The following is a 115,343-nucleotide window of genomic DNA, read 5'->3' as shown; positions in this document are numbered from 1 at the left end:
CGCTGGTGGCCGTTCCGCTGGTCGCGGGCGAGCGGAGTTCGGGGGCGCTGCGGCTGTGCCGGCTCGCCGGGCGGCCGCCGTTCGACCACCATGAGGTGGAACTGCTCTCCGGCTTCGCGGCGCAGGCGGCGCTGGCCCTGGAACTGGCCCGGCACCGGGCCGAGTCCGAGCGGCTGGCGCTGCGTCACGACCGTGACCGGATCGCCCGCGATCTGCACGACCTGGCGATCCAGCGGCTGTTCGCGACGGGGCTGACGCTCCAGAGCGCGGGGCGGCTGATCGAGCACCCCGAGGCGGTGGAGCGGGTGGGGCGGGCGGTGGACGACCTGGACGAGACCATCAAGATCATCCGTTCCACGATCTTCGCGCTTCGGGTGGTCGGGGACGGCGACGCGGAGGCCGGCGGTCTGCGGCGGCGCCTGGCCAAGGCCATCCGGTCGGCGTCCGATGTGCTCGGCTTCACCCCGGCGCTGGTGGTGGAGGGCCCGGTCGACACCGATGTGCCGGACGAGGTGGCCGACCAGGTGCTGGCGGTGCTCGCCGAGGCGCTCAGCAACACCGCCCGGCACGCGCGGGCGCGGCGGGTGGACGTACGGCTGAGCGTCGGGGTGGGACTCACCCTGGTGGTCGCCGACGACGGCGTGGGCATGGGCGGCAGCGCGCCCAGCGGCGGCCTGGTCAACATGCGCTCCAGGGCCGGGCTCCACGACGGCACGCTGGACATCGAGGCGCCCGAGGCGGGAGGTACGCGGCTGGTGTGGCGGGTACCCCTGGCAACCTGCTGAGCTTACGCGACGGAGGGCCCGACCTCGTGATATTGCTCTCTCTTCGACGAATCCACGTATTTCCGGCCCGTCATGCGGTATCCACGAATGGGGAAGGGGGTGCGTGAGCATGCGGACGATCCGTGGACTGTGGCGCTGGCGGCGCAACCCGCTGCGCCGCGGGACGGACCTCGCCGAGGCCTGGGCGGCGCTGCTTGCCGTGGTGCTCATCGTCCTCGTGGCCCCCACGGTCGGCTGGGTGACGGGCTCGCTCACGCACGGGGCGCTGCGCGAGACGGTGCGGGAGCAGCGGGAGCAGCGGCAGTTGGTCACGGCGACCGTGGTGAAGGTCCTGCCGCACCCTCGTGTCGACTCCGATCCGGAGACCGCCTCGTCGCGTGACGCGCACCGCCGGGTGTTCGCCCGCTGGACCGGGCCGGACGGCAGCAAGCACTCCGGGGCGCTGGGCACCCACCCGGGCGCCGACCCCGGCGAACAGTTCCGGCTCTGGACGGACGGCCAGGGCCGGCCGGCGGGCCGCCCGCTGGACGAGGCGACCGCAGCCACCCATGCCGTGCTGGCCGGGACGGCCGCGGGGGCGGCGGTGGCGGGGCTGTTCGAGGGCACCCGGCGGCTGGTCGTATGGCGGCTGATGCGCCGTCGGTACGCCGAGTGGGACATCGCCTGGGAGCGGGCCGGGCAGGACTGGGGGCGGGCGGGGGCCGGAAGCTGACGGCCGTGTGCCACTGCGTGGCACCGCGCTGAACCGGCGGACCGGAGCCGAGCGTTCCGGCCACGGCCGCGTCAACGCACCGCCCTCCGCGCACGCTACGGTGGGGCTTTCACAGCACAGCGGCACAGTCGCACGCAGCCGGCATACGCACGAGGTGGGGGCACAACAGCACCATGGCACAGGGCTCGGTCGTCCAGGTGACGCACAGCGGAACGTCGCGGTGGCGGCGCCGCACAGGTGAGTACGGCTCCCTCTCGGCGGCCCTGGAGGCCGCGGGGGACGGTGATGTGCTCTCCATCTCGCCCGGCACCTATCGCGAGAATCTGGTGGTGGACCGGGCCGTCACCCTGCGCGGCCCCGAGGGCTCGGGGCGCGGCTCGGTACGGATCGCCCCGGCCGACGGCGTCGCCCTGACCATACGCGCGTCCGCGGTGATCCAGGATCTGCACATCGAGGGCCAGGACTCGGCCTCACCCGCGCTGCTCGTCGAGGACGGCACCCCGGAGCTCGCGGATGTGCGGGTGGCGACGCGCTCGGCGGTGGGCATCGAGGTGCGCGGCGGCGCCCGGCCCACCGTGCGGCGCTGCACCGTGGACAATCCGGCGGGCGTGGGGTTCAGCGTGCTGGACGGGGCGGGCGGGGTGTTCGAGGACTGCGAGGTGGTGGCGGCGGGCCAGTCGGGCGTCGATGTGCGCGGCGGCGGGCATCCGCGGCTCGAGCGCTGCCGCGTCCACCACGCCTCGGGCGCGGGGCTGTCGCTGACCGGCGAGGGCAGCGCGCTGGAGGCGGTCGGCTGTGAGGTGTACGAGATCAGGGGCGCCGGCGTGCAGGTCTCGGCGCGCGCCACGGGACATCTGACCGACTGCCGGGTGCACCGCACGACCGCCGACGGGGTCAACCTCGACACGGACGCGGTGCTCACGCTCGCGGACTGCGACATCCACGACATCCCGGAGAACGCGATCGACCTGCGGTCCCGTTCGGTGCTCACGCTCACCCGCTCCAAGGTGCGCCGGTTCGGGCGCAACGGCCTGTCGGTGTGGGACCCGGGCACCCGCGTGGACGCCAACCAGTGTGAGCTGCACGAGAGTACGGGCGACTACCCCGCGGTGTGGGTGAGCGACGGCGCGACGGCCGTCCTCGACTCGTGCCGGGTGCACGATGTGCCCGACGCGCTGTTCGTGCTGGACCGGGGCTCGCGGGTGGACGTCGTCGACAGCGATCTCTCGCAGGTGCGCAACACCGCGGTGTCGGTGAGCGACGGGGCGACCGCGCAGCTGGACGACTGCCGGATCCGGGAGGCGGCCACCGGCGCCTGGTTCCGTGACCACGGCAGCGGCGGCACGCTGGCGGGCTGCACCATCGACGGGACGGCGACGGGTGTGATCGTCACCAAGGGCGCCGACCCCACGGTCGAGCGCACCACGGTCACCTCCCCCACCGAGGCCGGTTTCTATGTGTCCGCCGAGGGCCGGGGCACCTTCCACAACTGCCGGGTGTCCGGCAGCGGGGGCTACGGCTTCCACATCATCGACGGCTGCCGGTCCACCCTGACCAGGTGCCGTACGGAGCGGTGCGCGCGCGGCGGTTACGAGTTCTCCGAGGCCGGTCCGATCGTGGAGGACTGCACGAGCGACGAGAGCGCGGCCACGCCCGCCGCGCGGTCGGTCGCGGCGGCGGCCGGGAAGCCCGCGGTGGAGACGGCCACGTCGACGGGCGGGCTGCTGGGCACCATCCCGGCGCAGCGCACCTCCGACGGCGTCGCCCCCGCCGCCACGGCCGCGCCCGCCGCCCCGGTGGAGGTGCGCGAGTCCGAGGCCGTGCTGGGCGAACTGGACACGCTGGTGGGCCTGGAGAGCGTCAAGCGCGAGGTGCGCGCCCTCACGGACATGATCGAGGTGGGCCGGCGCCGGCAGCAGGCCGGCCTCAAGGCCGCGTCGGCGCGCCGCCATCTGGTCTTCACCGGCTCCCCCGGCACCGGCAAGACCACGGTGGCCCGGCTGTACGGGGAGATCCTGGCCTCGCTCGGGGTGCTGGAGCGCGGCCATCTGGTGGAGGTCTCCCGGGTGGACCTGGTGGGCGAGCACATCGGCTCGACGGCGATCCGTACCCAGGAGGCCTTCGACCGGGCGCGCGGCGGTGTGCTGTTCATCGACGAGGCGTACGCGCTGTCACCGGAGGACTCGGGCCGGGACTTCGGCCGCGAGGCGATAGACACGCTGGTCAAGCTGATGGAGGACCACCGGGAGGCGGTGGTGGTCATCGTGGCCGGCTACACCGCGGAGATGCAGCGCTTCCTGACCGTCAACCCGGGCGTGGCGTCCCGCTTCTCGCGCACCATCACCTTCGGCGACTACGCCCCGGAGGAGCTGCTGCGGATCGTGGAGCAGCAGGCGGAGGAGCACGAGTACCGGATCGGCGAGGGCGCGGCCGAGGCGCTGTTGAAGTACTTCACGGCGATCCCCAAGGGCCCGGCGTTCGGCAACGGCCGCACCGCACGGCAGACCTTCGAGGCCATGGTGGAGCGGCACGCGGGCCGGGTGGCACAGCTGACCGATCCGAGCACGGACGACCTGACGCTGCTCTACCCGGAGGATCTGCCGGAGCTCTTGTGACGCGGCGGGGACTGGCCCGGGAGGCGGGCCAGCAGCCCGGCCCGCTCCTGGTCGAAGGCCGGGTCGGCCTGGTAGTCGGAGTGGCCGAGGATCGGGGCGGGCAGCGGGTGATCGGCGGTGCGGCCGTAGGCGAGCGGGTCCTTGAGCCCCTCGTGGTCCACCTCAGGACCGGTGCCGTCGGGCAGCCGGATGGGGCCGCCAATGGGGTCGGTGTACCGCCACAGATTGCGCCAGCAGCGGACCTCGTCGTGCAGGGAACACAGCTCGGCCATGCCGAAGTAGGCGGGGAACCAGCGCCCGTAGAGCCGCTCCAGCGGTGAGCCGTAGGTCAGCAGCGCGACCCGGCCGCGGGTGCGCCGGTCGACCTGCCAGACCGCGGCGGCGGCCAGCACGCTGCCCTGGGAGTGGCCGGAGATCACCAGCCGGCCGCCGTGGCGCCGGGTCCAGGTCTCCATCCGCCAGGTCAGGTCGGGGACGGCCCGCTCCGCGTAGCAGGGGGGCGCGAAGGGGTGGGCGGCGCGCGGCCAGAAGGTGCCGACGTCCCACAGGATGCCGATGGTGCGGCGGGCGGAGGGGCTGCGGTAGGCGCGGCGGGCCCAGGTGACGAGCAGCAGGAAGGCCAGGCCCATCAGCCAGGAGCCGAGGGCCTGCGCGGTCCGGGCGGTGGCCTCGACGACCGCGGGGCCGCCCTCGGCGGCCCGTCCGGGCACCTGGTGGGTGACCCAGGCCCCGGTGACCGCGGCCGCGCCGAGGAGCAGGGTGAACAGGGCGACGGGGCCGATGATGGCCGGGGCGGAGTCGGTCAGCCCCGCGCGGGCGATCGTCCCCGCGATCTTGCGGGTGCGCACCTCGTCGGGCTGCTCCCCGGGATAGCCGTCGGGCACGGTGCGGACGAGCCGCCGCCGCACCCGCCACACCCGCACGGCGAATAACAGGGCCACCATCAGCACCACGAACAGCACGGCGGGGATGACCGCCGCCTGCCAGGACAGCAGGGCCGGAGGGCCGGCGATGGGGCCCCCGGCCATGCCGGGCGTGGCGTCGCCGTCCAGCCAGTCGGCCACGCGCTGGGCGACGCCGCCGCAGAGCACCGCACCGAGACCGCAGGCCAGCATCGCCACGGCCGGCCCGGCGAGGCCGCGCAGCGGGGTGCGTCCGGCGGGCGCCGCCCGGTACAGCGCCAGGGCGCACAGGGCCAGGGCGACGACGAGGGTGCCCTGGGCGAGCGCGAGGACGCCGAAGGCGGCGTCGCCTGGCAGCCGCCCCTGGGAGGTCCAGCCGGGCCGGGACCAGCCGGCGTACAGCATGGCCAGGGCGAGCACGCCGAGCGCGGCGCCGGGCAGGGCGGTGGTGGTGATCCGGTCCAGCTCGTCGTCGAGCCTGGCCTCGCTGCGGCCCCGGCGGCACACCACGTACACCACGAGCAGCCCGCCCGCGGTGAGCAGGGCCAGCAGCAGCCACCCGAGGGCGTCGAGGAGGGCGCTGCCGCCCGGCTCGCGGTCGTAGGAGGCGGTGGCCGCGGTGAGGCCCGCGGCGATGGTCAGAAAGCTCGCCGCGGTGTGCGCGGCGCGCAGCCGGGCCACTATCCGGCGGCCGTACCAGAAGCCGGGCAGGCACAGCGCGGCGCGGTTGCCGGACGCGGGGTCCGACTCGTCCACCGGCCGGCGCAGCGGGGGCTGTGACTCGTACGCGCTCCAGGTGCGGTTGGACAGGTACCACAGCAGCCCGCCGAGCGCGGTGGGCACGAGCGAGGCCAGGGCGAGGCGGCGGCCGGGCTGGCTCCACCAGCCGTGGTCCCGCGGCGACATGAAGCCCAGCCAGGACCTGTCGTCCGCGCAGGGCTGCGAGCCGGCGCACTGCCACGCCACCAGGTCGAGCGCCACCTCGCAGGCCCCGGCGATCAGCAGGACGGTGAGGCTCAGCGCGATCAGCCGCACCAGGAGGCCGTAGCTGCGCACGGTGCGCTCGCGCCGGTCGGCGGCGGGCCGCATCCAGTGGGCGAGGTTGGCGACCATGAAGGGCAGCAGGAGCAGCCACAGCGCGCGGGCGCCGTTGCCGGAGGTGAGGTTGGACCAGCAGTAGGCCTCGCGGACCGGTGACTCGCGGTAGTCCTGGGGGCGGCTCTCGGCCTCGACGTCCTCGATGCGCCGGTAGATCCCCGCGGTCTCGTCGCCGGTGACCAGCACGGTCCGCGGATCGGTGAGCATCTCCTGCGGGGTGGCCCCGCCGACACCGTGGACCAGCAGCTCCAGGTCGGGCGGCGGCCGGTCGTCGTTCTCCGCCGCCGCGTCGGTACTCGTATGCGTCGCCGCTGCCACCGCGTCCCCCCGATCCCGGTGTGGTCGTCCCGTCCAGGATCGTGCCCCCGGGGCGCGGGCCCGACGCCGCAGCGCCGGGCGTGGCGAAATCGTGATCCCGGGGTTCGGGAGAGATCGTGTGGCCCCGCGGCATGCGAAGATGAGCCGCGGACGGATGAAGACCGATGAAGGCCGATGGGAACGCGAAGGGACGGGCCGCGTGAGCGACAACCAGAATCTCCTCGCGGAGCAGCGGCGTGCCCTGATCCTCGACGAGGTGAGACGGCGCGGCGGGGTACGGGTCAACGAGCTGACCCGCAAGCTGAACGTGTCGGACATGACGGTCCGTCGCGATCTGGACGCCCTGGCCCGGCTGGGCATGGTGGAGAAGGTGCACGGCGGCGCGGTGCCGGTCGCCGAGGCGAGCACCTACGAGCCGGGGTTCGAGGCCAAGTCGGGTCTCGAACTGAGCGCCAAGGAAGACATCGCGAAGGCCGCGGCGGCGATGGCGGCGCCCGGCACGGCGATCGCGCTGGCCGGCGGGACCACGGCCTTCGCGCTGGCGCAGCAGCTGCTGGACGTCCCCGACCTGACCGTGGTGACGAACTCGGTGCGGGTGGCGGACGTCTTCTACAACGCCCAGCGGTCGGCCGCGGGCGGCGGGGCGGGGCCGCGTCCGGGGGCGGCGACGGTGGTACTCACGGGCGGGGTCCGCACCCCCTCGGACACGCTGGTGGGTCCGGTCGCGGACGCCGCGGTCCGCTCGCTCCACTTCGACGTGCTGTTCCTGGGGGTGCACGGGATATCGGTGGAGGCCGGTCTGTCCACCCCGAACCTGGCCGAGGCGGAGACCAACCGGCACTTCGTCCGGTCGGCGCGGCGGGTGGTGGTGGTCGCGGACCACACCAAGTGGGGCACGGTGGGCCTGAGTTCCTTCGCGTCGCTGGACGAGGTGGACGCGCTGGTGACGGACCCGGGGCTGCCCGAGAAGGCCCGGGCGGAGATACTGGAGCATCTGCCCGGGGAGCTGGTGGTGGCGGGCGAGCCCGCCATGTGAGCGTGTCTCGGGGCGCTGTGGAGCGAGCAGCGACGAGGGAAGCCCGCGCGTAGAAGCGCCCCGAGACTGAGCGGGAAAAGGGGCGCGTGTCTCGGGGTGCGGGCGGAGGGGCCGTCGAGCCGACGGGCGCCGCAGACATCTGACGGGACGCCAGTTACCGTGGGCGGCATGAGACATCGTCTGCGTCCCGTGGGTCTCGGCTATGTCCGCACGGCCCCGCTGCGGCTGGTCTTCGTCGCCGAGGCCGCCGCCCCGCCCGAGGCGGTGTTCACGGCGCTGGCCGACGTCGAGGGGTGGCCTCGGTGGTACCGCCAGGTCGCCGCGGCCCACTCCACCGACGACGGCAGGGGCCGCGAGATCCGGCTGAAGGGCGGCACCCGCTTCACCGAGACGATCATGGCGGCGGACCCCGCGGAGCGCTATGCCTACCGCGTGGACCGGACCAACATCCCGGGGCTGCGCGCCCTGCTGGAGGAGTGGCGGCTGCTGCCCTCCCCCTACGGCACCGGCTCCCTGGTGCGGTACACCTTCGCGGTGGACGGGGTGGCGCCGCTGCGGGGCGCCCTGCGGCTGCTGCGCCCGGGCCTGCGGCGCGCCTTCCGCGACGCGGTGCGCGCGCTGGACCGCCAGCTGGCCACCGCGGCGCCCTCCTGAGGGGTCGGTCGTTCGAAGCGGCTATCGCGGCCGGCGGCCTGTCGTGAGGAAGGCGTCGATCGTCTCGGCGTAGGGCGCGATGTCCAGCCCCTGCTCCCCGAGCCAGGCGTCCGAGTAGTACTTGTCGAGATAACGGTCGCCGGGGTCGCACAGAAGCGTGACCACGCTCCCCGTGCGCCCCCCGGCGACCATCTCCGCGACGATCTTCAGCGCGCTCCACAGCCCGGTGCCCGTGGAGCCGCCCGCCTTGCGCCCGATGGCCCGCTCCAGGGCGCGTACGGCCGCGACGCTCGCCGCGTCCGGGACCTTCATCATCCGGTCGATCGCGCCGGGCACGAAGCTGGGTTCCATCCGGGGCCGGCCGATGCCCTCGATGCGCGAGCCGTGCTCGCTGGAGGCCGCCGCGTCCTCGTGGACCCAGCCGTCGAAGAAGCAGGAGTTCTCCGGATCGGCGACGCACACCCGGGTGTCGTACTGCATGTAGTGGATGTAGCGGGCGATGGTCGCGGAGGTGCCGCCGGTGCCCGCGGTGGCCACCACCCAGGCCGGCTCGGGATAGCGCTCCAGGCGCAGCTGCTGGTAGATGGACTCGGCGATGTTGTTGTTGCCGCGCCAGTCGGTGGCCCGTTCGGCGTAGGTGAACTGGTCCATGTAGTGGCCGCCGGACTTGGCGGCGAGCGCGACGGCCTCCTCGTACATCGTCCGCGGGTCGTCCACGAAATGGCACCGGCCGCCGTGGAATTCGATCAGGCGGCACTTCTCCGGGCTGGTCGTGCGCGGCATCACCGCGATGAAGGGCACGCCGATCAGCCGCGCGAAGTACGCCTCGGAGACGGCGGTGGAGCCGCTGGACGCCTCGATGACGGGCCTGTCCGGGCGGATCCAGCCGTTGCACAGCCCGTAGAGGAACAGCGAGCGGGCGAGCCGGTGCTTGAGGCTGCCGGTGGGGTGGGTGGACTCGTCCTTGAGGTACAGGTCGATCCCCCACCGCTCCGGCAGCGGGAAGCGCAGCAGGTGGGTGTCCGCGGAGCGGTTGGCGTCGGCGTGAACCTTGCGGACGGCCTCCTTGAGCCAGTCCCGGTAGCCTTGGTCGCTGCGGTCGACATCGGCGGTATCGACGGTCACGGCCGCATCGGCGGTCTCGAAAGGGTCGACGGTTTCAAGGGTGTCGACGTTTTGACGGATGTCGGTGTCGGTGTTGGTGTCGGTGTTGACGGTCCGGCCGCCCGCTCGCGCTGTGCTCTCCACGCGCCGCTCCTTGCCTCTCCTGAGGCCCCAGTAGCGCACTCGGGCCTTTTCGGATCATAAGTGGGCACCCGTGCGCCCTGGCATCCCGGGCCGGTCCCGGGCACACTGCGCAGCAGGGAGAATGTGAAAGATGGCTGGGAGAGCGGCGCACATGCCGGCGAGAGTCACCGGGGAGGCGGTCACCATGGCCGATACGGAGTTCAACGCCCGCGGGGTGCGGATCGAGCGGTTTCTGCGCTCGGTCACGCATGCCGGACAGGTCCTGATCAAGGACGGCAGGCTGCACTTGCTGACCAGCTACGGCCGGGAGATCGACAGCGCCCCCGTGCAGTCGGTCCAGGCGAGCAAGCCGTGGTTCGCGGACGGCGACCAGGCCCTCGCGACGGTCAACGGCACCCGCTATCGCCTCACCCTGGGCGAGCGGGACGCCGCGGCCAAGGCCGCCGCGCCCGGCGCCGCCAGCCGCTTCCTCGACGTGATCCGCAGCGCGCGAGGCCACACCCCCAAGGGCTGACGCCCCCGGCCATCGCCGGGACGTACCCCCTGAGTTGCGCACATGGGCGCGGGGGTCGACCCTGGACGCACACCAGTATCACTGAGGGTCAACGGGCGGTGACGCTGAGAACCGGCCTCTCCCGGTCGCGCCCGGCAGCCACCACTGGCGACGGTGGCCGCTGCGCGCGTTCGACGCCCGCATCTGAATCAGGCTAGCCCCAACTTCTTCAGGGAGTCGCAGCCGTGATCAGTCGTCCAAGCAGACATTGCACGGTGGAGCTTCAGGCCCTGCCGTCGCGGATCGGGCAGGTCCGCAGAATCGTGTCCGCGCAATTGCGCTACTGGCATCTGGATCCGCTCATCGATCCCGCCGCGCTCGCCGTCACCGAGCTGCTCGCCAACGTCCACCGGCACGCCCAGCCGGACAAGCAGTGCACGGTGGAGATCGTTCTCATGCTGGACCGATTGACGGTCTCGGTCCGCGACCACGATCCGCGGCTGCCCCATGTCCCCGAGTGCGACCTGATGGCCACCCATGGCCGGGGGCTCGCCCTGGTCGCGGCGGTCAGCCAGAGCTGGGGCATGCACGCCCGGGACGACGGCGGCGGGAAGGTCGTCTGGTTCTCCCTGGCCGTGCCGCAGCCCGCCGCCCCCGCCAAGTCCCCCTTCGCGGCGCATGGCGCGGCCCGCACCGCCCCGCCCGACCGCACCGATCTCTCCCGCCCCGCACCGCCGGCCGGGGTCCGGGAGCGGGCCCCCGCCGCCCGTTCCGCAGTGCCCCACTGAGCCGCGCGCCCCCGGCCGGGCCGGGGGCACCGCCCGGTGGCGGCCGATGGAGCCGGGTGGAGCCGCCCCCGTCTGTACTTACTAGTATGTACAGTGGGTTCATGAGCACTGCGGACCGGTTGATCGAGAGCACTCAGGACCTGCTGTGGGAGCGCGGCTACGTGGGCACCAGCCCCAAGGCCATCCAGCAGCGCGCGGGCGCGGGCCAGGGCAGCATGTACCACCACTTCAGCGGCAAGCCCGACCTCGCGCTCGCCGCCATCCGCCGCAGCGCGGAGCAGCTGCGCGCCTCCGCCGAGGCGTGCCTCTCCGGCCCCGGCACCGCGTATGACCGCGTCCGGGCGTATCTGCTGCGGGAGCGGGAGGTGTTGCGCGGCTGCCCGATCGGTCGGCTGACGATGGATCCGGACGTCATCGGCGACGCCGCGCTGCGCGAGCCGGTGGAGGAGACGCTCGGCTGGCTGCGCGCGCGGCTGGCCGGGGTCGTCTCCGAGGGGGTGGAGCGCGGGGAGTTCGACGCGGGGCTCGACCCGGAGCGGATCGCCGCCTCGGTCGTCGCGACCGTCCAGGGCGGCTATGTGCTGGCCCGCGCCGCGGGTTCGCCGGCACCTTTCGACAGCGCCGTCCAGGGCCTGCTGGACCTGCTCGCCGCCCGCGCGCCGCGGCCCCGGCGGTCGGTCTCGTAGGGGATCTTGGGGCCTCTTGGGCCTTTACGCCTCTCGGGGTGCCACGCGCGCTCCCCCGCCGATACGACAGGAGTTCCCCGTGCACGCCATGCAGTACCGGATCACCCTGCCCGCCGACTACGACATGAAGATCATCCGGCATCGGGTGGAGTCGAAGGGCCCACTGCTGGACGACTTCCCGGGGCTCGGGCTGAAGGCCTACGGCATCCGCGAGCGCGGGGTCGACGGCTCCCCGGTCAACCAGTACGCGCCGTTCTACCTGTGGGCCGACCCCGGAGCCATGAACCGCTTCCTGTGGGGCCCCGGATTCCAGGGCATCGTCCGGGACTTCGGCCGCCCCTCGGTCGAGACCTGGCAGGGCCTCGCCTTCGAGCCCGGCCCGGCGCAGGCCGCGGTACCGCGCACCGCCACCCGTCACGCCACGGCCGTCCCGGCGGGCGCCGACCCGTCAGGTGGCGGTCCCGCGGGCGCGGTCGAGGGCGCGCTGGAGGAGGTCCGGCGGACGGCCCGCGCGGACGGCGTGCACTCGACGGCCCTCGTGATCGACCCGCGCGGCTGGGAGCTGCTGCACTTCACCCTCTGGGAGGACGCCGCCCCGCCCGACGCCCCCGGTGACCGCTACCAGGTGCTCCATCTGTCCACGCCGGACCTGGCGCGGCTGCCGCGCGGACGCCAGTGGTGAGCGCGGCCGAGCGGACGGAGCAAGCCGCCGTACGGACCGTGCTCGGCGATGTCCCCGGTGAGGCCCTGGGCATCTGTGACGCGCACGACCACCTGTTCCTCCAGAGCCGGCTCCTGCCCGGGCAGGAGCTGGCCGACGTGGCCGCGGCAGACGCCGAGCTGCGGGCCTTCCGCCGGCTCGGCGGAAGCGCGGTGGTGCAGTGGACGCCCTACGGCCTGGGACGGGCGGCGGACGAGCTGGCCGGGCTCTCCCGGGCCACCGGCGTCCATCTGGTGGCCGCGACGGGCCTGCACCAGGCACAGCACTACGCACCGGGCACTGTCGAGGCGGTGCTCGACGGGCTCGCCGAGCTCTTCGTCGACGAGCTGACGCGCGGCATCGGCGGCACCGGCCCGCGCGCCGGGCTGATCAAGGTCGCCGGCGGCTTCCACGGCCTCGACGCCCACGCCCGCAGCACCATGGCCGCGGCCTCCGACGCCCATCACCGCACCGGCGCGCCCATCGCCGTCCACCTGGAGCTGGGCACGGGCGCCCTGGACGTACTGGAGCTGCTGTGCGGCGAGCACGAGGTGGCACCGCGGAGCGTGATCCTCGGCCATCTGAATCGCTCGCCGGACCCGGTCGTGCACCGGCAGGCGGCCCGGGCCGGGGCGTTCCTCGCCTTCGACGGGCCGTCCCGCGCCAACCACGCCACGGACTGGCGGCTGCCCGAGGTGCTGGCCGCGCTCGTGGACGCCGGGTGCGCCGATCAGCTGCTGCTGGGCGGTGACACGACGACGGCCGCGGCCCGGTCGGTGAACGGCGGCCCCGGCATGCCGTATCTGCTCCGCCGGCTGCGCCCGCGGCTCGAACTCGCCCTGGAGGCCGAGGTGGTGAGCCACATGCTCACCACCAACCCGGCCCGCGCCCTGGCCGCTGCCTGGCGGGCGGGCTGAGGCCGGGCCCGGGGCGGCGGGTCGTACCGCTCGCGGGCGCGAGGCCGCACTGCGGCAGCGTCTGGGCCGTGTCCGGCGGCCACGCGGCCGAGCCGCACATCGATGCTGTTCCCCACCCCGCCCCTTCCCGACCCCTGCCGATGTGCGGCTCCGCCGCGTGGGGGGCTCCGCCCCAGACCCCAGAGGTCCAGGGGCAAAGCCCCTGCCACGCGGCGGAGCCGCATATCGACACTGCGGGAAGGGGCGGGGTGGGGGCTGTGTCGATTTGCTGCTCCGCAGCGTGGCCGCCGCGGGCGTCAAGATCCGCCGGACGCCCCCTGGTCGACCAGGGGGCGGAGGCCGGACGACCGGCCAAGGACCGCCCCGGGCGGGTCAGGCCGCGCCGAGCACCTCGAGCGGGTCGTCGAGCACCGCCTGCCAGGCCAACTCCGCCGCGCCGACCAGGCTGTTGTGGTCCAGGGTGCACGGCAGGACGGGCACGCCCCCGCTGCGTCCCCACAGGCTGCGCTCGGCCACGACCGCCCGCAGCCGCTCCGGGTCGGCCTCCAGGAGCTCGCGGTGCAGCCCGCCGAGGATGATGCGGTCGGGGTTGAGGATGTTGACGAGCCCGGCGAGGCCGAGGCCGAGCCGGTCGATGAGCAGGTCGGCGGCGGCCCGCACGGACGGCTCGGCGTACTCCTCGCGCAGCAGGTCGCGCGCCTGCTGGAGCAGGGACACCTCGGGTCCCGGTTCGCGCCCGGCCGCGAGGAGGAAGGCCAGCGGGTCGGCCTCGATGTCCAGACAGCCGCGGCTGCCGCAGTGACAGGGCGGCCCCTCGGGGTTGACGGTGAGATGGCCGACCTCGAGGGCCAGGCCCGCGCTGCCGGTGTGCAGCCGCCCGTCGAGGACCAGCGCCCCGCCCACCCCTCGGTGGCCGGTGGCCACGCAGAGCAGGTGCTGGGCACCGCGGCCCGCGCCGTGGCGGTGCTCGGCCAGTGCCGCGAGGTTGACGTCGTTGCCGGGGAGGCCGGTGAGGGGCGCCCCCGACGGGCCGTGGACGCCCGCCGCCGCGAGGCTCCGGGTGAACAGCTCGCCGACGGGCGCGCCCGCGGGCCAGGCGATGTGCAGCGGGTTGAGGGCGGTGCCCTCCGGTTCGGCGACCGCCGAGGGCACCGCGAGCCCGGCGCCCACGCAGCGGCGGCCGCTCGCCCGCAGCAGCCGGGCCCCGGCCTCGACGACGGCGTCGATGACATGCGCCGGATCGGCGGGCACGGTCATGCAGCCGGGGTCGGTGGCGACGATCCGGCCGCCGAGCCCGACCAGCGCCGCGCGGAAGCCGTCGGCGTGCACCTGGGCGGCCAGGGCCACCGGGCCACCGGGGGCGACCGAGAGGCGGTGCGAGGGGCGGCCCTGCGCCCCGGCGGCCCCGGGCGGGCGCGAGTCGACCTGGATCAGGCCGAGCGCTTCGAGTTCTGCCGCGACGGCCCCCGCGGTAGCGCGGGTCACGCCGAGTTCGGCCGTGAGCACCGCTCGCGTGGGCGCCCGGCCGGTATGTACGAGCTCCAGCGCCGGGCCGAGAGCGCTTCGCCCCCGCTCGAGCCTTGTCCGTGTCTGGGTCACGCCCCTATTCTCACTTTGTGCCGACACGAAACAAAACATGGATGGTCATTTCGGGGCGGCGGCGCTCCGTACCCGCCGACGGTTCTCTCTCCCAACTGCGCACCGTCATCACCGCGTTCTTCGCCCTCGACGGATTCGTGTTCGCCGGTTGGGTGGTCCGGATCCCCGCGATCAAGGACCGTACCGGTGCCTCGGAAGGCGATCTCGGGCTCGCTCTGCTCGGCGTGTCGGCGGGCGCGGTCGCCACCATGATGGTCACCGGCCGGCTCTGCCGCCGCTTCGGCAGCCACCCCACGACGGTGGCCGCGGCCGTCCTGCTCTCCCTCAGCGTCGCGCTGCCGCCGCTGACCGGCTCCGCGCTCGCCCTCGGGCTGGTCCTACTGGTCTTCGGGGCCGGGTTCGGCGGGCTCAACGTCGCCATGAACAGCGCGGCCGTCGATCTCATCGCCGCGCTGCGCCGCCCCGTCATGCCCGGCTTCCACGCCGCGTTCAGCCTGGGCGGCATGGCCGGGGCCGCCCTGGGCGGGCTGATCGCGGGGCGGCTGAGCCCCACCGCCCATCTCTCGCTGCTCGCCGCGATCGGGCTGCTGCTCGCCGCGGTCGCGGGCCGGGCGCTGGTCCGCCTGCCGGTCCCCGTACCCGCGCCGCCCGAGGAGAGCACGGCACCGGCGGCGCACGCGGCACCGGACGGGCGGACCGCGGCGGCCGGCTCCCGGAGCGCGGCGCGCCGGCTCGTCGCCGTGTTCGGGCTGATCGCGCTGTGCACGGCGTACGGCGAGGGGGCGATGGCCGACTGGGCCGCGCTCCATCTGGACCAGGACCTGGACGCCTCCGCGGGGGTCGCCGCGGCGGGCTACTCCGTCTTCGCCCTGATGATGGCCGTCGGCAGGCTGAGCGGCACCACGCTCCTGGAACGGCTCGGCCAGACCCGCACGCTGGTCGCGGGCGGCACCACGGCCGCGGCCGGCATGCTGCTCGGCTCGCTCGCCCCCACCGTCTGGCTCGCCCTCCTCGGCTTCGCCGTCACCGGTCTCGGCCTGGCCAACCTCTTCCCGGTCGCGATCGCGCGGGCGGGCGCCCTGACCGGGCCGAGCGGGGTCGCCGCGGCCTCCACCTTCGGCTACGGCGGGATGCTGCTCGGCCCGCCGGCCATCGGCTTCCTGGCCGACGGGCTCTCCCTGCCGATCGCCCTGACCACCGTCGCCCTGCTGGCGGCGGTGGCGGCGGCCGTCGCGTATGGCACGCGCCGGGCCGGGCGGCCGGCCGACGAGCCGGTCTGAGCCCCTCTCCCCCGACCGGGTCCGGGATGTCGGTCACGAGTGGCAGAATTCCGCCATGGACACTGCCGAGTTGATCGACGCTCTGGACCGGGATGGCCGGCTGATGGCCGACGCCGCGGAGCAGGCCGGGCCGGAGGCCCAGGTGCCGACGTGCCCCGAGTGGCGCGTACGGGACCTGCTCGCGCACACCGGAATGGTGCACCGCTGGGTGACCCGCACCCTCACCGAGGGGTTGACCGAACCGGCGCGGCCCCAGCCCGGCCAGGAGCCCGGGGACGCGGATCTGACGCCCTGGTTCCGCGAGGGCCACGGCGCGCTGGTCAAGGCGCTCACCGAGGCCGACCCCGAGGGGCGGTACTTCACCTTCCTGCCCACCTCCCGCACACCGCTCGCGTTCTGGGCGCGGCGGCAGGCGCACGAGACGGCGGTCCACCGGGTCGACGCGGAGTCGGCGCTCGGCAAGGGCCTCTCCCCCTTCACCCCGGCCTTCGCGGCCGACGGCCTCGACGAGCTGCTGACCGGATTCCACGCCCTCGAGCGGAGCCGGGTGCGTACGGAGGCGCCGCGCACCCTGCGGCTGCGGGCCACGGACGCCGAGGCCGTCTGGACGGTGCGGCTGTCCGACGGCGTCCCGCGCATCGAGGCCGGAGACGCCGGAGACGCCGACTGCGAGCTGTCCGGATCGGCCGAGGAGCTCTATCTGGCGCTGTGGAACCGCCTGCCGATCACCGAGCTGCGGACCACGGGCGACGCTTCGCTGGCCGAGCTGTGGCGGGAGCGCTCGGCCATCTGAGACAGCCGGGGCGGACAACGGGGCCACCGGCGTCCGCCCCCGCGCGCTCTTCGGCGCGCCGCCACCGCACATGCGCCGCAGGCGTATTGGCGGTCGGCGAGGCCATAGGCTGGAGGTCATAGGCCGATGGCAGGAGAGGCATCCCCCCATGACCGGACCCCGTACCCAGGCCGAGCGCGACGCCGCCACCGTGGAGATCATGTTCGCGGTCGTCAGCGGCGCCCTGCTGGCGGCCCTGCTGTTCTTCGTCTGTGCGAGCCCGGCACTCTTCTCCGACCTGGGCGGGGCGGCTGAGAAGGCCTGGCTGACGACCGCCGCCACCGCGGCCACGGCCGGGTTCGCAGCCCGGGTCCTCCAGGTCCTGTGGTGGCTGCCGCGCAAGCGGCGCGGCTGACGCCCCTCGGGTGCGGGAAGGGGACCGGATGAGCCAGTGGCAGTGCGCGGGGCTGCGCTGGGACCGCTCGGGCCCCGCGCTGGCCTGGCACCACCCCGTCCACGGCGACCGCGTCTCCCCGCTGTCGCCCGGCCGCCCGCTGGCCTTCACCGTGGTGAGCGAAGCGCACGCGGCCGCCGGGCCGCAGTCGGTGGCGATGCCCGCGACTGCGGCTGCCCGCGTCTGCGTCGGGGTGCGCCGGGGCGCCCGGCACACGCCGTGCCCGGTGGGCGCCGAGGTGTCCGCGACCGCCGTCTCCGCCCAGTGCCCGGACTGCGCCCGGCTGGACCGCTCGTACTCCGTCGCCGCCGACACCCGCACCGACGACCCGCGCCCGTACGACGTCTATCTCGCCTGGTTCGGCCCGGATCTGATCAAGGTGGGGATCACCGCGTCCGAGCGCGAGGGCGCGCGGCTGCTCGAACAGGCCGCGCTCTCCTACACCCTGCTCGGACGCGGTCCCCTGATGGCCGCCCGCCGGGCGGAGGCCGTGCTGGGCGCCGCGCTCGGCGTCCCGGACCGCTTTCCGTACGCCGCCAAGCGCGCCGCGCGCGAGAATCCGCCGCCCCAAGGGGAGCGCGCGGCCCAGCTGGCCGCGCTCCATGCCCGGGCCCGGGCGCTGAACGGCCTCCCGGAGTTCCTCGCCCTCTGTCCGTGTGCGCCCGTCCACCATGACGCCGTCTTCCACCTGGACCGGGTGCGCCCGCTGCACGGCGTCGTCCGGCTCGCCCCCGGCCGTACGGTGGCGGGCCGGGTGGACGCCGTGGCCGGGCCGGACGTCCATCTGACCGACGCGGCCGGCCGCGCCCTGCTGCTCGACACCCGGCAGCTGGCGGGCTGGCCGCTGGCCGCGGCCCCCGCGGACGCCGCCACCACGGCGGAGGTGGCCGCGCCTGCGCGGGAGGCGGCGGAGCCCGAGGGGCTGTTCTGACCCCGTGCCCCAAACTCTGTTCCAGTCCCGGAGAATCAGCCGAGCCAGCCCGGGCGGACCAGGCCCGACTCGTAGGCGAGAACGACGAGTTGGGCGCGGTCCCGCGCGCCCAGTTTGATCATCGTGCGGCTGACGTGGGTCTTGGCGGTGAGCGGGCTGACGACCAGCCGCCGGGCGATCTCCTCGTTGGACAGCCCGATGCCCACGAGCGCCATGACCTCCCGCTCGCGCTCGGTCAGCTCCACGAGCGCGGCGGCGGGCGCGGGCTCCTTGGACCGGGCCGCGAACTCGGCGATGAGCCGGCGTGTGACGCCGGGCGAGAGCAGCGCGTCGCCCGCCACGACCGCCCGCACGGCGCGCAGCAGCTCCTCGGGCTCGGTGTCCTTGACCAGGAAGCCGGAGGCGCCCGCGCGGATCGCCTCGAAGACGTACTCGTCCAGCTCGAAGGTGGTCAGCATGACCACCTTCACCTCGCCGAGGGCGGCGTCCCCGGTGATCCGGCGGGTGGCGGCGAGGCCGTCGAGCACCGGCATGCGGATGTCCATCAGGACGACGTCCGGGCGCAGTTCGCGGACCTGGGCCACGGCCCGCTCGCCGTCGGCTGCCTCGCCGACCACCTCGATGTCCGGCTGGGCGTCCAGCAGGGCGCGGAACCCGGCGCGGACCAGCACCTGGTCGTCGGCGAGCGCTACTCGGATCAAGGGGCTCAACGGGCTCAAGGGGCCTCCATCGTCGCTTCTCCCGTAGAGGTCTCCCGCCGCGGTGTCGGGGACACCGTAGCGGCGGTCAGCGGGAGCCGGGCCCGGACCCGGAAGCCGCCGTCCGGGCGCGGCCCGGCCACCACCGTGCCGCCGAGCGCGGCGGCGCGCTCGCGCATGCCGACCAGGCCGTTGCCGCCTCCGGTCACGTCACTGGCCATGCCGTCGGTGGTGGCCGGGCCGTCGTCGTCGATCCGCAGCTCCAGCTCGGCCGGGCCGTAGCGCAGCAGGACGCGGGCGGTGCGGGAGCCGGAGTGGCGGACGACGTTGGTCAGGGCCTCCTGGACGATACGGAAGGCGGCGAGGTCGGCGCCGGGCGGCAGGGCGGCCCGTACGCCGTCCACCTCGACGCTCACCGCGAGGCCCACTCCACGGGCCTGTTCGGTCAGCTCGTCCAGCCGGTCGAGGCCGGGGGCGGGCGAGCGGGGCGCGTCCCCGGGGGCCCTGAGCGTGTCCAGGACCTGGCGGACCTCGCCCAGCGCCTCCTTGCTGGCCGCCTTGATGGTGGTCAGGGCGGTGCGGGCCTGCTCGGGGTCCTGGTCGAGGAGGGCGAGGCCGACGCCCGCCTGGACATTGATGACCGAGATGCTGTGGGCGAGGACGTCGTGCAGCTCGCGGGCGATGCGCAGCCGCTCCCCGTCGGCCCGGCGCCGCTCCGCCGCCGCCCGCTCGGCCCGCTCGCGGGCCCACTGCTCCCGCCGTACGCGCACGAGTTCGGCCCCGGCGACGACCGCCACCGCCCAGGCCGCCACGACCGCCTCCTGCCCCCAGGGGGCGGGGCCGTCGCCCGGGGGCGGCAGCCAGCGGCAGAGCCAGTGGGCGATGAGCAGATGGGCGGCCCACAGCGCCCCCAGCGCGCTCCAGGCCGCCACCCGCCGCCCGGCGGCCACGGCGGCGACGCAGGCGACGACCACGCTGAGGAAGACGGGTCCGTAGGGGTATCCGGCGCCGAGGTAGAGCGCGGTGACGGCCGCGGTGCCGAGGACGGCGAGCCGCGGGTGGCGGTGGCGCAGCACCAGCAGCGCGGGCCCGGCCAGCAGCAGGGCCCGGCCGAGGATGCCGAGGCCGACCCGCTCGGGCTGGGTGTGCGCGGCGAACTGCGTCCCGAGCAGCTGGATGAGCGCCACGGCCAGCGAGGAGCGCCACGGCAGGCGGGCGGCGGGACGCGCCTCGGGGCCCGCGCCCCACCACGGCGGACCCCAGGTCCGCGCGGCCGCCCGCCCGGACCTGGGGTCCCGTCCCCGGAGGAATTCACGCATACGGCAACGCTAGACCGGCTCGGGCCGCGACGGCGTCGCCCCGTGGCGGTGGCCGGGCGTACTCCCGGCGGAGTACATGGCGGGGGCGCGCGGTGGCCACGCATGTTTTCGGACGGCCTCGCCGACCCGACTCGGGGAGTTATCGAGAGGCGGAAACGGGTAAGGGCGGCACAACAGCCGCAAGATAACCAGACTTTACCCTGGACGAATCCACCGTCACATTTGACAGAACTGATCAGACAGCCGTACGGTCGACCCCGAACCAAAGCATCAGTCCCGTAGCGCCAGGTCTCGACGTCACCCTGGTCGGATTTCCCGTCCGCAGAGCGCCCGTTGATAGTGCCTCGCCTCAGGCCGACACCCCCTGCTCTCGCAAGCGAATTAGATATGTCACGGGCCACCCAACTGGAGATGTCCGCGCTAATCCTTGCCAGTTATGGAGAGTTGGTCATATGAAGGGCATAATCCTGGCCGGAGGCAGCGGCACGCGCCTGCATCCGCTGACTCACGCGGTCTCGAAGCAGATGCTTCCCGTTTACAACAAGCCGATGATCTACTATCCGCTTTCCGTGCTCATGATCGGCGGCATACGGGACATCCTGATTATTTCCACGCCCTCCCATATCAGCATGTTCCGGGATCTGCTGGGAGACGGCGGCCGGCTCGGCCTGAACATCGAGTACGCCGAGCAGCCCTGTGCCAACGGAATCGCCGAGGCATTCCTCATCGGCGCCGACTATATCGGCGACGACTCGGTGGCCCTGGTCCTGGGTGACAATGTCTTCCACGGCCCGGGATTCGGCCGGCTGCTGGAGAAGGAGATGGCCGATGTGGAGGGCTGTGTGCTCTTCGGCTATCCGGTCGGCGATCCGGAGCGCTATGGGATCGGCGAGGTGGACGGGCAGGGGAATCTGATTTCCCTGGAGGAGAAGCCGGCCCGGCCCAGGTCGAATCTGGCGCTCACCGGCCTCTATCTGTACGACAACGACGTGGTGGACATCGCGAAGAACGTCCGCCCGTCCGCCCGGGGCGAGCTGGAGATCACCGACGTCAACCGCGTCTACCTGGAGCGGGGCAGGGCCAGGCTGATCAACCTGGGGCGCGGCTTCGCCTGGCTGGACACCGGCACCTACGACTCGCTGCTCCAGGCGTCGCAGTATGTGCAGGTGCTCGAACAACGCCAGGGCGTACGCATCGCCTGTCTCGAGGAGATCGCCTTTCGCAAGGGATTCATCGACGCCGCCGCATGCTATGAACTGGGCCGGCAGTTAGCGCGGACGGACTACGGCAGGTATCTGATGGAAATCGCCGGCAAGGACTGAAGGGCAGCCAGTGCGCATAGTGGTAACCGGAGGTGCGGGTTTCATCGGCTCGCACTTTGTCCGGCAGGCGGTGCAGGGTCACTACGAGGCCTTTGCGGAGGCCGACATAGTGGTACTCGACAAGCTCACCTACGCGGGAAACAAGGCGAATCTCGCAAGCGTCGCGGACAGTCCCCGACTGCGATTCGTCGAGGGCGACATCTGCGACGGCCGACTGGTCGGCGAATTGCTGCGGGGAACGGACCTCGTGGTGCATTTCGCGGCCGAGTCGCATGTCGACCGGTCCATCGCGGGGGCCGATGAATTCGTGCGGACCAATGTCGTGGGAACCCACACCCTGCTCAATGCGGCGACCGAGAACGGCGTGCGGAAATTCGTGCACGTGTCCACCGACGAGGTATACGGGTCGCTGGAGAACGGGGATGCTCCCTGGACGGAGGAGGAGCCGCTCCGGCCCAATTCTCCGTATTCCGCTTCCAAGGCGTCGTCGGACCTTCTGGCCCTGGCCGTGCACCGCACGCATGGATTGCCGGTCTGCGTCACCCGGGGCTCCAACACCTACGGCCCGCACCAATATCCCGAGAAGCTCATACCCCTCTTCGTCACCAATCTGCTCGACGGCAGAAAAGTGCCGCTTTACGGTGACGGCGAGAATGTTCGGGACTGGCTGCATGTGGACGACCACTGCCGGGGCATAGCGCTGGTGGCCGAGGGTGGAAAGCCGGGCGAGATCTACAACGTCGGCGGCGGCACGGAATTGACCAACCGCGAGGTCACCGACGGACTGCTGGGAAGGCTCGGCATGGACCGGTCGATGGTGGAGCACGTCGCCGACCGCAAGGGGCACGACCGCCGCTACGCCATGGACTGCGCGAAGATCACCGACCAGCTGGGCTACCGGCCCGCGACCTCATGGGACGAGGGCATGGCCGCCACCGTGCAGTGGTACACCGAGCGTCGCGACTGGTGGGAGCCGATCAAGGGCTGAACCTCCCTGTAGTCCGGGACGCCGGGCCGGATGCCGTGGAAACGGCTCCGGCCCGGCGTTCTCCGTTGCGGCGGCCCTGGCCTGCCGCCGCCCGCCTCAGCTCACGCCTCAGCTCACCTCGGTCGCCCGGACGGCCACGCGAGCGCCCTCGACCACCAACTCCTCGTCGCAGTGCGGCAGAGGGAGCCCGGCGCCCGGGATCACCAGGCAGGTGCGGTCCCGCACGAGCGTGGACAGCAGCTCGGCCAGGTCCGGGGCGGTGGCGAACGCCTCCGCGCCGGCGGTCGCGTCCACGACCACCAGGGCGGGGTCGGCCGCGATCGCCCCTTCCAGAGCCAGCCGCCAGCGGTCGGCCAGGGAGGGCGAGGAACCCGCCACCCCGTCGGAGGCGTCGGAACCCGCTGAGCCCGCGCCCTCCACCGGCGAGACCCGGCACACCCGCCGTTCGGCCTCGGACGCGGCGACGGTGGCGACGTCCACCCCGCCGATCAGCACCCGCCCCGACGTGGGCCGGAGGTCGCCCGTCAGCAGATCCGCCAGTGTCAGGCGCACCCCGTCCGGTGTGCCCGTGAGCGCCGCGGTGGTGCCCGCCGCAAGCCGGAAGGAGACCCCGGCCAGCACCGTCGCCCCGCCGACCGCGACACCGACGTCCTCGAACTCGACGTCACACGCCGCGGGCCACGTGTCGGTGGGCGGCTCCGGGTCATCGGCGCCGATCAGCCGGCCGACCGTGCTCAGCGTCGCGCGCGAGTTGACGACCGTGCTGGTCAGCAGGGCGGCCTCCATGACCGGCCGGAAGGTGAGCGCCGAGAGCACGATGAGCGCGACGCCCTGGGCGGCCGATACGTCGTCCCCGGTGGACAGCACCGCGCACACCGCCACGGCACCGCACACAGCGAGTTCGACGACCCGCCACAGCAGCACCTGGCCCACGGCGGGCAGCAGCACGCCCGGCCGGCCACCGTGCGGGAAGGCCCCGGAGGGGCTCTCGTACGCCCGGCGCAGCCACTCGGGCCCGTCCGGCTCCTCGTCCCGGGTGAGCAGCCGGGCCGCGGCGAAGGACGCCGCCACCACGACCAGCAGACCGCCCGCCAGCGTGGCCGCCAGCAGCGGCTCGACGAACAGGCTGATCACGATCACGGTCAGCGGGGTGACGACGGCGGCCACCAGCGGGCGCAGCACATGCGCGGGCAGGCCCATCAGGACCACGACCGCGCTGCCGTCCAGCGAGGCGAGCCGGTCGGCGTGCACCGGGCCGAGGGACCTGGTGGGCAGGGCCGACGCGCGGTCGGCCACGGCCCGGTGCAGGGTGGTGACCAGGTCGGCGCCGATGCGGTTGCCCATCGGAACGCTCCGGTAGTGCAGTACGGAGTGCACCACCGTGATCGCCACCAGGACGGCGATCCACGACCACGGCACCGGAGTGTCCGGCGTGAGGAGGTCGTCGGTGATCGGGACCACCAGGGTGAAGGCGATGCCCTGTGTGATCGCGCCGAGGACCAGGAACATCAGCAGCGACACCAACGCCTTGGTGCCGGACGCCTGGAGGTAGCGGGCGAGAACGGCCCTCATCGGCTGCCCTCCTGGGACGTAGCGGTTCGGGAAGCGGCCGGGACGGCCTGCGGGGTGTCCGGGTGTCCGCCGAGGATGGCCGCGTACCGGCCGCCCTCGCGGAGCAACTCCTCGTGTGTGCCGGACTCGACGACCCGCCCGGCCTCCATGACCGCGAGCCGCCCGTCGGTGACGGTCGAGGGACCGGGGCTGAGGACGACCACGGCCGCCCGCTCCCGCAGTTCGTCCACCGCGGCCCGCAGCACGCCGGTGTCGCCGCCGAACGCCCGCTGGTCGAGCAGTACGACCCCGTGTTCCTCCGCCGCGACCACCCTGGCCAGGGCGAGCCGCTGAAGCTCCGGATAGGACAGGGACACTTCGGTGCCCACGACCGACTCGTATCCGCGGGGGAACGCCGTGACGGTGTCGTGGACCCCGGCGGTGCGCGCCGCCCGCTCGGCGTCCCGCTCGGTCCCGCCGGGCCGGTCGGCGGTGATGTACGCGCCGACGGGCCCGAGCACGACGGCCGGCTCGGCCTCCACCGCGGCGAACCGCTCGGGGGGCGTGTCGGCCTTGAGCCAGTCGGCCACCCGGTCGGCGCCTTCGGGCGAGGGCTCGATGACGGTCAGCACTCCGCGCTCGGGCAGTTCGAGCCCGAAGTCGTCGGCGGGCGCGTTCTGTTCGGCGGGGTCGGTCGCCGGTTGGTCGCCTTCGGCGGGCGCGGCCTTCTCGCCCTCGGCGGGCGCCGGGGCGCCCGCGGCGAACGCGGTCAGCCGCGCCGTGGCCTTCTTGCCCTCGCCGACCTCCTCCATGTAGTAGGTGCTGGCCAGCAGCGGGGCCGCCAGCCCGGCGCCCACGACCAGGAACGGCACGAGGTCGCCCGGGGCCAGCGAGTCGGCCCGGACCATGAGCGCGCCCCCGCACAGCACGAACACCAGGACGGTCAGCGGCGAGAAGGCGATCTCGGCGATGGCCCTGCCTCCCAGCAGGGCGCCGATGCGGACCTGGAAGAAGTCGCTGAACCCGTCGGTGGCCTCGGTCAGCCGGCGGGCCGAGGTGCGCGCCACCGCCGCGGTGCGCGCCCGCGCGCCGGCGCGGTTGATCCGGGCGTCCAGGCCGATGGTGGGGCGCACCGCGTCGACGGCGCCGATGGACGCCACGTACTCGTCCTTCATCTCCTTGAAGAAGCGTGCGGAGATCACGCCGAAGGTGACGAACCCGAGGAGGATCGGCGCCAGCGTCACCAGTGCCATCAGCCAGTCGACCCAGAACAGGTAGCCGATCGAGAGGACGAACACCAGCACCGCGGAGACGAGTTCCGAGCCCGCGCGGCCGACCATTACCCCGGCCGAGGCGATGTCGCCGCCCAGGGTGGTGCTCTGGGCCCGCCACGCCGCGTGGAGCGACCGGGCGGCGGGGCGGGCGCGCAGCCTGGCTGCCACCCCGGCGTGGAACGCCTCCTGGGTGAGCTGGGCCGCCTGGCGGCTCAGCGTCCGCCCGGCGATCTGGAGGGCGAGTGCGAGCACCGCGGTGGCGACGGTGGTGAGGACGAGCCCGTCGATGCGGCCCGTGTCGGGGCCGGCGGTGAGCAGCTCCCGGCAGATCTCGACGACGAGGATCATCGAGCCGACGGTGGCCACCGCGCCGGCGATCTCCAGGAGTGAGGCCACCCGGGCCCGCCACTGGACACCCCCGGCCGCCGTGGCGGCCGGGGTCTGTCGGTCAGCCATGTGCGGTCCCCCAGGTGTCGACCGCCGCTCTTGGGTCCCTCATCGCTTGGAGACCAGGAAGTCGCCGATGACCAGGTGGTCGATGTCGGTGCCCAGGAAGCACTCGACCGCGTCCTTCGGGGAGCAGACGATGGGCTCGCCCGCCACGTTGAAGGAGGTGTTCACCAGGCACGGCACCTCGGTGCGGGAGGTGAACTCGCGCAGCAGCGCGGCGAGTCGCGGATTGCTGTCGTCGGTGACGGTCTGGATGCGCGAGGTGGCGTCGACATGGGTGGCCGCCGCGATCTTCTCGGTGTACTCGGGGCGCACCGGGAAGACGAAGGTCATATACGGGGAGCGCTCCTTCCTGCCCATCTCGAATACCCGCGCAGCGTTCTCCTCCAGCACGATCGGCGCGAACGGGCGGAAGGGTTCGCGGTGCTTGACGCGGTTGTTGATGACGTCCTTCATGTCGGCGTAGGACGGGTTGGCCAGGATGCTGCGGTTGCCCAGCGCCCGCGGCCCGTACTCGGTGCGGCCCTGGAACCAGCCGATGACGGTCTTCCCGGTCAGCAGCTCGGCGGTCTTCCCCACCACCTCGTCGCTGGGCAGCTGCTCCCAGGTGACCGAGGAGGTGTACTCCTCGAGCGTGGCGCGGATCTCCTCCTCGCCGAACTCCGGACCGAGGTACGGCGACTCGGTCGGCGCCAGGGCGACCGACTTCTCCCGTGCGACATGCGCGGCGGCGCCGATGGAGACGCCGGGGTCGCTCGCCCCGAAGCTGACCTCGACCCGGGTGAAGGGCAGCTCCTCCAGCAGCTTGGTGTTGTTGACGCAGTTCAGGGCGAGGCCGCCCTCGAAGATCAGATCGCGCAGCTCGGTCGCCTCGGCCAGGGCGCGCAGCTGGTGCGCGGTCACCGCCTCGATCACCTGCTGGGCAGCGCAGGCGACGCGGACCCGGAAGTCGAACTCCTGACGGTTGTCGTCGTTGCCGTCGAACAGCTCGTCGAACAGGGGGTCATAGGCGCGCGGGCCACGCGGGTCGTTCGCCAGGGCCAGCGAGTACCGGCCGCCCTCCTCGAGGGTGACGACCTTCGTCAGCAGGGGGTTGTCCTGCTCGTCCGGTGCCTTTCCGAACCCGGCCAGGCCCATGACCTTGTACTCGTCGTTGTTCGGGGTGAAGCCCAGGTAGCGGGTGATGTTGGCGAACAGCTGCGCGAGCGAGTTCTTCGCGTCGATGGTGAACCGCTCGAAGACCTCGACCTTGCCGTCGCGCACCTCGCCCATGATGGCGCTGTCCGCCTCGGCCTGACCGTCGTTGATGAGGAAGGCGGCGTCGCCGAGGCCGGAGAAGGTGCGGCCGCAGGCCAGGTGGGCCCGGTGGTGCGGGACGGTGATCAGCTTCTCGTCCGGCAGGGCGTAGCCGGTGTGCCGGGTGAAGTCCTCGATCAGCGCGGTCCTGCCCAGCGCCCCGTTCCACAGCTCACCGAAGGAGCCGATCGCCTGGAACTTGTACTCGGGCGGGATCGGGGCGCTCGCGAGGCCCGTGATGGCGGCGTCGGCGAACTCCGCGGTGAAGTTCCAGCCGAAGGCGTAGTAGTCCACGTCCTCGTAGGAGATACCGGCCTGCTCCAGACACCACCGCATGGCGTTCGCGGGGAAGGCGGTGGTCTTCTTCTGCCGGTTCATCCGCTCCTCCTCGACGGCGGCCACCAGCTCGCCGTCGACGAAGAGGGCGGCAGCGGCGTCATGGCCGAGGAAGCTGTGGCGGTCGACGCTGTCGGCGGTGTAGCCGTACAGCCGGCCGAACAGCTCCGCTATCTGCGAGAAGCCGTTGTATCCCAGAATGATCATTTCTGTCTTTTCCTTTCCGGACCGCGGTCGTCCTTGGCCGCGGCTCGTGCTTGGGTAAGGGGACGGTGGCGCGCCCGGGTCACAGTCCCTGTTCGGTGAGCCAGCGCTCGATCGCCTCGGTGGTGAGGGCGATGTTGTCCTCCATGACCGTGAAGTGGTCGCCGGGCGTGGTGGTGGCCGTGTGCGGGAACGGCCAGGACGGCCGCCAGTCGTCGCCGTCGAATCCGCTGTCCTGGTGGGGCAGCGGGGATTCGGCACCGAGGAAGAGCGTCGGGCGCTCGATGGGCGCCACTTCGCACTCGTCCATCAGCGTGTGGTAGCGGCCCATGGCGGTCAGCCGCACACCGCTGAGCGCGTCGGGGCCGAGGATGTGTTCGCGGGCGAACAGGCCGTCGTTCATCGCGCCCAGCGTCTCGGCCGAGAACGTGCTGTCGGCCTGGAAGGTGTCGATGAGGACGACCGCGGCGGGCGCGAGCCCGGCCCGCTCGGCCCGCATCGCCAGAGCGTAGGCGATCAGCCCGCCCGCCGAGTGTCCGAGGAGCACATACGAGCCGTCCGCGACGGACGAACGCAGCGCGGCCAGCTGCAACTCCAGGAAGGTCTCGAACGAGTCGGGCAGCAACTCACCCTCGGCGAAACCGGGGTTGACCAGGGACAGCACATCCCGCTCTCCCTGAAGGAGCTGTGAGAGCCTCGCGTACTGCACCGGACCCGCGGTGGCGGTGATGGCGGGCACACAGACCACCGCCGCCCGGCCGCCGTCGCCCCGGGCGAGCCGGACGGCCCGCGGGACGTGGTCCGCCGCGGTCTCGACGGTGAAGGACGGCCTGAGCCGCGCGGCGGCCTGGATGAGGTCCATGCCCGCCGTGCCCGTCTGCCCGAGCGCGTACGACTCGCGGTAGAGCGCTTCGATGCTGTCGAACGGAGAGGAGGGCGAGGGCGCGCGGTCCGCGGCCCGGTGGCCGGGCGCGGCGCCGGCGGTGACGAGTTCCGCCAGGTGGCCGGCGAGCCGGGCCGTGGTGGAGTACTCGAACATCGTGGTGGCCGGGAGTTCCAGCTCGAGCAGCGCGCCGAGCCGGTCGCGCAGGGTGATGCCCGCCAGCGAGTCCACCCCGAGGTCGAGGAACTCCACGGCAGGGTCGATGTCCGCGCCCACGCCGTGGCGCAGGACTTCGGCCAGCTCGCCGCGGATCACGTCCTCCAGCAGTCGGCGGCGCTTGTCCGGCGCGGCCTCCCGCACCTGGGCCAGGGTGTTCTCCCGCTGCTCCCCCGGCTTCCGCGGCGGCCGTCCCGTCCGGGCGGGCCGCGTGGCGGCCGACCCCGGGGCTGGCTGGAACTCGGCCGTGGGCACGGCGCGCAGCGTCAGACGGTCGACTCCGGCGACCGGACGGCCCTCGGCGTCGGCGAGGCGGACGTCGACCGCGCCCTCACCCGCGCCGGAGAGCCGGATCCGGACGACGGCGGCGGCGGTCGCGGTGTGCAGCCGCACCCCGGACCACGCTCGCGCCATCGTGACCTGCGCGTCGCCGAGGGCGAGGAACCCGCCCAGGCCCGTGGTGTGCAGGGCGGCGTCGAGCAGCACCGGATGGAGGCGGAAGCCGCCGACGGGGGTCCCCTCCGCCATGGCCACCTCGGCGAACGCTTCCGCGCCGCGCCGCCACACGGCGCGCAGGCTCTGGAACGCGGGGCCGTAGGTGAAGCCCTGCCCGGCCAGTGCGTCGTAGAGGCCGGCCACGTCGGCCGCCACCGCGCCGGGCGGCGGCCAGGCGCCCGCGAGCTCCTCGAAGCCCTCCGGCCCGCCCTCGGCTTCCATGGTCTCCGGACCCTCGGGCCGGGGGGCCAGGACCGCGCGGGCGTGGCACGTCCAGTCCGCGGCCCCGCCCTCGCCGGGGGACTCCGGGCGGGAGTGGACGGTCAGTGCGCGGTGGCCGTCCTCGCCGGCCGGGCCCACCTGCACCTGAATGTGCGCGGCGGTGTCGTGGCCGAGGATCAGTGGCGCCTCCTGGGTGAGTTCACGCAGCTCGGGGCAGTCCAGCCGGTGTCCGGCGTACAGCGCCCAGTCGACGAGCACACCGGCGGGCAGCAGGGCCGTGCCCGACACCGCGTGATCGGCGAGCCACGGCTGGGCCGCCTGCGAGAGCCTGCCGGTGAACAGGACCGTGTCGCCCTCGGCGGGGATGACCGCGCCGGCCAGCAGAGGGTGGTCCGCCGCGTCCAGGCCGACTCCACTCGCGTCCCCGGCGCGCGCGGGCGCCTCGAGCCAGAACCGCTGCCGCTGGAAGGCGTAGGTCGGCAGGTCGACCGGGCGCGTCGCGCGCGGCACCAGGGTGGACCAGTCCACCCCGTCGCCGTGGACCCACAGCGTCGCCGCCGACCGGGTCAGCGCGGCGCGGTCGTCGTGTTCGCGCCTCAGGGACCCGACGACGACCGCGTCGTGTCCGGCGGCGGCCGCCAGGCCGGCCACGGTGTCCGTCGCCACCGGATGGGGGCTCAGCTCGACGAAGGTGTCCACCCCGTCCCGCAGCAGCAGCCCGACCGCGTCGGAGAACCCGTCGGACCCGCCGGACGCGCCGGACCCGCCGGACGCGCCGGGGCGTCGGTGCCAGTGGTCCGCGTCCGCGCTCTCCGGGTCGAACGGCCGCCCCGTGGCGGACGAGTACAGCGGCACGCGCCCGCTCCGTACGATGACCGGCGGGGCCGCCTCCGACGGCTCGGCCGCCGGCGCCCGGCCCTGCCACGCCGCCAGCGCGGCCCCGTCGGCCAGGGACATCACACCGGCCACGCAGGCGGCGGCGATCTCGCCGTGCGCCTGGCCGACCACCGCGGCGGGCGTGACACCGACCGAGCGCCACAGCTCGGCCAGCGAGACCGTCACGGCCCACAGCGCGGGAACGGCGACGTCATGGCGCATCGGCCCGCCCGGCTCGCCCCGGAGCTCCTCGAGCAGATCCCAGCCGGTGTGCGGGGCCAGCGCCTCGGCGCACTCCCCCATCGCCTTGGCGAACACCGGGGAGGAGTCGAGCAGTCCGGCCGCCACGCCCGCCCACGCCGACGCCTCGCCCGGGAACACGAAGGCGGCCTTGGTGCGGTTGCGGGCCACGCCGCGTACCACGTCCGCCTCCTCGGTGCCCTGGCCCGCGAGGGTGTCCAGACCCGCGGCGAACCCGGCGCCGTCGGCGGCGAGTACGACCGCGCGGTGGCCGAAGACGGTCCGCGACTCCACCAGGGCGGCGGCCACCTCTTCGGCCTGCACCCCGGCGCTCGCCGGAGCGGTGGCGAACTCCCGCAGCCGCTCGGCCTGGCCGCACAGGGCGGCGGCCGACCTGGCCGACAGCACCCACGGCGGGGGCGCCGCCGGGGAGGGCTCGACGACCACCGAGTGCCGCTCGGCGGTGTCTTCGGTGGGTTCGGCGGCGGGTTCGGCGGTGGTTTCCGTCGCGGCGTCGTCGGGCGCCTGTTCCAGGATCACATGGGCGTTGGTGCCGCTGATCCCGAACGAGGACACCGCCGCCCGCCGCGGCTGATCCGTCTCGGGCCAGGCCAGCGCCTCCGTCACCAGCTCCACCGCGCCGGACGACCAGTCGACGTGCGGCGTCGGCTCATCCACATGCAACGTCGGCGGCACCACCCCATGCCGCATCGCCATCACCATCTTGATCACACCGGCCACACCCGCCGCCGCCTGCGTATGACCGATATTCGACTTCACCGACCCCAACAACACCGACCCACCACCCGACCGCCCCCGCCCATACGTCGCCAACAACGCCTGAGCCTCGATCGGATCCCCCAGCGGCGTCCCGGTGCCATGCGCCTCCACCACATCCACATCCGACGCCACCACACCCGCACCCGCCAACGCATCCCGGATCACCCGCTGCTGCGACGGACCATTCGGCGCCGTCATGCCGTTGGACGCGCCGTCCTGGTTGACCGCGGAGCCCCGGACGAGGGCGAGGACGCGATGTCCGTTGCGGCGCGCGTCGCTCAGCCGCTCCACCAGCAGGACGCCGATGCCCTCGCCCCACGCCGTGCCGTCGGCCGACGCCGCGAACGCCTTGCACCGCCCGTCCGCCGCCAACCCGCGCTGCTTGCCGAACTCGGTGAACGCGGCGGGGGTCGAGACGACCGCGACACCGCCCGCCAGGGCGAGGTCGCACGCTCCGCGCCGCAGCGCGCTGACCGCCATGTCCAGCGCCACCAGCGAGGACGAGCAGGCCGTGTCCAGCGTGACGGCCGGACCCTCGAAGCCGAAGGTGTACGCGATCCGGCCCGATGCCACGCTGCCCGCGGTCCCGTTGCTCAGATAGCCCGCGATCTCCTCGGGTACCTCCTGGAGCCGCGCCACATAGTCGTGGTGCATCAGACCGGTGAACACACCGGTCCGGCTGCCCCGCAGCCGGACCGGATCGATACCGGCCCGCTCGACGGCCTCCCACGACAGCTCCAGCAGCAGCCGGTGCTGCGGGTCCATGGCCACCGCCTCGTGCGGCGCCACGCCGAAGAAGGCGGCGTCGAAGTCGGCGGCGTCGTAGAGGAAGCCACTCTCCCGCACATACGTCGTGTTCGCGCCCGCGCCCTCCGGGTCGTACAGCGCGTCCAGGTCCCAGCCGCGGTCGTCGGGGAAGCCGCCGATGCCCTCACGGCCGTGCAGGACCATGTCCCACAGGTCCTCGGGGGAGCGCACCTCACCCGGATAGCGGCAGCTCATACCGACGATCGCGATCGGGTCGTCGGCCACGGCGAGCGTGGCCCGCGGCCGGTCGCCCTCGTCGGCCGTGCCGACCAGCGCCGAGCCGAGGAACGCGGCGAGCGCCTCGGGGCTCGGGTAGTCGAACACCAGCGTCGTGGGCAGCCGCACCCCGGTGTCCTCCGCCAGCCGGTTGCGCAGCTCGACCGCGGTGAGCGAGTCGAAGCCCAGGGTGGCGAAGGACTGCCCGGGCTCGATGTCGTCGGGCGCGGCGTGTCCCAGCACGGTGGCGACATGCTCCCGCACCAGGTCGACCAGCAGCGTCGACCGCTCCCCCGCCGACAGGCCCCGCAGCCGGTCGCGCCAGCCCGAGTCCGCGGCCGAGTGCGCGGCGACGGCCCGCCGCCGGGGGGCCGTGAACAGCGCGCGCAGCAGCGGCGGCGCGTCGCCGCGCCCGCGCAGGTCCAGGTGGACCGGGACGAGCACCGGCTCGGGCAGCCGGGCGGCGGCGTCGAAGAGCGCCACCCCCTCCTCTTCGGAGAGCGCCCGCAGGCCGCCGCGGTTCAGCCGCTTGACGTCGGTGTCGCTCAAGGCCCCGGTCATCGTGGACAGTTCGGCCCACAGCCCCCAGCCCAGCGACTGCGCGGGCAGGCCCGCGGCGTGCCGGTGCCGGGCCAGGGCGTCGAGGAAGGTGTTGGCCGCGGCGTAGTTGGCCTGCCCCGGGGAGCCGAAGATCCCGGCGGCGGAGGAGAACAGCACGAAGAAGTCCAGGTCCCGATCCCCGGTCAGCTCGTGCAGATGCCACGCGGCGTCCACCTTCGGCCGGAAGACCGCCGCGAGCCGTTCCGGGGTCTGCGCGGCGACCATGCCGTCGTCGAGGACACCGGCCGCGTGCACCACCCCGCGCAGTTCGGGGAGGGAGGCGAGCAGTTCGGCGACGGCGTCCCGGTCCGCGACGTCACAGGCCGCCAGCCGTACCGTGGCGCCGAGGCCGCGCAGCCGGTCCGCCAGCTCGGCGGCGCCAGGGGCGGCCTGGCCGCTCCTGCCGGCCAGCACCAGGTCGGTGACCTGGTGTGCGGTGACCAGGTGCCGGGCGACGGCCGCGCCGATGACCCCGGTGCCTCCCGTGATCAGCACGGTGCCCCGGCCGCCGGACCAGGGCAGCGGCGCGTCGGTGGCGGGGAGGGCCGTACGGGCCAGGCGGGGCACGAACAACCGGGCGCCGCGGACGGCGATCTCGGTCTCGCCGGCGGCGATCGCCGCGCGGACCAGGTCCACGGGCAAGTCGGCGTCGGTGTCGGTGTCGATGTCCAGGAGCGCGAAGCGGTCCGGGTGTTCCGAGCGGGCCGAGCGCACCAGGCCGTGGACGGCCGCCGCGGCGAGGTCGATGCCGTCCCCCGCGTTCACCTCGACCCCGCGGCGCACCGTCACCACCAGTCGGGCGCCGCCGAGTCCGTCGTGGGCCAGCCACTCCCGTACCCGCTCCAGGACGCGCGCCACCGAGCCCCGCACCCGCTCCGGGACGGCGCCGGGGCCGGCGGCCGGGCTCGTGCCGTCCAGCAGTACGGTGTCGGCCCCGTCGGCCACCGCGGCCGCGAGTTCTCCGACGGGCGTTCCCTCGGCCCACCACAGCGGCGGGCGCCCGCCGGTGGCCACCGCCTCCGGCTCCCAGGGCTCCCAGCGGTGGGCGAACAGGGATCCGGCCACCGCCGAGCGCGCCGAACGCACCTGGGCGGGGGTGACCGGGCGCAGCACCAGCTCGTCGATCCCCAGGACGGGGGCGCCGGTGGCGTCGGCGATCCGGACCCGTACCGCGGCCGCGCCCACGGTCCGCAGCCACACCCGGACCGTCCGGGCGCCGCCCGCCCACAGCCGCACGCCGGACCAGGCGAAGGGCAGCCGCGATGTGCTCCCGTCGCCGTCCGTGTCATCGGCGAACACGCCGAGCCCGATGCCGTGCAGCGCGGCGTCCAGCAGCGCGGGGTGGACTCCGAACCCCTCGGCCTCCTCGGTGGCGTCGTCGGGCAGGACCACCTCGGCGAAGAAGTCCTCGCCGCGCCGCCAGGCCGCGCGCAGCCCCTGGAAGGTGGGGCCGTACGCATAGCCCTGGCGGGCCAGCGCCGGGTAGAAGTCCTCGGTGTCGACGGGGGTGGCGTCGCGGGGCGGCCAGGACCGGCCGGTCAGCGCCCCGAAGTCGGTGGTGTTGGGGCTCTCGTGCAGGGGAGCGAGCACGGCCTGGGCGTGGCAGGTCCACTCCGGCTGCCCCTGCGTCGCGCCGTCGTCGGCCGGTTCGGGGCGCGAGTGGACGGACACCGAGCGCAGTCCGTCGGCGTCGGCCCGGCCCACCACGACCTGGACCTGCGCCGCGCCTGCGGCGTCGAGCACCAGCGGGGTCTCCAGGGTCAGGTCCCGCACCTGGCCGCACCCCAGGTCCTGCCCGGCGCGCAGGGCCAGTTCGACGAAGGCCGTGCCGGGCAGCAGCACCGCGCCCAGCACGGCGTGGTCGGCCAGCCAGGGGTGGGTGGCCAGGGACAGCCGGCCGGTGAGCACGGCGGTGTCGCCGTCCGCCACGCTGACCACCGCCCCGAGCAACGGGTGGTCGACGCCGGTCAGCCCGGCCGACGCGACATCGGCCGCCGCCCCGCGCGAGGACATCCGGGGCCAGAAGCGGCGCCGGTCGAAGGCGTAGGTGGGCAGGTCCGCGCGGCCGGGCGCGGAGGGCAGCACCGCGCGCCAGTCCACCTCGACGCCGTGGGTCCACAGCGTGCCGACGGCCCGCAGCAGGCCGGCCAGCTGCGGCCGCTCGCGGTGGGCGACCGCGGTCACGGCCGCCGCCCCGTCCCGCAGGCTGTCCTCGATCGGCCTGGTCAGCGCGGTGTGCGGGCCGATCTCGAGGAAGACGTCGACCTGTCCCTCCAGGGCCCGTACGGCGTCCTGGAACCGGACCGAGTCGCGCGCGTTGCGGATCCAGTACTCGGGCGACATGACCTCGTCGGCCGCGACCTGGGCCCCCGTGACGGTGGACACCATTCGGAGCGTCGGCGGCGACCAGGTCAGCCGGGTGAGAACGGAACGGAACTCCTGGAGCATCGGCTCCATCAGCGGCGAGTGGAACGCATGGCTGACCCGCAGCCCGCGGGTGCGCCGCCCGGCCGCCTCGGCGGTGTCGGCGACGCGCCGCACCGCGTCCTCGGCGCCGGAGACCACGACGGCCGACGGGCCGTTGACCGCGGCGATCGCCACCCGGTCCGCGGGCTCGTCCGCCAGCCACCGCGCGACCTCGGCCTCTTCGGCGTCGATGGCGAGCATGGCGCCGCCGTCGGGGAGCCGCTGCATGAGCCGGCCGCGGGCCACGGCCAGGGTCGCCGCGTCGGACAGCGAGAGCACCCCGGCCACATGGGCCGCCGCGATCTCGCCGATCGAGTGTCCGAGCACGGCGTCGGGGGTCACCCCCCAGGCCCGCAGGGTGCGGAACAGCGCGACCTCGATCGCGAACATGGCGATCTGGGTGTACTCGGTCCGGTGGACCAGGTCCGCCCGCGGGGAGGACGGCGCGGCGAAGACGATGTCCGCGAGGGCCATGTCGAGCTGCGGATCGGCCACCGCGCACACGGCGTCGAACGCCTCGGCGAAGGGCGGGACGGCGTCGTACCACTCCCGTCCCATGCCCGCCCACTGCGCGCCCTGCCCCGTGAAGACGAAGGCGGCCCTGGCGCCGGGGCGCACGGCGCCGCGCACATGGTGACGGCCGGTGGCGGCCTTCCCGGAGACGGTGTCCAGCGCCTCCGCGAATCCGGCGGCGTCCTCGGCGAGGACGACGGCCCGGTGCTCGAAGGCCGTACGGGCGGTCGCGAGCGCGACGGCCGCCCCGGCGACGTCCGGCTCGGCGGCGTTCGCGAAGTCACGCAGCCGGGTGGCCTGCCCGCGCAGCGCGGCCTCCGACTTGGCCGAGAGCACCCACGGCAGCACCCCGTGGTCCGCTCGCGTGTCCGCCGGGGCGTCGGTGTCAGCGTCAGTGGCGGTGTCCGTGTTGGTGTCCGGGGGAGCCTGTTCCAGGATCACGTGGGCGTTGGTGCCGCTGATCCCGAACGAGGACACCGCCGCCCGCCGCGGCCTGCCGGTCTCGGGCCAGGCGACGCGCTCGGTGGCCAGCTCCACCGCGCCGGACGACCAGTCGACGTGGGGCGTCGGCTCGTCCACATGCAACGTCGGCGGCACCACCCCATGCCGCATCGCCATCACCATCTTGATCACACCGGCCACACCCGCCGCCGCCTGCGTATGACCGATATTCGACTTCACCGACCCCAACAACACCGAGCCACCACCCGACCGCCCCCGCCCATACGTCGCCAACAACGCCTGAGCCTCGATCGGATCCCCCAGCGAGGTGCCGGTGCCGTGCGCCTCCACCACATCCACATCCGACGCCACCACACCCGCACCCGCCAACGCATCCCGGATCACCCGCTGCTGCGACGGACCATTCGGCGCCGTCAGACCATTCGACGCGCCGTCCTGGTTGACCGCCGACCCCCGCACCACCGCCAACACCCGGTGCCCCAGCCGCCGCGCGTCGCTCAGCCGCTCCACCAGCAGCACACCGACGCCCTCACCCCACGCCGTACCGTCCGCCGACGCGGCGAACGCCTTGCACCGCCCGTCCGCCGCCAGCCCGCGCTGCTTGCCGAACTCCGCGAAGACCCCGGGCGTGGACATCACGGTCACCCCGCCCACCAGCGCGAGCGGGCAGTCGCCCGAGCGCAGGGCCTGGGCCGCCAGGTGCAGGGCCACCAGCGACGCCGAGCAGGCCGTGTCCACCGTGACGGCGGGGCCCTCGAAGCCGTAGGTGAACGCGATGCGGCCGGAGACGACGCTGGAGGCGGTGCCGGTGAGCAGATAGCCGAGCGACTCGTGGCCGGCATGGTTCAGCAGGCCCGGGTAGTCCGCGCCGTTGACTCCGATGAACACGCCGGTCCGGCTGCCCTGAAGGGTGGCCGGGTCGATGCCCGCGCGCTCGAGCGCCTCCCAGGACGCTTCGAGCAGCACCCGCTGCTGGGGGTCCATCTCCAGCGCCTCGCGCGGGGAGATGCCGAAGAAGCCCGCGTCGAAGTCGGTGGCCGCGTCGATGAACCCGCCCCGGCCGGGCGGCCCGCCGGGGTCGCCGTCCCCGCCGCCGGGCCGCCAGCCCCGGTCGTCCGGGTAGCCGCCCATCGCGTCGCCGCCGTCCCGCACGAACTCCCAGAACTCCTCGGGCGTGTTCGAGTGCCCGGGGAACCGGCAGCTCATCCCGACGATGGCGATCGGCTCCCGGTTGGCCTCCTCCAGATCCCGGACCCGCTGCCGGGTCCGCTTGAGATCGGCCGTCACCCGCTTCAGGTACTCGACGACCTGCTCTTTCTCAGCCATGTTCCAAACCCCTCATAGAACGGCACTCGTGCGTGGGCGTGGCGCGCGCCCGCTCGATCGCGCGCATCAGCTCAGCCCGAGTTCGTCGTCGATGTAGCGCAGCAGGTCGTCCTCGCTCGCCGCGCCGAGCTCGTCCACGCCGGTGTCGGGCTCCACGGTGGCGTCCCGGGGGCCGGAGCGCTCCCGCCAGCGGGCGAGAAGCGTCTCCAGCCGGGCCGTCACCTTCCTGACCTCGGTCTCGTCCCGCTCCTCGGCGAGCATCGCCTCGAGGCGCTCGAAGGTCTCGGTGCCCCACTCGCCGGTATCCGTCTCGGGCAGCAGCAGCCCGAGCAGATGGCCGCTGAGCAGCTCGGGGGTGGGGTAGTCGAAGACCAGCGTGGTGGGCAGCCGGGTGCCGGCCACCCGGGCGAGCCGGTTGCGCAGTTCCACGGCGGTGAGCGAGTCGAACCCCAGGGTGGTGAAGGACTGGGCGGGGGCGATCCCGGTCGGTTCCGCGTACCGCAGCACCGCGGCGACATGCTCACGGACCAGGTTCAGCAGGGTCTCCAGCCGCTCGCCGGGGTCGAGTTCGGCCAGCCGCCGGCGCAGCGCCTGGGCGTCCAGGGTGGTGGCGCGGCGCAGCGGGGTGCGCACCAGCCCGCGCATCAGCGCCGGCACCAGGGCCTCTTCGGTGCGCAGGCGCGCGGGGTCGAACCGGATCGGCGCGGTGTGCGCGCGGCCGGAGGCGAGGGCGTGGTCGAAGAGCGCGAGCCCTTCCTCGGTGGTCATCGGGGACAGGCCGCTGCCGCTCATGCGCCTCAGGTCGGTCTCGTCGAGCGCGCCGGTCAGCCCGCTTGCCTCGCCCCACAGGCCCCAGGACATCGAGGCCGCGGGCAGGCCCGCGGCCCGGCGCCGGAGTGCCAGGGCGTCCAGGAAGACGTTGGCCGCCGCGTAGTTGGCCTGCCCCGGCGCGCCCAGCACACCGGCGGCGGAGGAGAACACCACGAACATCTCGAGGTCGTCTCCGGTCAGCTCGTGCAGATGCCAGGCCGCGTCGACCTTCGGCCTCAGGACCGTGGCCAGCCGTTCCGGGGTCAGCGCCGTCACCACGCCGTCGTCCAGGACACCGGCCGCGTGGACGACGCCGCGCAGCGCGGGGATGTCCGCGAGCAGTCGCGCGGCGGCGGCGCGGTCCGCGACATCGCAGGCCGCGATGCGCACCCGGGCGCCCGACTCCGTCAGTTCGCCGGCGAGTTCGGCCGCGCCGGGGGCGTCCATGCCACGCCGGCCCACCAGCATCAGGTCGGTGACGCCGTGGACGGAGACCAGGTGGCGGGCCACCGCCGCGCCGATGAGCCCGGTACCGCCGGTGATCAGCACCGTGCCCTCCCGGGGCGGCCGGGTGCCGGTGTTCCGGGCCTCGGTGTCCGCGTCCGCCAGGGCCAGCCGGGGCACGAACACCGCGCCGCGACGGATCGCGATCTCCGGCTCCTGCCCGGCCGTCGCGGCCGCCAGCACCTCGTGGGGAATGTCCTCGGCGCCGGTGTCGCTGTCGACCAGCCAGAACCGGTCGGGGTGTTCGGTCTGTGCCGAGCGCATCAGCCCGTGCACCGCGGCCTGTACCAGGTCCACGGTGTCCGCGTCGGACACCTCGACCCCGCCGCGGGTCACCACGACCAGCCGGGTGTCGGCGAGCTTTTCGTTGGCCAGCCACTCGTGCACCCGCTCCAGTACGGCGGTCAGCAGATCGTGGACCCGGCCGGGCACCTCGCCGTCGCCCGCCGGGAGGTCCGAGCAGTCCCAGAGCACCGGGTTCGCGCCCTCCGCGACGGCGGTCGCGATCTCCTCGATGGACGCGCCGCCCGCCCAGAGCCTCGGGCGCACCTCGTCCGCGGACACCGTGGGCCCGGTGGCCCGCGCCGGGTCCCACGGCTGCCAGTTCACCGCGTACAGCGACCGCGCGGCGGCCGCCCCGGCCGGGCGCAGCCGCTCGGCCGCCACCGGGCGCAGCGTCACCCGGTCCATGCTCAGGACGGGCGCGCCGAGGTCGTCGACGGCGCGGATGTGTGCGGCGTCCTCGCCCGCGGGCGAGAGCGCCACCCGCACCGACCGGGCGCCGTCCGCCCACAGCCGCACCCCGGACCAGACGGCGGGCAGCAGCGGTTCGGCGGCCCCGGCCGGGTCGGCGTCGCCCGGCAGCCAGGCGTGGCAGACGGCGTCGAGGAGCACGGCCCGCGCTCCGGCGCCGCCCGCCGCCTCGTCGGGGAGGGCCACCTCGGCGAACACCTCGTCGCCGCGCCGCCAGGCGGCGCGCAGCCCCTGGTAGGCCGGGCCGTAGCCGTGGCCGCGCCGGAACAGCTCGTCGTAGCGGTCGGTCACGTCCAGCGGCGTGGCCTTCGACGGCGGCCATACGCCGGCCAGTTCGGCGAACCCGGTGTCCGCGGCGTGGTCGGCCGGCTCCAGCGCTCCGGCGGCGTGGCGGGTCCACCGGTCGTGCCCCTGCTCCCCGCCCCGCTCTTCCGGCTGCGCGTGGACGGTCAGCTCGCGGCGGCCCGCGTCGTCCGGCGCTCCGGCCATCAGCTGGACCCGTACGGCGCCCGTGGCCTCCAGGACCAGCGGCGTGTCCTGTTCGAGGCGTGCGACACCGCTCCCGCCGAGGTGGTGTGCGGCGTGGAGTGCCCAGTCGAGCAGCACACCGCCCGGCACCACGACGGTGTCCTGGACCGTGTGCTCGGCCAGCCAGGGCTGTCCGGCGACCGAGAGCCGCCCGGTGAACAGGACCGTGTCGGTGCCCGCCGGGGTGACCGCGGCGGTCAGCACGGGGTGGCCGGTGGGCCGCTGCCCGACGCCGCTCGCGTCGCCGGACTCCTGCGGCGCCTCCAGCCAGAACCGCTCGCGCTGGAAGGCGTACGTCGGCAGGTCCACGGGGGCATCGGCGGCCGGGAGCAGCGCGGGCCAGTCCACCGGGACGCCGCGCGTCCACAGCGTGGCCGCGGAGCGCAGCAGTTCGGCGCGCTCGTCCGTCTCGCGCCGCAGCGTGCCGGCCACGACCACCTCGCGGCCCTCGGCACCGAGGGCGATGTCCTCGATGGCCGCGGTGACCACGGTGTGCGGGCTGACCTCGACGAAGGTGTCCACGCCATGCTCGACCAGGGTGGCCACCACGTCGGCGAACCGCACGGGCTCGCGCAGGTTGCGGAACCAGTACTCGGCGTCGGCCGCCGGGCCGTCCATGGGCTCTCCGGTCACGGTGGAGTGCCATCGGATGTCGGCGGGGCCCGCGGTGATGTCGCTCAGCTCCGCCAGCAGCCGGTCCCGGACCAGCTCGACCTGCGGGGCGTGGGAGGGGTAGTCCACCGGAATCCGGCGGACACGGACGCCGTCCGCCGCGCAGCCGTCGAGCACCCGCCGCAGCGGCTCCTCGTCGCCCGCGACGACGACCGCGGCGGGACCGTTGACGGCGGCCACCGAGACGGCGCCGACATCGCCCGCGTAGCGCTCGACGAGTTCACGCGCCCGGTCGGCGGACACCGCCAGCGACGCCATCCCGCCGCGGCCCGCCAGCTGACCGGCGATGACGGCGCTGCGGGTGACCACGATCCGGGCCGCCTCGGACAGCGACAGCGCGCCCGCCACACAGGCCGCGGCGATCTCGCCCTGCGAGTGGCCGACGACCACCGAGGGGGTCACGCCGACGGCGCGCCACAGCTGCGCCAGCGACACCATCACGGCCCACAGCGCGGGTTGCACCACATCGACCCGCTCCAGCGACGGGGCGCCGTCCGCGCCGCGCAGCACATCGATCAGATTCCAGTCGGCGTGGGCGGACAGCGCCTCGCCGCAGCGCTCCAGCCACTGGGCGAACACGGGCGAGGAGTCGAGCAGCCCGAGCGCCATGCCGGTCCACTGGGCGCCCTGTCCGGGGAAGACGAACGCCACGGTGGCGCCGGGGCGTACCGTGCCGGTCACCACCCGCTCCTCGTCCGGGTCCCCGCCGGCCAGGGTGTCCAGGGCGCCGGTGAACCCGGGGTGGTCGGCGGCGAGGACCACCGCGCGGTGGTCGAGCACCGCGCGGGTGCCGGCCAGGGCGGTCGCGGCCGCCGCGAGGCCGATGCCCTCGGCGGCGGCGTCGCGCAGCCGCCCGGCCTGGCCGTGGAGGGCCGCGGCCGACTTGGCCGAGAGCGTCCAGGGCAGCACCGCGCCGGCCGGCGTGTCGACGGTGGCGGGCGCGGGCTCGGCGGCCGGCTCGGCCTCGGGTGCCTGTTCGAGGACGACGTGGGCGTTGGTGCCGCTGATGCCGAACGAGGACACCGCGGCGCGGCGCGGCCCGCCCGTCTCGGGCCAGGGGATGTGCTCGGTGGCGAGCTGGACGTCGCCCGCCGTCCAGTCGACGTGCCGGCTCGGCTCGGCCACATGCAGGGTGGCGGGCACGGTGCCGTGGCGCATCGCCAGCACCATCTTCATGACCCCGGCGATCCCGGCGGCCGCCTGGGTGTGCCCGATGTTGGACTTCACGGAGCCCAGCAGCACCGGACGGCCCTGCGGCCGGTCCTGCCCGTAGGTGGCCAGCAGCGCCTGGGCCTCGATCGGGTCGCCGAGCGAGGTGCCGGTGCCGTGGGCCTCCACCACGTCCACCTCGGCCGCGGTGACCTCGGCCTTGGCGAGCGCCTGGCGGATGACCCGCTGCTGCGAGGGGCCGTTGGGCGCGGTGAGTCCGTTGGACGCGCCGTCCTGGTTGACCGCGGAGCCCCGGACGACGGCCAGGACGCGGTGTCCGTTGCGCCGCGCGTCCGAGAGCCGCTCCACCAGCACCAGGCCGGCGCCCTCGGCGACCCCCATGCCGTCGGCGTCGGTCGAGAACGCCTTGGAGCGGCCGTCCCGGGCCAGTCCGCGCTGCCGGGTGAACTCGGCGAACACCACGGGGGTGGCCAGCACGGTCACCCCGCCCGCGAGGGCGAGGTCGCACTCGCCGCGCTGGAGCGCGCTGACCGCCATGTCGAGCGCCACCAGCGACGAGGAGCAGGCGGTGTCCACCGTGACGGCCGGGCCCTCGAAGCCGAAGGTGTAGGCCACCCGGCCCGTCGCCACACTGCCCGCGTTCCCACCGGTCAGGAATCCGGCGACGTCCTCGGGCACGGACCGCAGCCGCGCCGCGTAGTCGTGGTACATCAGGCCCGAGAACACGCCCGTACGGCTGCCCCGCAGGCCCGTCGGGTCGAGACCGGCCCGCTCGATCGCCTCCCACGCCAGCTCGAGCAGCACCCGGTGCTGCGGGTCCATGGCCACCGCCTCGCGGGGCGCCACGCCGAAGAACGCGGCGTCGAAGTCTGCTACGCCGTCGAGGAAGCCGCCCCGGTCCACCATGGAGCTGCCGGGGCGTTCGCCGGTCGGGTCGTACAGCGCCTCCAGGTCCCAGCCGCGGTCGGCGGGGAATCCGCCCAGCCCCTCGCCGCCCTGGACCAGCAGGTCCCACAGGTCCTCCGGGGAGTCCACCCCGCCGGGGAACCGGCAGCTCATCCCGACGATGGCGATGGGCTCCTCCGACGCGACCACGCGCACCGCCTCGTCGTGCCCGGGGGTCCGGCCGGCCAGCAGCGAGTGCAGATAGCCGCCCAGCGCGGCCGCGTTGGGGTAGTCGAACACCAAGGTGGCGGGCAGCCGGACACCGGTGGTCTCGTCCAGGCGGTTGCGCAGCTCCACGGCGGTCAGCGAGTCGAAGCCGAGGTCCTTGAAGCCACGGTCCGTGGCGATCGCGTCGGCGGTGCTGTGGCCGAGCACGGTGGCGGCCTGCGTGCGGACCAGGGCCACCAGCAGGGCCTCGCGCTCGTCGTCCGGTGTCGCGTCGTACCGCTCCCGCCAGCCGCCCGCCGGGGCGGGGCCGGACGCGCGGCGGGCGGGGGTGCGCACCAGGGCGCGCAGCAGCCGCGGCACCTCCCGTCCGCCGTCCTGGCCGCGCGGCAGGTCCAGCCGGACGGGCAGGGTGTGGGCGTGGCCGAGGGCGAGGGCGTGGTCCAGGAGGGCGAGCCCTTCCCCGGTGGTGAGGGGGCGCAGCCCGGCGCGGCTCAGCCGGCGCCGGTCCACCTCGTCGAGACCGGCCGTCAGCTCGCTGGTCTCCTCCCACAGGCCCCAGGCCAGGGAGTGGGCGGGCAGGCCCTCGGCCCGGCGGCGGACCACGAGCGCGTCCAGGAAGGCGTTGGCCGCGGCGTAGTTGGCCTGTCCGGGGGTGCCGAACGTGCCGGCGGCCGAGGAGAACAGCACGAAGGTGGCGACGTCGCGGGTGAGTTCGTGCAGGTGCCAGGCGGCGTCGGCCTTCGGCCGCAGCACGGTGTCGAGCCGCTGGGGCGTCAGGTCGGTGACCACGCCGTCGTCCAGGGCGCCGGCCGCGTGGACAATGCCCCGCAGCTTCGGGATGCCGTCCAGCAGGGCCGCGAGGGCGGCGCGGTCGGCCACGTCGCAGGCCGCCAGCCGCACCTGGGCGCCCGCCTCGGTCAGTTCGGCGGCGAGCCGCGCCGCGCCGGGGGCATCGGCTCCGCGGCGGCTGACGAGGACCAGTTCGGTGATGCCGTGTGCGGCCACCAGGTGCCGGGCCACCGCCGAGCCGACGACTCCGCTGCCGCCGGTGATCAGCACGGCGCCCTCGCCGGACCACGGGGGTGTGGCCTCGGCGGCCGCCGGGCCGGGCCGGGTCAGCAGGGGGACGAACAGCCGGTCCGCGCGGACGGCGGCCTCCGGCTCGCCCGCCGCCACCAGCGCGCCCAGCGCCTCCGGCGGAATCCGGCCGCCGTTACCGTCGCCGTCGCCGTCGCCGTCGATCAGCAGGAACCGGTCCGGGTGTTCGGACTGCGCGGACCGCACCAGCCCGTGCACCGAGGCGTGCACCGGGTCCACGCGGTCGTCGGCCTCGGCCGGCACCGCGTCGCGGGTCAGCACGGCCAGCCGCGCGGCCGTGGCGCCCTCGTGCGCCAGCCACGCGTGGATCCGCTCCAGCACCGTACGGTTCAGGGCCCGCACCGCGCCGGGGACGTCGGCGGCGGGCACGCCCACGGCGGCGCAGTCGAGCAGCACCACGTCCGGGCCCTCGGCCAGGACGTCCTCGACGGACATCCCGTCGGCCCACTCGGCCACGCGCGCGGCCGCGGCGGGGGCCTGCGGCTGCCACCGGTCCCAGCGGGGCACATACAGCGACCGGGCCGGGGCCGCGCTCCCTTGCGCATCCGACATGGGCCGCAGCACCAGTTCGTCCACGGCCGCGACGGGGGCGCCGGTCGCGTCGACGGCCCTCAGCCGTACGGCGCCCTCGCCCGCGGCCCTCAGCCACACGCGCGCCGTCCGGGCCTCGGTCGCCCAGGCCCGGACGCCGGACCAGGCGAACGGCAGGCGCACCGCGCCCTCGTCCCCGAAGAGTCCGCCGAGTCCGGTCGCGTGCAACGCCGCGTCCAGCAGCGCGGGGTGGACGACGAAGCCCGCCACCTCCGTGTCGTCGGCGAGCGCCACCTCGGCGAACACCTCGTCGCCGCGCCGCCACACCGCCCGCAGCCCCTGGAAGGCCGGGCCGTACTCGTAACCGCGCTCGAAGAGCGTGTCGTAGAAGTCCCCCACCTCGACGGCCGAGGCTCCCGGCGGCGGCCAGGCTCCGGCCAGGGGGCCGGGCTCGGCGGGGGCCGGTGCGGGGTCGGGGGTGAGGGTGGCCGTGGCGTGCCGGGTCCACTCCGCCGGGTCATCGCCTTCGGTGGCGTCGGGGCGGGAGTGGACGGTCACGGTCCGCGCGCCGGACTCGTCGGCCCCGGCGATCTGGACCTGGAGGGTGACGCCTCGGGTGCCGTCCAGGGTCAGCGGAGTCTGGAGGGTCAGCTCGGCGAGGTGTTCGCAGCCGAACTCCCGGCCCGCCGCCAGGGCCAGCTCCACGAAGGCGGTGCCGGGCAGCAGCACCTGGCCGAGCACCGCGTGGTCGGCCAGCCACGGCTGGGTGGCCGGGGACAGCCGGCCGGTGAGGACGGCCGAGTCGGCGTCGGCGGGGCGGGTGGCGGCGGTCAGCAGGGGGTGGTCGGCCGGGTCGAGGCCCAGGCCTGTGGCGTCGCCGGAGAACACGGGGGCCGCCGACCAGAACCGCTGCCGCTGGAACGCGTACGTGGGCAGGTCGACCGGCGCCGTGGCGGGCGGGACGAGCGCCGGCCAGTCGACATCGACCCCCCGGGTCCACAGCGTGGCCGCCGACCGGGTCAGCGCGGCGCGCTCGTCCTGGTCGCGGCGGAGCGATCCGGCGACCACCACATCGCGCCGGCCCCCGGCCGCGGCCAGGTCCTCGATCGCGGCGGTCAGCACGGGGTGCGGGCTGACCTCGACGAAGGTGTCCACGCCCGCGTCCAGCAGCGCGGTCACCGTCTCGGCGAACCGCACCGGCTGCCGCAGGTTGCGGTACCAGTACCGCGCGTCGCAGTCTGTGTCTTTGGTTGGTTCGGTGGTCACCGAGGAGTACATCGGGACGGTCCCGGCGCGCGGGGTGATCGGGGCGGCCAGCTCCAGCAGCCGCTCGCGCAACCGCTCGACGTGCGGGGTGTGGGAGGCGTAGTCCACGGGGATGGTGCGGGTCCGCACCCCCTCGCTCTCGGCGCCGGCGACCACCTCGGCGAGCGCCTCCGGGGCGCCGGCGATCACGGTGGCGGCCGAGCCGTTGACCACGGCCACCCACACGCCGTCGCGCCCCGCGATGAGTTCGGTGGTCCGCTCCACGGACGCGGCCACCGAGACCATCCCGCCCTGGCCGGCCAGGTCCTCGGCGATGACCCGGCTGCGCAGGGCACTCAGCCGGGCCCCGTCGGCCAGGGACAGCACACCGGCGGCGCACGCGGCGGCGATCTCCCCCTGGGAGTGGCCGACCACGGCGGCGGGGACCACGCCGAGCGAGCGCCACAGAGCGGCCAGGGACACCATCACCGCCCACAGCGCGGGCTGCACCACATCGACGCGGGTGAGCGCCGCCTCGTCCCGCACCACCTGGTGCAGATCCCAGTCCACATGGGGGGCGAGCGCCTCGGCGCAGGCCCGGAAGGACTCGGCGAACACCGGGGACGACTCCAGCAGCCCGGTGGCCATGCCGACCCACTGCGACCCCTGGCCGGGGAAGACCAGCGCCGTCCTGGCCCCGGGCCGGGCCAGCCCGCGCACCGTGTCCGCCAGTTCCTCGGCGCCCCCGGCCAGCGCGTCCAGTTCGGACAGACACGCGCCACGGTCGGCGGCGAGGACGACGGCGCGGTGGTCGAAGGCGGCCCGGGTGCCGGCCAGCGCGGCGGCGAGGGCCGGGTCCGGCAGGGTGTCCGCGCCGCCACCGCCGAGGTGGGCGCGGAGCGCGGCGGCCTGGCCGCGCAGCGCGGGGGCGCTCTTGGCGGACAGCGTCCAGGGCAGCGGGCCGCCGCTGATCAGCGGTCGGGGGGCCTCGGCGGTCCCGTCGGCCTCGGCCAGTTCCGGCGCCTGCTCCAGGATGACGTGAGCGTTGGTGCCACTGATCCCGAACGAGGACACCGCGGCCCGCCGGGGCCTGCCGGTCTCGGGCCAGGGGACGCGCTCGGTGGCCAGCTCGACGGCGCCCGCGCTCCACTCGACGTGCGGGGTGGGCTCGTCCACGTGCAGGGTCGGCGGTACGACGCCGTGGTGCAGCGCCATCACCATCTTGATGACCCCCGCCACGCCCGCCGCGGCCTGGGTGTGGCCGATGTTGGACTTGACCGAACCGAGCAGCAGCGGCCGCTCCTCGGGCCGGTCCTGGCCGTAGGTGGCGAGCAGGGCCTGGGCCTCGATGGGGTCGCCCAGAGTGGTGCCGGTGCCGTGCGCCTCCACCACGTCGATCTCGGACGCGGACACTCCGGCGCCGGCCAGCGCCTGACGGATCACCCGCTGCTGGGCGGGGCCGCTGGGGGCGGTCAGCCCGTTGGACGCGCCGTCCTGGTTGAGCGCCGAGCCCCGGACGACGGCCAGGATCCGGCGGCCCTCGCGCCGGGCGTCGGACAGCCGCTGGAGCACCAGCAGCCCGACGCCCTCGCCCCAGGCGGTGCCGTCCGCGGCCGCCGCGAACGCCTTGCAGTGGCCGTCCTTGGCGAGCCCGCGCTGCTTGCTGAACTCGGTGAACGCGTCCGGGGTGGCCATCACCATGACCCCGCCGGCGAGGGCGAGCGAGCTCTCGCCGGCGCGCAGTGAGCGCATCGCCAGATGGAGGGCGGACAGCGACGAGGAACACGCGGTGTCGACGGTGACCGCGGGTCCTTCGAAGCCGTAGGTGTAGGAGATGCGCCCGGAGAGGATGCTCGAGGCGCTGCCGGTCAGCAGATAGCCCTCGCTGTCCTGTTGGCCGCCCGCGCCGCCGGCCCCGTATCCGGACAGCACACCGCCGATGAAGACACCCGCCTTCTCGCCGCTCAGGTCGCCGGGGTCGATGCCGGCCCGCTCGAACGCCTCCCAGGACGTCTCGAGCAGCACCCGCTGCTGCGGGTCCATCGCCAGCGCCTCGCGGGGCGAGATCTCGAAGAAGTCGGCGTCGAAATCGGCGGCGCCGTCGATGAACCCGCCCTTGTGAATGTAGGAGCTGCGCGGGCGGGCGCCCTCGGGGTCGTACAGGGCGCCCAGGTCCCAGCCGCGGTCCGCCGGGAAGTCCGCGATGCCCACGCGCCCGCCCGCGACCAGCTCCCACAGCTCCTCGGGCGAGCTCACGCCGCCCGGAAACCGGCAGCTCATCCCGACGATGGCGATGGGTTCGCGGGCGGCGTCCTCCACCGCGCGCAGCCGGGTGTGGGCGTCGCGGGCGTCTGTGATCGCCTGCTTGAGGTATTCGCGGAGCTTCTGCTCGTTCGACATCCAGGCCTTCTTCAACGATCTGTGGCGATCAACGGGTCACGTCGTGTGGGGGCGGGGCGGCCCGCCTGCCGGTTCAGGTCCACGGCCTGTTGTCCATGAGGTCGAACAGCTCCGCGTCCGTGGCCGAGTCGAGGTCGAGGCCTTCCTCCCGGGTCTCGCCGTCGGTCCACTTGGTCACCAGGGCGCGCAGCCGGGTGGTGAGGTCGGCCCGGCCGGGGTCATCGCCCGTGACCTCGGCGAGGATGGCCTCCAGCCGGTCGATCTCGGTGGTGGCCAGCTCCACGGGGTCGATCTCGGGCACCAGTTGCTGCCGCAGATGGGCGGCCAGCGCGGCGGGCGTCGGGTGGTCGAACACCACCGTGACCGGCAGCCTCAGCCCGGTGGCGGAGTTGAGGCGGTTGCGCAGCTCCACGGTGGTCAGCGAGTCGAAGCCCATCGTCTTGAACGGCCGCTCCGCGCCCACGGCGCCCGGGTCGTCGTGGCCCAGCACCACCGCGGCCTGGGTGCGCACCACGTCGGTGAGCAGTTGCTCGCTCTCCAGGGGCGCCAGGCCCGCCAGGCGCTCGGTCAGCCCGCCGCCGGCCGCGGACGCCGCCGGGGTGTCGGCCACGGCCCGCTTGGCGGTGCCGCGCACCAGTGCGCGCAGCAGCGGCGGGACGGCCCCGGTGAACCGGGAGACGTCCAGGCGCACCGGCACGGTGTGGGTCTGGTTGAACCCCACGACGGCGTCGAGCAGGGCGAGCCCCGTCTCGGTGGACAGCGGCTGCACACCGGTGCGGCCCATCCGGTCCAGGTCAGTCTGGTCCAGGTCCCCGGTCAGCTCGCTGCGGTCGGCCCACAGGCCCCAGGCCAGCGACTGCCCCGGGAGCCCGGCCCGGCGGCGGGCCTGCGCGAGCGCGTCCAGGAACGCGTTGGCCGCCGCGTAGTTGCCCTGCCCGGGCGCGCCGAACACACCCGCGGCGGAGGAGAACAGCACGAACAGCGACAGGTCGCGGTCGCGGGTCAGCTCGTGCAGATGCCACGCCGCGTCCACCTTGGGCCGCATCACGGTGTCGAGGCGCTCCGGGGTCAGCGCCGACACCACGCCGTCGTCGATGACACCCGCGGCGTGCACCACCCCGCGCAGCTCGGGGAGCCCGGCCAGCAGCCCGGCCAGCGCCTCGCGGTCGGCGGCGTCGCAGGCCACCACCCGCGCGGTGGCGCCGAGTCCGGCGAGCTCGGCCACCAGGTCGGCCGCGCCGGGCGCGTCCGCTCCCCGGCGGCTGGTGAGCACCAGGTCCCGCACGCCGTGGGCGGTGGCGAGGTGGCGGGCCACCGAGGAGCCGATGACGCCCGTGCCTCCGGTGATCAGCACGGTGCCGTCGAGGGGGCCGGGCGGCGTGGTGAGCGCGACCTTGCCGATGTGGCGGGCCTGGCTGAAGTAGCGGAAGGCCTCCGGGGCCTGCCGGGTCTCCCAGGCGGTCACCGGCAGCGGCGAGAGCGCGCCCTGGTCGAACAGCTCCACCAGGTGCGTCAGCATCTCGTTGATCCGGTCCGGGCCGGCGTCGCCGAGGTCGAAGGAGCGGTAGAGCACGGCGTTTGGCCACGCGGCGGTGACGGCGTCCGCCTCCCGGATGTCGGTCTTGCCCATCTCGATGAACCGGCCGCCCGGCGCCAGCAGGTCGAGCGAGGCGTCGGTGAACTCCCGGGCCAGGCAGTTCAGTACGACGTCCACGCCGCGGCCCTGGGTCGCGGTGCGGAACCGCTCGCCGAACTCCAGGGTGCGGGAGGAGGCCAGCCGCTCGGACGGCACCCCGGTCCCCCGGACCACCGGCCACTTGGGCTCGCTGGCCGTCGCGTACACCTCGATGCCCCAGTGGCGGGCCAGCTGTACGGCCGCCATGCCCACGCCGCCGGCCGCCGCGTGCACCAGCAGCGACTCGCCCTCGCGGATCCGGGCCAGGTCCTGGAGCCCGTAGTAGGCGGTCATGAACACCGTGGGCACGGCTGCCGCCTGAGCGAACGACCAGCCGCGCGGCATGGGCGCCAGCGTCCGGCTGTCGGTCACCGACAGCGGTCCGGCGTACGAGCCCGACAGCAGGCCCATCACCCGGTCGCCGACGGCGAAGCGGGTGACGCCGGGGCCGACCTCGACCACCACGCCAGCGCCCTCGCAGCCGAAGGCCACGTCCATGAAGGACTCGGCCATCTTGACGACGCCCAGGGCGAGCAGCACATCCCGGAAGTTCACCCCGGTGGCGCGCACCGCGAGGCGCACCTGTCCCTCGGCGAGCGGCGCCTCGGACTGCGGGCAGGGCATCAGGCCCAGACCCTCCAGGGAGCCGCTGCCGTCCACGTCGAGGCTCCACGCCCCGCCCTCGGGCACGGTCAGCGCGGACTGCCGCGCGACCCGGCCCAGCCGCGGCACCAGCGCCTCCCCCGAGCGCACCGCGGCCTCGGGCTCGCCCGCGGCCATCTGCGCGGCCACCACGCCGGCCAGCGCGGTGGCCGACCGGGGGTCGCCGTCCAGGTCCAGCTGCGCGATCCGGCCGGGGTTCTCCGAACACGCCGAGCGCACCAGGCCCCGTACGGCGGCCTGGGCGACGTCGACCGTGTCGCCCGGCGCGGCGGACACCGCGCCGCGGGTCACCACCATCAGGCAGGCCGACATGGTCTCCTCGGTGGTGAGCCAGTCCTGGACGGCGGCGAGCACCGTGCCCGCGGCGGACCGGGCCGCGTCGGGGACCTCGAGCGGGCCGGTGTCCGGCACGGGCAGGACGACCACGTCCGGCACCGGGTCGCCGGACCGCACGGCGTCCCGCAGGGCGGCCAGGTCGGCGAAGGACTCTGCGCCCTCGATCGCCGGGCCGTCGCCGCCGCCGAGCAGGGCCAGACGCGGCTCGTCGGCCACGGCCACGGGCAGGGCGGTCCAGTCCAGCTGGTACAGCGCGTCCAGCCGGGGCCCGGCGTCCAGGCCGGCGGCCGACACGGGCCGCATGGCGAGGGCGTCGACGGTCAGAACGGGCAGCCCGGCGGTGTCGGTCATGGTCACCGACACCGAGTCGGCGCCGTTCGGCGCCAGCCGGACGCGTGCGGTGGTGGCGCCGGTGGCGTGGAGGCGGACCCCGCCGAAGGAGAACGGCAGCCGGGGCTCCACCTCGGTGGCGCCGTCGAGGGCCGAGGCCACCTGGCTGTGCAGGGCCGCATCCGCCAGCGCCGGGTGCAGCCCGAACCGTCCGGCCTCCTCCGCGCCGGGCTCGCCCAGCGCGACCTCCGCGAACAGCTCGTCGCCGCGCCGCCACAGGGCGCGCAGCCCCTGGAACACCGGGCCGTACGCGTATCCCCACTCCCGCAGGCGCTCGTACAGCCCGTCGGTGCTCACCGGCTGGGCCCCGTCCGGCGGCCACGCGCCCGCCCCGGCCTCCGGGACCCCGGCCGGATCGGCCGTCAGGGTGCCGGTGGCGTGGCCGGTCCACTCGGCCGGAACGCCGTCGTCCCCGGCGGTGGCGCGGGAGAAGACGCGCACCGGGCGCTGTGCGTGCTCGTCGAGCCCGCCCACGGTCACCTGGACGTCCACGGCCCCCTCGGCGGGCAGCACCAAGGGGCTCTGGAGCACCAGTTCCGCCACCTGCTCGCAGCCGACGTACTGCCCGGCGCGCAGGGCGAGTTCCACCAGCGCGGTGCCCGGCACCAGCACCCGGCCGAGCACCGTGTGGTCGGCCAGCCACGGGTGGGTGTCCCGGGACAGCCGGCCGGTGAACACGAACCGGTCGTCCTCGGCCACCTCCACACCGGCGGCCAGCAGGGGATGTCCCACGAGCGAGAGACCGGCCCCGGACACATCGCCCACCGCGTGGCCCGGCCCGGCCAGCCAGTAGCGCCGCCGCTCGAAGGCGTACGTCGGCAGGTCCACCGGTGTGCCGTCGCCGAACACCGCGCGCCAGTCGACGTCCACGCCGTGCACCCACAGCTGCGCCAGCGAGGTCAGCATCCGCCGGACCCCGCCGTCGTCGCGCCGCAGGGTCCCGGTGACGACCGCCTCCCGGCCGCTCGCCTGCGCGGTGTCCTGCACCGGCGGCAGCAGCACCGGGTGCGGGCTGACCTCCACGAAGACGGTGTTGCCCTCGGCGAGCAGGGCGTCGAGGGTGTCCTGGAAGCGGATCGGCTCGCGCAGATTGCGGTACCAGTACTCGGCGTCCAGCGTCTCGCCCCGCACCGGCGCGGCGGTGACGGTCGAATACATGGCCACATCGCCGGCCCGGGGGGTCACGGGCGCGGCCAGCTCCAGCAGTTGATCGCGCACCCGCTCGGTGTGCGGCGTGTGCGACGCGTACTCGATGCCGACCTTGCGCGGCCGCAGCCCGGCGGCCTCCGCCGCGGCGCGCACCTCGGCCAGCGCGTCGAGGTCGCCCGCGACGACGGTGGACTCCGGCCCGTTGACGGCCGCGATCCACACCCCGTCCCGGCCCTCGATCAGCTCGCCTGCCCGCTCGGGCGACGCCGCGACGGACAGCATCGCGCCCTTGCCGGACAGATGCTCCGCGAACACCCGGCTGCGCAGCGCCACCAGCCGCGCCCCGTCCTCCAGCGACAGCGCGCCGGCGGCACAGGCGGCGGCGATCTCGCCCTGGGAGTGGCCGACCACCGCGGACGGGACCACGCCGAGGGAGCGCCACAGCGCGGCCAGCGACACCATCACCGCCCACAGCACGGGCTGGACCACGTCGTCCCGCTCCAGCGGCTCCCCGTTCCGCAGCACCTGGATCGGGTCCCAGTCGAGGTGCGGCGCCAGCGCCTGGGCGCACTTGTCCATCGAGTCGGCGAACACCGGGGCGGCGTCGAGCAGTTCGGTGGCCATGCCGGCCCACTGGGAGCCCTGGCCGGGGAAGACGAACACCACGCCGGAGGCGTCGGCCGCGGCCGAGCCGGTCACCACGTGTGCGGACGGCTCGTCGGCGACGACCGCGTCCAGCCCTCCGAGGAGCCCGTCCCGGTCCCCAGCCAGCACGACGGCACGGTGCCGCAGGCCGGCCCGGGTCAGCGCCAGGGACCGGCCGACGCCGACCGGGTCGGCGGTGGCGGCGGATGTGCGCAGCCGCGCCGCCTGGGCGCGCAGCGCGTCCGGGGTGTGCCCGGACACCACCCACGGCAGCGCCGCGCCCGCCTCGGCGAGCGGGGTGCTCCGGCCGGTCTCCGGGGCCGGCTCGTCGTCCGCGGGTGCCTGCTCCAGGATGAGGTGCGCGTTCGTGCCGCTGACGCCGAACGAGGAGACCCCGGCCCGGCGGGGCTGCCCGGTGTCGGGCCACTCGGTGGCCGCGGTCACCAGCCGCACCGCGCCCGCGCTCCAGTCGACGTGCGGGGTGGGCTCGTCCACGTGCAGGGTGGGCGGTACGACGCCGTGGCGCAGCGCCATCACGGTCTTGATGATGCTCGCCACGCCCGCGGCGGCCGCGGTGTGGCCGATGTTGGACTTCACCGAGCCCAGCAGCAGCGGCCGCCCCTGCGGCCGGTCCTGGCCGTAGGTGGCCAGCAGCGCCTGCGCCTCGATCGGGTCGCCCAGCGAGGTGCCCGTGCCATGGGCCTCGACCACGTCCACCTCGGACGCGGACAGCCGGGCGCCGGCCAGCGCCTGGCGGATCACCCGCTGCTGGGACGGGCCGTTGGGGGCGGTCAGCCCGTTGGACGCGCCGTCCTGGTTGACGGCGCTGCCGCGCATCACGGCCAGCACCTGGTGGCCGTTGCGGCGCGCGTCGGACAGCCGCTCCACCAGCAGGACGCCGACGCCCTCGCCCCACGCGGTGCCGTCCGCCCCGGCGGCGAAGGCCTTGACCCGGCCGTCGGGCGCCAGGCCCTGCTGCTTGCTGAACTCGGTGAACATACTGGGTGTCGACATCACCGTCACCCCGCCGACCAGCGCCATCGTGCACTCCCCGGTGCGCAGCGAGTGCGCGGCCAGGTGCAGCGCCACCAGCGACGACGAGCAGGCCGTGTCCACGGTGAGGGCCGGGCCCTCCAGGCCGAGAGTGTAGGAGATCCGGCCGGAGGCGACGCTGGCCGCGTTGCCGATGCCCACGTGGCCCGCCACGTCCTGCTGGGACCCGCCGAGCAACAGGGTGGCGTAGTCCTGGCCGTTGGTGCCGACGAAGACACCGGTCCGGCTGCCGCGCAGCGACCCCGGGTCGATATGGGCCCGCTCGAGCACCTCCCAGGACGTCTCCAGCAGCAACCGCTGCTGCGGGTCCATCGCCAGCGCCTCACGGGGCGAGATCCCGAAGAACTCGGCGTCGAACTCGGCGGCCCCGTAGAGGAATCCGCCCGCCCGGGTGGCCGAGGTGCCGCCCTGGCCCTGGTCGGCGCCGAACAGCCCGCCCAGGTCCCAGCCGCGGTCGGCGGGAAACTCCGCGATGGCGTCGGTGCCGTCCGCCAGCAGCCGCCACAGGTCCTCCGGGGAGCCGACGCCGCCGGGGAACCGGCAGCTCATCCCGACGATGGCGATCGGCTCCCGCTCGGCTTGCTCGACCTCGCGCAGCCGCCCGCGGACCTTGTGCAGGTCGGCGGTCACCCGCTTGAGGTAGTCGAGAGTCTTGTCGTCGTCACCCATCGTGGATCCCATCCGTGTCCTGCGCCCCTTTTCCTGCTCGCCGCTCACGCTCAGATGCCGAGTTCGTTGTCGATGAAGTCGAAGACCTCGTCCCGCGTCGCGGAGCGGATGTGTTCGGCCGTGGTGGTCTCCGTGGCCGCCTCGTCCGCGTCACCGCCCCAGCGCGCCAGCAGCGCCTCCAGCCGGGCCACGATGTCCGGGTGGGAGCCCGTGCCCGCCGCGACCGTCGCGAGGCTGCTCTCCAGCCGGTCGATCTCCGCGAGCACCGAGGCCTCGGTGACCTCGTCCTCGCCCAGGGCGGCCCGCAGATGTCCGGCGAGTTCACGGGGCGTCGGATAGTCGAAGATCGAGGTGGCGGGCAGGGTCAGCCCGGTGGCCTCGCTCAGCCGGTTGCGGAACTCGACCGCCGCCAGGGAGTCGAAGCCGAGGTCCCGGAAGGGTTTGCCCGGCTCGATCCCGTCGATGGTGGCGTGTCCGAGCACCTGGGCCGCCTGGGTGCGGATCAGCTCGACCAGCGCCTGCTGCCGCTCGGGGCCGGAGAGTCCGGCGAGCCGCTGGTCCAGCCGCGCCGCGGTGTCCGGCGCGGGCTCGGCGGGGGCCTGGGCCCGCCGGGCCTCGGGGATCTCGTCGAGCAGGGTGCTCGGCCGCGCCGCGGTGAACGACACCGCGAACCGCTCCCAGTCGACATCCGCCACGGTCAGCAGCGGCTCGTCGTGGTCGATGGCCTGCTGGAGCACATCGAGCGCCGCCTGTGGTGCGAGCGGGCGGACGCCGCGCCGCCGCAGATGCGCCTCGGCGTCGTCCCGCGCGGCCATGCCGCCCCCGCCCCAGGGTCCCCAGGCGATCGAGGTGGCGGTGCGGCCACGGGCCCGGCGCCGCTGGGCCAGGGCGTCCAGATACGCGTTGGCCGCGCCGTACGCGCCCTGGCCGGCGCCGCCCCAGACCCCGGCGGTCGACCCGAACAGCACGAAGGCGTCCAGGTCGGTGTCGGCGAACAGCTCGTCGAGGTTGCGGGCGCCGTCGACCTTGCCGCCGCAGACGGCCGCCAGCTCCGCCGGGCCGGTGTCCGCGATGCCGGTGGGCGACGCGATGCCCGCGGTGTGCATCACCGCGCCGACCTTGACGCCGTCGGCGGTGAGTTCGCTGAGGAGGGCGGCCAGCGCCTCCCGGTCGGCGACATCGCAGGCGGCCACCGTCACCCGGGCGCCCAGCTCGGTGAGTTCGGCCTCCAGCGCCGCGGCCTCGGGCGCGGCCGGGCCCCGGCGGCTGGTGAGCACCAGGTGTTCGGCCCCGGCGCGGGCCAGCCGACGGGCCACATGGGCGCCCAGCGCCCCGGTGCCTCCGGTGATCAGCACGGCTCCGCGCGGTGTCCAGCGGGGTCCGGCGTCCGGGGCGGTCAGCGGCGCCCTCGTCAGCCGCCGGACCAGCAGCCCGCCGGACCGCACGGCCACCTGGTCCTCGCCCGTGGCGCCCGCCAGGACGGCGCACAGCCGGGCGGCGGCGCGCGGATCCGCCTCGGCGGGCAGATCGACCAGCCCGCCCCAGCGGTCGGGGTGTTCGAGGGCGGCCACCCGGCCGAGGCCCCAGAGCTGGGCCTGGTCGGGGTCGACGTCCTGGTCGCCCGCGACCGCCACCGCGCCACGCGTCACCCACCACAGGGGCGCCGCGATCTCGAGCTCGCCCAGCGCCCGCACGAGGGCGAAGCCCGAGCCCAGGGTCCACGACGGGTCCGCGGTGCCGGAGAGCGCTAGCAGGGACAGGACGCCCCGCACGGGCGCGTCGGGCCGGGCGGCGCGCAGCCGCTCGGCGATGGCCTCGGGCGCGTGGCCGGTGAGGTCGGCGCGTACGACATCGACCCCCTGGCGGGTCAGGGCGTCGAGGCACTCGTCGGCGGCCGCTCCGCCCGCGGTGACGACCAGCCAGGTGCCGGTGAGCGCGGCGGCCGGTTCGGCGATCGGCCGCCAGGTCACCCCGTAACGCAGGTCCTGGAGCGCCGAGCGCTCCTGGGAGCGGCGGCGCCAGTCCGACAGCACGGGCAGCATCTCCCGCAGCGGAGAGTGTCCCTTCTCCTCTCCGTCCACGCCCAGCGTGCGCGCCAGCGCATCCGCGTCCCCGCTCTCCACGGCGGACCAGAACGCCTGGTCGGCCGCCGTGGCGGGGCCGCCGTCGGCGGTGGGCGCGGGCGCGTCCAGCCAGTAGCGCTCGCGCTGGAAGGCGTAGGTGGGCAGGTCGAGCCGCGCGGCCGGGGTCAGCGTGGGCCAGTCGACGGCCGTGCCCCGGGTGTGCAGCCGGGCCAGGGCCTGGGTGAACGTGGTGATCTCGTCGTGGTCCGGCCGGGTGGTCGGCACCGCGAGGGAGGGGATCTCCGTGGTGATCGAGGCGAGGTGGTCGGCGGCGAGCGCGGTCAGCGTGGTGTCGGGGCCGATCTCGACGAAATCGGTGACACCCTGCTCGCCCAGCCACTTCAGCCCGTCGGCGAACCGCACCGCCTGCCGAGCATGGCGCAACCAGTAGTCCACACTGCCGATCTCCTCGGCCGTGACCGCCTCTCCCGTCACGTTGGAGACGATCGGAATACGCGGCTCACCCCAGGCGACACCGCTCAGCACCTCGGCGAACTCCGCCAGCATCGGCTCCACCAACGGCGAGTGGAACGCCCGCTCCACCCGCAACCGCCGCGTCCGTCGACCCTCCTCCCGGGCCAACCCCACCACCCGCTCCACCGCATCCTCGGCACCGGACACCACGACCGACCGCGGGCCGTTCACCGCGGCCACCGCCAACCGCTCCGCGTCCCCGCCGATCCACCCGACGACCTCAGCCTCCGTGGCCTCCACCGCCGCCATCGCACCACCCGAAGGCAGCCCCGCCATCAACCGGCCCCGCGCCGCCACCACCCGCGCCGCATCCCCCAACGACCACACACCCGACACATGAGCCGCCGCCAACTCCCCCACCGAATGCCCGATCAGGAAGTCCGCGCTCACCCCACAACGCTGGAGCGTCCGGAACAGCGCCACCTCGAACGCGAACAGCCCCGCCTGCGTGTAATCCGTCCGATCCACCAGCTCCGCCTCCGCCGAACCGGCCTCGGCGGAGAGAACCTGGTCCAGCGGCAGGCCGAGCAGCCCGTCGAACGCCCGGCAGACCTCTTCCAGCGCCTCGGCGAACACCGGCAGCGCCGACAGACCACGCCCCATACCCGGCCGCTGTGAACCCTGACCCGAGAACAGGAACGCGGTCGAGCGGCCGGATGTCGCCACTCCCGACACCACGTGCTCCGTGGTCTCCCCCGACACCACCGCGGCCAGGCCGCGCAGATGGTCCTCACGGTTCCCGGCGATCACCACGGCGCGGTGTTCCAGCGCCGCGCGCGAGGCCCCCAGCGACCAGCCGATCCGCGCGGAGTCCGCCTCGCTCGCGATGGCGAACTCGCGCAGCCGCGCGGCCTGACCGCGCAGTCCGGCCGCCGAGCGGCCCGACACCACCCATGGCACGGGGCCGGAAACCGGAGCCGCGTCGATGGGCGCCCCGCCGTCGTTCCGACCCTCGTTCCGGTCGTCGGGCGCCTGCTCGATGATCACGTGCGCATTGGTGCCGCTGATGCCGAACGAGGACACCGCCGCACGGCGCGGCCGCTCGTCCTGGGGCCACGGCCGGCCCTCGGTCACCAGCTCCACCGCGCCCGCCGACCAGTCCACATGCGGGGTCGGCTCATCCACGTGCAACGTACGCGGCACCAGCCCATGGCACATCGCCAGCACCATCTTGATGACCCCGGCGACACCCGCCGCGGCCTGGGTGTGGCCGAGGTTCGACTTCAGCGAGCCGAGCAGCACCGGGTGGTCGTCCGCCCGCTCCTGCCCGTAGGTCGCGATCACCGCCTGTGCCTCGATGGGGTCGCCGAGCGGGGTGCCGGTGCCGTGCGCCTCGACCACGTCCACCTCGGCGGCGGACACCCCGGAAGTGGCGAGCGCCTGACGGATGACCCGCTGCTGCGACGGGCCGTTCGGCGCCGTCAGCCCGTTCGACGCACCGTCCTGGTTCACCGCCGTGCCCCGCACCACACCGAGGATCCGGTGTCCGTTGCGCCGGGCGTCCGACAGCCGCTCGACCAGCAGCAGGCCCACGCCCTCCGACCAGGTGGTACCGTCCGCGCCGGCCGCGAAGGACTTGCACCGGCCGTCCGGCGCCAGCCCCTGCTGCCTGCTGAACTCCACGAAGGCGGCCGGGGTCGACATCACGGCCACGCCGCCGGCCAGGGCGAGCGAGCACTCACCCTGACGCAGCGCCTGCGCCGCCAGGTGCAGGGCGACCAGCGAGGACGAGCAGGCGGTGTCCACCGTGACGGCGGGGCCCTCGAAGCCGAAGGTGTAGGCCAGGCGGCCGGTGGCGATGCTGCCGGTGTTGCCGTTGCCGAGGAAGCCCGCGACATCTTCCGGGACGGTCCGCAGCCGGGTGGCGTAGTCGTGGTGCATCAGCCCGGCGAACACCCCGACCCGGCTGCCCCGTACGGCGCCCGGGTCGATGCCCGCGTCCTCGAACGCCTCCCAGGAGGTCTCCAGCAGCAGCCGCTGCTGCGGGTCCATGGCCACGGCCTCGCGGGGCGAGATGCCGAAGAAGGCGGGGTCGAACTCGGCGGCGTCGTAGAGGAAACCACCCGCGCCCACCGGGCCGTCGGGGCCGTGCAGCTCCGCGACGTCCCAGCCGCGGTCGTCTGGGAACCCGGAGATCGCGTCCCGGCCGTCCATGACCAGCTGCCACAGATCCTCCGGCGACCGCACCCCACCCGGGTAGCGGCAGCTCATCCCGATGATCGCTATCGGCTCGTCGGCCGCGGCCACCGTGCGCGCCTCGTCGGCGACGGCCTCGCCGGTCACCAGCTGGGACCGCAGGTGGGCGGCCAGCGCCGCGGGGGTCGGGTAGTCGAACACCAAGGTGGCCGGAAGCCGCACGCCCGTCGCGGTGGCGAGCTGGTTGCGCAGCTCCACGGCCGTCAGCGAGTCGAAGCCGAGCTCGGAGAACGGCCGGTCGTCCGCGACGGCGCTGCCCGGCGCGTGGCCCAGGACGGCGCCGACGTGCCGCAGCACCAGCTCGAGCAGCGCCTTGTCCCGCTCGGCCTCGGACATCGTGTGCAGCCGCTCCCGCAGCCCCGTGTTCGCGCCGGACCGCGCGGCGCGCCGGGCCGGGGTGCGCACCAGCGCCCGCAGGACCGCGGGGACGGCCGGGCCACCGCCGCGTACGGCGGCGAGGTCGAGCGCCATCGGCACGAGCACCGGCTCGTCGGCGGCGAGGGCGGCGTCGAACAGCGCGAGCCCGTCCTCGACCGACAGGGCCGAGATCCCGCCGCGGGACACCCGCGCCAGGTCGCGCTCGCTCATGGCGCCGGACATGGTGGAGCGCTGCTCCCACAGGCCCCAGGCCAGCGACCGGGCGGCCAGGCCCCGGGCGTGGCGGTGGCTCGCCAGCGCGTCCAGGAACGTGTTGGCCGCGGCGTAGTTGGCCTGGCCGACGGCCCCCGTCACACCCGCCGCCGACGAGAACAGCACAAAGGCCGTCAGGTCCATTCCGGCGGTGAGCTCGTGCAGGTTCCAGGCCGCGTCCGCCTTGGGGCGGAGCACGGCGTGGAGCCGCTCGGGGGTCAGGGAGGACACGATTCCGTCGTCGACCACACCGGCGGCGTGGACCACGCCGCGCAGCGGCCGGCCGGCCGGGATGGCGGCCAGCGCGGCGGCCAGGCTGTCGCGGTCCGCGGCGTCGCAGGCCACCACGGTGGCCTCGGCGCCCAGCTCGGCCAGTTCGGCCACGAGTTCCTCCGCGCCTGCGGCCCGGGCGCCCTGCCGGCCGACCAGCAGCAGGTGGGCCACGCCGTGGACGGCGGCCAGGTGGCGGGCCACGGCGCCGCCCAGCGTGCCGGTGCCGCCGGTGATCAGGACGGTGCCGCGCGGATCCCAGACGGGCGCCGCAGCGTCGCCGGGCGCCGCCGCCCGGGTCAGCCGGGGTGCGTACAGAACGCCGTCGCGGAGCGCCAGTTCGGGTTCGTCCGCGGCCCACGCGGTCCGTACGGCGCGGATCAGCCCGGCCGCCGCCGCGTCGGGGTTGCCTTCGGTGTCGGGGTGGTCTTCGGTGTCGAGGTCGAGCTGCACGATGCGGTCCGGGTGCTCCGACTGGGCGGAGCGCACCAGACCCCGCACCGCGGCCTGCGGCAGGTCGGGGGCCCGTCCGTCGACGGAGGCCGCGTGACGGGTGACCAGCACCAGCCGCGCCCCGTCGGGCCGGTCGTCGCCGAGCCAGGCGCGTACGGTCTCCAGTGCCCAGCCGGTGGCCGCCCTGGTCGCGTCCGGCGTGTCCCCGGGGAAGTCCGGGCACACCGCGAGCACCGCGTCCGGGGCGGGGGTGTCGCCGCGGTCGACGGCGTCCAGCGCGGCCAGGTCCTCGTACCGCTCGGCGTCGATCCCCGCCGCGCCGATCAGCGCGGCGGCGTCGGCCCCGAGGGCGGCCCACCGGAGGGCGGCCGCGCCGTCCTCCCCGGCCACCGGGGCCACCTCGGCCCAGCCGGGCCGGAAGAGCGAATCGCCGTGGGCGCGCGCGGCCTGGAGCTGGTCGCCGGTGACCGGGCGCAGGGCGAGCGCGTCGATCGACGCCACCGGCAGCCCCTCGCCGTCGGCCACCGTCACCGCGATCCCGGCGGCGCTGGTCGGGGAGAGACGGACGCGCAGCGCCGTGGCCCCGGTGGCGTACAGCCGCACGCCCTGCCAGGAGAAGGGCAGACCGCTCGGGGCGTCGGTGCCGTCCGCCGCGGTCAGCAGGGAGATGCCGTGCAGCGCCGCGTCGAGCACCGCCGGGTGCAGGCAGTAGCGGTCGGCCTCGGCGGCCGCCGCCTCGGGCAGGCGGACCTCGGCGAACACCTCGACGCCGCGCCGCCAGGCCGCGGTGAGCCCCTGGAACGCAGGTCCGTAGCCGAGCCCGCCGTCGCTCAGCCGGTCGTAGACGCCGTCCAGCGCGACGGGGGCGGCGCCCTCGGGCGGCCATACGCCGGGCTCGGCCGGGCCCGTAGGCGCGCCTTCGGAGAGCACACCCGTGGCGTGGGTGGTCCACTCCTCGGTGTCCTGGCGCCGCGCGTACACCGCGAGGGTCCGGCGGCCGCTGTCGTCGGCGCCGCCCACGGTCAGCTGGACCCGCACGGTGGCGTCCTCGGACAGGATCAGGGGCGCGTGCAGGGTCAGTTCCTCGACCACGTCGCAGCCCACTTCGTCGCCCGCGCGCAGCGCCATGTCGACGAAGGCGGCACCGGGGAACAGAACGGTGTCCAGCACCGCGTGGTCGGCCAGCCAGGGCTGTTCGGCCAGCGAGAGCCTGCCCGTGAGCAGTACGCCGTCGCCGTCGGCCAGGCCGACGCGCGCGCCGAGCAGCGGATGGTCGGTGGCCTCGAGCCCGACGGAGCCGACGGCGGCGTCCACGCCCACCGGGGCGGTCCGCTCGGGCCAGTAGCGCTGCCGCTGGAACGCGTAGGTGGGCAGGTCGAGCCGCGCGCCCGGGGTCAGCGTGGGCCAGTCGACGGCCGTGCCCCGGGTGTGCAGCCGGGCCAGGGCCTGGGTGAACGTCGTGATCTCGTCGTGGTCCGGCCGGGTGGTCGGCACCGCGACGGCCATGTCTGCCGCAGCCTGGTCGGCGGCCAGACTGCTCAGCGTGGTGTCGGGGCCGATCTCGACGAAGTCCGTGACACCCTGCTCGCCCAGCCACTTCAGACCGTCGGCGAACCGCACCGCCTGCCGGGCATGGCACAGCCAGTACTCCACACTGCCGATCTCCTCGGCCGCGACCACCTCACCCGTCACATTGGAGACGATCGGAATACGCGGCTCACCCCACGCGACACCGCCCAGCACCTCGGCGAACTCCGCCAGCATCGGCTCCACCAACGGCGAGTGGAACGCCCGCTCCACCCGCAACCGGCGCGTCCGCCGACCCTCCTCACGCGCAAGACCGACCACCCGCTCCACCGCGTCCTCGGCGCCGGACACCACCACCGACCGAGGACCGTTCACGGCGGCCACCGCCAACCGCTCCGCGTCCCCGCCGATCCACCCGACGACCTCAGCCTCCGTGGCCTCCACCGCGGCCATCGCGCCACCCGAAGGCAGCCCCGCCATCAACCGGCCACGCGCCGCCACCACCCGCGCCGCATCCCCCAACGACCACACACCCGACACATGAGCCGCCGCCAACTCCCCCACCGAATGCCCGATCAGGAAATCAGCGCTCACCCCGCACGCCTCAAGCGCCCGGAACAGCGCCACCTCGAACGCGAACAACCCCGCCTGCGTGTAATCCGTCCGATCCACCAGCTCCGCCTCCGCCGAACCGGCCTCGGCGGACAACACCCGGCCCAACGGCACACCCAACAGCCCGTCGAACGCCCGGCACACCTCCTCCAGCGCCTCGGCGAACACCGGCAGCGCCGACAGACCACGCCCCATCCCCGACCGCTGTGAACCCTGACCCGAGAACAGGAACGCCACCCGCCGGCCGTCCTGAACGGCACCGCTGACCACTCCGCCCGCGGACTCCCCCGCGGCCACCGCGTCCAGCCCCGCCAGAAACTCCTCGCGGTCCGCCGCGACCACCACGGCGCGATGCTCCAGTGCGGCCCGCGAACTCGCCAGCGACCAGGCCACGTCCGCCGTCTCAGGGGCTCGGTCGGCCACGAACGCGCGCAGCTGGGCGGCCTGGCCGCGCAGCCCGGCCGCCGTACGGCCCGACACCACCCACGGGACGGCCGCGCCTGCCTCGGGCGCCGCCTGCCGCTCCGGCGCGGGCGGCGCGTCGGCCATGGGCGCCTGCTCCAGTACGACATGGGCGTTGGTGCCGCTGATGCCGAACGAGGACACCGCCGCACGGCGCGGCCGCTCGTCCTGGGGCCATGAACGGCCCTCGGTCACCAGCTCCACCGCACCCGCCGACCAGTCCACATGCGGGGTCGGCTCATCCACGTGCAACGTACGCGGCACCACGCCATGACGGATGGCCATGACGGCCTTGATGACCCCGGCGACGCCCGCCGCGGCCTGGGTGTGTCCGAGGTTGGACTTGACCGAGCCGAGGAGCAGCGGCCGGTCCTCCGGCCGGTCCTGGCCGTAGGTGGCCAGCAGCGCCTGCGCCTCGATGGGGTCGCCCAGGGCCGTGCCGGTGCCGTGCGCCTCCACCATGTCCACCTCGGCGGCGGACACCCCGGAGTTGGCCAGCGCCTGACGGATCACTCGCTGCTGCGACGGGCCGTTCGGCGCCGTCAGCCCGTTCGACGCACCGTCCTGGTTCACCGCCGAACCCCGCACGACCGCCAGGACGTCATGGCCGTTGCGCACCGCGTCCGACAGCCGCTCGACCAGCAGGACACCGACGCCCTCGGCGAATCCGGTGCCGTCCGCGTCCGCCGCGAACGCCTTGCAACGGCCGTCCGGCGCCAGCCCGCGCTGCCTGCTGAACGACACCATCAGCGCCGGGCTGGGCATGACCGTGACGCCACCGGCGACGGCCAGGGTGCACTCGCCCTGCCGCAGCGCCTGGACGGCCAGGTGCAGGGCCACGAGCGACGACGAGCAGGCGGTGTCCACCGTGATCGCCGGGCCCTCCAGGCCGAAGGTGTAGGCCACCCGGCCGGACGCCACGCTGCTCGCGTTGCCGGTCAGCAGGTGTCCGTCCAGGCCGTCGGAGGCGGTGAACAGATTCACCCCGTAGCCGGAGACCGAGCCGCCGAGGAAGACACCGGTCGGGGAGCCGTGCAGGCTGCCCGGGTCGATGCCCGCGCGCTCGAACGTCTCCCAGGTGGTCTCCAGCAGCAGCCGCTGCTGCGGGTCCATGGCCAGCGCCTCACGGGGCGAGATGCCGAAGAACTCGGGGTCGAAGTCGGCCATGTCGTGCAGGAACCCGCCCACGCGGGTGTGCGAGGTGCCCGGCCGGTCGGGGTCCGGGTCGAACAGCGCGTCGAGGTCCCAGCCGCGGTCCGTGGGGAACGGCGACATGGCGTCGCGCTCCTCGGCCACCAGCTGCCACAGGTCCTCAGGCGAGCCCACCCCGCCGGGGAACCGGCAGCTCATGCCCACGATCGCGATCGGCTCATCCGCCACCACAGCCACCGCCGCAGCAACCGGAACCGCGGGCACGGACACGCCCTCGCCATCCGCCCCCAGCCGTACAGCCAGCTCCGCCGCCAACGCCACCGGCGTCGGGTAGTCGAACACCGCCGTCACCGGAAGCCGCAACCCCGTCGCCGCACCCAGCCGGTTCCGCAACTCCACCGCCGTCAGCGAGTCGAACCCCACATCCTTGAACGCCCGATCCGCACCCACCGCCTCGGCACCACCATGCCCCAACACCACCGCCGCCTGCGCCCGCACCAACTCCGTCAACACCCGATCCCGCTCGGCCACCGGCAACAGGGCCAGACGCTCGCGCAGACCGCCCTGTCCGGCAGCGGCGTTCGCGGCCACGCGCTTCGCCGAGGCGCGCACCAGACCGCGGAACAGCGGAGCCACGGCCTCCTGCTTGCGCAGCGCGGAGAGATCGAGCCGGATCGGCACCACCTGCGGGCGCGGCATCCGGGCCGCCGCGTCGAACAGCGCGAGCCCCTCGTCGGTGGCGAGCGCCTGAACACCCGTGCGGCCCATCCGGTCCAGGTCGACCTGGTCCAGCTGCCCCGTCATCGCGCTGCGGTCGGCCCACAGGCCCCAGGCCAGCGACTGCCCCGGCAGCCCCGCCCGGCGGCGGGCCTGCGCCAGCGCGTCCAGGAACGCGTTGGCCGCCGCGTAGTTGCCCTGCCCGGGCGCGCCGAACACACCCGCGGCGGACGAGAACAGCACGAACAGCGACAGATCACGGTCCCGGGTCAGCTCATGCAGATGCCACGCCGCGTCCACCTTCGGCCGCAACACGGTGTCAAGGCGCTCCGGCGTCAGCGCCGACACCACCCCGTCATCCAGCGCACCCGCCGCATGCACCACACCACACAACCCGGGCAACCCACCCAACAGCCCCGCCAACGCCCCACGATCCGCCACATCACACGCCACCACCCGCGCCGCAGCCCCCAACTCGGCCAGCTCCGCGACAAGCTCCGCCGCACCCGGCGCCTCCAGCCCACGACGACTGGTCAACACCAGGTCGGTGACGCGATGTTCAGCGGCCAGATGACGGGCCACGGCCGACCCGATGACCCCCGTACCCCCCGTGATCAGCACGGTCCCGTCGAGCGGACCGGACGGCGGGGTGGTCAGCACCACCTTGCCGGTGTGACGAGCCTGGCTGACGTAGCGGAAGGCGTCCGGCGCCTGCCTGGTGTCCCACGCGGTCACCGGCAGCGGCGAGAGCACCCCCTGCTCGAACAGCTCCACCAGGTGCGCCAGCATCTCCTGGACGCGGTCGGGGCCGGCCTCCCCCAAGTCGAACGCCCGGTACGACACGCCGGGCCGCGCGGCGCCGACCTCGTCGGCGTCACGGATGTCGGTCTTGCCCATCTCGAGGAACCGGCCCCCCGGCCCCAGCAGGCCGAGCGAAGCGTCCACGAACTCCCGGGCCAGCGAGTTCAGCACCACGTCCACGGCGCGGAACCGGTCGGCGAACTCCAGGGTGCGCGAGGACGCCAGCCGCTCGCCCGGAACACCCATGCCGCGCACCACCGGCCACTTCGGCTCGCTCGCCGTCGCGTACACCTCGACACCGAGGTGGCGGGCCAACTGGACGGCCGCCATACCCACCCCGCCCGCGGCGGCGTGCACCAGCAACGACTCGCCCGCCCGCACCCCGGCCAGGTCCACCAGCGCGTAGTAGGCGGTCAAAAACACGGCGGGCACCGAGGCCGCCTCGGCGAACGACCAATCGCCCGGCATACGGACGACCATGCGGGCGTCGGCCACCGCCAGCGGACCGGCGTACGCGTCCGCCAGCAGACCCATCACCCGGTCCCCCACCGCGAGACCGGTCACCTCCGGGCCGACCTCGACCACGACACCGGCGCCCTCGCACCCGAACACCGCGCCGGACAGCGGAACGACGCCCAGCGCGACCAGGACGTCCCGGAAGTTGACGCCGGTCGCGCGCACCGCCACCCGTACCCGGCCCGCGCCCAGCGGCGCCTCGGCCTCCGGGCACAGCACCAGGCGCAGCCCGTCCAGGGCGCCGCCGGTGTCCAGGTCCAGGCTCCACGCCTCCGCGCCGTCGGGCACCGCCAGGGCTCCCGCGTCCGTCGGGGAGACCCGGCCGAGCCGTGGCACCGAGGCCACGCCCGAGCGCAGCACGGCCTCCGACTCGCCGGCCGAGGCCGCGGCCGCCACCACGGCGGCCAGCGCCGCCGCCGACTCCGCGGCACCGTCGATGTCCACCTGGAGAATCCGGCCGGGGTGCTCGGAGCTCGCCGAGCGCACCAGGCCCCGCACGGCGGCCTGGGCGACATCGACCCGCTCGCCCGGCTCCGCCGCGATGCCCCCGCGGGTCACCAGGACCAGCCGGGTGTCCTCCAGTTCGGGGTGGCCGAGCCACTCCCGTACCACGCCGAGCACCTGGGCCAGGAGCTCCCGGCTCGCGGCCGGGGCATCCGCGCCCGGGGCTGCGGCGGGGCAGGGCAGCAGCACCGTCACGGGCAGCGACTCGTCACCGCGCGCCGCCGCGGCCACCGAGGCGACATCGGGGTACGACGGGGCGTCAAGGCCCGGTACGGCATCCTCGCCCAGGACCGCGACCGGCTCCGCCGCCGCGTCGGAGGCCACCGGCAGCGGCGTCCAGACCACCTCGTACATCGAGTCCGCCGCCGGGCCCGCCACCGCGGCCGCGGTGAGCGGTCGGGAGGTGAGCGCGTCGACGGTGAGGACCGGGAGCCCGGCGTGGTCGGTCATCAGCACCGAGACCGCGTCGGGGCCGGCCGGGGCCACCCGGACCCGCGCCGAGGTGGCGCCCGTGGCGTGGATCCGGGCGCCGGAGAAGGAGAACGGCAGCTTGCGCTCCCCGCCGTCCTCCAGCAGCACCACGAGGCTGCTCTGCAACGCCGCGTCCACCAGGGCCGGATGCACCCCGAACCGCCCGGCCTCGCCCGCCGCGGGCTCGTCCAGCGCGACCTCGGCGAACACCTCCTCGCCGCGCCGCCACACCGCGCGCAGCCCCTGGAACACCGGCCCGTAGGCGTAGCCCGCCTCCGCGAGGCGCTCGTAGACCCCCTCGGTCGGCACCGGCGCCGCGCCCTCGGGCGGCCACACCGTCTCCAGGGCCGCCGCGGGCTGCTCGGCGCCACCGGCGGTCACCGTGCCCGTCGCGTGGCAGACCCACTCCGCGCCGTCCTCGTCCGGCCCGGGGCGGTGCGGCCGGGAGTGCAGCCGTACCGCGCGCCGCCCCTGCTCGTCGGCCGGGTCGACGCCGACCTGCACCTCGACCGCGGTGTTGTTGTTCGGTATGAGGAGCGGGGCCCGCAGGACCAGTTCCTCCAGCCGGTCGCAGCCGGCGTACTCCCCGGCGCGCAGCACCAGCTCCAGCACGGCCGCGCCCGGCACCAGGGCCCGGCCCGCCACCGTGTGGTCGGCGAGCCAGGGGTGCGAGCCGGTGGACAGCCGGCCGGTGAACAGGGCCCCGCCGCCCTCGGCCACGCCGATCCCGGCCGCCAGCAGCGGATGCCCGAGCGGCGAGAGGCCGGCGCCCGCCAGGTCGCCCACTCCGGAACCGGTGCCCGACAGCCAGTAGCGGCGGTGCTCGAACGCGTACGTGGGCAGGTCCACCCGCTCGGTGTCGCCGCCGAACACGGCCCGCCAGTCGGGCCCGACGCCACGCACCCACAGCTCTGCCAGGGAGGTCAGCACGCGCCCCGGACCGCCCTCGCCGCGCCGCAGCGTCGCCACCGCCGTCACATCGGTGTCCGCGGCATGCCCGGCCTCCTCGATCGCTCCCGCCAGCACCGGATGGGGGCTGACCTCGAGGAACACCGTGCTGTCGTCGCTGATGAGGGTCCGTACGGTCTCGTGGAAGCGGACCTGTCCGCGCAGATTGCGGTACCAGTACTCCGCGTCCAGCGTCGCGCCGTCGGCGAGCGCGGCCGTGACGGTGGAGTACATGGGAATGTCCCCGGCCCGCGGGGTGATCGGGGCGGCCAGCTCCAGCAGGGCGTCGCGGACCTGTTCGACATGCGGTGTGTGCGAGGCGTAGTCCACCGCGATCGACCGCGCCCGCAGCCCCTCGGCCTCGGCCGCCGCCATCACCTCGGCCAGTACGTCCGGGCTGCCGCCGAGCACCGTGGCCGCGGGGCCGTTCACGGCCGCGATCCACACCCCGTCGCGGTCGGCCAGCAGCTCCGTCACCCGCTCGGCGGAGGCGGCGACGGACACCATCCCGCCCTGGCCGGCCAGGTCCTCGGCGATCACCCGGCTGCGCAGCGCCACCAGCCGGGCCCCGTCCTCCAATGAGAGGACCCCGGCCGCGCACGCCGCCGCGATCTCGCCCTGGGAGTGTCCGACGACCGCCGACGGCACCACGCCCATCGAACGCCACAGCGCGGCCAGCGACACCATGACCGCCCACAGCACGGGCTGCACCACGTCCACCCGCTCCAGCGAGCCGCCGCCCCGCAGCACCTCGAGCAGATCCCAGTCGATGTGCGGCGCGAGGGCCTCGGCACACCGCTGGACCGACTCGGCGAACGCGGGCGAGGACTCCAGCAGTTCGGTGGCCATGCCCACCCACTGCGAGCCCTGGCCCGGGAAGACGAACACCACGCCGTCGGGGGCCTGTGCCCCGACGGCACCGCTCACCACGTGGGTGGCGGGCTCCCCGGCGGCGAGGGCGTCGAGACCGGTCAGGAAGGCGTCCCGGTCCCCGGCGACCACCACCGCGCGGTGCTCCAGCGCGGCGCGCGACGACGCCAGCGACCACCCCAGGTGCCGGTCCGCCTCGGCGGAGTCGGCGGCGAAGGTGCGCAACCGGGCGGCCTGTGCGCGCAGTCCCTCGGCGGAACGGCCCGACACCGCCCACGGCAGCGCGCCGTCCGCCGCCGCGGGGGCGAAGGGGGCGGGCGCGTCGGAGACCTCCTCGGCCTCGGGTGCCGTGACGGCCGGCGGCTGCTCGATGATCACATGCGCGTTGGTGCCGCTCACCCCGAACGAGGACACGGCGGCACGCCGCGGCTGCCCGGTCGAGGGCCAGTCGGTGTTCTCGGTCACCAGCCGCACCGCGCCGGACTCCCAGTCCACATGCGGGGTCGGCTCGTCGATGTGCAGCGTCGCGGGCACGGTGCCGTGCCGCATCGCCATCACCATCTTGATGATTCCGCCCACGCCCGCCGCGGCCTGGGTGTGGCCGAGGTTCGACTTGAGCGAGCCGAGCAGCAGCGGGCGGTCGGCGGGCCGGTCCTGACCGTACGTCGCCAGCAGCGCGTCCGCCTCGATCGGATCGCCGAGCGTGGTGCCCGTGCCGTGCGCCTCCACGACGTCGACCTGCACCGGGGACAGTTCGGCGTCGGCCAGGGCCTGCCGGATGACCCGCTGCTGCGAGGGCCCGTTGGGCGCGGTGAGCCCGTTGGACGCGCCGTCCTGGTTGACCGCCGAGCCGCGCACCACGGCCAGCACCTGGTGGCCGTTGCGCACCGCGTCCGACAGCCGCTCCACCAGCAGGACGCCGACGCCCTCGGAGAGGCCGGTGCCGTCGGCGCCGCCCGCGAAGGCCCGGCACCGGCCGTCGCGCGACAGGCCCTGCTGGCGGCTGAACTCGACGAACACCTCGGGGGTGGCCATCACCATCACCCCGCCGGCCACGGCCATCGAGCAGTCGCCCCGCTGGAGCGCGTTCACCGCCAGGTGCAGCGCCACCAGCGACGACGAGCAGGCGGTGTCCACCGTGATCGCCGGCCCCTCAAGACCCAGGGTGTAGGCGATCCGGCCGGAGATCACGCTGTCCGCGCGGCCGGTGAGCAGATAGCCCTGGACCTCCTCGGGGGCGTCGGTCAGCTCGCCGCCGTAGCCGTGGAAGCTGGACCCCATGAACACGCCGGTGCGGCTGCCGCCGAGCGACGCCGGGTCGATGCCGGCCCGCTCGAACAGCTCCCAGGACGTCTCCAGCAGCAGCCGCTGCTGCGGGTCCATGCCCAGCGCCTCACGCGGCGAGATGCCGAAGAAACCCGCGTCGAAGTCGGCGGCGTCGTACAGGAAACCGCCCCGGTTCACATACGAGGTCCCGGGCCGTTCCCCGGCCACGTCGAACAGCCCCGCCAGGTCCCAGCCGCGGTCCGCCGGCACCTCGGAGATGGCGTCCGTGCCGTCGGCCACCAGGCGCCACAGCTCCTCGGGCGAGGTCACCCCGCCGGGGTAGCGGCAGCTCATGCCGACGATCGCCACCGGCTCACCGACCGCCGCCTCCGCGTCCCGCAACCGTGCCCGCGTCTCCTTCAGCTCCGCGGTGACACGCTTGAGGTACTCGAAGAGCTTTTCTTCATTCGCCATGGGTGACTGGTCCATCCTTGTGATCCCTAGCGGTCGGGAAGGCGTGTGCCGGGAGCCGGGTCACGGCTCTCCCAGTTCTTCGTCGATGAGCGCGAACACCTCGTCCTGGGAGGCCGAGTCCAGGCCCCAGTCCGTCGCGGGTGCCCGCGTCACGACCGAGGCCGGGCTCACCCGGCGCAGCAGCTTCTCCAGCCGCTCGGCCACCTCGTTCCGGGCCGGGTCGTCGTCGGGCATGGTGGCCAGCGCGATGTCCAGCCGGTCCAGGTCGGACATCACCGGGCTGACTTCGGTCTCGTCCCGGCACAGCTCGTCCCGCAGGTAGCCGACCAGGCCGGTGACGGTCGGGTAGTCGAAGATGAGCCCGGCGGGGAGCTTGCGCTGGACGGCGCCGCCCAGCCGGTTGCGCATCTCGACGGCGGTGACCGAGTCCAGGCCGAGCTCCCAGAACGGGCGGCCGGTGGGTACCGACTCGGGCCCGTCGTGGCCGAGGACGGCCGCGGCGTGGGTACGCACCAGGTCGCGCAGCACCCGCTCCTGCTCGGTCCGGCCGAGGCCGGCCAGCCGCTCCTCGAGCGACGGCCCCCTCCGGTCGGAGGCGGCACCGCCGGTGGCCGACTCCCGGATGCGGCGCACCTCTTCCAGATCGTGCAGCAGCGGGCTGGGCCGGGCGGCGGTGTACGCGAGGTAGAACCGGTCCCAGTCGATGTCCGCGACGACCAGGAAGGTGTCGTCGCCGTCGAGCGCCTGGCGCAGCGCCAGGACCGCCCGCACGGGGGACATCACCGGGACGCCGTGCCGGCGCCGCAGATCGGCGACGGCCTCCTTCTCAGCCATCCCGCCCTGGGCCCAGGCGCCCCAGCCGATGGAGGTGGCCACCTGGCCGTGGGCGCGTCGGTGCCACGCCAGCGCGTCGAGGTAGGCGTTGCCGGGCGCGTAGTTGGCCTGTCCGGCGGCGCCGAAGGTACCGGCGGTGGAGGAGAACAGGACGAACGCCGAGAGGTCCAGATCCGCGGTCAGCTCGTGCAGGTTCCAGGCGGCGCCGGTCTTCGCCCGCAGCACGGCGTCCGCCCGGTCGGCGGTCAGCGCGTCTAGGGGGCCGTCGTCCAGCACCGCGGCGGTGTGGAAGACGGCGGTGAGCGGCAGCTCGTCCGGGATGTCGGCGAGCGCGGCCGCCAGCGCCTCGCGGTCCCCGGCGTCGCACGCGAGGAGGGTCACCCGGGCGCCGTCCGCCTCCAGACCGGCCCGCAGCTCCGCGGCCCCCGCGGCGTCCGGTCCGCTCCGGCTGAGCAGCAGCAGGTGTTCGGCGCCGCGGGCGGCCAGCCAGCGGGCGACATGGCCGCCGATGGCGCCGGTGCCCCCGGTGATCAGTACGGTTCCGGTGGGGGTCCACTCGCGGCCGGGGGCGGCGGGCGCCGGGGTGCGGGCCAGCCTGCGGGCGAGGACACCGCCGGTCCGTACGGCGAGCTGGTCCTCCCCGGATCCGCCGGACAGCAGCCCGCACAGCCGGTTCACGGCCTGCTCGTCCGGCTCGGCCGGAAGGTCGATCAGCCCGCCCCAGCGGTCGGGGTGTTCCTGGGCGGCCACCCGGCCCAGCCCCCACACCAGCGCCTGCGCCGGGCTGACGGGGGCGTCGTCGGCTCCGGTGGTCACCGCGCCGCTGGTCACACACCACAGGGGCGCCGTGACACCGGCGGCCTCCAGCGCCTGGCACAGCGCCAGGACATGGGCGAAGCCGCCCGGCACCGCCGGGAAGGAGGGGTGCGGCCGCTCGTCCCAGGCGCTCACCGACAGCACTCCGGCCGACTGAGCCGACTCGCCCAACTCGCCCGGCTCGGTCAGCTCGGTCGGCTCGCAGGCCGTCCGCAGCTGTGCGGCGATGTCGGCAGGGCGGTCGGAGGAGATCACCACCGGCAGGACCCGGGCGCCGCGGCGCTCGATGCCCGCCACCAGCGCGGCCACCCGGGGGTCCGCCTCGAATCCGGCGGAGACGGCCAGCAGCCAGGTGCCGGACAGGGTGGCCGACGGGGCCTCGGGGACCTGCGCCCAGGCGATGCCATAGCGCCAGGTGTCCACGGTGGCGCGCTCGCTCCGCTGCCGGCGCCAGTCCGAGAGCGCGGGCAGCACCGCGTTCAGCGAGGACCGTACGGACGCGTCCTCGACGCCGAGGGTCGATGCCAGCCCGTCCGGGTCGAGCTGATCCACCGCGGCCCAGAAGGCCTCGTCCACGGCGGCGTTGCCCCGGGCCGCCTCGGGCTCCGACGGCGCGTCCAGCCAGTAGCGCTGCCGATGGAAGGCGTAGGTGGGCAGCTCCACGGTCCGCCCGCCCTCGAAGGTGGTCGCCCAGTCCACGGCCACCCCGGTCACGAACACCTCGGCCAGCGCGGTCAGCAGCCGGTCCCGGCCGCCCTCGTCGCGCCGCAGGGTGCCGCCGATCGCGATGTCGCCGGGGTGGTCCTCGAGCGTCTCCGCCATGCCGGTGGTCAGCACCGGGTGCGGGCTGACCTCGACGAACACATCGTGTCCCGCGCCCGCCAGGGCGCGCGTGGCCTGCTCGAAGAGCACGGTCTGGCGCAGGTTGCGGTACCAGTACTCGGCGTCCGCCGCGCCGGTGGCGAGGAGTTCGCCGGTGACGGCGGAGTACATGGGCAGCTCCGGCGTCCGGGACACGACCGGCGCGGCCAGGTCGAGCAGCGCCTCGCGCAACCGCGCCACCTGCGGGGAGTGGGAGGCGTAGTCCACCGGGATACGGCGTGCCCGCACCCCCTCGCGCTCACAGGCGGCCATCAGCTCCTCCAGCGCCTCCGGTTCACCGGCGACGACGGTGGAGCCTGGCCCGTTCACGGTGGCGACGCTGATGCGCTCGCCCCACGGCTTCAGCAGTTCCAGGGCCGCGCCCATGGGCCGGGCGAGCGAGACCATGCCGCCCTGCCCCGCCAGCTCCCGCGCGATGAGCCGGCTGCGCAGGGCCACGATCCGGGCGGCGTCGTCGAGCGACAGCACACCCGACACGGCCGCCGCCGCCAGCTCCCCCTGGGAGTGGCCCACCACGGCGGACGGCTCGACCCCGTGGGTCCGCCACACCTGGGCCAGGGACACCATCACCGCCCACAGCACCGGCTGCACCACGTCGACCCGGTCAAGCGACGGCGCGCCGGGGCGGCCGCGCAGCACGTCGAGCGGGGACCAGTCGATGTGCGGCGCGAGGGCCGCGGCACAGCTTTCGAGGCGTTCGGCGAAGGCCGGGGAGTTGTCGAGGAGTTCCGTGGCCATGCCGGCCCACTGCGAGCCCTGTCCGGGGAAGACGAACACGGTCTTCGCGCGCGCGGCCGCGACGCCCTGGACCACACCGGCGGCCGGTTCGCCGCCGGCCAGCGCGGCGAGGCGGTGCAGCAGTTCCTCCCGGTCCCGGCCGACGACCACCGCGCGGTGGTCGAAGACGGCCCGGGTGGTCAGCAGGGACCGGGCGATGTCGGCGGGGGCCAGGTCCGGGGCGGCGGTCACCCGCTCGTGCAGCCGGCGGGCCTGGTCGCGGAGGCTCTCGGCGCTCTTGGCCGAGATGACCCAGGGGACCGGCGCGCCGGTGGCCGGGGCCGCGGGCGCCTTGGACTCGGGCGCCTGCTCGGGGATGTGCTCCAGGATCACATGCGCGTTGGTGCCGCTGATGCCGAAGGACGACACGGCGGCCCGCCGCGCCCGCCCGGTCTCGGGCCACGGCACACTGCCGTCGGCGAGCCGCAGCCCCCCGGCCGCCCAGTCGACGTGCGAGGTGGGCCGCTCGATGTGGAGGGTGCGTGGGACGACGCCGTGGCGCAGGGCCAGCACGGTCTTGATGACACCGGCGACACCCGCCGCGGCCTGGGTGTGGCCGAGGTTGGACTTCACCGAGCCGAGCAGCAGCGGCCGGTCCTCGTCCCGGTCCTGGCCGTACGTGGCCTGGAGGGCCTGCGCCTCGATCGGGTCGCCGAGGGAGGTGCCGGTGCCGTGTGCCTCCACGACATCCACGTCGGCGGCGCTCAGGCCCGCGTTGGCCAGGGCCTGGCGGATCACCCGCTGCTGGGCGGGGCCGCTGGGCGCGGTCAGGCCGTTGGACGCGCCGTCCTGGTTGAGCGCGGAGCCGCGGAGCACCGCCAGCACCCGGTGTCCGTTGCGCCGCGCGTCGGAGAGCCGCTCGACGACCAGCATGCCGATGCCCTCGGCGAATCCCATGCCGTCGGCGTCGGCGCCGAACGCCTTGCAGCGGCCGTCGAGCGCGAGCCCGCCGATCCGGCTGAACTCGATGAGCGGCCGCGGGGTGGACATGACGGTCACCCCGCCCGCGACGGCCAGGGTGCACTCGCCCTGCCGGAGCGACTGGGCGGCCAGGTGCAGGGCCACCATGGACGACGAGCAGGCGGTGTCCACCGTGATCGCCGGGCCCTCAAGACCCAGGGTGTAGGCGATCCGGCCGGAGGCCACGCTGTTGGCGCTGCCGTTGCCCAGGTATCCCTCGAAGCCGCTGAGCAGCCGGGGGAACCGCGAGGCGTAGTCGTTGTAGATCAGTCCGGTGAAGACGCCGGTCGAGGTGGCGCGGAGCGTGGTGGGGTCGATGCCCGCGCGCTCGAACGCCTCCCAGGTGGTCTCCAGCAGCAGCCGCTGCTGCGGGTCGGTGGCCAGGGCCTCGCGGGGTGAGATGCCGAAGAACTCGGGGTCGAAGTCGGCCATGTCGTGCAGGAATCCGCCGACCCGCGCGTAGGCGTCGTCCGGGAAGTGGGGGTCGCCCAGGTCGTCGACCTGCCAGCCGCGGTCGGTGGGGTAGGCGCCGGTGGCGTCCCGCTCGTCGATGAGCAGCTGCCACAGGTCCTCAGGTGAGCCCACCCCGCCGGGGAACCGGCAGCTCATGCCCACGATCGCGATCGGCTCATCCGCCACCACAGCCACCGCCGCAGCAACCGGAACCGCGGGCGCGGACACGCCCTCGCCATCCGCCCCCAGCCGCACGGCCAGCTCCGCCGCCAGCGCCACCGGCGTCGGATGGTCGAACACGGCCGTCACCGGAAGCCGCAACCCCGTCGCCGCGCCCAGCCGGTTCCGCAGCTCCACCGCCGTCAGCGAGTCGAACCCCACATCCTTGAACGCCCGATCCGCACCCACCGCCTCGGCACCACCATGCCCCAACACCACCGCCGCCTGCGCCCGCACCAACTCCGTCAACACCCGATCCCGCTCGGCCGGCGAGAGCGTGGCGAGACGCTCGCGCAGACCGCCGCCATCGGCGGGCGCGTTCGCCGCCACCCGCTTGGCCGGGGTGCGCACCAGGGCGCGGAAGAGCGGGGCGGGGTCCTTGCCCCTGCCCAGCGCGGACACGTCGAGCCTGACCGGGACCGTGTGCGGACGCGGCATCCGGACGGCGGCGTCGAACAGCGCCAGGCCCTCGTCGGTGGTGAGCGCCTGGACCCCGCTGCGGCGCATCCGCTCCAGGTCGGCGGCGCCGAGCGCGCCGGTCATGGCGCTGCGGTCGGCCCACAGGCCCCAGGCCAGGGAGTGCGCGGGCAGCCCCTGGGCGCGGCGGTGCCAGGCGAGGGCGTCCAGGAAGGCGTTGGCGGCCGCGTAGCTGCCCTGCCCGGCGGCGCCCAGGACGCCTGCGGCGGAGGAGAACAGCACGAACAGCGACAGATCACGGTCCCGGGTCAGCTCATGCAGATGCCACGCCGCGTCCACCTTCGGCCGCAACACCGTGTCGAAACGCTCCGGCGTCAGCGCCGACACCACCCCGTCATCCAGCGCACCCGCCGCATGCACCACACCACACAACCCGGGCAACCCACCCAACAGCCCCGCCAACGCCCCACGATCCGCCACATCACACGCCACCACCCGCGCCGCAGCCCCCAACTCGGCCAGCTCCGCGACAAGCTCCACGGCACCCGGCGCTTCCAGCCCACGCCGGCTGGTCAACACCAGGTCGGTGACGTGGTGTTCGGTAGCCAGGTGGCGGGCCAGGGCGGACCCGATGACCCCCGTACCCCCCGTGATCAGCACGGTCCCGTCCAGCGGACCGGAAGGCGGGGTGGTCAGCACCACCTTGCCGGTATGGCGGGCCTGGCTGAGGTGGCGGAAGGCCTGCGGGGCCTGCCTGGTGTCCCAGGCGGTCACCGGCAGCGGCGAGAGCACCCCCTGCCCGAAAAGGTCCGCGAGGTGGGTGAGCATCTCCCCGAGCCGGTCGGCACCGGCCTCGCCGAGGTCGAACGCGCGGTAGCGCACCCCGGGCCAAGCCGCGGCGACCTCGTGGGCGTCACGGATGTCGGTCTTGCCCATCTCGACGAACCGCCCGCCGCCCGGCAGCAGCCCGAGCGAGGCGTCCACGAACTCCCGGGCCAGGCAGTTCAGTACGACATCGACACCCCGGCCACCGGTCGCCTCGAGGAATCGGTCGGCGAACTCCAGGGTGCGCGAGGACGCCAGCCGCTCGCCCGGAACACCCATGCCGCGCACCACCGGCCACTTCGGCTCGCTCGCCGTCGCGTACACCTCGGCGCCCAGGTGGCGGGCCAACTGGACGGCCGCCATACCCACCCCGCCCGCGGCGGCGTGCACCGCCAGCGACTCGCCCGTCCGCAGATCGGCGAGGTCCACCAGCGCGTAGTAGGCGGTCAAAAACACGGCGGGCACCGAGGCCGCCTCGGCGAACGACCAGCCACCCGGCATACGCACGACCATCCGCGCGTCCGCCACCGCCAGCGGACCCGCGTACGCGCCCGACAGCAGCCCCATCACCCGATCGCCCACCGTAAAGCCGGCGACCTCGGGACCGACCTCGACCACCACACCGGCGCCCTCGCACCCGAAGAGCGATTCGGTGTTGGGGACCACGCCCAGCGCGACCAGGACATCCCGGAAGTTGACGCCGGTCGCGCGCACCGCGACCCGCACCTGGCCCGCCGCCAGGGGCGCCTCGGCCCGCGGGGACGCGGTCAGGGCCAGCCCCTCCAGGGTGCCCGCGGTGTCCAGGTCGAGCCCCCAGGCTCCGGCCGTGCCGGGCAGCGGCAGCGTTCCCGGGTCCGCCGAGGGCACGCGGGCCAGCCGCGGTACGGACGCCACGCCGGAGCGGATGACGGCTTCCGACTCGCCCGCGGCCACCGCGGCGGCCGCCACCGCGGACAGCGCCGCCACCACCCCCGGGTCGGTCTCCGGGTCGGTGGCACCGTCGATGTCCACCTGGAGAATCCGGCCCGGGTGCTCCGACGCGGCCGAGCGCAGCAGTCCGCGCACGGCGGCCTGCGCCATGTCGATCCGGTCGCCCGGGGCCACGGCGATGGCGCCCCGGGTCACCGGAACCAGCCGTACGGCCTCCAGCTCGTCGTGCGCGAGCCACTCGCGCACCGGGCCGAGCACCGCGGCCAGCACCTCCCGGCTCGCGGCGGGCATGTCGCCACCATCCCCGCGCGGGCAGGGAAGCAGCACCACCGGGGGCACCGGCTCGCCCGCGCGGACGGCCTCGGCCACGGCGGCGGCGTCCGGGTAGCGCGGCGCGTCGAGGCCGGGCAGGGCGTCGCCAAGGATCGCGAGCCCCTGCTCCGGCGCGTCGGCCGTGGCCAGAGACGCCCAGGTCACCTCGTACATCGAGTTGACCGCTGTGCCGGACATCGCGTCGGCGGACAGCGGGCGCGAGACGATCTGGTCGACCGTGAGGATCGGCAGCCCGGCCTGGTCGGTCATCCGCACCGAGATCGCGTCGGATCCGGCCGGGGCCACCCGGACCCGCGCCGAGGTGGCGCCCGTGGCGTGGATCCGGGCGCCGGAGAAGGAGAACGGCATCATCCGCTCCGCCTCGCCCTCCAGCACCGTCACCAGCCGGGTCTGAAGCGCCGCGTCGACCAGCGCGGGGTGTACGCCGAACCGCTCCGCCTCGCCCGCGGCGGCCTCGTCCAGCGCGACCTCGGCGAACATCTCGGCGCCGCGCCGCCATACCGCGCGCACGCCCCGGAACACCGGTCCGTAGGCGTAACCGGCCTCCGCGAGGCGCTCGTAGAAGCCGTCGATGCCCACGGCGACCGCGTCGGCGGGCGGCCAGGCGGTGTCCTCGGCCGCGGGCTCGCCGGCGGGCGCGGTGATGAGCGTTCCGGTGGCGTGGCCGGTCCACTCCGCCTCGTCGTCGGTCCGGCCCGGGCGGTGCGGCCGGGAGTGCACCCGGACGGCGCGGCGGCCCAGTTCGTCGGCGGCGTCGACGCCGACCTGGATGTCGAGGGGGGTGCCGTCGGCGGGCAGGATCAGGGGCGCGTGCAGCACGAGCTCGTCCAGGTGGTCGCTGCCGGCCGACTCGCCCGCGCGCAGCGCGAGTTCCATGACGGCCGCGCCCGGCAGCAGGACCCGGTTCAGCACGGCGTGGTCGGCGAGCCACGGCTGGGCGGCCGTGGAGAGGCGGCCGGTGAGGACACAGCCGTCGCCGTCCGCCAGCGTGACGGCGGCCGCCAGCAGCGGATGGCCCACGACGGACAGTCCGGCCCCCGCGACATCGCCGACGCCGGCGGTGCCGCGCAGCCAGTAGTGGTCGCGCTGGAACGCGTAGGTGGGCAGGTCCACGGGCGCGGTGGCGCCGCCGAAGACCGCCTTCCAGTCGGGCTCGACTCCCCGCACCCACAGCTCGGCCAGCGAGGTCAGCACGCGGCGCGGGCCGCCCTCGTCGTGCCGCAGGGTGCCCACGGCGAGGACGTCGGTGTCGACGGCGTGCCCGGCCTCCTGGATGGCGCCCGCCAGCACGGGGTGCGGGCTGACCTCAAGGAACACCCGGTCACCCTGGTCGAGCAGAACCCGCACGGTGTCATGGAACGCCACCCGCTCCCGCAGATTGCGATACCAGTACTCCGCGTCCAGCTCCGCGCCTGTCACCGGCGCCCCGGTCACCGTCGAATACATCGGCACATCACCCACACGCGGCACGATCGGCGCCGCCAACTCCAGCAACCTCCCCCGGATCCCCTCCACATGCGGCGTATGCGACGCGTAATCCACCGCCACCCGACGCGCCCGCACCCCCGCCCCCTCAGCCGCCGCCAGCACCGCGTCCAGCGCCTCCGGGGATCCGGCCACGACGGTGGCGGCCGGGCCGTTGACGGTCGCGATCCACACGCCGTCATGTCCTTCGAGGAGCTCCTCGACGCGCTCGACGGAGGCCGCGACGGACACCATCCCACCGAGGCCCGCCAGCTCTCCCGCGATGGCGCGGCTGCGCAGCGCCACCAGCCGCGCACCGTCCTCCAACGACAACGCCCCCGACACACACGCCGCCGCGATCTCACCCTGCGAGTGACCGATCACCGCCGACGGCTCCACCCCCACCGAACGCCACACCTGAGCCAGCGACACCATCACCGCCCACAACACCGGCTGCACCACATCCACCCGCTCCAGCGCACCCTCCTCGCGCAACACCTCCAGCAAATCCCACTCGATATGCGGCGCCAACGCCCCCGCACACCGCTCGATGGAATCGGCGAACGCCGGGGACGAGCCGAGAAGTTCGGAGGCCATGCCGACCCACTGCGACCCCTGGCCCGGGAAGACGAACACCACGCCCGTGGGCGCGCCGGTGCTCTCGCCGCTCACCACATGGGCCGCAGGCTCCCCGGCCGCGAGGGCGTCGAGGCCGCTCAGGAAGGTGTCCGGGGCGTCGCCCACGACCACGGCGCGGTGCTCAAGGCCCGACCGGGTCGACGCCAGCGACCAGCCGATGCCGGCCGGGTCCCCGTGTTCGGTGGCGAAGGCGCGCACCCGTCCTGCCTGGGCCTTCAGGGCGGCGGCGGACCGGGCCGACACCGGCCACGGGAGCGCGCCGGTGAGCGCGGCCGGGGCGGGGGCGTCGGCGGGCTCGCGCTCGTCCGCCGGGGCCTGTTCGAGGATCACATGCGCGTTGGTGCCGCTCACCCCGAACGAGGACACCGCGGCCCGCCGCATCCGGTCGCTCTCGGGCCAGGCCAGATTGTCCGTGGCCAGCTCGACCGCGCCGGACTCCCAGTCCACATGCGGGGTCGGTTCGTCCACGTGCAGGGTGCGCGGTACGACGCCGTGGTGCAGCGCCATCACCATCTTGATGACCCCGGCCACGCCCGCCGCGGCCTGGGTGTGGCCGATGTTGGACTTGACCGAGCCGAGCAGCAGCGGCCGGTCCCCCGGCCGGTCCTGGCCGTACGTCGCCAGCAGCGCCTGCGCCTCGATCGGGTCGCCCAGCGACGTACCCGTGCCATGGGCCTCCACGGCGTCCACGGCGGTGGCGGACACCCCGGCGTCGGCCAGCGCCTGCCGGATCACCCGCTGCTGCGCAGGGCCGTTCGGCGCCGTCAGGCCGCTCGACGCGCCGTCCTGGTTCACCGCGCTGCCCCGCACCACGGCCAGCACCTGGTGGCCGTTGCGCACCGCGTCCGACAGCCGCTCCACCAGCAGCAGCCCGACGCCCTCGGCCGCGCCCATGCCGTCCGCGGTGGCCGCGAACGCCTTGCACCGGCCGTCCCGCGACAGTCCCTGCTGCTTGCTGAACTCGGTGAACAGGTCCGGGGTCGACATCACGGCGACACCGCCGGCGAGCGCCAGGGAGCACTCGCCCTGCCGCAGCGAACGCACCGCCAGGTGCAGCGCCACCAGCGACGACGAGCAGGCGGTGTCCACGGTGAGGGCCGGGCCCTCCAGACCGAAGGTGTACGCGATCCGGCCCGACGCCACGCTGCCCGCCACGCCCGTCATGGCGTGGCCCTCGACCTCTTCGGGGACCGCGGGCAGCCTGCTGCCGTAGTCGCGGAAGCTGGAGCCGATGAACACGCCCGTCCGGCTGCCACGCAGCGCCGCCGGGTCGAGACCTGAGCGCTCGAACAGCTCCCAGGAGGTCTCCAGCAGCAGCCGCTGCTGCGGGTCCATCGCCAGCGCCTCGCGCGGCGATATCCCGAAGAAGGAGGCGTCGAACTCGCCCGCGTCGTGCAGGAATCCGCCCCGGTCCACATACGAGGTGCCCGGCCGGTCGCCCACGGGGTCGACCAGGCCGGCCAGGTCCCAGCCGCGGTCGGCCGGGAAGCCGGTTATGGCGTCCCCGCCGCCTGACACCAGCCGCCACAGGTCCTCGGGCGACGCGACCGCGCCGGGATAGCGGCAGCTCATCCCGACGATCGCCACCGGCTCGCTGTCCGCGGTCTCCACGGCCCGCAGCCGCGACCGCGTCTCCTGAAGTTCCGCGGTGACCCGGGTCAGGAAGTGGCGAAGCTTCTTGACGTCATCCATGTTCTTGCCCTCGATCGTGGGTCAGTTGTGGGCGTGCGTGCGTGATGTCGTTGCCGATGACGGGCGACGGGTCAGGAGATCCCGAATTCCTTCTCGATGAAGTCGAAGATCTCGTCATTCGACGCGTCCTCGAGCTCCGCGGAGTCCACGGTGTCCTCGGCCGGCCCGTCGCCGGTGGACGACCACAGCAGATGCCGCAGCCGCCCGGCGATGGCCGCTCTTGCCGGATCCCCGTCCGGCAGCTCCTTCAGCAGGACCTCGAGCCGGTCGAGTTCCGCGGCGCCGGCGTTCTCGGGCTCCTGGGACCCGCCGAACATCTCGGCGTCGAGATAGCGGGCGAGGTCGGCCACGGTCGGACAGTCGAAGACCACGGTGGCGGGCAGCCGCAGACCGGTCGCGAGGCCCAGCCGGTTGCGCAGCTCCACCGCGGTGACCGAGTCCAGGCCCAGTTCGAGGAACTGCCGCCGAGGGTCCACCGCATCGGCGGAGTCGTGGCCGAGCACGGCCGCCGCCTGGGTGCGCACGGCGTCGAACAGCTGCCGCTCGCGCTCCTGCGCGCCCAGGCCGGCGAGCCGGTCGCGCAGCGCGTGGGTGGTGTCCGTCCCGGTGGCCTCGCCCGTGCCCAGGGCCTGCCGGGTCTCGGGCAGCTCGTCGAGCAGACGGCTGGGGCGTGTCGCGGTGTAGGCGTGAGCGAACCGGTCCCAGTCGATGTCGGCGATGACGACGGCCGTGTCGCCGTGGGCGAGCGCGGCCTCCAGCGCCAGGACGGCGGACTCCGGGTGCAGCAGCGGTACGCCGTGCCGGACCCGGACATCGGTCACCGCGTCCCGTTCGGCCATGCCGCCCTGCGCCCAGGATCCCCAGGCCACCGAGGTGGCCACCAGCCCGCGCGAGCGCCGGTAGGCGGCCAGCGCGTCCAGGTAGGCGTTGCCGGGGGCGTAGTTGCCCTGGCCCGCCATGCCGACGGTGCCCGCCAGCGAGGAGAACAGCACGAACGCGGACAGGTCCGAGCCCAGTCGCGCGGTCAGCTCGTGCAGCCGCCAGGCCGCGTCGGCCTTGACCCGCAGCACGCTGTCGACCTGGTCGAGCGTCAGGGCGGTCACGGCCCCGTCGTCCAGTACGGCGGCGGTGTGGAACACCGCGGTCAGCGGGTACGCGTCGGGGATCGAGGCCAGCAGGTCGCGCAGCGCACCGGTGTCCGCGATGTCGCAGGCGGCCACCGTCACCTCGGCGCCCGCGGCGGCCAGCTCGGCCACCAGGTCGGCCGCGCCGGGGGCGGCCTGCCCCTGGCGGCTGACGAGCAGCAGGTGCCGGGCGCCCTGGGCGGCCAGCCTGCGGGCGACCTGCCCGCCGAGGGCCCCGGTGCCGCCGGTGATGAGCACCGTTCCCTCGCCCGGGGTCCAGCCGTCGCCCGCCGCGTCGCCGAGCGGCGCCCGGACGATCCGGCGGCCGAACGTTCCGAACGGACGGACCGCGACCTGGTCCTCGCCACTCCGGTCGGCCAGCACCGCGCACAGCCGGCCGAGGTCCTTGGCGTCCGGGGCGAAGGGCAGATCCACCAGGCCGCCCCAGCGTGTGGGCAGCTCCTGCGCCACGACCCGGCCCAGCCCCCAGACCAGCGCCTGGGCCGGTCCGGTGAGCGGGTCCTGGCCGCCGACGGACACCGCGCCCCGGGTGAGGCACCACAGCGGGGCGGCCGCGCCCGACTTCTCCAGCCCCTGGACGAGCAGCAGCGTCCGGCCGAAACCGGCCGGCACGGCGGGCGTGCCGTCGAGGGGCGACTCGTCGTCGGCGAGCAGGGACAGCACTCCGGCCGCCTCGGTGTGCGCGGCGAGCACATCGGCCCACCGCTGCCCGTCCTCGGGGGCCGCCAGCGGTTGGACGGCCGCTCCGTGTTCGCGCAGGGCCCCGGCGACCGCCTCGTACAGCTCGCCGTCGAGCTGCTCGCGGGTGCCGGCCACCAGCCAGGTGCCGGAGAGGGTGGCCGACGCGTGGCCGGTCAGCGGCTTCCAGTCGGCCCGGTACCGCCAGGACTCCATCGCGGAGGCCGCCTTGTGGCGCCGGTGCCACGCCGTCAGGGCGGGCAGCACGGCCGTCAGCTCGGGGCCCGCGTCGTCCAGCCGCAGGGTTCGCGCGAGTCCTTCCAGGTCCTCGCGCTCCACGACCTCCCAGAAAGCGGCGTTCTCGTCCGCGGCCGCCGAGGGGCGCGAGGCGGCGGAGTCGAGCCAGTAGCGCTTGGGCTGGAACGCGTACGTGGGCAGGTCGACGCGGCGGCCTCCGGTGCCCGCGAACACCCGGGCCCAGTCGGGGCCCGTGCCCCGTACCCACAGCTCGGCGAGCGAGGCCAGGAACCGCCGGGAGCCTCCTTCGCCGCGCCTGAGGGTGCCGGTCACCGCGGTGTCCACCGACCGGACGCGGCCGGCCTCCTGGATGGCGCCCGCCAGCACGGGGTGCGGGCTGACCTCCAGGAACACCCGGTCACCCTGGTCGAGCAGAACCCGCACGGTGTCATGGAACGCCACCCGCTCCCGCAGATTGCGATACCAGTACTCCGCGTCCAGCTCCGCGCCTGTCACCGGCGCCCCGGTCACCGTCGAATACATCGGCACATCACCCACACGCGGCACGATCGGCGCCGCCAACTCCAGCAACCGCCCCCGGATCCCCTCCACATGCGGCGTATGCGACGCGTAATCCACCGCCACCCGACGCGCCCGCACCCCCACCGCCTCAGCCGCCGCCACCGTCTCGTCGAGGGAGGTCAGATCGCCCGCGACGACGACGCTGTCCGGGCCGTTCACCGTGGCCACCCACACGCCGTCGCGTCCTTCGAGGAGCTCCTCGACGCGCTCGACGGAAGCGGCCACGGACACCATCCCGCCGAGGCCGGCCAGGTCCTCGGCGATGGCGCGGCTGCGCAGCGCCACCAGCCGCGCACCGTCCTCCAACGACAACGCCCCCGACACACACGCCGCCGCGATCTCACCCTGCGAGTGACCGATCACCGCCGACGGCTCCACCCCCACCGAACGCCACACCTGAGCCAGCGACACCATCACCGCCCACAACACCGGCTGCACCACATCCACCCGCTCCAGCGCACCCTCCTCGCGCAACACCTCCAACAGATCCCACTCGATATGCGGCGCCAACGCCCCCGCACACCGCTCGATGGAATCGGCGAACGCCGGGGACGAGCCGAGAAGTTCGGTCGCCATGCCGACCCACTGCGACCCCTGCCCGGGGAAGACGAACACCGCGCCCCGGGATCCGCCGGACACCTCGCCGCTCACCACATGGGCCGCTGGTTCCCCGGCCGCGAGGGCGTCGAGCGCCCGCAGAAAGCCCTCCCGGTCGTCCGCCACGACCACCGCGCGGTGCTCGAGCCCCGCCCGGGTCGACGCCAGCGACCAGCCGATGTCGGCGGTGTCGGCCTCCGAGGCGGCGGCGAACTCGCGCAGCCGGGCCGCCTGGCGGCGCAGACCGTCCGCCGAGCGGCTCGACACCGCCCAGGGCAGCGCCCCCGTGTGCGCCGGCCGCTCGTCGGCGGAGAGGTCTGCGGCGGCCGGGGCCTGTTCGAGGATCACATGCGCGTTGGTGCCGCTCACCCCGAACGAGGACACCGCGGCCCGCCGCACCCGGTCGAGTTCGGGCCAGGCCAGATTCTCCGTCACCAGCTCGACCGCACCGGACTCCCAGTCCACATGCGGGGAGGGCTCGTCCACGTGCAGCGTCGCGGGCACGACGCCGTGGCGCAGCGCCATCACCATCTTGATGATCCCGGCCACGCCGGCGGCCGCGGAGGTGTGGCCGATGTTGGACTTGAGCGAGCCGAGCAGCAGCGGGCGGTCGGCGGGCCGGTCCTGACCGTAGGTGGCCAGCAGCGCCTGCGCCTCGATCGGGTCGCCCAGCGACGTACCCGTGCCATGGGCCTCGACCACGTCCACATCCGCGGCCGACAGCCGGGCGTTGGCCAGGGCCTGGCGGACCACCCGCTGCTGCGAGGGCCCGTTCGGTGCGGTGAGCCCGTTGGACGCGCCGTCCTGGTTGACCGCGGAGCCGCGCACCACGGCCAGCACCTGGTGGCCGTTGCGCACCGCGTCCGACAGCCGCTCCAGGAGCACCACGCCGACGCCCTCGCCCCACGCGGTGCCGTCCGCTCCGGCGGCGAAGGGCTTGCACCGGCCGTCGGCGGCGAGCGCGCCCTGGTGGCTGAACTCGGTGAACACCGTCGGGGTGGACATGACCGTCACCCCGCCGACCAGCGCCAGGGAGCACTCGCCCTGCCGCAGCGACTGCACCGCCAGGTGGAACGCCACCAGCGACGAGGAGCACGCGGTGTCCACCGTGATCGCCGGGCCCTCCAGGCCGAAGGTGTACGCGACGCGGCCCGAGGCCACGCTGCCCGCGGCGCCGGTGAACAGATAGCCCTCGGTGCCCTGCGGATCGGCCGAGCCGCTGCCGTAGCCGTGCGGGACGGCGCCGACGAACACGCCGGTCCGGCTACCGCGCAGCGTCGCCGGGTCGAGCCCGGCCCGCTCCAGGGCCTCCCAGGAGGTCTCCAGCACCAGCCGCTGCTGCGGGTCCATCGCCAGCGCCTCGCGCGGCGATATCCCGAAGAACTCAGCGTCGAACTCGGCGGCGTCGTGGAGGAAACCGCCCTGCTGGACGGAGCTGGTGCCGGGCCGGCCGGGGTCCGGGTGGGACAGGTCCTCCAGGGGCCAGCCGCGGTCGGCCGGGAAGCCGGAGATCACATCCCGGTCGGACAGCAGAAGCTGCCACAGGTCCTCCGGGGAGCGCACATCGCCGGGGAAGCGGCAGCCGGTCGACACGATCGCGATGGGGTCGTCGGCGGCCACGGGGGCGTCATCCGCCGTCACCGTGCCGTCCTCGCCCAGGACCCGGTCCCGCAGATGCTCGGCGAGCGCGAGCGGCGTGGGGTGGTCGAACACGACGGTGGGCGAGAGGTTCACCCCGGTCGCGGCCGCGAGCCGGTTCCGCAGTTCCACGGCCGTCAGCGAGTCGAAGCCCGCCTCGCGGAACGCCCGCCCGACCTCGACGTCGCCGGGTGCGGACCAGCCCAGCACGGCGGCCGCGTGGGCGCACACCTCGTCCAGCACCACGCGCGTCCGGTGCGCGGCGGAGGTCGCCTCGGCCACCCTCCGGGGGAAGCCCTCGAGCGCCTCGGGCACGGGCGAGGAGGGCAGGTCGACGCGGATCTCGGCGCCGGAGGACGTGGGGGCGAGCCAGTAGCGGTCGCGCTGGAAGGCGTAGGTGGGCAGCTCGACAGGGTCGCCGCCGGGGGTGAACACCCGCGACCAGTCGGGGGCCAGGCCACGGATCCAGAGCGCGGCCAGGGAGGTGAGGATCTGGTCGATCCCGCCCTGGTCGCGCCGCAGGGTGCCGACCGCGAGGACACCGGGGCCCTCGGCCTCGCCGCCGCCTTCGGCCTGAAGCACCGCGGTGAGCACCGGGTGCGGGCTGACCTCGACGAAGACCGTGTGTCCTGCGTCGCGCACGGCCCGCACGGTGTCCTGGAACCGCACCGGCTCCCGCAGATTGCGGTACCAGTACTCGGCGTCGAGCGCCCGGCCCTCGACCGGTGCGCCGGTGACGGTCGAGTACATCGGGACGGCTCCGGGCCGCGGCGCCACCGAGGCGGCACCGGCCAGCAACGGCTCCCGGATGCGCTCGACATGGGGGGTGTGCGAGGCGTAGTCGACCGCGATCATCTTCGGCCGCAGCCCGGCGCTCTCGGCCTCGGCCATCACCTCGGCGACGGCCTCGGGCGTGCCGCCGACCACCGTGGCGGACGGGCCGTTGACCACCGAGATCCATGCGTCGGCGCGGTCCGCGAGCAGCTCCGTGACGCGGTCCGCCGAGGCGGCGATCGACAGCATCCGGCCGCCGCCGGCCAGTTCGGCCGCGGCCAGGCGGCTGCGGAGGACCACCAGCCGCGCCCCGTCGACGAGCGACAGCGCGCCGGACACACAGGCGGCCGCGAGCTCTCCCTGGGAGTGTCCGATGACGGCGACCGGGGATATGCCCGCCGCTTGCCACATCTGTGCCAGGGACACCATCACGGCCCACAGCACCGGCTGCACGATCTCCACGCGCCGCAGTGCGTCCGCGTCGCGTACGGCCGCGAACAGGTCCCAGTCGACCTCGGCCGCCAGCGCCTGGGCGCATGCGTCCATCGAGGCGGCGAACGCCGGGGAGGACGCCAGCAGTTCGGTGGCCATGCCGGCCCACTGGCCGCCCTGGCCGGGGAAGACGAACACCACTCCGCCCGGCTGGGCCGGGGCGGTCCCGCTCACCACGCCCGCGGCCGGCTCCCCGGCCGCGAGGGCGCCGAGACCGGCCAGGAAGGCGTCCCGGTCCTCGGCGACCACCACGGCGCGGTGTTCCAGCGCGCCGCGCGTCGTCGCGAGCGACCGGCCCAGGTCCTCGGGCGTGGCGTCGCCGGCGGCGGCGAACGCGCGCAGCCGCTCGGCCTGGGCCCGCAGCCCGCCGGCGGTACGGGCCGACACCACCCAGGGCAGCGCGCCACGGCCGCGCATCGCGGGCACGGGTGCGGACTCGCCGGCTGGTGCGGGCGCGGCGGCGAGGGGCTCCTGCTCGATGATCACATGCGCGTTGGTCCCGCTGATCCCGAAGGACGACACGGCAGCGCGCCGGGCCCGGTCGCGCTCGGGCCAGGGCATGCCCTCGGTCACCAGGGCGACCGCGCCGGTGGCCCAGTCGACCTGTGAGGTCGGCGCGTCCACGTGCAGGGTGGCGGGGACCAACCCGTGCCGGATGGCCATCACGGTCTTGATGACTCCGGCGATGCCCGCGGCCGCCTGGGTGTGACCGATGTTGGACTTCACCGAACCCAGCAGCAGGGGATCGTCGCCGGGGCGCTCCTGGCCGTAGGTGGCCAGCAGCGCCTGGGCCTCGATCGGGTCGCCCAGCGCGGTTCCGGTGCCGTGGGCCTCCACCACGTCCACGTCGGAGGAGGCCAGGCCCGCGTCGGCCCACGCGTCGCGGATGACCCGCTGCTGGGACAGCCCGCTGGGCGCCGTCAGACCGTTGGACGCGCCGTCCTGGTTGACCGCCGAGCCGCGCACCACGGCCAGCACCCGGTGTCCGTTGCGCCGCGCGTCCGACAGCCGCTCGACGAGCAGCATCCCGGCGCCCTCGGCGAAGCCGGTGCCGTCGGCCGCGGCCGCGAACGCCTTGCAGCGGCCGTCCCGCGCGAGGCCCTGCTGGCGGCTGAACTCGGTGAAGATGCCCGGGGTGGACAGCACCGTCACCCCGCCGACCAGCGCCAGCGAGGACTCCCGCTGGCGCAGGGACCGCACCGCCAGATGCAGGGCCACCAGCGACGAGGAGCACGCCGTGTCGACGGTGATGGCGGGGCCGGTCAGCCCGAGCAGATAGGCGATGCGGCCGGAGGCGATGCTGGTGGTCTTGCCGGTGAGCAGATAGCCGTCGAGGGCCTCGGGGGCGTCGTGCAGCCGCGGCCCGTACTCCTGGTCCATGGTGCCGACGAAGACACCGGTCCTGCTGTCCCGCAGGGTGTCCGGGGCGATGCCCGCCCGCTCCAGCAGCTCCCAGGAGGTCTCCAGCAGCAGCCGCTGCTGCGGGTCCATCGCCAGCGCCTCGCGCGGCGATATCCCGAAGAAGCGCGCGTCGAAGTCGGTGACCCGGTGGAGGAATCCACCGCCCTCGGCGAAGCTGCCGCCGGTGGCGTCGGCCTGGCGCAGCCGCTCCAGGTCCCAGCCGCGGTCCTCGGGGAACCCCGAGATCGCGTCCCCCTCGGTGGCGACCAGCCGCCACAGATCCTCGGGGGAGGCCACCCCGCCGGGAAAGCGGCAGCTCATCCCGATGATGGCGATGGGCTCGTCGGGGTCGGCCGGAGTGGCGGCGCGGGCGGACGGCGCGGTGGCCGCCGCGGGCCGGTGGCCGGTCCGCGCGGTCTCGAGGTGGCCGGCCAGCCCGGCCGGGGTGGGGTGGTCGAAGAGGGTGGCGGTGGTCAGCCGTACGCCGAGGGCGGTGTTCACCCGGCCGCAGAGTTCACCGAGCATGACGGAGTCGAACCCGAGGTCCTTGAACGTCCGTCGTACGTCGAGCTCCGCCGACGCCGGCTGCCCCAGCACGGCGGCGGTGTTGCCCCGCACCACGCGCATCACGTCGTCCGGCCGGTCCGCGGCCGGGGGCTCCGGCTCCGCGACGGCGGCGGGCGGCGTGTCGGCGAGGGTGTCGGCGGGGGTGTCGACGGCGGGCGCGTCGGCGCCGGAGGCGTCGAGCCAGTGGCGGTCGCGCTGGAAGGCGTAGGTGGGCAGGTCGGCACGGCGGGCGCCGGTGCCCGCGAACAGCCTGGCCCAGTCGGGAGCGGCGCCGTGGGCCCACAGCTCGGCTATGGAGGTCAGGAACCGCCTGGCGCCGCCCTGGTCGCGGCGCAGCGTCCCGCCGGCGAAGACGTCGGCGCCGGCCGCCTGACCGGCCTCGACCACCGCGGTGGCGAGCACCGGATGCGGGCTGACTTCGAGGAACACCGTCTTCCCCGACTCCAGCAGGGCGCCGAGGGTGTCCTGGAAGAGCACCGGCTCCCGAAGGTTCCGGTACCAGTACCCGGCGTCCAGCTCGGCGCCGTCGACGGGCGCGCCGGTGACGGTCGAGTACAGGGGCACCTCGCCGGTGCGCGGGGCGATGGGGGCGGCCAGTTCCAGCAGCCGCTCGCGCACCCGCTCGACGTGCGGCGTGTGCGAGGCGTAGTCCACCGCGATGGTCCGGGTCCGCACACCGGCCCGCTCACAGGCGGCGACGGTCTCGGCGAGGGCCTCGGGGCCGCCCGCGACGACCGTGGCGGCGGGGCCGTTGACGACCGCCACCCAGACGCCGTCCCGGTCCGCCAGCAGCTCCCGCACCCATGCGACGGGGGCCGCGATCGAGACCATGCCGCCGAGGCCCGCCAGCTCCTCGGCGATGGCGCGGCTGCGCAGCGCCACCAGCCGGGCGCCGTCGTCCAGCGACAGGGCGCCGGACACACAGGCGGCCGCGATCTCACCCTGGGAGTGTCCGACCACCGCGGCCGGGGAGATGCCCGCCGCGCGCCACACCCGGGCGAGCGAGACCATCACGGCCCACAGCACCGGCTGTACCACGTCCACGCGCTCGAGCGGGTTGTCGCCCGAGGTGTTCCGCAGGACGTCCAGCAGGTTCCATTGGATGTGCGGCGCCAGCGCCGCCGCGCACTTCTCGACGGAGTCGGCGAACACCGGTGAGGAGTCGAGGAGTTCGGTCGCCATGCCGACCCACTGCGACCCCTGTCCCGGGAAGACGAACACCACGTCGGCGGCCTCGCCCGTGGCGGTGCCTTCTACGACGTGTTCCGCGGGGTCGGCGGAGGCGATCGCGGCCAGCCCGCCGAGGAACTCCTCGCGGTTTCTGGCCAGCACCACGGCGCGGTGTTCCAGCGCGGCCCGCGACGACGCCAGCGACCACGCGATGTCCGCCGGGTCGGCAGTCGCGGCAGCGGTCGTACCGGCAGTTTCGTCGGCAGTTGTGTCGGCGGCGAACTCCCGGAGCCGTGCCGCCTGTCCGCGCAGTCCGCGCGCGCTGCGGCCGGACACCGGCCAGGGCAGCACGGGGCCGAGGTCCAGGACCGGGATCGCCGGGTCCGCGGGGGCCGGCTCGTCGACGGCGGGCGCCCGCTCGACCACCACATGCGCGTTGGTGCCGCCCATCCCGAACGCGGACACGCCGGCCAGCAGCGGTGCGTCGGGCCGCGGCCACGGGGTCAGCCCGGTCTGCACCCGGAGGTTCCACTCGGCCAGCGGAATACGGGGGTTGGGCGCCTCGAAGTTGAGGCTGGCGGGGAGCCGGCCGGCCTTCAGGGCGAGCAGCACCTTGATCAGGCCGGTGATGCCGGCGGCGCCCTCCAGGTGTCCCACGTTGGTCTTGGCCGAGCCGACCAGCAGCGGGGAGTTCGGCTGCCGCGACGCGCCGAACACGGACGCCAGGGCGGCCGCCTCGATGGGGTCGCCGACCGCGGTGCCGGTGCCGTGCAGTTCCACGTACTGCACCTCGTCGGGGCCGATCCCGGCGTCGGCGCAGGCCCGGCGCAGCACGTCCTCCTGGGCGGCCTGGCTGGGGGTGGTGAGGCTGTCGCCGCCTCCGTCGTTGTTGACCGCGCTGCCGCGCAGCACACCGTGGATCCGATCGCCGTCGGCGAGCGCCCGCGCGAGGGGCTTGAGGAGGACGAAACCGCCGCCCTCGCCCCGGACATAGCCGTTGGCGCGGGCGTCGAAGGTGAAGCAGCGGCCGTCCGGTGAGAGTCCGCCGAACCGGGAGACGCTCAGGGTGCCGTCGAAGCTGAGGTTGAGGTTGACCCCGCCGGCGAGGGCGAGTTCACACTCTCCGCTGCGCAGGCTCTGGCAGGCCATGTGCACGGCGACGAGGGAGGAGGACTGGCCGGAGTCGACGACCAGGCTCGGTCCGCGGATGCCGAGCAGATAGGAGAGCCGATTGGCGATCATGCTGCGGTGCAGGCCGGTCAGCGTGTGATGGGTGACCGCCGTGGTGTCCCGCCGCCGGGTCAGCGTGGCGTAGTCGTCGCTGATGGCTCCGATGAAGACACCCGCCCTGCGCCCCGAGACTCGGTCCGGGGCGAGCCCCGCGTCCTCGAGGGCCTCCCAGCCGAGTTCGAGGGCGAGTCGCTGCTGGGGGTCCATGGCCGCCGCCTCGCGCGGCGAGATGCCGAAGAAGTCGGCGTCGAAGCAGTCCACTTGATCGAGGAAGGCGCCGTGTCCCGGGGCCTGTGCCGCCTCGTCGGGGTGGCGGGCCCACCGGCCGGGCGGCACCGGGGTCACCGCGTCGGCGCCGTCGTGGAGCAGGCGCCAGAAGTCAGCCGGTGAATTCGCTTCGGGTAAGCGGGCGGATATCCCGACTACCGCGATCGCCCTGTCGACGCGAGCATGCCGTAACGAATCCACTGACATGGACAATTACATCCCCCGTCGCGCTTCGGTTCCCATGCTCAGCATATTAGAGATGATCACTAAAAGGCCAGCGGCCGACGACCTGACAACCGTTCGAATAAGTTCTTCCGAACATCTGTTGCAACTTCAGACAACCGTCGGGGTGAACTCCGGCGTCAACGTGATCTCCGCAATCACTCTATAGCTGCCTGTTCGGACCACAAGTCAAAAGTGACGCTGATCACATGTTACAGACTTGTGGAACCGCCCGACGGCCTCAAACCTCCCGCGACACACGGCCGGAACATGAACGCGGTAACCGCTTGACAGTCCGGGGCGCATCGCGTTTGGCTGTGATCACACAAGGCATCACCGGACAACACGGCGACCCCCATCAATCTGGCCGGAAACCATCCGGTCAACAGACTCCGTGCGACACGACAGCGACGTCGGTCGGCACCGGATCGGATTGCCGGATTCCGGTTGTCACACCGCCCGCAGGTGGCGGTCGAATTCAAGCCAACCCACAAGCGACCACACAGCTCTGCGCGGTAGCAGGGGAACAAGGAGTGGACCGGTGACCTGCAACTCTCCAGGCCGTCCCACGTCGTCAGGCGGGCCGGACGCCTGCTTACCCGCGCGGATCGCGCGGTCCGCGCAGGCCGTCGACGGCGCGGGCCGCAACCTCTGGGAATTTCACCAGTGGTTCGGGGAGTACAGTGCGAGCGATTCCTCGCGGGTGCGCCGCATCCCGTGGGACGATTTGACAGGCTGGCGATTCGCGGACAGGACGGGGAATCTCGTCCATGAGACCGGCCGATTCTTTTCCATACAAGGTTTGCGGATACGGAGCGACCAGGGGCCCGTTCGTGATTGGGCGCAGCCGATCATCGTCCAGCGAGAAGTCGGCATATTAGGAATCCTGGTCAAGGAGTTCAATGGCGTACTGCATTGTCTGATGCAGGCCAAGATGGAACCCGGAAACCGCAACGGCATACAGCTGTCCCCCACCGTGCAGGCGACCAGGAGCAACTACACCGGGGTGCACGGCGGACGTCCCGTACCTTATCTGGAGTACTTCCGGGATCCGTCGTCCAGACGGGTGCTGGCCGACGTCCTGCATTCGGAACAGGGGTCCTGGTTCCACCGGAAACGCAATCGAAACATGATTGTCGAGGTAACCGAGGACGTGGAGCCGCAGGACGGCTTCCACTGGCTCACCATCGGCCAGTTGCACGCCCTGCTGGCCGAGGACGACCTGGTGAACATGGACTCGCGCACCGTGCTGTCCTGCCTCCCGTTCGCGGGCGGCCCGGACGGGGACGACGAGAACGGCGACAGGCGAGCCCCGCACACCACCGGTCACCTCCGCAGCTGGATCAACGACGCGCGGGTCCGTTCGGACCTCGACGCCACTCTCACCGGCCTCGGCGAGGTCCAGGGCTGGCACCGGTCCACGGACCGGATAGCGCATGAATCCGGCCTCTTCTTCGACGTCATGGCGGTGGATGTGCGCACCGGCAGCCGTGAGGTCGGTGGCTGGGCGCAGCCGATGATCGAGTGCCGGGACACCGGGATCGTGGCCTTCCTGGTCAAGCGCGACACGGCGACAGGGGAGCTGCACGCCCTGGTCCATCTCAAGGCGGAGCCTGGCTTCGTGGACGTGGTCGAGCTGGCCCCGACGGTGCAGTGCACCCCGCAGAACTACAAGGTCCTGCCGGCCGAGGCATACCCCCCGTTCCTGGACGAGGTGCTGGGCGCGCCCGTGGACACCATCCGCTTCGACACCACGCTCTCCGAGGAGGGCGGCCGGTTCTTCCACACCCGCAGCCGCTATCTCGTCGTCGAGGTCGACGCGGACCGCGATCTGGCGGTCCCCGACGACTTCCGCTGGGTGACCATGCACCAACTGGCCCGCTTCCTGCGCCATAGCCACTATGTGAACGTCCAGGCCAGAAGCCTCATCGCCTGTCTGCACAGCCTGATGTCCGAAACGGAACTGAGTGACTGAGTGATGGACAACCCCTCCGAGCCCACTCCCGTGCGCGTCGGCGTCCTCGGCGCGTCCTCGATAGCCCGGCGGCGGACGCTCCCCGCGATGCGGGACCTCCCCGAGGTCACCATCGTCGCCATCGCCAGCCGCGATCCGCAGAAGGCGGAACAGTTCGCCGACGACTTCGACTGCGCCCCCGTCCACGGCTACGAGCGACTGCTGGACCGGGACGACATCGACGCCGTCTATGTCTCGGTCCCCAACGCCCTGCACCATCTGTGGGCGCGCCGCTTCCTCGAGTGCGGCACCCACGTGCTGGCCGAGAAACCGCTGACCACCAGGGCGGCGGACACCGCGGAGCTGGCGCGCCTCGCGGCGGAGCGCGGGCTGGTGCTGCGCGAGAACATCACGTTCGTCCACCATGGGATGCACCGTCGGGTGGCCGAGCTGCTGGCGGCCGGCCGCATCGGCCGGCTCCGGCACATCGACGCCTCGTTCTGCTTCCCGCCGCTGCCCGCCTCCGATGTGCGCTACCGGCCCGAACTCGGCGGCGGCGCCCTGCTCGACGCGGGCATCTACCCCGTACGACTGGCCCAGTACTTCCTCGGCGACGACCTCTCCGTGGCCGGCGCGGTGCTCCGCGACGACCCCGAGACGGGGGTGGATGTGGCGGGCAGCGCCCTGCTGGTGGCGGCGGCCGGCGAAACCGTGACGCTGACCTTCGGCTTCGAACACGGCTACGGGGCGAAGTACACCCTGTGGGGCAGCACCGGGCGGCTCACCGTGGACCGGGCGTTCACCCCGCCCGCCACCCAGTCCCCGCTGTTACGCATCGACGAACAGGATCACGCGGAGGAAATCGTGCTCCCCGCCGAGCACCAGTTCGCGAGCTCGGCGGCCTCCTTCGCCGAGGCGGTGCGCCGGGCCCAGGACACCGGGGCCGACCCCGGCCATGCCGCCTGGGCCGCCACCACGCTGCGCACCGCCGAGCTGCTGGACCGGATCGCCAGGTCCGCCACCCGTGTCACCTCCGGGAAGCGGCCCTGATGGAAATCATCGGCAACGGCTTCATCGCACGCAATCTGGCCGCCGTCGCGGACCGGCACCCACACGCCACCGTCATAGCGGCGGGGGTGTCCAGCACCAGCGCGGGCACCCCGGGCGACTTCGCCCGCGAGGCGGAGCTGGTACGCGACGTCGCCCGGCGCTGCCGGCGCGAGGGCCGCGTCCTCGTCTATCTGTCCAGCGCCTCGCACGCCATGTACGGATCCACCGAGATCGCGGTGGCCGAGGACGCGCCCGTGGACCCTCCGTCGCCGTACGGCAGACAGAAGCTCATGCTGGAGGGCGCCGTCGCCGAGGCCGGGCCGGGGTGGCTGACGCTGCGCCTGAGCCACGCGATCGGCCGATGGCAGCGGTCCCACCAGCTGCTGCCGTCGTTCGTCGGCCAGATCCGTGGCGGCAGCGTGACCCTGTACCGCAACGCACACCGCGATGTGGTGGATGTGAGCGACGTGGTCCGGGCGATCGACGGGCTGCTCGCCCAGGGGGTTCAGGACGAGGTGGTGAACGTCGCTTCGGGGGTCCCCTGGCCGGTCGAGTCGATCGTGCGCGGCATCGAGCGCCGTATGGCGGCCCGCCCCAGGTACGACGTGGTCGATGTGGCACCCACGTTGACCAGGGTCTCCGTCGACAAGCTGTGCAAGCTGCTGCCACCCATGCGGTCGGTCACCGAGCCCGGCTATCTCGACCGGGTCCTCGACCGGTACGTCGCGTACTACTGAGCCGCCCGGTCCGGGCCGTCCCACCAGTCACACTCGTACGGAGGATTCATGCAGGTCTCGCTCGTCGTCACGGGGTCACGCGGAGACGTCCAGCCGTTCATCGCGCTGGGCAGAGCCCTCGAGGCCCGGGGGCACACGGTGACCCTGGCCACCCACGAGGACTTCGAGGGGCTCGTCGGGGAGGCCGGGCTGGACTTCGCGGCCCTGCCGGGCAGCCCGCGCGACTTCCTGGCCCACCCGGCCCTCGCGGAGGCCCTTCAGCAGGGTGCCTCGCTGTTCCGCGCCGCCCGCAAGGTCCCGCGGCAGAGCCCCGAGCACAACCGCCGGCTCGCCGCCAGGATCGCGGAGGTGTGCTCGGGCGCCGATCTGGTCGTGAACAGCATCCTGAGCCGGATCATGTTCGAGGACGACGGCACCGCCCCGTGGTGTTCGCTGAGCTGGTGGCCACTGAACCCGACCGCCGAGTGGCCCGCGATGATGGCGCCCCAGGCCAAGCTCGGAGGGGCGTACAACCGGCTGACCCACCGCCTGGCGGGGATGCTGGACTCGGTCACCATGGGCGGCTACCGCAAGGACGCGGGGCTGTCCAAGCTCCCGTTCGGCAAGCCGTACGGCAACCTGGGCCGGGAGGTGCCGCTGATCTGCCCGGTGAGCCGGGCGCTGTTCACCGAGCCCTCCGACTGGCCGGAGCTGTCGCACATCACCGGCTACTGGTTCTGGGACCGCGAGTGGAGCCCGTCCCCCGAGCTGGAGAAGTTCATGGCGGACGGCACTCCCCCGGTGACCCTGTCCTTCGGGTCCATCTGGCCGGTGCATCCGCCGGCCAAGACCCTGGAGAAGGTGCTGGACGTGGTCCGCTCCCACGACCGCCGGCTCGTTCTGGTGGGCGGTGGCCCGGACACCGTGCCGGACGATGTGTTCCGCGTCGACGATGTGCACTACCCGTGGCTGTTTCCGCGCTCCTCGGTGGTCATCCACCACGGCGGCTGCAACACCACGGGTGAGGCGCTGCGCTCCGGCACGGCCCAGGTCGTGGTGCCGACCTTCGGCGACGCCCCGTTCTGGGCGGCCCAGGTGCACGCCCTGGGGGTGGCGCCCAAGCCCGTTCCGTACGCGAAGTTCACCGCCGAGGCCCTGGACACGGCGCTGGGCACGGCTCTGAACGACGAGAAGCTCCGCGCCAGGGCGGCGAGTGTCGGGGAGACCGTGCGCGCCGAGGACGGCACCGGCAAGGCGGTCGGGATCATGGAGGAGTGGGTGCGGCGCTGGCGCGAACAGCGGGCCGCCGAATCCGCTGCCTGACACGCCGGGCTACGGCAACCGGGCGACGGTCGACCGGGCGAAACAAGACCCCGGCCACCGGCTCTGGCCTGCCCATCCGCGTTTCCCGGTGTCCGGGGACACCCGCGCTGCGGGTGCACACGCACGCAAATCCGCACACAGTGAAAACCGTGACGCACCAGCCCCTTCCCTGACGGTCGGGGCGGGTGACCTACGGAGCCGGGCTGAGGTGCTGTGGTATGCGTGTGACCGGACTTGGGCATGCTGGACTGTTCATCGAGACCGCCGCCGGATCGGTGCTCTGCGATCCCTGGGTCAACCCGGCCTTCTTCGGCTCGTGGTTCCCGTTCCCCGACAACACGGATCTGGACTGGGCCCACTACGGGCGGGCCTCGGACTACCTGTACATATCGCATCTGCACCGTGACCACTTCGACGCGGAGAACCTGCGCCGCAATGTGCGCAAGGACATCACCGTGCTGCTCCCCGCCTTCGCCACCGATGAGTTGGAGTGCGAGCTGCGTGCGCTGGGGTTCTCCGAATTCCTGCGCACCAGCAGCGGTGTCCCGGTCGAACGCGACGGCCTGCGCATCATGATCACCGCCCTGACCGGCCCCGGCGACGGCCCCATCGGCGACTCCGCGCTGTCGCTGGACGACGGCGAGACGGTGTTGCTCAACCAGAACGACGCGCACCCGCTGGACATCCCCTCGATCCGGGCGTTCGGTGAGGTCGATGTCCACTTCCTCCAGTTCTCCGGGGCGATTTGGTGGCCGATGGTCTACCAACTGCCGGACAGCGCGAAGCGGGAGTTCGCCGCCCGCAAGCGCGAGGGCCAGTCCGAGCGGGCGATGCGCTACATCGACGCCGTCGAGGCCACGCATGTGTTCCCCAACGCGGGCCCGCCCTGCTTCCTCGACGAGGACCTGTTCGAGTTCAACGGCACCGGCCGCGACGGGACGAGCATCTTCGTCGACCAGCGGGAGTTTCTGGCGGAGCTGGCCGAGGCCCGGCCGGACGTCTCGGCACATCTGCTGCTGCCGGGCACCGTCGCGGAACCGCAGAACACCGCCTGCAAGCTCACCCATCGCCACACCGCGAAGGAGATCGACCACATCTTCGAGCACAAGCGGGACTACCTGCGTGAGTTCGCCCGCAGACAGCAGCCCGCGCTGGCCGCCGAGCGCGCCTCCCGCGCCCCGGCGCTGCCGCCCGACCGTCTGCTGGCCGAGCTGAAGCAGTGGTGGGAACCGCTGCTGGCGCGCGCGGACCGGATCTGCGACGGAGTCGGCGGGCCGGCCCGGCTGAATGTGGGCGACACCCCGATCGTGATCGACTTCCCGGCCCGTGAGGTCCGCCGCTGGGACGGTGAGCGCTGCCGCTACACGCTGTCCACCACGGGCGACCTGGTGGCCACCAACATCGCGCGGCGCGAGGTCGACTGGTCCAACAGCCTGCTGCTCTCGCTGCGGTTCAGCGCCAGCCGGATCGGCCCGTACAACGAATTCCTGTACGTGTTCTTCAAGTGCCTGTCCACTGAGCGCATCGAGTACGTGGAGAACTACTACGACTCCGGCCACGACGACGGCCAGCACATCGAGCTCGACGGCTGGCGTGTCCAGCGGCGCTGCCCCCATCTGCGCGCGGACCTCGGCCGGTTCGGACAGATCGACGGCGATCAGCTCACCTGCACCCTGCACGGCTGGCGCTACGACCTGACCACCGGCCGCTGTCTGACCGCGGACGGCCATGACATCCGCGCGGAGCGGACCGCGCCGGCCAACGGCTGACCACACCCAGGATTCCCTCGCAGGGGCCCGGTGTCGGCACACCGCCGACACCGGGCCTTTTCCCATGTCTCGGGACGCGTCTGACGACATCGCATGGCAACCGGTCGCCCTCCGCGATGCTTCCGTACGCTCCATTGACCCTCTGGACAGTGCGGCCATAGCTTAGAGACCGGTTGCTATGAGACCGGTTGCTACCGGTCGCTATCCCGCTGACGTCCCCCGATCCGGAGGCCACTGCCTTGCCCGAGCGCCCGCTGGCGTTGTTCGCCATGAGTACGAAGACCCTGCCCAGCGTCTATCCCCCCGACGTGCTGGACCGGCTCCGGGCCTCCGTGGAGGTCGACCCTTCCCTGATCGCCGAGGACTTCCGGGATCCCCGGGTGCGGAGCGTCCTCGGCCGGGCCGAGATCCTGCTGACCGGCTGGGGCTGCCCGCCGATCGACGCGGCGGTGCTCGACGCCGCGCCCAGGCTGCGCGCCGTGCTGCACGCCGCGGGCTCGGTGAAGGGCATGATGGCCCCCGGCTGGTGGGAGCGCGGACTGGTCGTCTCGTCCGCCGCGGACGCCAACGCGCTGCCGGTCGCCGAGTACACCCTCGGCATGATCATCCTGGCCGGCAAGGACCTCTTCGCCGCCCGTGAGCGCTACCGCTCGCTGCGCACCTTCCCGCTCGCCGAGATCCTCCCCGGCATCGGCAACTTCGGGCGCCGCGTCGGCATCGTCGGCGCGTCCAGGATCGGGCGACGCGTCATCGAGCTGCTGCGCCCCCTGGACTTCGAGGTGTTCCTCGCCGATCCGTACGTCGGCGAGGACGAGGCGGCCGCGCTCGGCGTCCGTCTGCTGCCGCTGGACGCGCTGCTCCGGCGCAGCGACATCGTCTCGATCCACGCCCCCGCGACCGCCGAGACCCACCATATGATCGGCCGCCGTGAGCTCGCGCTGATGCCGGACGGGGCGGTGCTGATCAACACCGCGCGCGGCAGCCTCGTCGACCACGACGCGCTGGTCGAGGAGGTGCGCGGGGCCCGCGTCAGCGCCGTCCTCGATGTCACGGAGCCGGAGCCGCTGCCCGCGGACTCGCCGCTCTTCGAGCTGTCGGGCGCCTTCATCACCCCGCATCTGGCGGGGTCTCAGGGCAACGAGGTGCGTCGGCTCGGGCTGTCGGCCGTGGGCGAGCTGGAGCGGCTGCTGGCCGGGGTGCCGCTGTCCCACCAGGTGGATCCCGCGGGTCTCGAGCATGCGGCATAAGCCGTGAAACGGGCCTGCCATCGCGCTCGTCCGGCAAACGTTGTCTATACCTCCAGCACCGCGAGGCACGCGCTACCGGTTCGTAATGTCGATCACGACCAGCGAAGTCGCCCGTAATCAAAGATTTCCACGCACGACATCTTGTCCAACGGTAGGCCCACCTCTAGCTTCCACAGAGACCGATTTCTATGGTCGCGAGCTCCAGATCTCCCAGGAGGATTCCCATGAACAGCAAGCGGGTCAGAGTGGCCGCCTGCGCAGCGGTGGTGCTCTCCGTCGTCCTGACCGGCTGCGGCGGCGGTGACGGCGACGGAACGGCGGACAAGGCCGAGGGCCCGGTCACCATCGAGTACTGGAACTGGCAGGAGGCCAAGAACATCGACCCGGTGGTCGCCAAGTTCAACGCGACGCACAAGGACATCAAGCTCAAGTTCGTGAAGCAGGCCGACAACCCCGGCACCCAGCAGAACCTGCGCAACGCGGTCGCCGCCCAGAAGCATGTCCCGTGCCTGGTCCAGAACTTCGGCGAGGCCCCCTCCCTGGCCTCCGAAGGGCTGGCCCAGGACGTGACGGAGGACCTGACGCCGTATCTGAAGCAGGGCCTGTTCGCCGAGTCGGCGCTGCCCTCCGCGCGGGCGGTGGACAAGTACTACGCGGTCCCGGGCGGCGCCACGCCCCCGTTCATGATGATCAACCGCAAGGTGTACGACAAGTACGGCGTCAAGGCGCCCAAGACCTGGGACGATGTGATCGCCGCGGGCAAGGAGTTCAAGAAGCACGGCATCTTCGTCATGAATCTCGCCGGCGAAGACCCGAGCACCCTCATCGAGCTGGTGCAGCAGGCCGGAGGCTCCTGGTACAAGATCGACGGGGACAAGTGGAAGATTGACTTCCTGTCCCCCGAGTCGCTCAAGGCCGCCCATGTCATCCAGCAGCTGGTCGACAACGACCTCGTGGCCCATCAGACGTACACGGACCGGCCCGCGCTCATCAACTACTTCGACTCCGGGAAGATGGTGTCCCTGCCCACCTCCACCTGGCAGTTGCAGAACTACGAGCGCGAGTACAAGAAGTCCCTCGGTGACTGGGAGCCGGTGGACCGGCCGCAGTACGCGGACGCCACCGAGTTCGTCACCCCGATGCACTCGCCGACCAGCGGTCTGATCGTGCCCAAGGGCTGTGACCACGCGAAGGAGGCGGTCGAGGCCGCGGTGTGGCTGAACACCTCGAAGGAGTCGACCGACGCCTCGTACCAGAAGGACACCGGGCAGTACACCTGGCCGGGCGCGGTCACCGACCCCTCCCCCTGGGTCGACTCCGCGGTGCCGGAGAAGCTGTTCGGGCCCCGGAAGTCCAAGGCGCGGGACGTGATCCTCAAGTCCGTCAAGGCAGGCCGGGACAACTGGGTGGCGGGCCCCAACTACACGGGCATGTTCGCCGAGCTCCAGGACCAGTGGGCGAAGGTCACCGCGAAGAAGACCACCATGAAGGCGGCGCTTGAGCACATGCAGACCTGGACGGTCGCCGACCTCAAGCGGAAGAACATCAACGTCGATGGCTGAGACCCTGAGAGCCGAGACCACGGCCAGGAGCGCCCGGTCCGCGCCGGGCGCGCCACCGGGCCCGCCGCGGCTGCCGTGGCGGCGGGCCATGGCGCTGAAGGGGGCGTCCTTCACCGCCCCCTTCTTCATCGGGTTCGCGGTGTTCACCCTGGCCCCCGTGGCGCTCGCGCTGCGCGAGAGCCTCTACTCCAAGCAGAGCTCCGGGCTCGGATTCGGTGAGAAGACCGTCGAGTTCACCGGCTTCGACAACTTCGCGCGGGGCCTGGAGGACGCCCACTTCTGGGCCGCGATGCTGCGGGTGGCGCTCTTCGCCGCGGTCGCCATCCCCATCATCATGCTGCTCAGCCTGATGATGGCGCTGCTGCTCGACGCGCTGACCCACCGTCTGGCCGCCCGCTTCCGGGTGCCGCTGCTGATCCCGTACATGATCCCGGGCATCGTCGCCATCCTGATCTGGATCTATATCTACAGCCCGGTCGTGGGCCCTCTGACGCCGTTCCTCGGGCTCTTCGGGATCGACGCCAACTTCTACAGCGGCGAGATGATCTGGATCTCCATCGGCAATCTGCTGGCCTGGAGCGGCGTCGGCTTCAACATGCTCATCGTCTACTCGGCGCTTCAGGCCGTGCCGCGCGAGATCTTCGACAGCGCCCGGGTGGACGGCGCCTCCGAGTGGCGCATCGCCTGGTCGATCAAGGTGCCGCTGGTGCGCCGGTCCCTGGTGCTGATCACCGTGCTCAGCATCATCGGCACCCTTCAGATCTTCAGCGATCCGATGCTGTTCCGGACCATGACCCCGGAGACCGTGACCCGCGACTTCACCCCGATCATGGCGATCTACGACTGGGCGTTCCAGCAGGGCGAGTTCAACTACGCCGCTGCCCTGTCCATCATCCTCGCCCTGGTGGTCGGCGCCGCGTCCGCCGTCTTCTACAAGCTCACCAACAAGGCCCCCGTATGACAGCGACACTCCAGCCCGCACCCGCGCCCGCCAAGCCGCGCGCCGTACGACGCCGTGCCGCGCCCGGCGCGGTCCGGCACGGCAAACGCACCAAGGTCCTGGTCATCACCGGCCTGGCGTTCTTCGTCATCTACTCCCTGGCCCCGGTGTGGTGGCTGCTGGTGGCCGCCACCAAGAGCCAGAACGATCTCTACACCTCCAACGGCCTGTGGTTCTCCCGTATCCACCTGGGCGAGAACCTGCGGCAGCTGTTCACCTATCAGGACGGCATCTTCCTCCGCTGGATGTGGAACACCGTCTACTACGGGGTCGTGGGCACCGCCGGCATGACGCTGATCTGCGTGGCCTGCGGCTATGGGCTCGCGATGTACGAGTTCCGCGGCCGGGGCGTGCTGATGGGCTGCATCATCGGCTCGTTCCTGGTGCCCAGCGCCCTGCTCACCATCCCCTCGTTCCTCCTGTACAGCGACCTCCAGCTGGTCGACACGCCCTACGCGATCATCCTGCCCGGCTTCTTCAACGCCTTCTCCGTCTACCTGGCGAAGGTGTACGCGGAGGGGGCCATCCCGCCCGAGTTGCTGGAGGCCGCCCGGATCGACGGGGCGGGCGAGTACCGCATCTTCTTCCAGATCGGTGTCCGGCTGATGTCGACCGGGGCCGCCACCATCTTCCTGCTCGGCTTCGTCGCCAACTGGAACAACTTCTTCGGGCCGCTGATCTTCCTGCGCAGCCAGGAGAAGTGGACCGTGATGCTGGGCCTGTACTCCTGGCTCAAGGTCAAGATGGACACCTCCACCGATCTGACCGGCATGGTCGTCGTCGGCTCGATCGTCTCGCTGTTGCCGATGGTGATCCTGATGATCTCCTTGCAGCGCTTCTGGCGCTCCGGCATCACCCTCGGCAGCCTCAAGTGACGCCCCGCGCCCGCTCGCCACGCTGAACCCCCCACCCCGAACACCCTCTTCACCTCGCCCTTCGCAAGGATTCGCAAGGAGACGACTGCGCCATGCCCATCAGCAGAAGAACCGTGCTGCGCACCGCGGCCGCCGGCACCTCGGCCGCGACCGCCGGCGCCTTTCTCTGGACCGCCGCGCCCGCCGCCGAGGCCGCCGAGGGGTCGGCCAAGGCCGCGGGCGACCGCCGCCTCGATCTGCTCGACTTCGGCGACACGGACTCCGAGCAGGCACACGGCCTCGCCGCGGCGGACACCTCGGTCGTCGACGGCCACGCCGGGGACCGGGCCCGGGTCGCGGGGCCGCTGGATCCGCCGGACATCAAGGGCGGTGAGCTGCGGTTCACCATGGCGGTGGACCCGGTGCGGCAGAACTACCTCACCGTGAAGTTCTGGGGCGGCGACACCTCGCCGTACAAGACCATCGCGTACATCAACGGCGAGCAGATCGGTTACCGCCGCTCCGGTGACTACGAGGCGCTGAACATCGGCACCGTGCGCCCCCTGCCCGGCCGGTTCTTCTACGCCACCGTCATGCTGCCGCTCGAGCACACCCACGGCCGCGACAAGGCCGAGATCACCCTGCGCACCTACGACAGCGCCTTCAACGCCAAGGTCACCGCGGACTCGCGCGGCTACTACCGCGCCTACACCCACACCGGCGCACGGCTGGCCCTCGACGACGACCCGCGGCCCGAGTTCACCCCGCCCACCGACACCGTGGCCGACCTCGCCGAGAGCGAGAAGCAGGCGCTGATCGACGGCTATGTCGCGGGTCAGGTGAACCTGTTCGACGGCCACTCCGCGAAGGTCGACGCCTCCGCCGACGGCAGGCTGTCCATCGTCCGCTACGAGGACGAACTCCTCTTCTACAGCGGCGCGCTGGCCACCGCCGCCTGGTGTCCCGCGAAGTCGGCCGCCGAGAAGAAGGCCGCGCTGCTGCGGATCTTCAAGTGCGTCGACAACCACACCAAGGACTACTACGGCAACACCAGGCTGCTGGCGCGCGGCGGCCACCAGGGCGACTGGGGCGGCTACTACGGGGCGCTCGGCCAGGCCCTGTACATCGTCGAAAATCTGATCGACGACAACGATGTCTACGGCCGGGACGCCTTCACGGCCTTCCTCGACGAGGAGTTCACCACCGGCACCCAGGAGGGCGAGACCTCCCTGAAGGACGTGGACTTCGACGGCGGCAGGCTCACCCGGCGGGCCGCCTGGGGCCGGGTCCTCAAGGCCAACTTCGACTACGCCCGCTCCCGTCTGTCGTACATCTACAACCAGGTGCTGTACTGCTACGAGGGCGCCTGGGAGGCCCACGAGGGGCTGCGGGTCATCGGCTCGAAGTTCTACGAGGGCAGGGCGCGCAGCCACCGCATCGCCGGCGAGTGCCTCGGCTTCGACCCCTTCCTCGGCGAGGAGGTCCTGGTCGGGCCGGACGGACAGGACCTGGACCTGTTCCACTCGCTCTTCTACCACGACACCACGGCCCGCTGGACCGACGACTACATCCGCTACGTCATCAAGGGCCTGGCCACGTCGAACCTCGACAAGGACGGAAACGTGGTGCGCCGGCTGCCGCTGGGCAGGCACTACACCACGATGACCGAGCGCGGCCACACCCGCGAGAACGGCTATGTCGCCAACTACGGGGAGGCGACCAACTACCTCCCGCAGTGGTTCCACCGCACCTGGGGCCACAAGGGCGACGAGGAGCTGAACGACCGGATCCTGGAGCTGTCGCTGCGCAATCTGCACGCGCGCTCCTATGCCCGCCACACCGATCTGGACAACGACCTCAAGCGGTTCATGCGCATGGAGATGGTCATCGACGAGCGCAACGCCAACTACCCGGGCTTCCCCGGCTATGTGCTGCGCCAGTCCGAGGGCAAGATCATGCTCTATGTGTCGCTCGCCCACCACATCGAGGAGCACCCCGAGCGGTACGCGGGCTCCGCCTGGGCGGACACCCGGAAATACGCCCGCGAGGCGGTCGGCTTCGCTCAGCAGCAGTTGGCCGACCACCAGTACTTCAACACCTTCTCGTCGGTCGCCGGCCAGAACAAGTACGATCTGCGGCTCGGCGAGACTTACGGCTATCTGAAGGACCGGAAGCCCACCGGCATCGTCCACCCGCACACCGACTTCGCCTCCTACACCTCCGCCGAGCTGTCCGCGCTCGCGGTGCGCCGCGGCGACTACGAGCGCTTCGCGTGGGTCGACGTGGACTGCATGTTCGTGTCCCTGCGGGACGGCGACACCCATCTGTTCGGCCAGCTCAACGAGCGTCAGCGCGGCTTCGCCCGCAACGGCAGGCTGCATGTGCGCCGCCCCGACCACGACCGGCTGGTGCAGCTCAACACCGACGCGGTGTTCCGGTACCGGGACTACTGGGCCCGGATGGACAACATCGACGTCGACTTCATGGAGGACCAGCAGACCGGCGACTCCGCCGCGCCGCAGGCCCTCGCGGGCGAGATCGCCCCGATCACCTACCAGCCGGGCGTCGGCACGGTCCACCGCGAGAACTTCGAGGCCGACCACGCCTACTCCGGCTACCCCGATCTGCTCACCGCGCGCTACGGCCGCTACTTCTTCGTCTTCAACACCACGCGCGAGGTGTACGGCAACGAGCGCTCCTTCACCGTCGACCTGCCCACCGACCACACCGGCTCCACCGTGACCGACCTGGTCTCCGGCCGGGAGCTGCCCCTCGTCAAGGGCGCGGTGCGGATCGGTCCGAAGAGCGGTCTGGTGCTGAGGCTGTCCTCCGGCACCGCGGCGGCCGCGCCGCCCGCCCATGTGGACTTCGTGCACACCCTGCCGGGCGACGGCGCCATCGCGGTCACCTGGCAGACCACCGCGGGCGCCACCCACTACGAGGTGCGCCGGGCGGCCCGCGAGAGCGGTCCGTACACGCTGCTCGCGCCGAAGGTCACCGGCCGCTACCACCTGGACCGCACCGCCAGGCCGGGCGTCACCTACCACTACACCGTCACCGGCGTGAACGAGCAGGGCTCCGGCCTGCCGTCGCACACCATACGCGCCGAGCTGCCCGCCCCCGCCTCGCCCGCGCTGCTGCGGACCGGGTGGCGCGACGACGCGCTCGGCGGCGCGCACCCCGGCAGCACCACCGTGCGCGGCGCCACGGTGCGCATCCTGGGCGCGCACGGCGACGGGCTGGGCGAGGGCGACGACTACGACGTGCTGAAGCGGGACATCGAGGACGCGCTGCACTACGCCAGCCGCCCCGCGGCCGGCAGCTGGACGCTGACCGCCCGTGTGGAGGCGGCGCGCTCCTCGCTCACCGGTCTGATGCTGCGCGACAAGCTCGCCGCCAACACCCGCTATCTGTTCTTCGGCGCCGACCGGGACGGCAACCTCGTGCTGCGCAACCGCACCCGCGACAGCCGCCACGACTGGCAGGACGACAAGCGCTCGCCGATCGTCGACCGGCTCGACGGCCACACCCTGGCCGCCACCCCGTATCTGCGGCTCGTCCGGGACTTCGCCACCCACCGGGTGCAGGCCCAGACCTCCACCGACGGCGAGACATGGCTGACGGTCGGCACGCTGTTCACACCGTTGCCGTACGCCGTCCACGCGGGCCTGACGGCCACCGGGGACGCCACCTTCACGCGGGTGGCCCACAAGAACCTGGCGGCGCAGGCACAGCTGGTCTCGGTGGAACGGGACGCGGCCACCGTCACCGTCCGCTGGAACAAGCCCGACGACGCCATCGGCTTCACCCTGGCCCGCTCCACGGACGGCAAGACCTGGGAGAACGTGGTCGAGGACACCCGCGCCCTGGCCCACAAGGAGGACGGCTTCCGCCACGGCAAGCGCTACTACAAGGTGACGGCCGCCCTCGTCGGGGGTGGCACCCGGACCACGGCCGACCCCGCCGTGGCCGTGGCCGAGACCCTCGCCCAGGTGCTGGCCCGCGCCCGGAAGACCGCTGCGGCGGACTGGACGAAGAAGAGCTACGCCGCGTTCACCACCGAGCTCGACCGGATCGAGAAGGCGGCCGACCGGTCCGGGGCCGACCAGGACGCCCTGATCGACGACGCGTACGCGGCGTATGAGCTGCTGGTGTCCGTGGACACGCTGCTCCGCACGTTCGAGATCACCGAGGGCATGGTCCAGGCGTCCACCATCGAGTGGCCGGGGAAGGGCACCAAGGCGTCCAACGGCTGGAGGGCGTTCGACGGCGACCCGGCCACGTACACCGACACCCTGGCCGCCGAGAGCTGGATCGACATCGACGCCGGTGACAAGGGGCCGATCACCGTCGACCGGATCCGGGTGCGCCCGCGCTCGGACGCCGCGGACAAGATCCTCCGCTCGAACGGCACCGTCTTCCGGGGCTCGGCCGACGGCGGGCAGACCTGGACCGATCTGCACACCCTCGGCGGGATCTCCGCCGCTCAGCAGTACGAGGTGAAGCTCGCCGAACGCGCCTCCTACCCGCTGATCCGCGTCTACGACAGCCACAACGGGCGCTGCAACCTCGCCGAGATCGAGTTCTGGTACCTGCTGCCCGACACCGAGTGAGGGGGCCGCTCCCGGCGTACCGTCCGCGGTGCGCCGGGGGCGGCGCGCCGGGCCCGGCCACACCGCCGTGAGGCGCCGGAATGGGGCATGTCTACCCTGTTCTGGCCGCCGTCGCGGCGGTGTGTCCGGTTCGGGAAGCGACAGGAGTACGACGATGGCCACCTCCACCGATGTGGAAGCCCCTCCGGAGGGGCCGGGGGAGAATCGTTTCCGCGCCTGGCTGCTCCAGGGTCTTTCCGAGACGGGCAAGCAGCGGCCGGGGCCGAACGCCGAGGCGGCCGAGGGCCACCGGGGGCAGCGCTGGTGGCGGGTGATGTGCCTGACCGGCGTCGACTACTTCTCCACCCTCGGCTATCAGCCGGGCATCGCCGCCCTCGCCGCCGGGCTGCTGTCCCCCCTCGCCACCCTGGTGCTGGTGGCCGTCACCCTGGCCGGCGCCCTGCCGGTCTACCGGCGCGTCGCCCAGGAGAGCCCGCACGGCGAGGGGTCCATCGCCATGCTGGAGCGGCTGCTGACCTTCTGGAAGGGGAAGCTGTTCGTCCTGACGTTGCTCGGGTTCGCCGCCACCGACTTTCTGATCACCATCACCCTCTCCGCGGCCGACGCCTCCACCCACCTCGTGGAGAACCCGCACTTCACGAGCGTTCTGCACGGCCACGAGGTGGTCATCACCCTCGGCCTGGTCGCGCTGCTCGGCGCCGTCTTCCTCAAGGGCTTCACCGAGGCCATCGGGGTGGCGGTGGTCCTGGTCGGCGGCTATCTGGCGCTCAACGCGGTCGTCGTGCTGGTCGGGCTGTGGCATGTGCTCACCGCTCCCCACGTGGTCACCGACTGGTCCCGGGCGCTCACCGCCGAGCACGGCAACCCGCTGGTCATGATCGGACTGGCCCTGGTGATGTTCCCCAAGCTGGCGCTCGGCCTGTCCGGGTTCGAGACCGGCGTGGCCGTCATGCCGCATGTCGACGGCGGCCCCGGCGACACCGAGGAGCGGCTCGCCGGGCGGATCCGGGACACCAAGAAGCTGCTCACCACCGCCGCGGTGATCATGAGTGTCTTCCTGATCGCCAGCAGCTTCATCACCACCCTGCTCATCCCCCAGGACGAGTTCGAGGCCGGCGGCCAGGCCAACGGCCGCGCGCTGGCCTACCTGGCGCACGAATACCTGGGCTCCGTGTTCGGGAGCGTCTACGACGCCGCGACCGTCGGCATCCTCTGGTTCGCCGGAGCCTCGGCCATGGCCGGGCTGCTCAACCTGATGCCGCGCTATCTGCCCCGGTACGGCATGGCACCCCACTGGGCCCGCGCCGTGCGCCCCATGGTCATCGTCTTCATCCTGATCGCCTTCCTGGTCACCTGGATCTTCGACGCCGACGTCGACGCCCAGGGCGGCGCCTACGCCACCGGTGTGCTGGTCCTGATGACCTCCGCGGCGATCGCCGTCACCATCGCCGCCCGGCGCGCCCGGCAGCGCGGCTGGACCATCGGCTTCGCCGTCATCTCCGCCGTCTTCGGGTACACCACCACGGTCAACGTCGTGGAGCGGCCCGACGGCGTGAAGATCGGCGCCTGCTTCATCGCGGGCATCATCGCCGTCTCGCTGCTCTCCCGGCTGGCCCGCGCCTTCGAGCTGCGCGTCACCGACGTGGAGCTGGACGCCATGGCCGAGCGGTTCGTCCGCGACGCCGCCACCCGCCGCATCCGGTTCATCGCCAATGAACCCGACAGCCGCGACGCTGCCGAGTACCGCGACAAGATCCACCAGATCCGGGCGGACAACGACATCCCCGCCGAGGAGGACTTCGTCTTCGTCGAGGTCACCGTGCGCGACCCCTCCGACTTCGAGTCCGCGCTGCGCGTCCATGGCGAGGTGCTGCACGGCCGCTACCGCGTGCTCACCCTCGACGGCTCCAGCATCCCCAACTCGCTGGCCGCGCTGCTGTTGCACGCCCGGGACCTGACCGGGCGACAGCCGCACATCTACTTCGAGTGGACGGAGGGCAGCCCCTTCGCCCAGTTCCTGCGGTTCTTCCTGTTCGGCCAGGGCGAGGTCGCCCCGGTCACCCGCGAGGTGCTCCGCGCGGCCGAACCCGACCGGGCCCGCCGTCCCCATGTGCACGTCGGCTGAACCGGCGCTCATCCGTGGTCGGACAGCGCGGCATTGAGTTCGACGACGTTCACCCGCTCCTCGCCCAGAAAGCCCAGGACCCGTCCCTGGACACGGTCGGAGACGAGCTTTCGCACCTTCGCCGGCCGCAGCCCGCGCGCCTTGGCGACGCGGGCGGCCTGCTGGTAGGCGTAGGCCTTCGAGATATGCGGGTCGAGGCCGGAGCCGGAGGCGGTGAGGGCGTCGGGCGGTACGTCCTCGGGGGCGACCCCGTCGAACGCGGCGATCGCGGCGCGCCGCCGCTCGACCGCCTTGACCAGGTCCGGGTTGTTCGGCCCCAGGTTGGAGGCGCCGGAGGCCAGCGGGTCGTACCCGCCCGCGGAGGGGCGGGGCTGGAACCACCGGGGGTCGGGGCGCTTCCCGGGGAGGTCGAAGGTCTGGCCGAGCAGGCTGGAACCGACGGTCCTGCCGTGGCGTTCGATGCGCGAGCCGTTCGCCTGGCCCGGGAACGCCGCCTGGGCCAGGCCGGTGACGGCGAGGGGATAGAGGACGCCGGTCACCGCGGTGAACACGAGCAGCATCCGCAGGGCGGACAGGTGGTGGCGGACCGCGAGCGGGAGGGGGCCGGGCATGGGGTCGCCTTCCTCTGTCGTGTTCCGTGTCGTCCGTCGTTCCGTGTCGTTCCGCGTCGTCAGCGGAGTCCGGGGATGAACTGGACGATCAGGTCGATGAGTTTGATGCCGAGGAACGGCAGGACGAGCCCGCCCAGGCCGTAGACCCGGATGTTGCGGCTGAGCAGGGCGGCCGCCGAGGACGGCCGGTAGCGCACCCCGCGCAGCGCGAGCGGGATCAGCGCGACGATGATCAGCGCGTTGAAGATGATCGCCGAGGCGATGGCCGAGGTCGGGCTGTGCAGCCGCATGACGTTGAGCCGGTCGAGACCCGGGTAGACCGCCGCGAACATCGCCGGGATGATCGCGAAGTACTTGGCGACGTCGTTGGCGATCGAGAAGGTGGTCAGCGCGCCACGCGTGATCAGCAGCTGTTTGCCGATCTCGACGATCTCGATCAGCTTGGTCGGGTTGGAGTCCAGGTCCACCATGTTCCCGGCCTCCTTGGCGGCCGAGGTGCCGGTGTTCATGGCCACGCCGACGTCCGCCTGGGCGAGCGCGGGGGCGTCGTTGGTCCCGTCGCCGGTCATCGCGACCAGCTTGCCGCCCGCCTGCTCGCGCCGGATGAGCGCCATCTTGTCCTCGGGCGCGGCCTCGGCCAGGAAGTCGTCCACCCCCGCCTCGTCGGCGATCGCCCGGGCGGTCAGCGGATTGTCACCGGTGATCATGACGGTGCGGATGCCCATGCGGCGCAGTTCCTCGAACCGCTCGCGCATGCCGTGCTTGACGACGTCCTTGAGGTGGATGACGCCCAGGACCCGGGCGGCGCCGTCGGTGCGCTCGGCGACGACCAGCGGGGTCCCGCCCGCCCCGGAGACCCGTTCCACGACGCCCTGGACCTCGTCGCCTGGGTGTCCGCCCTGCGTGGTCACCCAGGCGGTGACCGCCGCGGCGGCGCCCTTGCGGACCTGTCGGCGCTGGATGTTCACGCCGCTCATCCGGGTCTGGGCGGTGAAGGGCACGAACTCGGCGCGGCCCAGTTCGCCCTCGTCCCGGGCGCGCAGCCCGTGCCGCTCCTTCGCGAGGACGACCACCGAGCGGCCCTCGGGGGTCTCGTCGGCGAGCGAGGAGAGCTGGGCGGCGTCCGCGAGCTCGTCGACGTCCACCCCGCCGACCGGCAGGAACTCGGCGGCCTGGCGGTTGCCGAAGGTGATGGTGCCGGTCTTGTCCAGCAGCAGGGTGTTGACGTCGCCCGCGGCCTCGACGGCACGGCCGGACATGGCGAGCACATTGCGCTGGACGAGCCGGTCCATGCCGGCGATGCCGATCGCGGAGAGCAGCGCGCCGATGGTCGTCGGGATGAGCGCGACCACGAGGGCGACCAGGACGACGATGGTCTGCTCGGCGTGTGCGTAGACGGCGAACGGCTGGAGGGTGACGACCGCGAGCAGAAAGATGATGGTGAGCGAGGCGAGCAGGATGTTCAGCGCGATCTCGTTCGGCGTCTTCTGCCGCGCGGCCCCTTCCACCAGGGCGATCATCCGGTCGATGAAGGTCTCCCCCGGCCTGGAGGTGATCTTCACGACGATCCGGTCGGACAGCACCTTGGTGCCGCCGGTCACCGCGGACCGGTCGCCCCCCGACTCCCGGATGACCGGGGCCGACTCGCCGGTGATCGCGGACTCGTCGACCGAGGCCACCCCCTCGACGACATCGCCGTCGCCCGGGATGATCTGCCCCGCCTCGACGACCACATGGTCGCCCAGCCGGAGCTGAGCGGCCGCCACCTCCTCCTCGGCTGTGGTCCCGGCGCCCGGCCGCCAGTCGACGAGCCGGCGGGCGACCGTGGCGGTCTTGGTCCGGCGCAGCGTCTCCGCCTGTGCCTTTCCGCGGCCCTCGGCGACGGCCTCGGACAGGTTGGCGAAGACCGCGGTGAGCCAGAGCCAGACGGTGATGACCCAGGCGAAGACGCTGGGGGTCCTGACGGCCGAGAGGGTGGTGAGGAGCGCCCCGACCTCCACCACGAACATGACCGGGTTCTTGACCATGGCCCCGGGGTGGAGCTTGCGGACCGCGTCGGGCAGGGAGGTGAGCAGCTGCCGGGGGTCGAGCAGACCGCCCGTGACGCGCTGTGTCTGCGCCGGGGGTCCGGCGGTGGTCGGGGACATCAGTGCAGCCCTTCCGCGAGCGGCCCCAGGGAGAGCGCGGGAAAGTAGGTGAGGCCGACGACGATGAGGACCACGCCGGTGAGCAGCCCCACGAACTGCGGCCGGTGGGTGGGCAGGGTGCCCGCGGTGACCGGCACCGGCTGCTGCCGTGCCAGCGACCCGGCCAGCGCCAGGACGAACACCATGGGCAGAAAGCGGCCGAGGAGCATGGCCAGGCCGAGCGCGGTGTTGTACCACTCGGTGTTCGCGCCGAGCCCGGCGAAGGCGGAGCCGTTGTTGTTGGCGACCGAGGTGAAGGCGTACAGCACCTCGGAGAAGCCGTGCGGCCCGGGGTTGAGCATGGCGGCCCGCTCGCCGGGCAGCGCCATGGCCACCCCGGCGCCCACCAGCACCACCGCCGGGGTGGTCAGGATGTACAGGGAGGCGAACTTCATCTCCCGGCCGCCGAGCTTCTTGCCCAGGTACTCGGGGGTGCGGCCCACCATGAGCCCGGCCACGAAGACCGCGACGACCGCCAGGACGAGGATGCCGTAGAGGCCTGAGCCGGTGCCGCCGGGCACGATCTCGCCCAGCATCATGTTGAAGATCGTCATCCCGCCGCCGAACGGCGAGTACGAGTCGTGGGCGGAGTCGATCGCGCCGGTGGAGGTGAGCGTGGTGGACGCGGCGAACAGGGCCGAGCCCCAGACGCCGATGCGCTGCTCCTTGCCCTCCGTCATCCCGCCCGCCGCAT

At 73.7% G+C, this 115,343-nt stretch carries 43 protein-coding genes and 1 pseudogene (2 of these 44 cut by a window edge); 27 read left to right on the top strand and 17 right to left on the bottom strand.

The window, feature by feature from the left end; all coding sequences use genetic code 11:
* From ABTY62_RS03865 to ABTY62_RS03855, 3 genes are all read left to right on the top strand, one after another.
* A protein-coding gene (locus tag ABTY62_RS03865) for a GAF domain-containing sensor histidine kinase (RefSeq protein ID WP_352127737.1) crosses the window boundary here: on the top strand, positions 1-785 show its 3' portion. Its footprint begins 934 nt before the window's first position; the window shows 785 of its 1,719 coding nt (coding positions 935-1,719); its start codon lies off the left edge, out of view; the stop codon is at positions 783-785.
* A gap of 109 nt (positions 786-894) precedes the next feature.
* The gene (locus ABTY62_RS03860; protein ID WP_352127736.1) at positions 895-1,497 is read left to right on the top strand and encodes an Rv1733c family protein; all 603 of its coding nucleotides are present in this window, start codon (positions 895-897) and stop codon (positions 1,495-1,497) included.
* A gap of 173 nt (positions 1,498-1,670) precedes the next feature.
* The gene (locus ABTY62_RS03855; RefSeq protein WP_352127735.1) at positions 1,671-4,112 is read left to right on the top strand and encodes a right-handed parallel beta-helix repeat-containing protein; all 2,442 of its coding nucleotides are present in this window, start codon (positions 1,671-1,673) and stop codon (positions 4,110-4,112) included.
* Here the strand turns inward: ABTY62_RS03855 and ABTY62_RS03850 are convergent.
* On the bottom strand, positions 4,082-6,319 hold the full coding sequence (locus tag ABTY62_RS03850) for an alpha/beta hydrolase family protein (RefSeq protein ID WP_352127851.1): 2,238 nt from the start codon (positions 6,317-6,319) through the stop codon (positions 4,082-4,084). The two genes, ABTY62_RS03855 and ABTY62_RS03850, sit on opposite strands and share 31 nt — an antisense overlap.
* Positions 6,320-6,629: 310 nt before the next feature.
* Between ABTY62_RS03850 and ABTY62_RS03845 the strand changes: the two genes are divergently transcribed.
* Positions 6,630-7,466: a DeoR/GlpR family DNA-binding transcription regulator gene (locus tag ABTY62_RS03845; protein ID WP_311723138.1), complete on the top strand. Its 837-nt coding sequence runs from the start codon at positions 6,630-6,632 to the stop codon at positions 7,464-7,466.
* 168 nt (positions 7,467-7,634) lie between these two features.
* Positions 7,635-8,120: an SRPBCC family protein gene (locus ABTY62_RS03840; protein ID WP_352127734.1), complete on the top strand. Its 486-nt coding sequence runs from the start codon at positions 7,635-7,637 to the stop codon at positions 8,118-8,120.
* A gap of 21 nt (positions 8,121-8,141) precedes the next feature.
* On the opposite strand, the gene ABTY62_RS03835 is transcribed toward ABTY62_RS03840, so the two are convergent.
* Positions 8,142-9,245 carry a PLP-dependent cysteine synthase family protein gene (locus ABTY62_RS03835; protein ID WP_352127850.1) on the bottom strand — a complete coding sequence of 368 codons (1,104 nt, stop codon included), beginning with the start codon at positions 9,243-9,245 and terminating at the stop codon, positions 8,142-8,144.
* A 307-nt stretch (positions 9,246-9,552) separates the two neighbouring features.
* Here ABTY62_RS03835 and ABTY62_RS03830 point away from each other — a divergent pair, with 307 nt between their 5' ends.
* The 5 genes from ABTY62_RS03830 to ABTY62_RS03810 all read left to right on the top strand — a co-directional run bounded on the left by ABTY62_RS03830 (position 9,553) and on the right by ABTY62_RS03810 (position 12,952).
* Positions 9,553-9,882 (top strand): hypothetical protein, encoded by a 330-nt coding sequence (locus ABTY62_RS03830; RefSeq protein WP_352127849.1) that lies wholly within the window; start codon positions 9,553-9,555, stop codon positions 9,880-9,882.
* A gap of 224 nt (positions 9,883-10,106) precedes the next feature.
* Entirely contained in the window at positions 10,107-10,649 is a 543-nt protein-coding gene (locus ABTY62_RS03825) for an ATP-binding protein (protein WP_352127733.1), read from the top strand.
* 86 nt (positions 10,650-10,735) lie between these two features.
* Positions 10,736-11,335, top strand: coding sequence for a TetR/AcrR family transcriptional regulator (locus ABTY62_RS03820; protein ID WP_352127732.1), 600 nt, complete (start codon positions 10,736-10,738; stop codon positions 11,333-11,335).
* Positions 11,336-11,414: 79 nt separating this feature from the next.
* Positions 11,415-12,017, top strand: a complete 603-nt coding sequence (locus ABTY62_RS03815) for a DUF4865 family protein (protein WP_352127731.1) — start codon at positions 11,415-11,417, stop codon at positions 12,015-12,017.
* The gene (locus tag ABTY62_RS03810; RefSeq protein ID WP_352127730.1) at positions 12,014-12,952 is read left to right on the top strand and encodes a phosphotriesterase family protein; all 939 of its coding nucleotides are present in this window, start codon (positions 12,014-12,016) and stop codon (positions 12,950-12,952) included. Before ABTY62_RS03815 ends, ABTY62_RS03810 begins: the two co-directional genes overlap by 4 nt.
* Positions 12,953-13,324: 372 nt before the next feature.
* On the opposite strand, the gene ABTY62_RS03805 is transcribed toward ABTY62_RS03810, so the two are convergent.
* Positions 13,325-14,551 carry an ROK family protein gene (locus tag ABTY62_RS03805; RefSeq protein WP_352127729.1) on the bottom strand — a complete coding sequence of 409 codons (1,227 nt, stop codon included), beginning with the start codon at positions 14,549-14,551 and terminating at the stop codon, positions 13,325-13,327.
* Here ABTY62_RS03805 and ABTY62_RS03800 point away from each other — a divergent pair.
* From ABTY62_RS03800 to ABTY62_RS03785, 4 genes are all read left to right on the top strand, one after another.
* The gene (locus tag ABTY62_RS03800) at positions 14,539-15,831 is read left to right on the top strand and encodes an MFS transporter (protein ID WP_352127728.1); all 1,293 of its coding nucleotides are present in this window, start codon (positions 14,539-14,541) and stop codon (positions 15,829-15,831) included. The two genes, ABTY62_RS03805 and ABTY62_RS03800, sit on opposite strands and share 13 nt — an antisense overlap.
* 55 nt (positions 15,832-15,886) lie before the next feature.
* The gene (locus tag ABTY62_RS03795) at positions 15,887-16,624 is read left to right on the top strand and encodes a maleylpyruvate isomerase family mycothiol-dependent enzyme (protein ID WP_352127727.1); all 738 of its coding nucleotides are present in this window, start codon (positions 15,887-15,889) and stop codon (positions 16,622-16,624) included.
* Positions 16,625-16,772: 148 nt separating this feature from the next.
* The gene (locus ABTY62_RS03790) at positions 16,773-17,018 is read left to right on the top strand and encodes a DUF6332 family protein (RefSeq protein ID WP_352127726.1); all 246 of its coding nucleotides are present in this window, start codon (positions 16,773-16,775) and stop codon (positions 17,016-17,018) included.
* A gap of 28 nt (positions 17,019-17,046) precedes the next feature.
* On the top strand, positions 17,047-17,988 hold the full coding sequence (locus ABTY62_RS03785; protein ID WP_352127725.1) for a DUF2797 domain-containing protein: 942 nt from the start codon (positions 17,047-17,049) through the stop codon (positions 17,986-17,988).
* Between the two features lie 35 nt (positions 17,989-18,023).
* Here the strand turns inward: ABTY62_RS03785 and ABTY62_RS03780 are convergent, their stop codons facing one another.
* Entirely contained in the window at positions 18,024-18,689 is a 666-nt protein-coding gene (locus tag ABTY62_RS03780; RefSeq protein ID WP_352127848.1) for a response regulator transcription factor, read from the bottom strand.
* Between the two features lie 14 nt (positions 18,690-18,703).
* Entirely contained in the window at positions 18,704-20,005 is a 1,302-nt protein-coding gene (locus ABTY62_RS03775) for a sensor histidine kinase (protein WP_352127724.1), read from the bottom strand.
* Positions 20,006-20,457: 452 nt separating this feature from the next.
* On the opposite strand from ABTY62_RS03775, the gene rfbA reads away from it, so the two are divergent.
* Complete coding sequence (rfbA, locus tag ABTY62_RS03770) at positions 20,458-21,327, top strand: glucose-1-phosphate thymidylyltransferase RfbA (protein WP_352127723.1); 870 nt, start codon at positions 20,458-20,460, stop codon at positions 21,325-21,327.
* Between the two features lie 10 nt (positions 21,328-21,337).
* Complete coding sequence (gene rfbB, locus ABTY62_RS03765; RefSeq protein ID WP_352127722.1) at positions 21,338-22,315, top strand: dTDP-glucose 4,6-dehydratase; 978 nt, start codon at positions 21,338-21,340, stop codon at positions 22,313-22,315.
* A 108-nt stretch (positions 22,316-22,423) separates the two neighbouring features.
* Here rfbB and ABTY62_RS03760 read toward each other — a convergent pair whose 3' ends face one another.
* The 9 genes and pseudogenes from ABTY62_RS03760 to ABTY62_RS03720 all read right to left on the bottom strand — a co-directional run bounded on the left by ABTY62_RS03760 (position 22,424) and on the right by ABTY62_RS03720 (position 93,624).
* On the bottom strand, positions 22,424-23,887 hold the full coding sequence (locus ABTY62_RS03760) for a hypothetical protein (protein ID WP_352127721.1): 1,464 nt from the start codon (positions 23,885-23,887) through the stop codon (positions 22,424-22,426).
* Positions 23,884-25,596 (bottom strand): ABC transporter ATP-binding protein, encoded by a 1,713-nt coding sequence (locus ABTY62_RS03755; RefSeq protein WP_352127720.1) that lies wholly within the window; start codon positions 25,594-25,596, stop codon positions 23,884-23,886. The genes ABTY62_RS03760 and ABTY62_RS03755 overlap by 4 nt, the downstream gene beginning before the upstream one ends.
* Positions 25,597-25,635: 39 nt before the next feature.
* A complete protein-coding gene (locus tag ABTY62_RS03750; RefSeq protein WP_352127719.1) occupies positions 25,636-27,429 on the bottom strand; it encodes a carbamoyltransferase family protein in 1,794 nt (597 codons plus the stop codon).
* A gap of 112 nt (positions 27,430-27,541) precedes the next feature.
* Positions 27,542-37,489 (bottom strand): annotated as a pseudogene (locus ABTY62_RS03745) (SDR family NAD(P)-dependent oxidoreductase); the annotation flags it as partial.
* A gap of 105 nt (positions 37,490-37,594) precedes the next feature.
* Positions 37,595-48,271, bottom strand: a complete 10,677-nt coding sequence (locus ABTY62_RS03740) for an SDR family NAD(P)-dependent oxidoreductase (protein WP_502997399.1) — start codon at positions 48,269-48,271, stop codon at positions 37,595-37,597.
* Positions 48,272-48,425: 154 nt separating this feature from the next.
* Positions 48,426-54,944 (bottom strand): SDR family NAD(P)-dependent oxidoreductase, encoded by a 6,519-nt coding sequence (locus ABTY62_RS03735; RefSeq protein ID WP_352127716.1) that lies wholly within the window; start codon positions 54,942-54,944, stop codon positions 48,426-48,428.
* A 38-nt stretch (positions 54,945-54,982) separates the two neighbouring features.
* Positions 54,983-71,398, bottom strand: coding sequence for a type I polyketide synthase (locus ABTY62_RS03730; RefSeq protein ID WP_352127715.1), 16,416 nt, complete (start codon positions 71,396-71,398; stop codon positions 54,983-54,985).
* A 60-nt stretch (positions 71,399-71,458) separates the two neighbouring features.
* A complete protein-coding gene (locus ABTY62_RS03725; RefSeq protein ID WP_352127714.1) occupies positions 71,459-82,639 on the bottom strand; it encodes a type I polyketide synthase in 11,181 nt (3,726 codons plus the stop codon).
* Between the two features lie 71 nt (positions 82,640-82,710).
* Positions 82,711-93,624, bottom strand: a complete 10,914-nt coding sequence (locus tag ABTY62_RS03720) for a type I polyketide synthase (RefSeq protein WP_352127713.1) — start codon at positions 93,622-93,624, stop codon at positions 82,711-82,713.
* Positions 93,625-94,033: 409 nt separating this feature from the next.
* On the opposite strand from ABTY62_RS03720, the gene ABTY62_RS03715 reads away from it, so the two are divergent.
* The 11 genes from ABTY62_RS03715 to ABTY62_RS03665 all read left to right on the top strand — a co-directional run bounded on the left by ABTY62_RS03715 (position 94,034) and on the right by ABTY62_RS03665 (position 111,852).
* The gene (locus ABTY62_RS03715; RefSeq protein WP_352127712.1) at positions 94,034-95,614 is read left to right on the top strand and encodes an NDP-hexose 2,3-dehydratase family protein; all 1,581 of its coding nucleotides are present in this window, start codon (positions 94,034-94,036) and stop codon (positions 95,612-95,614) included.
* 3 nt (positions 95,615-95,617) lie between these two features.
* On the top strand, positions 95,618-96,643 hold the full coding sequence (locus tag ABTY62_RS03710; RefSeq protein WP_352127711.1) for a Gfo/Idh/MocA family protein: 1,026 nt from the start codon (positions 95,618-95,620) through the stop codon (positions 96,641-96,643).
* On the top strand, positions 96,643-97,380 hold the full coding sequence (locus ABTY62_RS03705) for an NAD-dependent epimerase/dehydratase family protein (RefSeq protein ID WP_311723163.1): 738 nt from the start codon (positions 96,643-96,645) through the stop codon (positions 97,378-97,380). The genes ABTY62_RS03710 and ABTY62_RS03705 overlap by 1 nt, the downstream gene beginning before the upstream one ends.
* A 48-nt stretch (positions 97,381-97,428) precedes the next feature.
* The gene (locus ABTY62_RS03700; protein WP_352127710.1) at positions 97,429-98,682 is read left to right on the top strand and encodes a glycosyltransferase; all 1,254 of its coding nucleotides are present in this window, start codon (positions 97,429-97,431) and stop codon (positions 98,680-98,682) included.
* Positions 98,683-98,900: 218 nt separating this feature from the next.
* On the top strand, positions 98,901-100,451 hold the full coding sequence (locus tag ABTY62_RS03695; RefSeq protein WP_352127709.1) for a Rieske 2Fe-2S domain-containing protein: 1,551 nt from the start codon (positions 98,901-98,903) through the stop codon (positions 100,449-100,451).
* A 239-nt stretch (positions 100,452-100,690) separates the two neighbouring features.
* The gene (locus ABTY62_RS03690; protein WP_352127708.1) at positions 100,691-101,698 is read left to right on the top strand and encodes a hydroxyacid dehydrogenase; all 1,008 of its coding nucleotides are present in this window, start codon (positions 100,691-100,693) and stop codon (positions 101,696-101,698) included.
* A gap of 224 nt (positions 101,699-101,922) precedes the next feature.
* Positions 101,923-103,260 (top strand): ABC transporter substrate-binding protein, encoded by a 1,338-nt coding sequence (locus ABTY62_RS03685; RefSeq protein WP_352127707.1) that lies wholly within the window; start codon positions 101,923-101,925, stop codon positions 103,258-103,260.
* Positions 103,253-104,221, top strand: a complete 969-nt coding sequence (locus ABTY62_RS03680; RefSeq protein WP_352127706.1) for a carbohydrate ABC transporter permease — start codon at positions 103,253-103,255, stop codon at positions 104,219-104,221. The genes ABTY62_RS03685 and ABTY62_RS03680 overlap by 8 nt, the downstream gene beginning before the upstream one ends.
* A complete protein-coding gene (locus ABTY62_RS03675) occupies positions 104,218-105,135 on the top strand; it encodes a carbohydrate ABC transporter permease (protein ID WP_352127705.1) in 918 nt (305 codons plus the stop codon). Before ABTY62_RS03680 ends, ABTY62_RS03675 begins: the two co-directional genes overlap by 4 nt.
* Before the next feature lie 92 nt (positions 105,136-105,227).
* Complete coding sequence (locus tag ABTY62_RS03670) at positions 105,228-109,727, top strand: fibronectin type III domain-containing protein (protein ID WP_352127704.1); 4,500 nt, start codon at positions 105,228-105,230, stop codon at positions 109,725-109,727.
* A 154-nt stretch (positions 109,728-109,881) separates the two neighbouring features.
* Entirely contained in the window at positions 109,882-111,852 is a 1,971-nt protein-coding gene (locus tag ABTY62_RS03665) for an APC family permease (protein ID WP_352127703.1), read from the top strand.
* An 8-nt stretch (positions 111,853-111,860) separates the two neighbouring features.
* Here ABTY62_RS03665 and kdpC read toward each other — a convergent pair whose 3' ends face one another.
* The 3 genes in view from kdpC to kdpA are tightly spaced (at most 59 nt apart) and all read right to left on the bottom strand, a layout consistent with a single transcriptional unit that may run on beyond the window.
* Positions 111,861-112,463 (bottom strand): potassium-transporting ATPase subunit KdpC, encoded by a 603-nt coding sequence (gene kdpC, locus ABTY62_RS03660; protein ID WP_352127702.1) that lies wholly within the window; start codon positions 112,461-112,463, stop codon positions 111,861-111,863.
* 59 nt (positions 112,464-112,522) lie between these two features.
* A complete protein-coding gene (gene kdpB / locus ABTY62_RS03655) occupies positions 112,523-114,610 on the bottom strand; it encodes a potassium-transporting ATPase subunit KdpB (RefSeq protein WP_352127701.1) in 2,088 nt (695 codons plus the stop codon).
* On the bottom strand, positions 114,610-115,343 hold the 3' end of the coding sequence (kdpA, locus tag ABTY62_RS03650; protein ID WP_352127700.1) for a potassium-transporting ATPase subunit KdpA. Its footprint extends 931 nt past the window's final position; only the last 734 of its 1,665 coding nucleotides appear in the window; the start codon falls outside the window, past its right edge — the gene reads right to left on this strand; it ends in the stop codon at positions 114,610-114,612. Before kdpA ends, kdpB begins: the two co-directional genes overlap by 1 nt.

The organism is Streptomyces sp. NPDC097640, from assembly GCF_040302705.1.
Lineage (GTDB): Bacteria > Actinomycetota > Actinomycetes > Streptomycetales > Streptomycetaceae > Streptomyces.
The sequence above is the reverse complement of the archived record's forward strand: the minus strand, read 5'-3'. Positions and strand labels throughout refer to the sequence as shown.

Excerpts from the sequence above, each read along its gene's own strand:
- ABTY62_RS03860 (WP_352127736.1), top strand. The coding sequence starts at position 895 with ATGCGGACGATCCGTGGACTGTGGCGCTGGCGGCGCAACCCGCTGCGC.
- ABTY62_RS03855 (WP_352127735.1), top strand. The coding sequence starts at position 1,671 with ATGGCACAGGGCTCGGTCGTCCAGGTGACGCACAGCGGAACGTCGCGG.
- ABTY62_RS03850 (WP_352127851.1), bottom strand. The coding sequence starts at position 6,319 with ATGCTCACCGATCCGCGGACCGTGCTGGTCACCGGCGACGAGACCGCG.
- ABTY62_RS03840 (WP_352127734.1), top strand. The coding sequence starts at position 7,635 with ATGAGACATCGTCTGCGTCCCGTGGGTCTCGGCTATGTCCGCACGGCC.
- ABTY62_RS03830 (WP_352127849.1), top strand. The coding sequence starts at position 9,553 with ATGGCCGATACGGAGTTCAACGCCCGCGGGGTGCGGATCGAGCGGTTT.
- ABTY62_RS03820 (WP_352127732.1), top strand. The coding sequence starts at position 10,736 with ATGTACAGTGGGTTCATGAGCACTGCGGACCGGTTGATCGAGAGCACT.
- ABTY62_RS03795 (WP_352127727.1), top strand. The coding sequence starts at position 15,887 with ATGGACACTGCCGAGTTGATCGACGCTCTGGACCGGGATGGCCGGCTG.
- ABTY62_RS03790 (WP_352127726.1), top strand. The coding sequence starts at position 16,773 with ATGACCGGACCCCGTACCCAGGCCGAGCGCGACGCCGCCACCGTGGAG.
- ABTY62_RS03785 (WP_352127725.1), top strand. The coding sequence starts at position 17,047 with ATGAGCCAGTGGCAGTGCGCGGGGCTGCGCTGGGACCGCTCGGGCCCC.
- ABTY62_RS03775 (WP_352127724.1), bottom strand. The coding sequence starts at position 20,005 with ATGCGTGAATTCCTCCGGGGACGGGACCCCAGGTCCGGGCGGGCGGCC.
- rfbA (WP_352127723.1), top strand. The coding sequence starts at position 20,458 with ATGAAGGGCATAATCCTGGCCGGAGGCAGCGGCACGCGCCTGCATCCG.
- ABTY62_RS03760 (WP_352127721.1), bottom strand. The coding sequence starts at position 23,887 with ATGAGGGCCGTTCTCGCCCGCTACCTCCAGGCGTCCGGCACCAAGGCG.
- ABTY62_RS03755 (WP_352127720.1), bottom strand. The coding sequence starts at position 25,596 with ATGGCTGACCGACAGACCCCGGCCGCCACGGCGGCCGGGGGTGTCCAG.
- ABTY62_RS03750 (WP_352127719.1), bottom strand. The coding sequence starts at position 27,429 with ATGATCATTCTGGGATACAACGGCTTCTCGCAGATAGCGGAGCTGTTC.
- ABTY62_RS03735 (WP_352127716.1), bottom strand. The coding sequence starts at position 54,944 with ATGGGATCCACGATGGGTGACGACGACAAGACTCTCGACTACCTCAAG.
- ABTY62_RS03730 (WP_352127715.1), bottom strand. The coding sequence starts at position 71,398 with ATGGCGAATGAAGAAAAGCTCTTCGAGTACCTCAAGCGTGTCACCGCG.
- ABTY62_RS03725 (WP_352127714.1), bottom strand. The coding sequence starts at position 82,639 with ATGGATGACGTCAAGAAGCTTCGCCACTTCCTGACCCGGGTCACCGCG.
- ABTY62_RS03720 (WP_352127713.1), bottom strand. The coding sequence starts at position 93,624 with ATGTCAGTGGATTCGTTACGGCATGCTCGCGTCGACAGGGCGATCGCG.
- ABTY62_RS03710 (WP_352127711.1), top strand. The coding sequence starts at position 95,618 with ATGGACAACCCCTCCGAGCCCACTCCCGTGCGCGTCGGCGTCCTCGGC.
- ABTY62_RS03705 (WP_311723163.1), top strand. The coding sequence starts at position 96,643 with ATGGAAATCATCGGCAACGGCTTCATCGCACGCAATCTGGCCGCCGTC.
- ABTY62_RS03700 (WP_352127710.1), top strand. The coding sequence starts at position 97,429 with ATGCAGGTCTCGCTCGTCGTCACGGGGTCACGCGGAGACGTCCAGCCG.
- ABTY62_RS03695 (WP_352127709.1), top strand. The coding sequence starts at position 98,901 with ATGCGTGTGACCGGACTTGGGCATGCTGGACTGTTCATCGAGACCGCC.
- ABTY62_RS03685 (WP_352127707.1), top strand. The coding sequence starts at position 101,923 with ATGAACAGCAAGCGGGTCAGAGTGGCCGCCTGCGCAGCGGTGGTGCTC.
- ABTY62_RS03680 (WP_352127706.1), top strand. The coding sequence starts at position 103,253 with ATGGCTGAGACCCTGAGAGCCGAGACCACGGCCAGGAGCGCCCGGTCC.
- ABTY62_RS03675 (WP_352127705.1), top strand. The coding sequence starts at position 104,218 with ATGACAGCGACACTCCAGCCCGCACCCGCGCCCGCCAAGCCGCGCGCC.
- ABTY62_RS03670 (WP_352127704.1), top strand. The coding sequence starts at position 105,228 with ATGCCCATCAGCAGAAGAACCGTGCTGCGCACCGCGGCCGCCGGCACC.
- ABTY62_RS03665 (WP_352127703.1), top strand. The coding sequence starts at position 109,882 with ATGGCCACCTCCACCGATGTGGAAGCCCCTCCGGAGGGGCCGGGGGAG.
- kdpC (WP_352127702.1), bottom strand. The coding sequence starts at position 112,463 with ATGCCCGGCCCCCTCCCGCTCGCGGTCCGCCACCACCTGTCCGCCCTG.
- kdpB (WP_352127701.1), bottom strand. The coding sequence starts at position 114,610 with ATGTCCCCGACCACCGCCGGACCCCCGGCGCAGACACAGCGCGTCACG.